This window comes from Bradyrhizobium sp. BR 1433, assembly GCF_051547665.1.
In the GTDB taxonomy this organism is placed as follows: Bacteria; Pseudomonadota; Alphaproteobacteria; order Rhizobiales; family Xanthobacteraceae; genus Bradyrhizobium; species Bradyrhizobium australafricanum.
The window spans coordinates 5,357,198-5,471,511 of the sequence record NZ_JBPUGG010000001.1 but is presented as its reverse complement, the minus strand read 5'-3'; the positions used below and the strand labels follow the sequence as shown (position 1 = coordinate 5,471,511).

The 114,314-nt window shown below is 65.3% G+C and carries 94 protein-coding genes and 12 pseudogenes (1 of these 106 cut by a window edge); 48 read left to right on the top strand and 58 right to left on the bottom strand.

Annotated elements, in window-relative coordinates; genetic code table 11:
* Both ACSKB9_RS26355 and cobS read right to left on the bottom strand, forming a co-directional pair.
* A protein-coding gene (locus tag ACSKB9_RS26355; protein ID WP_028343272.1) for a GNAT family N-acetyltransferase crosses the window boundary here: on the bottom strand, positions 1-186 show its 5' end (the start). 225 nt of this gene lie to the left of the window's left edge; only the first 186 of its 411 coding nucleotides appear in the window; it begins with the start codon at positions 184-186; its stop codon lies off the left edge, out of view.
* A 3-nt stretch (positions 187-189) separates the two neighbouring features.
* Positions 190-1,188 carry a cobaltochelatase subunit CobS gene (gene cobS / locus ACSKB9_RS26350; protein WP_057015539.1) on the bottom strand — a complete coding sequence of 333 codons (999 nt, stop codon included), beginning with the start codon at positions 1,186-1,188 and terminating at the stop codon, positions 190-192.
* 291 nt (positions 1,189-1,479) lie between these two features.
* Between cobS and ACSKB9_RS26345 the strand changes: the two genes are divergently transcribed.
* A complete protein-coding gene (locus ACSKB9_RS26345; protein WP_438076739.1) occupies positions 1,480-2,142 on the top strand; it encodes a DedA family protein in 663 nt (220 codons plus the stop codon).
* Between the two features lie 6 nt (positions 2,143-2,148).
* On the opposite strand, the gene ACSKB9_RS26340 is transcribed toward ACSKB9_RS26345, so the two are convergent.
* Entirely contained in the window at positions 2,149-3,372 is a 1,224-nt protein-coding gene (locus tag ACSKB9_RS26340; protein ID WP_438076738.1) for a citrate/2-methylcitrate synthase, read from the bottom strand.
* A gap of 76 nt (positions 3,373-3,448) precedes the next feature.
* Here ACSKB9_RS26340 and ACSKB9_RS26335 point away from each other — a divergent pair, with 76 nt between their 5' ends.
* Positions 3,449-4,543 carry a citrate synthase/methylcitrate synthase gene (locus ACSKB9_RS26335; protein ID WP_438076737.1) on the top strand — a complete coding sequence of 365 codons (1,095 nt, stop codon included), beginning with the start codon at positions 3,449-3,451 and terminating at the stop codon, positions 4,541-4,543.
* A 318-nt stretch (positions 4,544-4,861) separates the two neighbouring features.
* Positions 4,862-6,079, top strand: coding sequence for an IS4 family transposase (locus ACSKB9_RS26330; RefSeq protein ID WP_438071829.1), 1,218 nt, complete (start codon positions 4,862-4,864; stop codon positions 6,077-6,079).
* A 149-nt stretch (positions 6,080-6,228) separates the two neighbouring features.
* Here the strand turns inward: ACSKB9_RS26330 and ACSKB9_RS26325 are convergent, their stop codons facing one another.
* Positions 6,229-6,867 carry a J domain-containing protein gene (locus tag ACSKB9_RS26325; RefSeq protein ID WP_038387781.1) on the bottom strand — a complete coding sequence of 213 codons (639 nt, stop codon included), beginning with the start codon at positions 6,865-6,867 and terminating at the stop codon, positions 6,229-6,231.
* A 109-nt stretch (positions 6,868-6,976) separates the two neighbouring features.
* On the opposite strand from ACSKB9_RS26325, the pseudogene ACSKB9_RS26320 reads away from it, so the two are divergent.
* Positions 6,977-7,253 (top strand): annotated as a pseudogene (locus ACSKB9_RS26320) (BolA family protein).
* Positions 7,254-7,371: 118 nt separating this feature from the next.
* Positions 7,372-7,821, top strand: coding sequence for a hypothetical protein (locus ACSKB9_RS26315; RefSeq protein WP_057015542.1), 450 nt, complete (start codon positions 7,372-7,374; stop codon positions 7,819-7,821).
* Positions 7,822-7,977: 156 nt separating this feature from the next.
* Here ACSKB9_RS26315 and ACSKB9_RS26310 read toward each other — a convergent pair whose 3' ends face one another.
* The 3 genes from ACSKB9_RS26310 to ACSKB9_RS26300 all read right to left on the bottom strand — a co-directional run bounded on the left by ACSKB9_RS26310 (position 7,978) and on the right by ACSKB9_RS26300 (position 11,176).
* Positions 7,978-9,285: an HlyC/CorC family transporter gene (locus tag ACSKB9_RS26310; protein WP_438076736.1), complete on the bottom strand. Its 1,308-nt coding sequence runs from the start codon at positions 9,283-9,285 to the stop codon at positions 7,978-7,980.
* A 117-nt stretch (positions 9,286-9,402) separates the two neighbouring features.
* On the bottom strand, positions 9,403-10,545 hold the full coding sequence (gene aroB, locus ACSKB9_RS26305) for a 3-dehydroquinate synthase (protein ID WP_438076734.1): 1,143 nt from the start codon (positions 10,543-10,545) through the stop codon (positions 9,403-9,405).
* Between the two features lie 10 nt (positions 10,546-10,555).
* Positions 10,556-11,176: a shikimate kinase gene (locus tag ACSKB9_RS26300; RefSeq protein ID WP_076824827.1), complete on the bottom strand. Its 621-nt coding sequence runs from the start codon at positions 11,174-11,176 to the stop codon at positions 10,556-10,558.
* Between the two features lie 145 nt (positions 11,177-11,321).
* On the opposite strand from ACSKB9_RS26300, the gene ACSKB9_RS26295 reads away from it, so the two are divergent.
* From ACSKB9_RS26295 to ACSKB9_RS26275, 5 genes and pseudogenes are all read left to right on the top strand, one after another.
* A complete protein-coding gene (locus tag ACSKB9_RS26295) occupies positions 11,322-11,468 on the top strand; it encodes a hypothetical protein (protein ID WP_016843561.1) in 147 nt (48 codons plus the stop codon).
* 16 nt (positions 11,469-11,484) lie between these two features.
* Positions 11,485-12,468: a site-specific tyrosine recombinase XerD gene (gene xerD / locus ACSKB9_RS26290; protein ID WP_438076732.1), complete on the top strand. Its 984-nt coding sequence runs from the start codon at positions 11,485-11,487 to the stop codon at positions 12,466-12,468.
* Between the two features lie 161 nt (positions 12,469-12,629).
* The gene (locus ACSKB9_RS26285) at positions 12,630-13,643 is read left to right on the top strand and encodes an IS110 family transposase (protein ID WP_438076730.1); all 1,014 of its coding nucleotides are present in this window, start codon (positions 12,630-12,632) and stop codon (positions 13,641-13,643) included.
* A gap of 470 nt (positions 13,644-14,113) precedes the next feature.
* A pseudogene (locus tag ACSKB9_RS26280) lies at positions 14,114-15,075 on the top strand (acetyl-CoA carboxylase carboxyltransferase subunit alpha).
* Positions 15,076-15,305: 230 nt separating this feature from the next.
* The gene (locus ACSKB9_RS26275) at positions 15,306-16,799 is read left to right on the top strand and encodes a L,D-transpeptidase family protein (protein WP_438076728.1); all 1,494 of its coding nucleotides are present in this window, start codon (positions 15,306-15,308) and stop codon (positions 16,797-16,799) included.
* Between the two features lie 399 nt (positions 16,800-17,198).
* On the opposite strand, the gene ACSKB9_RS26270 is transcribed toward ACSKB9_RS26275, so the two are convergent.
* Both ACSKB9_RS26270 and ACSKB9_RS26265 read right to left on the bottom strand, forming a co-directional pair.
* Positions 17,199-17,429: a hypothetical protein gene (locus tag ACSKB9_RS26270; RefSeq protein WP_225162725.1), complete on the bottom strand. Its 231-nt coding sequence runs from the start codon at positions 17,427-17,429 to the stop codon at positions 17,199-17,201.
* Between the two features lie 68 nt (positions 17,430-17,497).
* The gene (locus tag ACSKB9_RS26265; protein WP_438076726.1) at positions 17,498-18,574 is read right to left on the bottom strand and encodes a flavodoxin family protein; all 1,077 of its coding nucleotides are present in this window, start codon (positions 18,572-18,574) and stop codon (positions 17,498-17,500) included.
* Between the two features lie 186 nt (positions 18,575-18,760).
* Between ACSKB9_RS26265 and ACSKB9_RS26260 the strand changes: the two genes are divergently transcribed.
* From ACSKB9_RS26260 to ACSKB9_RS26250, 3 genes are read left to right on the top strand one after another with little or no spacing between them, the layout of a single operon-like run.
* Positions 18,761-19,384: a phosphatase PAP2 family protein gene (locus tag ACSKB9_RS26260; RefSeq protein WP_438076724.1), complete on the top strand. Its 624-nt coding sequence runs from the start codon at positions 18,761-18,763 to the stop codon at positions 19,382-19,384.
* Positions 19,381-19,728: a DUF3147 family protein gene (locus tag ACSKB9_RS26255; protein WP_438076722.1), complete on the top strand. Its 348-nt coding sequence runs from the start codon at positions 19,381-19,383 to the stop codon at positions 19,726-19,728. The genes ACSKB9_RS26260 and ACSKB9_RS26255 overlap by 4 nt, the downstream gene beginning before the upstream one ends.
* Entirely contained in the window at positions 19,725-20,213 is a 489-nt protein-coding gene (locus ACSKB9_RS26250; protein WP_438076720.1) for a DUF3147 family protein, read from the top strand. Before ACSKB9_RS26255 ends, ACSKB9_RS26250 begins: the two co-directional genes overlap by 4 nt.
* Positions 20,214-20,219: 6 nt before the next feature.
* On the opposite strand, the gene ACSKB9_RS26245 is transcribed toward ACSKB9_RS26250, so the two are convergent.
* From ACSKB9_RS26245 to ACSKB9_RS26210, 8 genes and pseudogenes are all read right to left on the bottom strand, one after another.
* Entirely contained in the window at positions 20,220-20,921 is a 702-nt protein-coding gene (locus tag ACSKB9_RS26245; RefSeq protein ID WP_038387036.1) for a branched-chain amino acid ABC transporter ATP-binding protein, read from the bottom strand.
* Complete coding sequence (locus ACSKB9_RS26240; protein ID WP_092083122.1) at positions 20,914-21,648, bottom strand: ABC transporter ATP-binding protein; 735 nt, start codon at positions 21,646-21,648, stop codon at positions 20,914-20,916. The genes ACSKB9_RS26245 and ACSKB9_RS26240 overlap by 8 nt, the downstream gene beginning before the upstream one ends.
* Complete coding sequence (locus tag ACSKB9_RS26235; protein ID WP_246668343.1) at positions 21,635-22,729, bottom strand: branched-chain amino acid ABC transporter permease; 1,095 nt, start codon at positions 22,727-22,729, stop codon at positions 21,635-21,637. Before ACSKB9_RS26235 ends, ACSKB9_RS26240 begins: the two co-directional genes overlap by 14 nt.
* A 7-nt stretch (positions 22,730-22,736) precedes the next feature.
* Positions 22,737-23,954 carry a substrate-binding protein gene (locus tag ACSKB9_RS26230; RefSeq protein WP_028337305.1) on the bottom strand — a complete coding sequence of 406 codons (1,218 nt, stop codon included), beginning with the start codon at positions 23,952-23,954 and terminating at the stop codon, positions 22,737-22,739.
* 4 nt (positions 23,955-23,958) lie between these two features.
* Positions 23,959-24,816: a branched-chain amino acid ABC transporter permease gene (locus tag ACSKB9_RS26225; protein ID WP_028337306.1), complete on the bottom strand. Its 858-nt coding sequence runs from the start codon at positions 24,814-24,816 to the stop codon at positions 23,959-23,961.
* A gap of 42 nt (positions 24,817-24,858) precedes the next feature.
* Positions 24,859-26,373 (bottom strand): amidase, encoded by a 1,515-nt coding sequence (locus ACSKB9_RS26220; RefSeq protein ID WP_438076716.1) that lies wholly within the window; start codon positions 26,371-26,373, stop codon positions 24,859-24,861.
* A 164-nt stretch (positions 26,374-26,537) separates the two neighbouring features.
* Positions 26,538-27,721 (bottom strand): annotated as a pseudogene (locus ACSKB9_RS26215) (substrate-binding domain-containing protein).
* Between the two features lie 79 nt (positions 27,722-27,800).
* Positions 27,801-28,981: pseudogene (locus ACSKB9_RS26210) on the bottom strand (substrate-binding domain-containing protein).
* Positions 28,982-29,159: 178 nt separating this feature from the next.
* Between ACSKB9_RS26210 and ACSKB9_RS26205 the strand changes: the two are divergent.
* Positions 29,160-29,603 carry a MarR family winged helix-turn-helix transcriptional regulator gene (locus ACSKB9_RS26205; RefSeq protein WP_016847408.1) on the top strand — a complete coding sequence of 148 codons (444 nt, stop codon included), beginning with the start codon at positions 29,160-29,162 and terminating at the stop codon, positions 29,601-29,603.
* 165 nt (positions 29,604-29,768) lie between these two features.
* Positions 29,769-30,203, top strand: a complete 435-nt coding sequence (locus ACSKB9_RS26200; protein ID WP_438076714.1) for a VOC family protein — start codon at positions 29,769-29,771, stop codon at positions 30,201-30,203.
* 57 nt (positions 30,204-30,260) lie between these two features.
* Here ACSKB9_RS26200 and secA read toward each other — a convergent pair whose 3' ends face one another.
* Entirely contained in the window at positions 30,261-33,125 is a 2,865-nt protein-coding gene (gene secA / locus ACSKB9_RS26195) for a preprotein translocase subunit SecA (RefSeq protein ID WP_438076712.1), read from the bottom strand.
* A 393-nt stretch (positions 33,126-33,518) separates the two neighbouring features.
* Between secA and ACSKB9_RS26190 the strand changes: the two genes are divergently transcribed.
* Together ACSKB9_RS26190 and argJ are read left to right on the top strand one after the other, a co-directional pair.
* Entirely contained in the window at positions 33,519-34,445 is a 927-nt protein-coding gene (locus ACSKB9_RS26190) for a peptidylprolyl isomerase (RefSeq protein WP_028337312.1), read from the top strand.
* Positions 34,446-34,720: 275 nt separating this feature from the next.
* Positions 34,721-35,998 (top strand): bifunctional glutamate N-acetyltransferase/amino-acid acetyltransferase ArgJ, encoded by a 1,278-nt coding sequence (gene argJ, locus ACSKB9_RS26185; RefSeq protein ID WP_438076710.1) that lies wholly within the window; start codon positions 34,721-34,723, stop codon positions 35,996-35,998.
* Between the two features lie 159 nt (positions 35,999-36,157).
* Here argJ and ACSKB9_RS26180 read toward each other — a convergent pair.
* Positions 36,158-37,485: pseudogene (locus tag ACSKB9_RS26180) on the bottom strand (TadE/TadG family type IV pilus assembly protein).
* A 174-nt stretch (positions 37,486-37,659) separates the two neighbouring features.
* On the opposite strand from ACSKB9_RS26180, the gene ACSKB9_RS26175 reads away from it, so the two are divergent.
* A complete protein-coding gene (locus ACSKB9_RS26175; protein ID WP_028343243.1) occupies positions 37,660-38,070 on the top strand; it encodes a (deoxy)nucleoside triphosphate pyrophosphohydrolase in 411 nt (136 codons plus the stop codon).
* A 394-nt stretch (positions 38,071-38,464) separates the two neighbouring features.
* Here the strand turns inward: ACSKB9_RS26175 and ACSKB9_RS26170 are convergent, their stop codons facing one another.
* A complete protein-coding gene (locus ACSKB9_RS26170; protein ID WP_438080404.1) occupies positions 38,465-39,307 on the bottom strand; it encodes a methyltransferase domain-containing protein in 843 nt (280 codons plus the stop codon).
* 77 nt (positions 39,308-39,384) lie between these two features.
* On the opposite strand from ACSKB9_RS26170, the gene ACSKB9_RS26165 reads away from it, so the two are divergent.
* From ACSKB9_RS26165 to ACSKB9_RS26145, 5 genes are all read left to right on the top strand, one after another.
* Entirely contained in the window at positions 39,385-40,194 is an 810-nt protein-coding gene (locus tag ACSKB9_RS26165; RefSeq protein ID WP_438076708.1) for a ComF family protein, read from the top strand.
* 29 nt (positions 40,195-40,223) lie between these two features.
* Positions 40,224-40,496, top strand: coding sequence for a glutaredoxin 3 (gene grxC, locus ACSKB9_RS26160; protein WP_057015554.1), 273 nt, complete (start codon positions 40,224-40,226; stop codon positions 40,494-40,496).
* Positions 40,496-41,371 (top strand): carbon-nitrogen hydrolase family protein, encoded by an 876-nt coding sequence (locus tag ACSKB9_RS26155; RefSeq protein ID WP_438076706.1) that lies wholly within the window; start codon positions 40,496-40,498, stop codon positions 41,369-41,371. The genes grxC and ACSKB9_RS26155 overlap by 1 nt, the downstream gene beginning before the upstream one ends.
* Positions 41,368-41,838 carry a DUF1178 family protein gene (locus ACSKB9_RS26150; RefSeq protein WP_438076704.1) on the top strand — a complete coding sequence of 157 codons (471 nt, stop codon included), beginning with the start codon at positions 41,368-41,370 and terminating at the stop codon, positions 41,836-41,838. The genes ACSKB9_RS26155 and ACSKB9_RS26150 overlap by 4 nt, the downstream gene beginning before the upstream one ends.
* 113 nt (positions 41,839-41,951) lie before the next feature.
* On the top strand, positions 41,952-42,392 hold the full coding sequence (locus ACSKB9_RS26145; protein WP_438076702.1) for an EamA family transporter: 441 nt from the start codon (positions 41,952-41,954) through the stop codon (positions 42,390-42,392).
* On the opposite strand, the gene ACSKB9_RS26140 is transcribed toward ACSKB9_RS26145, so the two are convergent.
* The 3 genes from ACSKB9_RS26140 to ACSKB9_RS26130 form a co-directional block, all read right to left on the bottom strand.
* A complete protein-coding gene (locus ACSKB9_RS26140) occupies positions 42,393-43,292 on the bottom strand; it encodes an EamA family transporter (protein WP_438080403.1) in 900 nt (299 codons plus the stop codon).
* Between the two features lie 256 nt (positions 43,293-43,548).
* Positions 43,549-44,319 (bottom strand): bifunctional 2-polyprenyl-6-hydroxyphenol methylase/3-demethylubiquinol 3-O-methyltransferase UbiG, encoded by a 771-nt coding sequence (gene ubiG, locus ACSKB9_RS26135; protein ID WP_438076700.1) that lies wholly within the window; start codon positions 44,317-44,319, stop codon positions 43,549-43,551.
* Between the two features lie 14 nt (positions 44,320-44,333).
* Entirely contained in the window at positions 44,334-44,801 is a 468-nt protein-coding gene (locus ACSKB9_RS26130; RefSeq protein WP_057015559.1) for a PH domain-containing protein, read from the bottom strand.
* A 209-nt stretch (positions 44,802-45,010) separates the two neighbouring features.
* Here ACSKB9_RS26130 and ACSKB9_RS26125 point away from each other — a divergent pair, with 209 nt between their 5' ends.
* The 3 genes from ACSKB9_RS26125 (at position 45,011) to prfA (ending at position 50,163) form a co-directional block, all read left to right on the top strand.
* The gene (locus ACSKB9_RS26125; protein ID WP_057015560.1) at positions 45,011-46,267 is read left to right on the top strand and encodes an aspartate kinase; all 1,257 of its coding nucleotides are present in this window, start codon (positions 45,011-45,013) and stop codon (positions 46,265-46,267) included.
* Between the two features lie 492 nt (positions 46,268-46,759).
* Entirely contained in the window at positions 46,760-49,027 is a 2,268-nt protein-coding gene (gene ptsP / locus ACSKB9_RS26120) for a phosphoenolpyruvate--protein phosphotransferase (RefSeq protein WP_438076697.1), read from the top strand.
* A 56-nt stretch (positions 49,028-49,083) separates the two neighbouring features.
* Positions 49,084-50,163, top strand: a complete 1,080-nt coding sequence (gene prfA / locus ACSKB9_RS26115) for a peptide chain release factor 1 (RefSeq protein WP_438076695.1) — start codon at positions 49,084-49,086, stop codon at positions 50,161-50,163.
* 34 nt (positions 50,164-50,197) lie between these two features.
* On the opposite strand, the gene ACSKB9_RS26110 is transcribed toward prfA, so the two are convergent.
* Positions 50,198-50,665 (bottom strand): MarR family winged helix-turn-helix transcriptional regulator, encoded by a 468-nt coding sequence (locus ACSKB9_RS26110; protein WP_438076693.1) that lies wholly within the window; start codon positions 50,663-50,665, stop codon positions 50,198-50,200.
* A 143-nt stretch (positions 50,666-50,808) separates the two neighbouring features.
* Positions 50,809-51,249, bottom strand: a complete 441-nt coding sequence (locus tag ACSKB9_RS26105) for a hypothetical protein (protein ID WP_438076691.1) — start codon at positions 51,247-51,249, stop codon at positions 50,809-50,811.
* A gap of 292 nt (positions 51,250-51,541) precedes the next feature.
* On the opposite strand from ACSKB9_RS26105, the gene ACSKB9_RS26100 reads away from it, so the two are divergent.
* The 4 genes from ACSKB9_RS26100 to ACSKB9_RS26085 all read left to right on the top strand — a co-directional run bounded on the left by ACSKB9_RS26100 (position 51,542) and on the right by ACSKB9_RS26085 (position 56,453).
* Positions 51,542-52,897 (top strand): substrate-binding protein, encoded by a 1,356-nt coding sequence (locus ACSKB9_RS26100; RefSeq protein WP_438076689.1) that lies wholly within the window; start codon positions 51,542-51,544, stop codon positions 52,895-52,897.
* Positions 52,898-53,011: 114 nt separating this feature from the next.
* Complete coding sequence (locus tag ACSKB9_RS26095; RefSeq protein WP_092083102.1) at positions 53,012-53,887, top strand: branched-chain amino acid ABC transporter permease; 876 nt, start codon at positions 53,012-53,014, stop codon at positions 53,885-53,887.
* A gap of 14 nt (positions 53,888-53,901) precedes the next feature.
* Positions 53,902-55,758 carry a branched-chain amino acid ABC transporter ATP-binding protein/permease gene (locus tag ACSKB9_RS26090; RefSeq protein ID WP_438076687.1) on the top strand — a complete coding sequence of 619 codons (1,857 nt, stop codon included), beginning with the start codon at positions 53,902-53,904 and terminating at the stop codon, positions 55,756-55,758.
* Positions 55,755-56,453 carry an ABC transporter ATP-binding protein gene (locus ACSKB9_RS26085; RefSeq protein ID WP_057015566.1) on the top strand — a complete coding sequence of 233 codons (699 nt, stop codon included), beginning with the start codon at positions 55,755-55,757 and terminating at the stop codon, positions 56,451-56,453. The genes ACSKB9_RS26090 and ACSKB9_RS26085 overlap by 4 nt, the downstream gene beginning before the upstream one ends.
* Before the next feature lie 241 nt (positions 56,454-56,694).
* Here the strand turns inward: ACSKB9_RS26085 and ACSKB9_RS26080 are convergent, their stop codons facing one another.
* Positions 56,695-57,120 (bottom strand): HIT domain-containing protein, encoded by a 426-nt coding sequence (locus ACSKB9_RS26080; RefSeq protein ID WP_168859155.1) that lies wholly within the window; start codon positions 57,118-57,120, stop codon positions 56,695-56,697.
* Positions 57,121-57,225: 105 nt separating this feature from the next.
* Between ACSKB9_RS26080 and prmC the strand changes: the two genes are divergently transcribed.
* Both prmC and ACSKB9_RS26070 read left to right on the top strand, forming a co-directional pair.
* Positions 57,226-58,113, top strand: a complete 888-nt coding sequence (gene prmC / locus ACSKB9_RS26075) for a peptide chain release factor N(5)-glutamine methyltransferase (protein ID WP_438076684.1) — start codon at positions 57,226-57,228, stop codon at positions 58,111-58,113.
* A gap of 531 nt (positions 58,114-58,644) precedes the next feature.
* On the top strand, positions 58,645-59,430 hold the full coding sequence (locus ACSKB9_RS26070; RefSeq protein ID WP_438076682.1) for a DUF4167 domain-containing protein: 786 nt from the start codon (positions 58,645-58,647) through the stop codon (positions 59,428-59,430).
* A 66-nt stretch (positions 59,431-59,496) separates the two neighbouring features.
* Here the strand turns inward: ACSKB9_RS26070 and ACSKB9_RS26065 are convergent, their stop codons facing one another.
* Positions 59,497-60,249 (bottom strand): class I SAM-dependent methyltransferase, encoded by a 753-nt coding sequence (locus ACSKB9_RS26065; protein ID WP_028343579.1) that lies wholly within the window; start codon positions 60,247-60,249, stop codon positions 59,497-59,499.
* 183 nt (positions 60,250-60,432) lie between these two features.
* On the opposite strand from ACSKB9_RS26065, the gene gloB reads away from it, so the two are divergent.
* Positions 60,433-61,200: a hydroxyacylglutathione hydrolase gene (gene gloB, locus ACSKB9_RS26060; RefSeq protein WP_438076680.1), complete on the top strand. Its 768-nt coding sequence runs from the start codon at positions 60,433-60,435 to the stop codon at positions 61,198-61,200.
* Complete coding sequence (locus tag ACSKB9_RS26055; RefSeq protein WP_438076678.1) at positions 61,200-61,631, top strand: cupin domain-containing protein; 432 nt, start codon at positions 61,200-61,202, stop codon at positions 61,629-61,631. Before gloB ends, ACSKB9_RS26055 begins: the two co-directional genes overlap by 1 nt.
* 269 nt (positions 61,632-61,900) lie before the next feature.
* Here the strand turns inward: ACSKB9_RS26055 and yddG are convergent, their stop codons facing one another.
* From yddG to ACSKB9_RS26040, 3 genes are all read right to left on the bottom strand, one after another.
* Entirely contained in the window at positions 61,901-62,773 is an 873-nt protein-coding gene (yddG, locus tag ACSKB9_RS26050) for an aromatic amino acid exporter YddG (RefSeq protein ID WP_438076676.1), read from the bottom strand.
* A gap of 187 nt (positions 62,774-62,960) precedes the next feature.
* Positions 62,961-63,686: an acetoacetyl-CoA reductase gene (phbB, locus tag ACSKB9_RS26045; protein WP_016841131.1), complete on the bottom strand. Its 726-nt coding sequence runs from the start codon at positions 63,684-63,686 to the stop codon at positions 62,961-62,963.
* Between the two features lie 268 nt (positions 63,687-63,954).
* Entirely contained in the window at positions 63,955-65,133 is a 1,179-nt protein-coding gene (locus ACSKB9_RS26040; protein WP_438076674.1) for an acetyl-CoA C-acetyltransferase, read from the bottom strand.
* A gap of 313 nt (positions 65,134-65,446) precedes the next feature.
* Between ACSKB9_RS26040 and phaR the strand changes: the two genes are divergently transcribed.
* The gene (gene phaR, locus ACSKB9_RS26035) at positions 65,447-66,037 is read left to right on the top strand and encodes a polyhydroxyalkanoate synthesis repressor PhaR (protein ID WP_438076672.1); all 591 of its coding nucleotides are present in this window, start codon (positions 65,447-65,449) and stop codon (positions 66,035-66,037) included.
* A 125-nt stretch (positions 66,038-66,162) separates the two neighbouring features.
* Here the strand turns inward: phaR and ACSKB9_RS26030 are convergent, their stop codons facing one another.
* The 6 genes and pseudogenes from ACSKB9_RS26030 to ACSKB9_RS26005 all read right to left on the bottom strand — a co-directional run bounded on the left by ACSKB9_RS26030 (position 66,163) and on the right by ACSKB9_RS26005 (position 74,775).
* Complete coding sequence (locus tag ACSKB9_RS26030; RefSeq protein WP_225162692.1) at positions 66,163-66,549, bottom strand: RidA family protein; 387 nt, start codon at positions 66,547-66,549, stop codon at positions 66,163-66,165.
* 96 nt (positions 66,550-66,645) lie between these two features.
* Positions 66,646-68,979: an acetamidase/formamidase family protein gene (locus ACSKB9_RS26025; RefSeq protein WP_438076670.1), complete on the bottom strand. Its 2,334-nt coding sequence runs from the start codon at positions 68,977-68,979 to the stop codon at positions 66,646-66,648.
* Positions 68,980-69,061: 82 nt separating this feature from the next.
* Positions 69,062-70,302 (bottom strand): annotated as a pseudogene (locus ACSKB9_RS26020) (acetamidase/formamidase family protein).
* Between the two features lie 40 nt (positions 70,303-70,342).
* Positions 70,343-71,952, bottom strand: a pseudogene (locus ACSKB9_RS26015) (amino acid ABC transporter permease/ATP-binding protein).
* A 33-nt stretch (positions 71,953-71,985) separates the two neighbouring features.
* On the bottom strand, positions 71,986-72,879 hold the full coding sequence (locus ACSKB9_RS26010; protein WP_076824695.1) for an ABC transporter substrate-binding protein: 894 nt from the start codon (positions 72,877-72,879) through the stop codon (positions 71,986-71,988).
* 204 nt (positions 72,880-73,083) lie between these two features.
* Entirely contained in the window at positions 73,084-74,775 is a 1,692-nt protein-coding gene (locus tag ACSKB9_RS26005) for a bifunctional diguanylate cyclase/phosphodiesterase (RefSeq protein ID WP_253638099.1), read from the bottom strand.
* 219 nt (positions 74,776-74,994) lie between these two features.
* Here ACSKB9_RS26005 and ACSKB9_RS26000 point away from each other — a divergent pair, with 219 nt between their 5' ends.
* On the top strand, positions 74,995-75,279 hold the full coding sequence (locus ACSKB9_RS26000; RefSeq protein ID WP_438076668.1) for a hypothetical protein: 285 nt from the start codon (positions 74,995-74,997) through the stop codon (positions 75,277-75,279).
* Positions 75,280-75,286: 7 nt separating this feature from the next.
* Here ACSKB9_RS26000 and ACSKB9_RS25995 read toward each other — a convergent pair whose 3' ends face one another.
* From ACSKB9_RS25995 to mtgA, 3 genes are all read right to left on the bottom strand, one after another.
* The gene (locus ACSKB9_RS25995) at positions 75,287-75,925 is read right to left on the bottom strand and encodes a hypothetical protein (RefSeq protein WP_438076666.1); all 639 of its coding nucleotides are present in this window, start codon (positions 75,923-75,925) and stop codon (positions 75,287-75,289) included.
* Positions 75,926-76,068: 143 nt separating this feature from the next.
* Positions 76,069-76,254 carry a 50S ribosomal protein L32 gene (gene rpmF / locus ACSKB9_RS25990; protein ID WP_021077536.1) on the bottom strand — a complete coding sequence of 62 codons (186 nt, stop codon included), beginning with the start codon at positions 76,252-76,254 and terminating at the stop codon, positions 76,069-76,071.
* Between the two features lie 159 nt (positions 76,255-76,413).
* Complete coding sequence (gene mtgA / locus ACSKB9_RS25985) at positions 76,414-77,085, bottom strand: monofunctional biosynthetic peptidoglycan transglycosylase (RefSeq protein ID WP_438080401.1); 672 nt, start codon at positions 77,083-77,085, stop codon at positions 76,414-76,416.
* A 199-nt stretch (positions 77,086-77,284) separates the two neighbouring features.
* Here mtgA and ACSKB9_RS25980 point away from each other — a divergent pair, with 199 nt between their 5' ends.
* Together ACSKB9_RS25980 and ACSKB9_RS25975 are read left to right on the top strand one after the other, a co-directional pair.
* Positions 77,285-78,205, top strand: coding sequence for a polyprenyl synthetase family protein (locus ACSKB9_RS25980; protein WP_438076664.1), 921 nt, complete (start codon positions 77,285-77,287; stop codon positions 78,203-78,205).
* Between the two features lie 18 nt (positions 78,206-78,223).
* A complete protein-coding gene (locus tag ACSKB9_RS25975) occupies positions 78,224-78,904 on the top strand; it encodes a DUF1345 domain-containing protein (protein WP_438076662.1) in 681 nt (226 codons plus the stop codon).
* A 78-nt stretch (positions 78,905-78,982) separates the two neighbouring features.
* Here ACSKB9_RS25975 and ACSKB9_RS25970 read toward each other — a convergent pair whose 3' ends face one another.
* Entirely contained in the window at positions 78,983-79,417 is a 435-nt protein-coding gene (locus ACSKB9_RS25970) for a GFA family protein (protein ID WP_438076660.1), read from the bottom strand.
* A 200-nt stretch (positions 79,418-79,617) separates the two neighbouring features.
* Between ACSKB9_RS25970 and ACSKB9_RS25965 the strand changes: the two genes are divergently transcribed.
* Together ACSKB9_RS25965 and ACSKB9_RS25960 are read left to right on the top strand one after the other, a co-directional pair.
* Positions 79,618-79,992: a nuclear transport factor 2 family protein gene (locus ACSKB9_RS25965; RefSeq protein ID WP_438076658.1), complete on the top strand. Its 375-nt coding sequence runs from the start codon at positions 79,618-79,620 to the stop codon at positions 79,990-79,992.
* A 108-nt stretch (positions 79,993-80,100) separates the two neighbouring features.
* Positions 80,101-81,708, top strand: coding sequence for a Na+/H+ antiporter (locus ACSKB9_RS25960; protein WP_225162684.1), 1,608 nt, complete (start codon positions 80,101-80,103; stop codon positions 81,706-81,708).
* 157 nt (positions 81,709-81,865) lie between these two features.
* Here ACSKB9_RS25960 and ACSKB9_RS25955 read toward each other — a convergent pair whose 3' ends face one another.
* From ACSKB9_RS25955 to ispG, 3 genes and pseudogenes are all read right to left on the bottom strand, one after another.
* Positions 81,866-83,206: a Rieske 2Fe-2S domain-containing protein gene (locus tag ACSKB9_RS25955; RefSeq protein WP_438076656.1), complete on the bottom strand. Its 1,341-nt coding sequence runs from the start codon at positions 83,204-83,206 to the stop codon at positions 81,866-81,868.
* Between the two features lie 163 nt (positions 83,207-83,369).
* Positions 83,370-84,263, bottom strand: coding sequence for a TauD/TfdA dioxygenase family protein (locus tag ACSKB9_RS25950; RefSeq protein ID WP_229192010.1), 894 nt, complete (start codon positions 84,261-84,263; stop codon positions 83,370-83,372).
* Between the two features lie 250 nt (positions 84,264-84,513).
* Positions 84,514-85,804, bottom strand: a pseudogene (gene ispG / locus ACSKB9_RS25945) (flavodoxin-dependent (E)-4-hydroxy-3-methylbut-2-enyl-diphosphate synthase).
* Positions 85,805-86,063: 259 nt separating this feature from the next.
* On the opposite strand from ispG, the gene ACSKB9_RS25940 reads away from it, so the two are divergent.
* Complete coding sequence (locus tag ACSKB9_RS25940) at positions 86,064-86,939, top strand: sulfurtransferase (protein ID WP_438076654.1); 876 nt, start codon at positions 86,064-86,066, stop codon at positions 86,937-86,939.
* Between the two features lie 400 nt (positions 86,940-87,339).
* Positions 87,340-88,779: a DUF805 domain-containing protein gene (locus ACSKB9_RS25935; RefSeq protein WP_438076652.1), complete on the top strand. Its 1,440-nt coding sequence runs from the start codon at positions 87,340-87,342 to the stop codon at positions 88,777-88,779.
* A gap of 188 nt (positions 88,780-88,967) precedes the next feature.
* Here the strand turns inward: ACSKB9_RS25935 and ACSKB9_RS25930 are convergent.
* Both ACSKB9_RS25930 and ACSKB9_RS25925 read right to left on the bottom strand, forming a co-directional pair.
* Positions 88,968-89,923, bottom strand: a pseudogene (locus tag ACSKB9_RS25930) (DMT family transporter).
* A 230-nt stretch (positions 89,924-90,153) separates the two neighbouring features.
* Positions 90,154-90,641 (bottom strand): annotated as a pseudogene (locus tag ACSKB9_RS25925) (Fur family transcriptional regulator).
* 167 nt (positions 90,642-90,808) lie between these two features.
* Between ACSKB9_RS25925 and ACSKB9_RS25920 the strand changes: the two are divergent.
* The 4 genes from ACSKB9_RS25920 (at position 90,809) to ACSKB9_RS25905 (ending at position 95,794) form a co-directional block, all read left to right on the top strand.
* Positions 90,809-91,288: a MarR family winged helix-turn-helix transcriptional regulator gene (locus ACSKB9_RS25920; protein ID WP_438076650.1), complete on the top strand. Its 480-nt coding sequence runs from the start codon at positions 90,809-90,811 to the stop codon at positions 91,286-91,288.
* Entirely contained in the window at positions 91,281-92,492 is a 1,212-nt protein-coding gene (locus tag ACSKB9_RS25915) for an HlyD family secretion protein (RefSeq protein ID WP_438076648.1), read from the top strand. Before ACSKB9_RS25920 ends, ACSKB9_RS25915 begins: the two co-directional genes overlap by 8 nt.
* 149 nt (positions 92,493-92,641) lie before the next feature.
* Positions 92,642-94,198 (top strand): MDR family MFS transporter, encoded by a 1,557-nt coding sequence (locus tag ACSKB9_RS25910; protein WP_438076646.1) that lies wholly within the window; start codon positions 92,642-92,644, stop codon positions 94,196-94,198.
* A gap of 285 nt (positions 94,199-94,483) precedes the next feature.
* Positions 94,484-95,794 carry an ABC transporter substrate-binding protein gene (locus tag ACSKB9_RS25905; protein WP_438076644.1) on the top strand — a complete coding sequence of 437 codons (1,311 nt, stop codon included), beginning with the start codon at positions 94,484-94,486 and terminating at the stop codon, positions 95,792-95,794.
* Between the two features lie 188 nt (positions 95,795-95,982).
* On the opposite strand, the gene ACSKB9_RS25900 is transcribed toward ACSKB9_RS25905, so the two are convergent.
* From ACSKB9_RS25900 to pcaF, 7 genes are all read right to left on the bottom strand, one after another.
* On the bottom strand, positions 95,983-97,158 hold the full coding sequence (locus ACSKB9_RS25900) for a Gfo/Idh/MocA family protein (protein ID WP_438076642.1): 1,176 nt from the start codon (positions 97,156-97,158) through the stop codon (positions 95,983-95,985).
* Between the two features lie 16 nt (positions 97,159-97,174).
* Entirely contained in the window at positions 97,175-98,029 is an 855-nt protein-coding gene (locus ACSKB9_RS25895) for a shikimate dehydrogenase (RefSeq protein WP_438076640.1), read from the bottom strand.
* A 21-nt stretch (positions 98,030-98,050) separates the two neighbouring features.
* Positions 98,051-98,515: an SRPBCC domain-containing protein gene (locus ACSKB9_RS25890; RefSeq protein WP_438076638.1), complete on the bottom strand. Its 465-nt coding sequence runs from the start codon at positions 98,513-98,515 to the stop codon at positions 98,051-98,053.
* Between the two features lie 11 nt (positions 98,516-98,526).
* Complete coding sequence (locus ACSKB9_RS25885; protein WP_438076636.1) at positions 98,527-98,850, bottom strand: ArsR/SmtB family transcription factor; 324 nt, start codon at positions 98,848-98,850, stop codon at positions 98,527-98,529.
* Positions 98,851-98,993: 143 nt separating this feature from the next.
* The gene (gene pcaG / locus ACSKB9_RS25880) at positions 98,994-99,596 is read right to left on the bottom strand and encodes a protocatechuate 3,4-dioxygenase subunit alpha (RefSeq protein WP_438076634.1); all 603 of its coding nucleotides are present in this window, start codon (positions 99,594-99,596) and stop codon (positions 98,994-98,996) included.
* Positions 99,597-100,298 carry a protocatechuate 3,4-dioxygenase subunit beta gene (gene pcaH, locus ACSKB9_RS25875; RefSeq protein ID WP_057015420.1) on the bottom strand — a complete coding sequence of 234 codons (702 nt, stop codon included), beginning with the start codon at positions 100,296-100,298 and terminating at the stop codon, positions 99,597-99,599. It abuts the gene before it with no gap.
* A gap of 105 nt (positions 100,299-100,403) precedes the next feature.
* The gene (gene pcaF, locus ACSKB9_RS25870; RefSeq protein ID WP_438076632.1) at positions 100,404-101,612 is read right to left on the bottom strand and encodes a 3-oxoadipyl-CoA thiolase; all 1,209 of its coding nucleotides are present in this window, start codon (positions 101,610-101,612) and stop codon (positions 100,404-100,406) included.
* A gap of 212 nt (positions 101,613-101,824) precedes the next feature.
* Between pcaF and mutS the strand changes: the two genes are divergently transcribed.
* Positions 101,825-104,560, top strand: a complete 2,736-nt coding sequence (gene mutS / locus ACSKB9_RS25865) for a DNA mismatch repair protein MutS (RefSeq protein WP_438076630.1) — start codon at positions 101,825-101,827, stop codon at positions 104,558-104,560.
* A 148-nt stretch (positions 104,561-104,708) separates the two neighbouring features.
* On the opposite strand, the pseudogene ACSKB9_RS25860 reads toward mutS, so the two are convergent.
* The 5 genes and pseudogenes from ACSKB9_RS25860 to ACSKB9_RS25840 all read right to left on the bottom strand — a co-directional run bounded on the left by ACSKB9_RS25860 (position 104,709) and on the right by ACSKB9_RS25840 (position 109,036).
* Positions 104,709-105,544: pseudogene (locus ACSKB9_RS25860) on the bottom strand (hypothetical protein).
* Positions 105,545-105,641: 97 nt separating this feature from the next.
* Positions 105,642-106,151, bottom strand: a complete 510-nt coding sequence (locus ACSKB9_RS25855; protein ID WP_438076628.1) for an OsmC family protein — start codon at positions 106,149-106,151, stop codon at positions 105,642-105,644.
* 56 nt (positions 106,152-106,207) lie between these two features.
* Entirely contained in the window at positions 106,208-106,993 is a 786-nt protein-coding gene (locus ACSKB9_RS25850) for an ABC transporter ATP-binding protein (RefSeq protein ID WP_438076626.1), read from the bottom strand.
* Complete coding sequence (locus tag ACSKB9_RS25845; protein WP_438080400.1) at positions 106,993-107,826, bottom strand: ABC transporter permease; 834 nt, start codon at positions 107,824-107,826, stop codon at positions 106,993-106,995. The genes ACSKB9_RS25850 and ACSKB9_RS25845 overlap by 1 nt, the downstream gene beginning before the upstream one ends.
* Positions 107,827-108,061: 235 nt before the next feature.
* Positions 108,062-109,036, bottom strand: a complete 975-nt coding sequence (locus ACSKB9_RS25840; protein ID WP_438076624.1) for an aliphatic sulfonate ABC transporter substrate-binding protein — start codon at positions 109,034-109,036, stop codon at positions 108,062-108,064.
* A gap of 198 nt (positions 109,037-109,234) precedes the next feature.
* Between ACSKB9_RS25840 and ACSKB9_RS25835 the strand changes: the two genes are divergently transcribed.
* Positions 109,235-112,027, top strand: coding sequence for a [protein-PII] uridylyltransferase (locus ACSKB9_RS25835; RefSeq protein WP_225647051.1), 2,793 nt, complete (start codon positions 109,235-109,237; stop codon positions 112,025-112,027).
* A 245-nt stretch (positions 112,028-112,272) separates the two neighbouring features.
* Here ACSKB9_RS25835 and ACSKB9_RS25830 read toward each other — a convergent pair.
* Positions 112,273-114,218, bottom strand: a pseudogene (locus tag ACSKB9_RS25830) (glycosyltransferase).
* Positions 114,219-114,314 lie beyond the last annotated feature (96 nt).

Sequence of the window (114,314 nt, the reverse complement as noted above, 5' to 3'; positions counted from 1 at the left end):
GATGAACAACACCGCGGTCCAGACCTCGCCGACGATGCCGCCGACAATCTCGTCGCCTTGCCGCAGCGAGATGGCGAAGCGCTTGTACTTCTGCTTCCCCATCTTCTCGTTGTTGTAGTGGAGCAATCCGCCGAGCACCGCTTTCTTCGTCTGTGTGACTGTGCGCTCGACGGAGATTTTCGGCATGGACTAGCTAAGCGCCACGTTGACCGAGGATTCCGGCAGCTCGACGTTGAAGCAGCGCTGGTAGAACTCGGCGACCAGCGGCCGTTCCAGCTCGTCACACTTGTTGAGGAAGGTGACGCGGAACGCGAAGCCGATGTCGCTGAAGATGTCGGCGTTCTCGGCCCAGGTGATCACCGTGCGCGGGCTCATCACCGTCGACAGGTCGCCGTTGGCGAACGCGTTGCGCGTGAGATCCGCCAGCCGCACCATCTTGTTGACGATGTCGCGGCCTTCCTGGGTGCGATAGTGCTTCGCCTTCGCCAGCACGATCTCCACTTCCTCGTCATGGGCGAGGTAGTTCAGCGTGGTGACGATCGACCAGCGGTCCATCTGGCCCTGGTTGATCTGCTGGGTGCCGTGATAGAGGCCCGAGGTGTCGCCGAGGCCGACCGTGTTGGCGGTCGAGAACAGGCGGAACGCCGGATGCGGCTTGATCACCTTGTTCTGGTCGAGCAGCGTCAGGCGGCCGGAGACTTCCAGCACGCGCTGAATCACGAACATCACGTCCGGGCGGCCGGCGTCGTATTCGTCGAACACCAGCGCGATATTGTGCTGCAGGGCCCAGGGCAGGATGCCGTCGCGGAATTCGGTGACCTGCTTGCCTTCCTTGACCACGATCGCGTCCTTGCCGACGAGGTCGATACGGCTGATGTGGCTGTCGAGGTTGACGCGCACGCAGGGCCAGTTGAGGCGGGCCGCAACCTGCTCGATGTGGGTGGACTTGCCGGTGCCGTGATAGCCGGTGACCATCACGCGGCGGTTCTTGGCAAAGCCCGCGAGGATCGCGAGCGTGGTGGCGCGGTCGAAGCGGTAGTCGCTGTCGACTTCCGGCACATGCGGATCGACTTCGGAATAGGCGGGAACTTCCAGGTCGCTATCGATCCCGAAGACCTGCCGGACCGACACCTTCATGTCGGGCAAGCCGACGGGTTCCTGAGCTTTGGTCTGGACGGCGGTCGTCATTCATCCTCCGAGGTCCCGGGCGTTCCCGAAACCAGATTAATCGTTTGGCTGCGGATGGGTGCTTCGCATAAGCCTAGCAGAGAGCAACGGTTGGCAGAAGCCCGCGAGCAAATCAAAGTTCCGTTGTTCTATCATAAAGATAGGAGCGAAACTCGGTTTTTGGAAGGCTGCCCTGCAAATCCCGCCGTACTTTTGCCGCAGCACCACGACGGCCGGCCCGGGCCGGGCACTTTTCAGCCCGGCGGGGAGTTGTTAGCTCTCAAATCGATAACACCGCCACATGGGAATTTTGTGACTTCATTCCTTGACCCTTTGATCGCGTTCGTTTCGGCCCATGCCTGGCTTGCCTATCTGACGCTGTTTCTGGCCGCCCTGCTGGAGGCGGTGCCGGTGGTCGGCTCCCTGGTGCCGGGGTCGACCATCATCCTGGCGTTGAGCGCGCTGGTGCCGGGCGGCGAACTAAAGCTGTTGCCGGTGCTCGCCGCGGCGGCCGCCGGCGCGATGCTCGGCGACGGCACCGCCTACCTGATCGGCCACCGCAGCCAGCGCGAGATCCTGTCGGCCTGGCCGCTTTCCAACTACCCGCGCGTGGTCGCGCAGAGCGAGGCCTTCTTCAACCGCTGGGGCGTGCTCGCGGTGTTCTTCGCCCGCTTCGTGCCGCCGATCCGCGCCTTCGTGCCGATCACGGCCGGCGCGCTCGACATGCCGCCGGTGCGCTTCTACGCGGTCAACATCCCCGCGATCATGCTCTGGGCGCCGGCGCATGTGCTGCCCGGCGTGCTCGCCGTCACCGCGCTGCATGACTATGCCGGCCTGCCGCATCATGGCCATGTCGGCAAGCATCTGTGGATGTTTGCGGTCGCGGGCGGCGCCGTGATCCTGGCGCTGGCCGTCTGGACCATCCGCCGCCGGCACGGCGGCAGCCTGATCGAACCGGCCAAGCCGGCGAAATAGCTGAGTCTAGATGCTGTTGGTCGTTCCCGCCCGCCCAGGTGCCGGACCGACATAGCGCGCGCGAGGCCTGATCAACTTGCCGAGCTGAAGCTGCTCGCTGGCATGCGCGATCCAGCCGACGCTGCGCGCCATCGCAAACAGCGCAAGCTCGCTGCCCGCGGGCATCCGCAGCGCATGCACCAGCACCGCCAGCGCGTAATCGATGTTGACGAATTCGCCGGTCGCTTCCGCGATCCGCTCCGGCACTTCCCTGGTGAATTTGCGCGGCGCGCCGGCCCGCGTCAGCGCCTCGAGCAGCGAGATCGCACGCGGATCGCCCTTCTTGTAGACGCCGTGCCCGAAGCCGGCGAAACGTTCGCCAAGCGCGACGCGCTCGCGAACCACCGGCGCAACGTCGTTGTCGAGCATCGTCTTGACGAGGCGCGAGGCGAGCACGCCGGCACCGCCATGCATCGGTCCCTTCAACGCGACGAGACCCGCGATCACGGCGTCGTACAAATTAAGCCCGGTCGATGCCGCGCAGCGCGCGGTGAAGGTCGACGCATTCAGTTCGTGATCGGCGAGCAGCACCAGCGCGCGGCGGATCAGGTCGGGCGCGTGCTTGTTGTCAGGCGTCCAGACCCGCGCCACCTGCTCGTGCAGCGGCTCGTTCGATGGCGCAGCGTTCAGCATGGTCGCGACCAGCAGCCGCAGGATGCGGCCGCCGACCATGGCGCGGCCGTCCGGCGCGCGCGTGAAGGCGCCGGGATCGGCGCTTGCCGCCAGCGCCAGCACCGCGACCGTGCGGTCGATCGGCTGGGCGCGGCGCGCGGCCTCAGCGATCGTGCGCATTTCGTCCGAGAGGTGCGGGCAATTGTCCGGTGCGAACGGATCGACGCCGGTGACATCCCACAGCAGCGTCGCGGTGTGCTCCAGCGTGTCGCGCTCGGCGAGCTCGACGCAGTTGACGCCGCGATAGATCGGGCCTTGCTCGGTGATGGTTGCGATCGCCGAATCCATCACCGGCAGGTCGACGTCGAAATTACGGAAGCCCCGCGGCTCCGGCGACGGCACGCGGCGCTCCTTCAACCCCCTGATGTCCTCGGCGCGGTAGCGGTGGCTGCGCGAATCCGGAGATGGCTCTGAGCGGATTAGCCCGCGGCTGACATAAGCGTAGAGGGTCGCCGGCGAGATCGCGAGCTCGGCGGCGGCTTCGCGAGCGGAGAGGTAAAGCTCGGCGGATTTTTTCATATTGATTTATATAATCAAGATTGATCAACTCGTCGAGAGGCCTGACCTTGAAGGGGTGAAGCAAGGAGATCAGGCCATGAATATGCATCTCACCAAGAGCCAGATCGGTCTGGACGGCGTTCCTGCCGCCGAGACCGTGTTGAGCCACGTCGACGGCGAGCGCGGCGAATTGATCATCGCCGGCGAGCACGTCGCCGACCTCGCGTGCAAGTCGAGCTTCGAGGGCGTCACGGCGCGGCTGTGGAACGGCGCCACCGGCAAGGCACTGAGCGAAGCCAATGTCCGCGCCAGCCTCGGCGCCGCCCGCGAACGCGCCTTCGCCCGGCTGCCGGACCTGCTGCCGGCGACGCGCGGCATATCGATCGTCGACGGCTTCCGGGCCGCGATCGCAGGCCTGCGCGGCGAGAGCGGGCTGGAGCATGAGGCGACCATCGTCGGCGCCTTCCCGGTGATCGCGGGCGCCCTGGTCCGGCGAGCCAGGGGCAGCGATCCGATCGCGCCGGACCCGAATGCCGGCCACGCCGCCGACACGCTGCGGATGCTGCTGGGCCGCAAGGTCGAGCCGCGCGAGGTCGCAGCGCTCGACGCCTATCTCGTCACCGTTTGCGACCACGGGATGAATGCGTCGACCTTCACCACGCGGGTGATCGCCTCGACCCAGGCCGACCTGTTCGCGGCGATCACCGGCGGCTATTGCGCGCTGACCGGCCCGCTGCATGGCGGCGCACCTGAGCCGGTGCTCGAAATGCTGGACGCGATCGGCACACGCGAGCGCATCAAGCCCTGGGTTGACGGCGCACTGGCGCACGGCGAACGGCTGATGGGATTTGGTCACCGCGTCTATCGCGTGCGCGACCCGCGCGCCGACGTGCTGAAGGTCGCGATCGAGCGCCTCGAGGCCAGTGGTGCCGACCTGCCATTTGCCGGCGAGGTCGAGGCTTACATCCGCGAGGCGCTGCGGAAAAAGAATCCGGAGCGGCCGCTCGAGACCAATGTCGAGTTCTTCACCGCGATCCTGCTCGACGGGCTGGAAATCCCGCGGCAGGCGTTCACGCCGATCTTTGCCACCGCGCGCGCCGCCGGCTGGACCGCGCACGCCCTGGAGCAGCGGCGCACCGGGCGCCTGATCCGGCCGAGTTCGTCCTATGTCGGGGCAGTGCCGAACGGGTGAGAGCTAGACCGTTTCAACGCTTGCGACGGCGGAGCTACATATTCCGCCGTCGTCCCTGCGAAAGCACTAGCGTCTCTACACGGTTTTGGGGCGCGACAGATCGACTCGGTGCAGCAAGAAGTGGCGTCTCTGCAGCATGTTGTATGATTCTCTCACTGGCGCTTTGATTCGAAGGAGCGCCAGCGATGCAGCCGGATTTGTCTTTGGGTGAGTTCGGGGACGTTCGTCTCGACAAAGGGGGCGACGCTTCTCCGGGCTATGCTTTGCACGCGCAGCGTCTGCTTGCGCCAGATGGCCCGGGGCGATTGGGCTGCCAATATGGCGTTCTGGCGGTTTGTGAACAACCCCCAAGTCACGATCGATAAATTGATTGAGGGCTGGAGCGCGCAGACGCGGACTGCGGTCAGCGGGCGTCATGTGCTGGCGATCCAGGATACGAGCGAGGTCAAGTTCCAGACCCAGGCGGGACGGCGGCGCGGGCTGGGCAAAGTCGGCAAGGGCAATGCTCGCGGCGTGCTGTTGCATGCGATGATGGCGGTGGATGCCGACAGCGGGGTCTGTCTTGGCCTTACTGGCGGCAACGTTTGGACGCGCAAAGGCAAGGTAAAAATCCCGCATGAGCGGCGCGCCTTGGCCGACAAGGAGTCGGCGCGCTGGGTGACGGCCGCCGAGCAAGGCCGCGACGTCCTGGCAGATGCCCGCATGATCACCGTCGTCAACGACCGCGAGGGGGATTTCTTTGCTCACTGGGCGCTGACGCCAGCTGAGAATGTCCATCTTCTGTCGCGTGCCATGCACGACCATGCGCTGGTCGATGGCGACACACTTTATCAGGCGGTCGAGCGGAGCCGCTTCTGCGACAACGCGGTGATCGATCTGCCGCAGCGAATGGATCGGCGCGGCCGGCAGGCCCATCTCTCGATGCGCTTCGGAACCGTCGTGCTCAAGCGGCCGCAGAGGCCCGGCGTCACCGACTTGGCGGAGGGCATCAAACTCAGCTTCGTAGAAGTGGTCGAGTTGCATCCGCCGAGAGGTGCGGAGCCCATTCGCTGGCTGCTCCTGACCACTCATCCGGTCGCCACCGTTAAAGACGCCTGGCAGATCGTCTCCTGGTACCGCCAGCGCTGGATCATTGAGCAACTCTTTCGCTCGCTGAAGAGCCAGGGTTTGCGCATCGAGGATAGTCAGATCGAGAGCGCCGAAGGCCTGATCAAGCTCGTGGCGGTCGCCACCAGAGCGGCATGTATCGTCATTCAACTCGTTCAGGCCCGCAACAGTGGCGAAGAATTGCCAGCTGAATTTGTCTTCACCGCAGAAGAGATCGAGACGCTCAGGGCCATCAACAAAACCATGAAAGGTCGCACCGAGCTTCAGAAAAACCACCATCGCCCCAACACTCTTGCTTGGGCGGCATGGATCATCGCAAAACTCGGCGGATGGACCGGCTACGCCTCCCACCGTCCACCTGGACCAATCACCTTCCACACCGGAATGGCCCGCTTCCAAATCCTCGCAAATGGCCCGACAAACGTGTAGATGCACTAGTGCGAAAGCAGGGACCCATACGCCGCGGCCCATCGATGGGGCAATCGGGCAGACATCTTGTGCAAACGATAACGGCCGGTGGTTATGGGCCTGCTCCCGTGCGCAACTGCGCACTAGGCAGGGGCGACGGAGGCAAGACTTCAGGCCTCGCGCACCACGGTCTTCAGATAATTGTACGCCTTGATGATCTCGATCAGGCGATCCTCGGTGGAGCGGTCGCCGCCATTGGCGTCGGGATGGTGCTGCTTGACCAGCGCCTTGTACTTCGACTTGACGTCTTCGAGCGTCGCCTCGGCCCCGAGCCCCATCACCTGCAGCGCCTTGCGCTCGGCGTTCATGATTTTTCGGGTCTCGGGCTTGGGCTCCGCGCCGCCCGGTCCGGGGCGCCAGCGGCCGCGGCCGTTGAGCTCGGAGAACACGTGGAACGGATCGGCGGCGGCATCGAGACCGCTCTCGCCCTTCTTGCCGTTGTTGGCGCCCATCTTCCAGGTCGGACGGTGGCCGGTCAGCGCGTCCTTCTGGTAGCGCGCGACGTCGTCAGGATTCATGCCCTGGAAGAAATTGTAGGACTGGTTGTATTCGCGGACGTGGTCGAGACAGAAGTGCCAATACTCGCGCGAATTCTCGCGGCCTTTCGGGGCGCGGTGCGCGCCCTTGTTCTGGCAACCCGCCCACTCGCAGGTCACGGCCTGCTCGCCGGCCTGCGCCTGGCGCTTCGCACTGACCTTGGTCGGCTTGATGCGAATGGAGTCGAAGAATTTTGATGAATCGATCGGCATGTTCTCTTTGACTACGCAATGCACAAATCTTCAAGTCTTGACATTGCGCGGACCTCGTTTCCCGCTTGCACCATTGACGAAAAGCTGTCGCGAACCTAACTCCGCCGCCATGAGCACCAAAGACGCTATCATAAACAAGTTGCGTGAAGCTTTCTTGCCGGAAAGCCTCGACGTCGTCGACGAGTTCACATCTGCATGAGGGCCACGTCGGCCACAGACCAGGCGGGGAGACGCACTTCCGGGTATATATTGCGTCTCCGGCCTTCGAAGGGAAGAGCCGGATCGAACGCCATCGCATGATAAATGCGACGCTGGCGCAGGAACTCGCCGGCTCGGTGCATGCGCTGGCGATCCACGCCCACGGCCCCGGGGAAAAGCCGCGCTAGTTCGCGCTTGCCTCAAGACGAAGCAGTGGTTTTCCTCTATGAGAACAGGATGGACCTGCTCCCTGCGTGAGCAGGTGAAACTACGGATTGCACCGCCACGCATGATATGGGGCCATTGATGATCCCTTGCTGGCCACGTTTTCGGTCGATCGTCACCGCCGCCGGCCTGCTCCTGATCTGCGCGATGCGCCCGGCCTCGGCGCTGGACATGCCGAGCCCGTTCGTCCAGGAGGTGCTGATCAAGAGCATCCTGGTCTCGCTCAACGATGCGGTGGCCGCGAACAATTTCACCGTGTTCCACGCCAAGATCTCAAAGCCGTTCCGCGACCAGTTTCCGCCCGACAAGCTCAAGACCATCTTCAAGGACCTGGTCGACAAGCATGCGGTGTTCGACGCCGTGGTTGCCAAGCCGATCGTTCTCGACGAGGACGCCAAGATCGACGACAAGGGCGTGCTGCGGCTGAAGGGACATTTCGACACCACGCCCAAGCAGGTGAAGTATCAGCTCGGCTTCATCCCCTCCGACGGCGCCTGGAAGCTGTCGGGTATCTCGATTGATATCGAGTAGGCCAAATACTGCCGCCTGATCCGTCATCCTGAGGTGCGAGCGGAGCGAGCCTCGAAGGATGCACGGCCCGGCCGGTGGCCGTCGACCCTTCGAGGCTCGCTCCGCTCGCACCTCAGGGTGACGGTGGCGGATTTGCGCTTGCCGCAGAGCGCTAGACTAAAACGCCGTCCCCGCCCGCTTCGGCTTCTTCTCCTCCAGCTCGGCCTCGCGCGGGACGGCGACGATGCGCAGCGCGGTGATGCGGTTGCGCTCGCGGCGGAGCACGCGGAACCGGAAGCCGTGGAAGGTGAAGCTCTGGCCGCGCTCCGGGATCGAGCGCGCCTCGTGGATCACGAGGCCGGCGACCGTGGTCGCCTCCTCGTCCGGCAGGCGCCAGTCCATCGCACGGTTGAGATCGCGGATCGGCACCGAGCCGTCGACCACCACCGAGCCGTCGGGCTGCGCCCGCACGCCGGCGACGACGACGTCATGCTCGTCGGAGATGTCGCCGACGATCTCCTCCAGAATGTCCTCCAGCGTCACCATGCCTTCGACCTCGCCATACTCGTCGACCACGAGGGCGAAGTGGGTCTTGCGGCGGCGGAACGCCTTCAGCTGTTCGGAGACCGGGCGCATCTCCGGCACGAACCAGGGCGGCAGCGCGATCGCCGACGCGTCGATCGCGGACATGTCGCCCTCGTTGGCGCGCATCGCGCGCAGCAGATCCTTGGCGTGGAGCACGCCGACGATGTTCTCCGGCTTCTCCCGCCACAGCGGGATGCGGGTGTATTCGCTCGCCAGCACCTCGCGCACCAGCTCCTCGGGCGGCAGGTCGGCGTTGACCATGGTCATCTCGGTGCGATGGACCATGACGTCGGAGACCTGCAGCTCGCTGAGATCCAGCAACCCGCCGAGCATGTCGCGGTCCTGCTTCTCGACCTTGCCCTCGTGATGCAACAGATCGACCGCACCGCGCAGACGTTCGGTCGGCGACAGCACCGCCTGGTGAGCCCCGACCTTGATGCCGAGCAGCTTCATCAGCGCCAGCACGATGGTCTCGATGATGGTGAGCAGCGGCCCCAGCACGAAGATCGTCAGCCGCATCGGCCGCGCGACCAAAAGCGAGATGCGGTCTGGCGCGTTGATCGCGATGGTCTTGGGCAGCACCTCGGCGAACACCACCACCATCACGGTCATGACCGCGGTGGCATAGAGTACGCCGACGTCGCCGAACCAGGCGGTGAACACGCCGGTCGCCAGCGCCGAGGCGCCGATATTGGCGATGTTGTTGCCGAGCAGCAGCGCGCCGATCATGCGCTCGCGCATGTTGAACAGCTTCGACACCACACCGGCATCGGTGTTGCCCTGCTTCGACAGCCGCAGCATGCTGGCGCGCGAGGCGCCCGTCAGCGCCGTCTCACTCGCCGCGAAGAACGCCGAGATGAACAGGCAGAGCAGCACGATCGAGAAGGTGAACCATCCCACTGAAATGATCCGTGGCTAGAGCATGATCCGGAAGAGTGTGCAGCGGTTTTCCGAAAAGATCATGCTCAAATCAAAAAGATAGAGCGGGATGACGATCCGAAGGAGAGTCATCCCGGTCTAGGCCTTCAGCTTGGCTTGCAGGAAGTCGCGCACCAGCTGCGGCTCGACATTGTTGGCGATCACGGCGCGGCCGACGGCCTCCAGCAGGATGAAGGTGAGCTTGCCGCGCTTGACCTTCTTGTCCTGCGCCATCAGCGCCAGGAGCGCGTCGGCGTCGGCAAGGCCTTCCTGCGCGAAGCCTGCGATATCCTGCAGGCGCGTCGGCAATCCGACCGCGGACAGATGACGCGCGATGCGCCCCGCATCGTCGGACGAAATCATGCCGAGCTGCACCGAGAACTCCGCGGCGAGCACCATGCCGACCGAGACGCCCTCGCCGTGGAACAGCCGGTCGGAGAAGCCGGTCGCGGCTTCCAGCGCATGGCCGAAGGTATGGCCGAGATTGAGCAGCGCCCGCTCGCCGGTCTCGCGCTCGTCGCGCGAGACGACGCCTGCCTTGGCGCGGCAGGAGGTTGCGATCGCGTGCTCGCGCCCGGCGCCGCCGGCGAAGATGTCGGTGTGGTTCTTCTCGAGCCAGGCGAAGAAGGCCTCGTCGCCGAGGATGCCGTATTTCGCGACCTCGGCGTAGCCGGCGCGGAACTGGCGCGGCGACAGCGTGTCGAGCACCGAGGTGTCGGCGATGACCAGCACCGGCTGGTGGAATGCGCCGATCAGGTTCTTGCCCTGCGGCGAGTTGATGCCGGTCTTGCCGCCAACGGAGGAATTGACCTGCGCCAGCAGCGAGGTCGGCACCTGCACGAAATCGACGCCGCGGCGCAGGATCGCGGCCGCGAAGCCGGCGAGATCGCCGACCACGCCGCCGCCGAGCGCGATGACGAGGTCATTGCGCTCGATCTTCGCCGCGATCAGCGCCTCGCTGACCTCAGTCAGCGTGGCATAGCTCTTCGAGCCCTCGCCCTCCTCGACGACGATCCGCGACGTCGGCACGCCGGCGGCGGCAAGCGATGCCTCGGTCGGCTCCAGCCAGTGCTTGGCGACGGTGCGGTCGGTGACGATGGCGGTACGCACGCCGGGCCGCAGCGCCGCGACACGCTCGCCGAGCGACTGCAGCACGTCGCGGCCGATGACGATATCATAGGCGCGGTCGCCGAGCGCGACGTCGACGGTAACGGAGGCGGAATGTTTCAAGGGCGCAGTCATGAGGTCGCGTTCAATCCATCACAGGTGGTTGCTCGTCGGCCGGACGCGCACCACACAGATGCGCATGCAGGGCCTCGAGGCATTCGTCGACGATGCGGTCGTGCGGCACGTCGCGCGAGGCAATCGTCAAATCGGCGGTGCCGTAGACCGGCTCGCGCTCGCTGAGCAGGCGGTTGACGGTCGCCTCCGGGTCGGGGGTGTGCAACAGCGGACGATCGGCGCGGCGGCGCACCCGGCGCATGATGATATCACTGTCGGCCTTGAGCCAGATCGAGATCGCGCGGTCGCGGATCCGGTTGCGGGTCTCCTCGCGCATGAAGGCGCCGCCGCCGGTCGCCAGCACGACCGGGCCATTGCCGAGGATGCGGGCGATCACCCGCGCCTCACCGTCGCGGAAATACGGCTCGCCCTTGCTCTCGAAGATCTCCGGGATCGTCATGTCCGCCGCCGCCTCGATCTCGGTGTCGGCATCGGTGAACGGCAGCTTGAGTCGTGCCGCCACCCGCCGGCCGATGGTCGACTTGCCGGCCCCCATCATGCCGACCAGCACGATCGACCGCGTCCCCAGCGCGGCCGCGATGTCAGCCTCCAGGGTCGGGTGGGTGGGCGCCGGTACGGCTGCGTCGGACATCAAAAAGCTCGGATATTGGGACGAATTGTTCAGAATTCGAGCCACCTATACTACCCCCGGCGACACCCTTACCAGCGACTCTTGCAACCGCGCGGGGAACATGTTGGATGATTTCATTGGTTAATTCGCCGCCCGAGTCGCCTCCATGCCCAGCCTGTTCCGCTTCCTGACGGTCGTCGCCGTGATTTTCGGGATCGGCTACGGCATCGTCTTCGCGCTGGCGAATTTCGTGCACCCGAAACCGCGGGAAATGACGGTGACCATCCCACCGGATAAGTTCCTCAAGAAATAGACGCTATGATTTCGGCATGCCCGCTGCTGCCAAAAATCCCGCCAAGACCCTCGCCAAGTCCTCCGACGCCAGACTGACCGCGTTGTTCCTCGACATGCTCGCCGCGGAACAGGGCGCCGGCGCCAACACGCTCGACGCCTACCGGCGCGACCTCACCGATTTCTCCGACTACCTCGCCCATGCCGGCGCCGATTTCACCAGCGCCGACACCGAGACGCTGCGTGGCTACCTCGCCGACCTCGATGTCAGAGGCTTCAAGTCGACCAGCGTGGCGCGGCGGCTGTCGGCGATGCGGCATCTCTACCGTTTCCTGCTCAATGAGCGGGTCCGCACCGACGATCCGGCCGCGATCCTGTCCGGCCCGAAGCGCGGCCGTGGCCTGCCCAAGGTGCTGTCGATTGCGGACGTCGACCGCATGCTGACCCGGGCCAAGGAGCTGATCCAGACCGACGTCTCGCCGGCGCAGCGGCTGCGCGCGCTGCGGCTCTACTGCCTGCTCGAGGTGCTCTACGCCACCGGCCTGCGCGTCTCCGAGCTGGTGTCGCTGCCGGTCTCGGCGGCGCGGCGCGATGCGCGGATGATCGTGGTGCGCGGCAAGGGCAACAAGGAGCGGCTGGTGCCGCTGAACGACGCCTCGCGCCAGGCGATGGCAGACTATCTCGCAGCGCTGGAGGTGATGCAGCCGAAGGCGAAGAAGGCCGCGCCGGCGAAATGGCTGTTTCCGTCCTCCGGCGAGAGCGGCCATCTGACCCGGCAGCATTTCGCCCGCGATCTGAAGGAGCTCGCGAGCGCCTCCGGCCTTGCGCCGCGGTTGGTCTCCCCGCACGTGCTGCGTCATGCGTTTGCCAGCCATCTGCTGCACAATGGCGCGGACCTGCGCATCGTGCAGACCCTGCTCGGCCACACCGACATCTCGACCACCCAGATCTACACCCATGTGGTCGAGGAGCGGCTGAAGAGCCTGGTCCGCGACCTGCACCCGTTGGCGGAGAAGTCCTAGGGATCCGTAGATGGGGTAACGGGCCGGCCGCCCGCTCGCTACGGCGCAATTTGGAAGCGCGCTCGCGAGCGGCCTGTTGGTTGGAAGGCGGTCGTCCCTCAAGCTGATGGTGTCGAAACGGAGTCGGGCAAGCCCGCTCCAAGCATCATTAAGGGACGACCATGTACCACTATGCAGGAATTGATGTGTCTTTGGAATGCTCGAGCGTTTGCCTTGTCGATGGGACAGGCAAGATTTTGCGCGAGACGAAGGTTGCGAGCGAGCCGGAGGCGCTGATCGCCTGGTTCCGGTCGCTGGGTCTGGTACTGGAACGGATCGGGCTGGAGGCAGGCCCGCTGTCACAATGGCTTTACGCAGCGATCCGGGACGCAGGGCTTGCGGTTGAGCTGCTGGAAACGCGGCACGTTCGGGAAGCCTTCAAGTCGATGCCAGTGAAGACGGATCGCAACGATGCCCGCCGGATCGCGCAGTTGATGCGGCTCGGCTGGTTCCGACCGGTGCACTGCAAGTCGGTCGCGGCGCAGGAGACCCGCGCCATCCTGACGGCGCGCAAGCTGCTGCAATCCAAGCTCCGCGATGTCGAGAACAGCCTGCGCGGCGTGCTCCGCGGCTTTGGCCTGAAGGTCGGCACGACCACCGAGCGCAGCTTCGCCGAACGCATCCGGGAACTCGTGACCGGCCATCCCGGACTGGAGTTGGTCGCGGCGGCGCTGCTCCAGGCCCATGCGGTGCTGCTGCGGGAGTTCAAGAGCCTGGACAAGCACACCCAGAAGCTCGCCAGGACGCATCCATCCGCCAAGCTCCTGATGACAACGCCGTCCGTTGGTCCGATCGTGGCGCTCACCTATGCCGCGGCGATCGACGACCCGCAGCGCTTCCGCTCCTCGAAGGCCACGGGAGCCCACTTTGGGCTCACCCCGAAGAAGTACCAATCCGGCGAGACCGATTACACCGGCCGCATCAGCAAGATCGGCGATGCGTCCGTGCGCGAGGCACTCTACCAGGCGGCTCACGTCATGCTGACCAAGCCGGTCAGAAATTGCTCGGCGCTGAAGAGCTGGGCGATGCGGATCGCCAGGCGCGCAGGCATGCGCAAGGCCAAGGTAGCGCTCGCGCGCAAACTCGCCGTTCTGGGCGGGCCACGACACCAGGCTCTCCCCGAGCGAGGTCCCTAGCCGGGACGATGGATCCGGTCAGGCCGCCATCCGGGAAGTGGCTCACAACCACGCTTCCGTAGATTGGCCGGCCGGCTCCTCAAATGCACCCCATCAGGCGACGGCCACCGCGCCGATCCCGTACAGAAGCAAGTGCCCGGCGACTGGATCACGCAAAAAGGGATTGACTAACCAAGGCCCGTTACAGAAGCCCGGATGAAGCGCAGCGAAATCCGGGATCGGTCTCACCGCGGACGCAGTCTCCCCGGATTACGCTTCGCTTCATCCGGGCTACGCGCGTGGAGACCTCGATACCTTCATCTGATCCGCCTTGACTTCCGCTTCGTCTCCGCAGAAAGAGCGTCACCTGCTTGCGATCCCGAAGCGTGCATTCCACCCGAATGCGCGTTAACCGTTTGAAGTTACAAAGCTTCTCTTTCCGACGCCGAAACCGCTTCGCCCCTCGCACCGATCTTCCCTATATTGAGTTGATGCCCGACCCGATGCGCAGCTATCCCGACTTCGAAAAACCTGTCGCCGAGCTTGAATCCAGATCGACGAGTTGCGCACGCTTGCCGCGAGCGGCAGCGACATCGGCGACGAGGTCGCGCGGATCGAGGACAAGGCGGCGCAGGCGCTCACCGAGCTCTATTCCAATCTGACGCCGTGGCAGAAGACGCTGGTGGCGCGGCATCCGCAGCGACCGCACTTCACCGATTTCATCGGCGGCCTGATCACCGAATTCACGCCGATGGCCGGCGACCGCAAATTCGCCGACGACGAGGCCCTGGTCGGCGGCTTCGGCCGCTTCCGCGGCGAGAGCATCTGTGTGGTCGGCCAGGAGAAGGGCGCCACCACCGAGAGCCGCATCAAGCACAATTTCGGCATGGCGCGCCCCGAAGGCTACCGCAAGGCGGTGCGCCTGATGGAAATGGCCGACCGGTTCGGCATCCCGGTGCTGTCGATCGTCGATTCCGCCGGCGCCTATCCCGGCATCGGCGCCGAGGAACGCGGCCAGGCCGAGGCGATCGCGCGCTCGACCGACGCCTGCCTGTCGCTCGGTGTGCCCAATGTCGCGATCGTCACCGGCGAAGGCATGTCGGGCGGCGCCATCGCCATCACCACGGCGAACCGCGTCCTGATGATGGAGCACGCGATCTACAGCGTGATCTCGCCGGAGGCGGCATCCTCGATCCTGTGGCGCGACGGCACCAAGGCGCAGGAAGCCGCCAACAGCATGAAGATCACCGCCCAGGACATGCTGCGCTTCGGCGTGATCGACCAGATACTGAAGGAGCCCTCCGGCGGCGCTCATCGCGACCCGGGCGCGATGATCGCGACCACGGGCGATGCCATCGCCCAGGCGCTCAACGACCTACGAAATCTTGATCCGGACGCGATTCGCAAACAGCGGCGCCAGAAGTTTCTCGATATCGGCCGCAAGCTCGGCTGAGGCGCCCAAACCGCCCGATTTTTCGCCCGAAATCGACCAATTTTGCCGTAATCGGGCCCCGAGCCGGGTTTTTAACATTCCTTGAACCATGCCTGCTACCGTGAGGGCTGTCCGCCCCGGTTCAGGTTGCGAGCAGGGGTCGTCGAAGGCTAATATTTTACACAATGGCTTCAGGGCATATTCGCCGTGTTGGGGTCGCGAAAATCGCCCGGTGGGTGTGGAGCTCGGACTTGACTCATCGCACGCTCGTACGCGCGCTTCTGACCTCGGCGGTCCTCGCCGCAGGCGTCATGCTCGCCGGTTGTGACAGCGACCAGATCTCGCTCGCGCAGAACGCCAAGGCCAACCAGCCGGTCCCGCCAAAGCTCGTCGCTGCCATGACCGAAAAGGACATGGACATGCAGTCGCCGATCCTGGTGCGGCTGTTCAAGCAGGAGGCCGAGCTCGAGGTCTGGAAGCAAAACCGCTCCGGCCAGTTCGCGCTGCTCAAGACCTATCCGATCTGCCGCTGGTCGGGCGACCTCGGTCCGAAGGTCCGCGAAGGCGACCGCCAGGCGCCCGAAGGGTTCTATTCGATCAACCCGAGCCAGATGAACCCGCAATCGGCCTATTACCTGTCGTTCAACACCGGCTATCCCAACGCCTTCGACAAGGCGCTCGGCCGCACCGGCTCGCAGCTGATGGTGCACGGCGATTGCTCCTCGCGCGGCTGCTACGCGATGACGGACGAGCAGATCGCAGAGATCTACTCGCTCGGCCGCGAATCCTTCTTCGGCGGCCAGAAGGCGTTCCAGCTGCAGGCCTATCCGTTCCGGATGACGCCGGTGAACATGGCCAAGCACCGCAACAATCCGAACATGCCTTTCTGGAAGATGATCAAGGAAGGCTACGATCATTTCGAGGTGACGAAGCAGGAGCCGAAGGTCGACTTCTGCGAGAAGAAGTACGTGTTCGACGCGGTGAAGGCGCCGGGCGCGACACGCGATCCGGTGTTCGACGCCTCCGCGAAGTGCCCGGCCTATGTGATCCCCGAGGAGATCGCGAGCGCCGTGCACGAGAAGGAGCAGAAGGACGCCGCCGAGACCGCCAAGCTGGTATCCAAGGGCACGCCCGTTGCGCGCCTCAACACCGGCATCGACGGCGGCATGAACGCGATCTTCGCCTCGAAGATTCCGGAAGGAAACACCGGCCTCTCCGAAGGCGGCGACAGCCAGGCGCTGGCATCGATGTCGCTGGCACGCGCGCCCGGCACGATCCCCGGTACGGTCAATCCGCCGAAGCCCAATCTCGCGGTCCAGCAGGAAGAGCCGGTCGTGGCGACGACGTCGTCCACCGCATCGTCAGCCGGCACCCGCGTTGCCTCGGCGAACCCGTCCGACAAATCCGCCTCTGACAAATCCGCCTCTGACAAGTCCGAAGGCTTCTTCTCCAGCTTTGCCCGCAAGGTCGGGATCGGCGGCACCGCCGACGCCAGCAAGACGACCGCGCCGGCTCCGGCCGCTGCCGCACCAGCCAAGCCGAAGGTCGCCGAGGCCAAGCCGCAATCGGTGGTTCGCGTCGCCCCCAAGGCTGAGCCGAAGCAGGCCGCCAAGCCCGCGCCGAAGCCGGCAGTGACCACGGCCGCAGCCGCCGCACCGGCCCCGTCGTCGTCGACCCAACTCGCCGGCTCCGCGCCTGTCGTGCAGACCAACTCGTTCGACACCCGCTTCTCGGCGGTGAAGTAGGCGCAGCGCGTCTGCGCGAAGACAGCTCGCTGCCGCTCGTCGCAATGCCGCTGTAGCGCAAACTATTTCCAGCCGTCGTCCCTGCGAAAGCAGGGACCCATAACCACCGAACTTGATCGTGAATGGGATCGTGGCCGCAGCGTCGCGCAACAACTCTCATTTGGGGTAATGGGTCCCGGCCTTCGCCAGGACGACACTGAATGTGTGGCGCGGTCTGTGAGTTACACCACAATGTTCTCGCGACATGATTTGTCCGAGCTTTGCTCTTCGTTCCGCCCTCTCCGTTGGCAGAGCGCGCAGGGAGGCCGGGCGCCGATCGCACTCAAGGCGCCGCACCGCCAGCTCGCGGCTTCAAACGCCACGCTCCGTCACGTCGCATGCGCGTTGGCAGGCGACGGGTTACATTCCGTGGCTTTCGAAAACCTTCTTGCAGCTTCGGCTCAGGCTGGCCCGCTTCATCTGAAGACAGTTCTGCACGGCACCGTCATTGCCGAGGTCCTTCCGGCAGAAGCGTTGTGCATCGCGCGTGCACGCGCTCTGTTCCGATGGCGTACCGGAATGCTGCGCCAACGCGACACCGCTGCTCATCACGGCAGCAGCAACAAGAGCTGCAATCGAAATATAGCGCATTGTGACTTCCTCCCGCGGCCTAACGGGCAGCGGGGGCCCATCGTTCCTTTGGGAACCCGGATTCCATCCTACTTCGGCCGCGGGTCCTCAAGCCCCTTGCCGGGATCTTCCAGATGCCCGGTGCGCGCGAGGTCGACGGCGGCGCCGAGCGCCAGCGCGACATTGCGCACCTGTTCCTGGAAGGCCTTGTCTTCGTCGAGATCGCGATGCGACGTCGCATAGGGCTTCATGTAGCCGACATAGCCGTCGATCTCCGCCCTGCCGCCTGCCGCGATCAACTCCATGTCGGTGAGCCAGTCCGCAAGAAAGCGGCGGCATGTTTCCGCACCGACGCTGTCGCCGTGGACCACGATACCGAAATGCCGGCCGCGCAAATGCTTGGGGTATGGCCAGCCTTTGAGTTCGAGCGCCTTGGCTTCGCTTGCGGTCTTGCCATGGGTTGAGGTCGGATCGGGATTGCCGCCATCGGCGCAGACCAGGCGATCGATCATCGCCTTGAGTCCGGTCGGCGTCTGGTACCAGTTGACCGGCGAGATGATCATGATGCCGTGCGCGCGCACCCACATCGGATAGATCTCGTTCATCCAGTCGTCGGTTTGCCCGAGCGAGTAGTTCGGATAGCAGCTGCACGGCCAGTGGCAGAGCGCCATCGAGGTGGAGACGCAGGACTTGCAGGGGTGAATCTCCCTGCCGAACTCGGAGGTCAGCCGCGACAGATCGAGCACATCGACCGCGAGGCCCATCTCGCGAAAGGCGGCCTCGGCGATCTCGACCAAGCGCCAGCTTTTCGACATCTCGCCGGGACACGTATGTTCGCTGCGCGAGGAGCCGTTGATCAGCAGGATATGCGGCGCTTCGTTTGGATCGTCGTGCCGGCGCTGCGCTTCATCGATGGCATCGCGCGCGGACAGCCAATCGACCGCGAGATCATAGTCGGGATCGGCGAAACCGGGGCCGGCCTTGCGGGTAACCGGCGCCTTGCGCGAATGACGATAGGCATCCCAGGCGCCGGCGATGATCGTCGCGAGCTCCGTCTGCATGGATTGAAAGACCGGATCGGCAAATCGCTTCCGGTAGCGCCGCTCGAATTCATCGCGCGAAAGCTTGACCGGCGGCATCCCCTTGCGAACGTCCGGCTCCGTCATCGACACCTCTCCCTGACCACAATTCATCGCCCGCCCTGCATCCCCATTGGCGCGCGAAGCCTTCTGGATTGAGCCTTGGGATCGGGTCGAGACGGGCAAGAGTTCAAGAGCATCGATCTGCATTTGGTTCCTTGCACGCCGGTTAGGACCCATGCGGCGGCTGGCGCGTTGGATGGGAACCTGACCATGCATACGACAGCCAGAGTTCAAGCACGCCGCCAGCGAGGCGCCCCCTTCCCGATCACCATTCGCCCGACCGCGGCGGACGCCATGATCGCGCGTGCGATCGCCCGCAACACCGCACCTGCGCCGGAAGAGATCGCCCGCACACTGACCTGGGGCGCTGACGAAAAGGTCCTGCTTGTGCTCGCCGCCGCAGGCTGGCTCGCCTCACGCGGGCGCGGCGCCTCGCTCGAGCGCGCCGGCAATCACGCGCTGCTGGTGACGGTCGCAGCATCGCTGCTGCCGCATGGCCTGAAGTTGCTGTTCAACCAGACTCGCCCGGATCGCCTGACCGTGGCCGGCCATGCCAACGGCATCCCGATCTCTGGCAAGCGCGACGACGCCTTCCCATCCGGCCACGCGCTGCATATGGGCGCGCTGGCGTCGGCGGCCGCGACATTGCCCGCCGGCGCGCGCCGCCCAATCCAGGCACTCGCGGTCGGCCTCTCGCTGACGCGCATTGTAGTGCTCGCACACTGGACGAGCGACGTGATCGCGGGATTCGGGCTCGGAGCACTTCTCGAGCGGCTGCTGCGATTGTGGACCGGCTATCCCGGTGACGATCCACCGCGGGGCAAGGCGCGATGAGCGAATATGTCATCCGCTTTCTCGTGGGCGGGGCCGTGGTGTCGGCCTTCGCGATGCTGGGTGACGTGCTGCGTCCGAAGAGCTTCGCCGGGCTGTTCGGCGCGGCGCCGTCGGTTGCGCTCGCCACTCTCGGCATCGCCGTGTACCAGCACGGCGCCGACTATGCCGGTCTGCAGAGCCGCGCGATGATGGCCGGCGCCGTTGCGCTGGCCGTCTATAGCTTCGCGGTCTGCCAACTGCTGATTCGCGCGAGGCTCCGCGCCGCCCCCGCCACCTTGCTGGCGCTTGTCGTCTGGCTCGCGATCGTCTTCGGCTTGCTGGGCGTTGCCGGAGGACAGGCATGACACCGGTCCGCGTCTCACTGTCCTCGCTCAGGGAAAGCCGCTGGACCGAATATCTGATCCGCTTCGTGCTCGGTGGCGGCGCCACCGTCCTGACCGGCCTGATCAGCAGCACTTGCGGCGCCTATGTCGGCGGCGCCTTTCTTGCACTCCCCGCCATCTTCTGCGCCAGCGCCACCCTCATCGAGAAGCATGAAATCCGCCGCAAGCGGAACGCCGGCCTCGACGGCACGTGGCGCGGGCAGCAGGCCGCGGCGCTCGATGCGGCGGGCGCTGCGCTCGGCGCGGTCGGCATGCTGGCATTTGCCGTCGTCTTCCTGCTGACGGTCGATCGCAGCATCCCGGCCGCCTTCATCGCCGCATCGCTGGCCTGGCTGATCTGCTCGGTCGCGGCCTGGTATGTGCGTCGCGAGATGCGATCGGCACGGCGGACGCGGACGCCGCGAGACGGCGTGATCGGCCGCAAGGCCGACCGTCTGCCGCATTGAAGCCTGCTACGGCGCCAGATAGCGCAGCAGTTCCGGATCGCTCCGCACCTCGCTCGCGCCGCCCTGCAGCGCGACGCGGCCGCGGTCCAGCACATAGGCATAGTCGGCGACGCGCAGCGCGAGGTCGAGATGCTGCTCGACGATCACGACCGAGATGCTCTTCGCAAGCTCGATCAGCCGCTCGGTGATCTCCTCGATCACGCCGATCCAGACGCCTTCGGTTGGCTCGTCCAAGAGCAGCAGCTTTGGATTGCCGAGCATGGCGCGGCCGATCGCCAGCATCTTGCGCTCGCCGCCGGACAGCGTGCCGGCCGGCTGGTCGAGCCGCTGGCCGAGTTTCGGGAAGATGGCCAGCACGCGATCGACCGCGCTGGCATCCGGATTGAACAGCGACCCGACCGCGAGGTTGTCGCGCACCGACAGGCGGGCGAACACCGAATGCTCCTGCGGCACATAGCCGATGCCGGAGCGCACCCGCTCCTCGGTGCGGCGGCGGGTGATGTCGCGGCCGTCGAAGAACAACTCGCCCTGCGAGCTTGCGAGCTCGCCGACGATGGTCTTCATCAGCGTGGTCTTGCCGGCGCCGTTGCGGCCGAGCACGGCGACGCCGCCGCGCCAGGGGATGCCGATGTTGACATCGAACAGGACCTGGCTGCGGCCATAACCGGCATCGAGATGCCGGATATCGAGGAAGGTTTGCTCAGGCACGGCGAAGATAGATCTCCTGGACGCTTTTGTTGGCCTGGATTTCCGCGACCGTTCCCGAGGCCAGCACCTTGCCCTGGTCGAGCACGGTGAGGCGGTCGCAGATGTCGCGGATGAAATCGAGGTCGTGTTCGACGATGACGAGCGAGCAATGCTGCTTGATCGGCTGCAACAGCTCGCCGGTGACGCGGCGCTCCTCGAGGCTCATGCCGCCGGTCGGCTCGTCCAGCAGCAACAGCCGTGGCTTGCCGGCGAGCGCCATCGCGATCTCGAGCCATTGCTGCTGGCCGTGCGACAGCGCCGCGGCGGCATCATGCGCGCGATCGGCGAGCCGGAACTGGGTCAGCATCGTCATCACCTGGTCGTGCAGGCTCTTGCGGGTGCGCGACAGCACCAGGTCGAACAGCGAGCAGTGCGCCTGCAGCGCCAGCAGGATGTTGTCGTACAGCGTCAGCGTCGGCAGCACCGAGGTGATCTGGAACTTCAGGCTCATGCCGGCGCGAGCGCGCTCGGTCGGCGTGAACGCCGTGATGTCGGTGTTGACGAAGGAGACCTTGCCCGTGGTCGGCACCTCGGCGCCGGCGACGCATTTCATCAGCGTGCTCTTCCCCGAGCCGTTGGGGCCGATCAGGCCGTGAAACTCGTTCTCGCCGACGGTCAGCGCTGCACCGTCGAGCGCGGTCAGCTTGCCGAACACCTTGCTGATGCCTTGCGCCTCAAGGAGCGGCATTGCCGGTCTCCTTCGGGGCTTTGCCGAAACTGCCGACCCGTTCGCGCTCGCCGAGCACGAAGGAGATCAGCCCGAGCGGCCGGAACATGATGACGAGCAGCAGCAGCACGCCGAGGATGATCGGCCAGACGTCGCGGTAATTGTCCGACAGCCAGAAGCTGACGCCCTCGATGATCACGGTGCCGATCACGGCGCCGATCAACGTGCCGGAGCCGCCGAACAAGACGTAGAGCACGACCTGGGTCGAGAACACGACGCCCAGCATGTTGGGCCAGACGAAGCCCTCGTGGAAGGCATAGAGGCTGCCGGCGAGACCGGCGATGGTGCCGCCGACCGCGAAGATGATCGCCTTCAGATGCTGCGCCTTGTAGCCGAAGAAGGCGATGCGCTGCTCGTTCTCGCGCAGGCCGGCGAGCGCGAGACCAAATTGCGAGCGGACCAGGAAGCGGCAGAGCAGATAAACGACCACGAGGATGCCGAGCACCATGTAGTAGTAGATCGGCCCCTCCTCGAACTCGTAGCTGCCGAGGGTGAGCGGCGGGATCGACGGGATGCCGTTCTGGCCGCCGAGATAGTACCAGCCGCGCGCCAGCCGGTCCGCGGCATAGGAGCCGGTCAGGGTGCCTAGCGAGACGAAGATCACGCTCGAGGGATAACGCCCGAGCAGCAGGAAGCCGCCGAGCAGCAGCGACGCGGTGAGCCCGATCAGCGTGCCGGCGGGCAGGATCAGGAGGATCGAGGTGACGTTGAGATCGCGTGCCAAGAGCGCCACGCCGTAGCCGGCGGCGCCGAAGAACAGCGCCTGGCCGAAGCTCATGATGCCGGCATAGCCCCACACCAGGTCGAACGACAGCGCGAACAGCGCGAGGATCACCACGCGGGTGGCGAACACCGTGAGATAATCCTGCAGCACCCATGGCAGGACCAGTGCGATCAACAGCACCAGCCCCTCCACGATCGGCAGGACCTTCCATCCTGCCGATGCCCGTCCCGCCGGCGCGCTTGCGGCCGGTGCACCCTCGCCCGTCACGACATCTGGTTCCTCACCGACGCGTGCGACAGCCTCTCTTGCTCCAACCATTGATCGCTCAGCATTCCTTGGGATCAACGAGACCGTCGCTGCGCGCCACGATCTCATAGTTCCCGCCCTTGGCAACAGCGGTGTACATCTTCATCTTGCAGTGACGCTTGCCCGGCACCATCTCCGCGGGTCCGCCCGGCCCTTCGGCGATCTTGGCGTGGTCGAGCGCGGCCGCAACGGAGTCGCGGTCGACCTTGCCGGCCTCCTTGACCGCCGCCTCCCACAGCTTGAGGCCGCGATAGGTGCCGGTGGCGGCGCTGCCGGCCGCGAACAGGAAGTTGCCGGGGAAATCCTTCTCATAGGCCGCCTGCAGCTTGGCGTCGAACGGATCCTCCTTGGTCAGCACCTTGAAATAGTCGAGGCAGCTCGCAAGGCCTTCGATCTCGTTGGCCTGATTGATGTTGAGCGTGTTCTCGTCATAGTAGACGCAGGCGAGCCGCCCGCCGTTCTTGAGGAAGCCGGCTTCATAGAGCTGCTTGAAGAACGGGCCGACGCCGGGCGGGATCACGGTGTTGAAGACGACGTCGACCTTGTTGGAGATGACGCGGTTGACGGTGGCCGAGAAGTCGACCTGGTCGAGCGGGTAGTATTCCTCGAACACCACCTCGCCGCCGTTCGATTCGATCACCTTGCGGGCGTAGACGTTGAGCGTGTGCGGCCAGACATAGTTGGCGCTCGGCAGCGCGAACTTCTTGCCGCCGTTCTTGATCAGCCAGGGAATGAAGGTGTCGCACTGCTGCGCCGGGGTCGGGCCAGTGCAGAACAGGTAGGGCGTGCACTCCTTGCCTTCGTAGAGCTGCGGATAGATGTAGAGCGTCTTGCCGCGCGCCACGATCGGATCCTTGATCGCGTTGCGCATCGACGAGGTGATTCCGCCGAGCACCATGTCGACCTTGTCGCGCTGGATCAGCTTGCGGACATTGCCGACCGCGACCGATTCGTTCGAGGCGGTGTCCTCGATGTAGAGCTCGAGCGGCCGGCCGAGCAGGCCGCCGCCGGCGTTGATCTCCTTGATCACCATCTTGGCGACGTTGGCGTCGGCGTTGCCGGCATAGGCGATCGGGCCGGTCAGGTCGGTCGCGATGCCGACCTTGATCGGTCCCTCCGCGGCGTTGGCCCAGTCGGGCCTGACCACCCAGCTGCCGACCCCGGTCGCGAGCGCGCCGGTCGCGAAAGCGAAATTGCTCATGAAGCGGCGGCGCGTGAGATTGGTGCGATCGAACATCTGACTAAACCCCTTTTCCCGATATGAGGCCCTGCGGGCGGAATTTGATGAAGGCAATTGCGAGCACGAAGACGAGGACGTCGGCGACGACAGGAGACATCACCCATGGCAGCGCCGCGCTGAGCGTGCCGATCACACCGGCTCCGGCGACCGGACCGATGAAGGAGCCGACCCCGCCGACCATCACGGCAACGAAGCCCTGGATCAGGAAGCGGATGCCGAGATCGGCGAACAGGCTGAACACCGGCACGATCAGCGCGCCGGCAAGTCCGGCCAGCGCCGCGCCGAACGCGAAGGTCGCCCCGTAGATCAGGGGGGTCGAGATGCCCGACGCGCGGGCCAGCGCCGGATTCTCCAGCGTGGCGCGGACGCGAAGCCCGAACGAGGTGCGCGCCAGCAAGAGATAGCAGCCACCCATCACCAAGAGCGTGATCACGATGATGGTGAAGCGCCAGGCCGAGATGTGGACGGAGCCGAGGTCGATCGAACCGCCGATCGGCTCCGGCACCGTGAGATAGAAGCCGCCGATCAGGCCGCGCACGCTCTCGCGGATGATCAGGCCGAGCGCATAGGTGCCGAGCATCGCCACGATCGGCGCGGCGTAGAACCGCCTGATGATCAGCGCCTCCAGCACGAAGCCGATCGCGCCGACCACGAAGGGCGCCGCGACCATGCCGGCCCAGACCGGCGCGCCATGGGCGTAGGCCAGATAGGTGACATAGGCCCCGAGCAGGACGAACTCGCCCTGCGCGAAGTTGAAGATGCCCATCATGCTGGCGATGATGCCGAGCCCGAGCACCACCAGCACGATGATCGCGCCGAAGCTCACTATCTCGAACGCCGCGGCAAAAGTGCTAGCCATGACGTTCGATCCATCCAGCCTGCGTCTGCAACAAGCGGCGCCTCACATCTTCTTCCAGTCGCCGGCCTGCTCGAAGGCGTGCGCGGCGCGGTAGATGGTGGATTCCTCGAACATCCGGCCGACCAGCATCAACCCGACCGGCAGGCCGTTGACCATACCGCAGGGCAGCGACATCGCCGGGTGATGGGTGATGTCGAACGGCGCGGTGTTGGTGATCATCTCGAGCGCGCGGGCGACATAGTCCTCGCGGCTGGCATTGGCCGCCGGCAGCGCCGGCGCCTTCATCGGCGTGGTCGGCAGCAGCAGCAGGTCATAATCCTTGAACGCCTTGTCATAGGCCGCGGTGAGGCGGCGGGAGATATTGAGCGCCTTGCCGTAGAAGCGCGGACCGAAATTGTTGTTGATGTAGGTGCCGAGCATCATGAACAGCTTGGTGGTCTCCGACAGCGAGTCCGCCTGGCGGCGCCAGCCGCGATGGAAGTCCATCAGCGAGGTCGAATAGAGGTCGGGCCGGCTGAGGCCGTAGCCGTCGCCGAACATCATGGTCTGGGTCAGGCCTTCGGTGCCGATCGGGGTCCAGATCGCGGGGCCGACCATGTGCATCGGGATCGACACGGTGTCGACCGAGGCGCCGAGGTCCTTGAAGCGCTTGGCCGCCTCGCGCACGCTTTCATTGACCGCGGCCTCCGCGGTCGGCTGCTCGAAGCCTTCCTTGAGGATGCCGATCTTCATGCCCTTGACGCCTTTGCCCAGCGCCTTGGTGTAATCCTCGACCTTGGGCGCCTTGATGCGCGGATCGTAGCCGTCGTCGCCGGCGATCACTTCGAGCAGCAGCGCGTTGTCCTCCACCGTCGCGGTCATCGGTCCGGTGTGGTCGACGAAGATCTCGATCGGCATGATGCCGGTATAGGGCACGAGGCCCCAGGTCGGCTTCATGCCGTAGGTGCCGCAGAACGAGGACGGCATGCGGATCGAGCCGCCCTGGTCGCCGCCGATCGCCATGTCGACCTCGCCGAGCGCGACCACGACGCCGGAGCCCGACGACGAGCCCCCGGCCGAGTAGCCCATCTTGTGCGGATTGTGCACCGCTCCGTAAGAGTTGGTGTGGCTGCCGCCGGACAGGCAGAAGTGCTCGCAATGGGTCTTGCCGGCGATCTCGGCGCCGGCATCGAGCATGCGCGTGACGATGGTGGCGTCGAAATCGGGGATATAGCCTTCCAGCGTCGACGAGCCGTTCGTCATCGGCACGCCGGCCAGCATGATGTTGTCCTTCAGCGCCACCGTCTTGCCCTTGAGCTTGCCGGAGGCCGCGCCCTTCACGGTCGCCTTGTAGTACCAGGCGTTGCGCGGGTTCTCCTCTGGCGCCGGGCGATAGCCGGGCGTGCGCGGATATTTCACCGCGGGCAGTTCGTCCGGCATCGCGGCGATCACGTTGTAGGCGTCGATCGAGCCCTGCATCAGGCCGCGGAACGAGGCCACATCCTCATCGGTCAGTGACAGGCCGCACTGCTCGGCGACGGCACGAAGTTGCGTTGGCGTGGGAAGGACGACGGTCACGGCGCTCTCCTGAAGCTTTTGATCTTTGGATTTGATCCCTCGAGGCAGGGTGCGGCGGCGCGTTGCCCGCGCGAACCGCTCACCCCATTGTTGTATTGAAAACGGAAATATTTTCCTTTTCAAGGATTATTTCGCAAAACCTTCCGGCGACGCTGTCGCACTGCTCAGATCGGCTTGATCACCCTGAAGTCGAGACCGTCGGCTTCGGCAAGATACATCGGCATCCTGGCATGGCCGCTGCGCACCGTGACCGGACCGCGCGGGCCGCGATAGACGAGGTTGTCCGCCGCCGCGAGCAGCGGCCGCATGTCCAGCGTGCCGGCGCGCTTGGCGGCGGCCTCAAGCAGGCAGAATCCTTCATAGGCGGACTCGCTGCACGAGCCGACCGGCGGCGCGAAGGCACCGAACATCGCGCGATAGCGGTCCCTGAAATCGTCGCCTTCGCGTGAGCCGACGGAGGGAAAATAGCCGGAGGCGCAGTAAAGGTTCTCCGTCTTGTCGGCGCCGATGCCGAGCAGCGCCGTCTCGTCGAAACAGCCGGCAAAGCGCAGCGTGGTGGCGGCAAGGCCGGCATCGGCGAAGGCGCGGTTGAAGGTCACGCTGTCGGTGCCGATCAGCGAGATCAGCACGACATCGGGTTTCGCAGCACGAATCCGTTCCAGCTGCGCCTCGTGATTATCCTCGCCGACCGGCACGAACTCCTCGCCGACCACGAGACCGCCGGTCTCCTTGATGTAGCGCTTCACTGCGCGGTGCGACTGCCATGGCCAGACATAGTCGCTGCCGATCAGGTACCAGCGCGAAGCGCGCTTCGCCTCGGCCAGCCAGTGGATCGACGGCCGGTTCTGCCAGCGTGGCGTCTCACCGATCGCGATGACGCCCGGCGTCCGCTCGCCGCCTTCATAGACCGGCGTGTAGATGTAGGGGATCTTGCTGCGGGTGATGAGGCCACGCAGCGCGACGCGCACCGCGCTAGTGTGCATGCCCATGATGAGATCGACATCGTCGGATGCGATCGCCTGCTCGGCGCGATCGAGCACGTCCTCGATCGGTCCGCCGGCGTCATAGACCGAGAACTCGACCTCGCGGCCGAGGATGCCGCCGCGCCGGTTGATGTCGGCGACGGCGAGCTGTGCGCTCGAGGTCGCCGCCGGTCCCCACATCCCGGGCGAACCGGTGCAGCAGACGAAGCCGGCGATCCGCAGCCCGCTGCGCGCACCGCGCGGACCGAAACCGTCCCGATCCATCGGGAAAAGACCCGATCGGACCGCGCCGACGTCAGGTTCCGGAACAGCAGGGAAGGCGGGCATGGAAGGCCGCCATACCTGCTGCTCGAGGTTCGGGCCATGACGTAGGGCGTCGATTGCACACCTGCTCCTGTCTGGCACCGGCAAGCCGCGCGGCGAGCGCGGCATCGGCCGGTCCATCTAGATCGTCCTGATCACATTGAAGTCGAGACCGTCGGCCTCGGCAAGATAGATCGGCATCTCGGCGCGGCCGTCGCGAAGGGTGACGGTGCCGCGGGCGCCGCTGTAGACGAGGTTGTGCGCTGCGGCGGACAATGGTCCGATCGACAGCGAGCGCGCCTGGTTGGCCGCCGCTTCGAGAAAGCGCATCCCCTCATAGTTCGACTGCCCGACCGAGCCGATCGGCGGCGCATGCGCCCCGAACATCGCGCGGTAGCTGGTCCGGAAGTCGTCATTGGCGCGCGAATCGATGCAGCCGAAATAGCCGGAGGCGCAGAACAGGTTTTGGGTCGAGTCCGGCCGATGCCGAGCATCACGGTCTCGTCCATCGCGCCGGCGTAACGCAGCGTGGTCGCCGCAAGCCCGGCCTCGGCGAAGGCACGGTTGAAGGTGATGCTGTCGGTGCCGATCAGGGAGATCAGCACGACATCGGGCCGTGCTGCGCGAATCCGCGCCAGATGCGGCTCGTGATTGTCCTCGCCGAGCGGGACGAATTCCTCGCCGACGACATGGCCGCCGGCCTCCTTGATGTAGCGCTTCACCGCGCGATGCGATTGCCAGGGCCAGACATAGTCGCTGCCGATCAGATACCAGCGCTGCGCCTTCTTGACCTCGGTGAGCCAGTGGATCGCCGGCCGGCTTTCCGCGCGCGGCGTCTCGCCGATCGCCATCACCCCGGGCGTCCGCTCGCCGCCCTCATAGACCGGCGTGTAGACATAGGGGATGCGGCCGGCTGTGACCTTGCGCAGCGCGAGGCGCACTGCCGAAATATGCGAGCCCATGATCACGTCGATCTCGTCGAAAGCGATCGCCCGCTCGGCGCGGCGCACCACCTCCTCGATCGGGCCGCCGGCGTCGTACATCGACAATTCGACCTCGCGGCCGCGGATGCCGCCGCGCCGGTTGATCTCGGCGACCGCGAGCATGACGCTGTTGGCGGAGATCGGCCCCCAGATTCCGGGCGCGCCGGAGAAGGTGATGAAATTGCCGATTCGAAGCTTGCTGTCGGTGCCGCGACGGCGCGACGAGCCGGGCTTGAGGGTCAAAGCGAGATCGGCCGCGCAGGACGACGGATTTCGAAACAGCAGCGGCGGCGGGACGGGCATGCCGCCATACGCCTGGAAAGAGACCGTCGAGAGCACGCCAACTCCTGTCTGGGAAGCAGTACGCAACGCAGCCAGCGGGCGGTCGCGGCATCCGCCCCTTGGTTGGGGGAATATCCTAGGTGAAAATATTGAATATTCAACAATTGAAGTGCATATAGAAACGGCATGAGTTGCCGGACATTCATTCACCGGGTCAGGAACCAGGTCTTACGCCGTGGCTAAACCGCCGAAAGAAAATTCCCCGATCACCGAACATCTCGCCTACCTGCTGGCGCAAGCCAACCGGGAGATCAACCGGCAGTTGGAGACGCGGCTCGCCAAGGAAGGCGTGCCGGTCGAGCAGTGGCGCATCCTGAAGGTGCTGTCCGACGGCAACGGCCACTCGATGGGCGAGCTTGCGGATGCTGTGCTGCTCAACCATCCGACGCTGACCAAGATGATCGACCGCATGGTGTCGGACGCCCTGGTCTACCGCGTCCAGGATCCCAAGGATCGCCGCAAGGTGCTGATGTTCGTCTCCGACCGCGGCAAGGCGCTGTGCCGGCGGCTCAACTCGCTCGCGGTGAGCCAGGAGGAGCACATCGTCGAGAGCTATGGCGACAAGTCGACCACCGAGCTCAAGCGCCTGCTGGAAAGCCTGATCGGCAGCGCCAATTAAGGTCGCGCCGGCCCGGCGCGTTTCTACCGAAGCCATCGAAAAAAGACCGCCAGGAAATGTCGGGATGCAGCGGTTTGGTGCGTCCTTGGGGCGCGCCCTGCGGCGCAGCCTTCGCGCTTGGCCGCGCTGGTCCACCCGATTACTCGTTAGTGAGGATTTCCCGTCATGACTTCGATCACGCCGTTCCTCTGGCTCGACAACAACGTCCGCGATGCCGTCACCTTCTACCAATCGGTGTTTCCGAACGCCAAGATCGAGACCGTCAGCGATTTCATGGCGACCTTCGAGCTCGAGGGGCAGCGGTTCCACGCGCTCAATGGCGGGCCGCAGCACAAGTTCAACGAGGCGGTGTCGTTCTTCCTGAGCGTCGAGACCCAGGAGCAGGTGGACTACTTCTGGGAAAAGCTCACCGATGGCGGCCAGGAATCGCGCTGCGGCTGGCTCAAGGACCGCTTCGGCCTGTCCTGGCAGGTGATCCCGACCGCGCTCGGCCGCTATCTCAGCGCCCCCGATCGCAAGGCAGCCGATCGCGCGATGCAGGCGATGCTGAAGATGCAGAAGATCGTGATCGCCGATCTCGACAGGGCCTTCGCCGGCTGAAGGCGCTGCGGCTCGACGGGCGGGACAGTCGCCCGCGGCGTCGGCGCGCGTGGCGGCTTAAGCGTACCGGCCGTGGCAGTGCTTGTACTTCTTGCCTGACCCGCAGGGGCAGTCCTCGTTGCGGCCGACCTTGCCCCAGCTCGCCGGATCGTTCGGATCACGCTCGGTGGCAATCATCCCGGGCGCCAGCGAGGCCTGGGCGTAGGTGGCCTCGGTCAGGCGGGCCTGCGCGAACTCGTCCTCGCCGGTGTTGGGATCGAGCTTGTGCGCTTCCATCAGCGGCAGCGGCTGCGGCGGCTCCTCCGGCGGCACGATCTCGACCCGCATCAGCTGCGCGGTGACGGCCTCGCGCAGATGCGCGCTCATCTCCTGGAACAGGTTGAAGGCTTCGGTCTTGTACTCCTGCAACGGGTCACGCTGGCCATAGCCGCGCAGGCCGATCACCTGTCGCAGATGGTCGAGCATGATCAGGTGCTCGCGCCAGAGATGGTCCAGCGTCTGCAGCAGGATGGTCTTCTCGACGTAACGCATCACGTCGGGACCCCATTGCGCGACCTTGGCGGCCATGCGCTCGTCGACATGGGTCTCGATGCGGGTCAGCAGCTCCTCGTCGGCGATGCCCTCTTCCTTGGCCCATTCGTCGACCGGCAGATCGACATCGAGCACGCGCTTCAGCTCGTCCTTGAGGCCGGCGGTGTCCCACTGCTCGGCATAGGCGTGCTCAGGAATGTATTTGGCGACCACGTCCTCGACGAAGGCATGGCGCATGTCGGTCACGGTCTCGACGACGCTGTCGTCCTTCATCAGGTCGACGCGCTGGTCGAAGATCACCTTGCGCTGGTCGTTCTGGACGTTGTCGAACTTCAAGAGGTTCTTGCGGATGTCGAAGTTGCGCGCCTCGACCTTCTGCTGCGCCTTCTCGAGCGCCTTGTTGATCCAGGGATGGATGATCGCTTCGCCTTCCTGCAGGCCGAGCCGCTGCAGCATGCTGTCGAGCCGGTCGGAGCCGAAGATGCGCATCAGATCGTCTTCCAGCGACAGGAAGAACTTCGAGCGGCCGGGATCGCCCTGACGGCCGGAACGGCCGCGCAGCTGGTTGTCGATGCGGCGGGATTCGTGACGCTCGGAGCCGATGATGTAGAGGCCGCCCGGCTTCTTCACGGTCTTCGCGGGCTTGTTGCCCTTGGCGGGCTCGACCTCGAAATCCTCTTCCGCCTTCAGCACGATCTCGCGGAAGCGCTCGATGTCGGCCTTGATCTGCTCGATCTTCTTGGCCTTCTCGGCCTCATCGGTGATCCCGGCGGTCTCCTGCTGGATCCGCATCTCGAGCGAGCCGCCGAGCTTGATGTCGGTGCCGCGGCCGGCCATGTTGGTCGCGATCGTGATCGCGCCCGGCACGCCGGCTTCCGCGACGATATAGGCTTCCTGCTCGTGGAAGCGCGCGTTCAGCACCGCGAACAGCTTTGCCGGCTTGCCGGCGCGCGCGGCGGCATAGAGCTTCTCCATGCCGGATTCGGACGTGAAGTCGATCTGCTTGTAGCCGTGTTTCTTCAGGTACTCGGCCAGCACTTCCGACTTCTCGATCGACGCCGTGCCGACCAGCACCGGCTGCAGCCGCTTGTTGGCGCGCTCGATCTCGGCAAGGATCGCGGCGTATTTCTCGTTCTGGGTGCGGTAGACCTCGTCGTCCTCGTCAAGGCGCGCCACCGGCAGGTTGGTCGGGATCTCAACGACCTCGAGCTTGTAGATGTCGAACAGTTCGTCGGCTTCGGTCAGCGCCGTGCCGGTCATGCCGGACAGCTTCTGGTACATCCGGAAATAGTTCTGGAAGGTGATCGAGGCCAGCGTCTGGTTCTCGGGCTGGACCGTGACGTGCTCCTTGGCTTCCAGCGCCTGGTGCAGGCCTTCCGAATAGCGGCGGCCCTGCATCATGCGGCCGGTGAACTCGTCGATGATGACGACCTCGTCGTCGCGGACGATGTAGTCCTTGTCGCGCGTGAACAGCGTGTGCGCGCGCAGCGCCTGGTTGACGTGATGCACGACGGAGACGTTCTCGACGTCGTACAGCGAGTCGCCCTTGAGCTGGCCGGCGTCGCGCAGCAGGTTCTCCAGCTTCTCCATGCCGCCTTCGGTCAGCGTCACCGTGCGCTGCTTCTCGTCGACCTCGTAGTCGTCCTTCTTGGCGAGATTCGGCATGAAGGTGTCGATGGTGTTGTAGAAATCCGAGCGGTCGTCGAGCGGGCCGGAGATGATCAGCGGCGTGCGCGCCTCGTCGATCAGGATCGAGTCCACTTCGTCGACGATCGCGTAATAGTGCTCGCGCTGGACCATGTCCTCCAGGCGGTACTTCATGTTGTCGCGCAGATAGTCGAAGCCGTATTCGTTGTTGGTGCCGTAGGTGATGTCGCAGGCATAGGCGGCCTTGCGCTCGGCGTCGTCGAGGCCGTGCACGATCACGCCGGTGGTCAGCCCCAGGAAGGCGTAGATCTGGCCCATCCAGCCCGAGTCGCGGCGGGCGAGGTAGTCGTTGACGGTGACGACGTGGACGCCCTTGCCGGCGAGCGCGTTGAGGTAGACCGCAAGGGTCGCGACCAGCGTCTTGCCTTCGCCGGTCTTCATCTCGGCGATGTCGCCCTCGTGCAGCACCATGCCGCCGATCAGCTGAACGTCGAAATGGCGCTGGCCGAGCGTCCGCTTGGCGGCCTCGCGCACCGTGGCGAAGGCCGGAACCAGGATGTCGTCCAGCGTCTTGCCGCTGGCGAGCTGCTGCTTGAACTCGGCGGTGCGGGCCTTGAGCTGATCGTCCGTCAGGTTGACGAGCTCGGGCTCCAGCGCGTTGATGGCGTTGACGCGGGATTGATACCCCTTGACCCGACGGTCGTTGGCGGAGCCGAAAAACTTGCGGGCGAGCGCGCCGATCATGCGAAATTCCTGTTCTTCGGTCTCGAGTTCGGTCTTCGTTCAGTGTTGGAATTCAACTTGGAATTCAGTCTTGGATTGCAGCCTGAGATGGTCCGCCGGATCGCCTATCAACTCACCGTGACGCGCTACGGTTCGAGCCCCGGCCCGGGGGGCTCCTCCGCCAATTGAGTGGGAAACAGGCCATCCTGGGTTCAACGGCGAAAAACGCAGCAAAATAAGCGCTCTCGCCGCTGACGCGGTTGGCCAGAGATATGGCCCGGTCGGGGGGTTGTCAACGCTGGCAAGATGTCAAGGAATTCATCATTTTGACAAGACTTTCGCGTTGCCAATGTAACACGATTGGGCGAGTGTCCGCCCTGCTCGAGCTTCCCCCCTTTGAGACAAGGATTTTGCATGACCACCTCGCCCCCGGAAACCAAAACCGGCCTGCGCCTCGGCCTCGCCACCCTGGCCGCGACGGGCTGTCTTGTCGCAGTGCTGGCTGCCGGCCTCCCGGTCCGGGCCGCGGAATCCGACCCGGTGCTGGCGAAGGTCAACGGCTCGGAGATCCACGCCAGCGACGTGGCGCTCGCCGAGGAGGAACTCGGCCCGAGCCTGCAGCAGATGGACCCCTCGACCCGCAAGGACAACGTGCTGTCCTTCCTGATCGACATGAAGATCGTGTCCAAGGCCGCCGAGGACAAGAAGATCGAGAACAATGACGACTTCAAGAAGCGGCTCGCCTTCACCCGCAACCGCCTGTTGATGGACAGCCTGCTTGCCAGCGAGGGCAAGGCCGCGACCACCGACGACGCCATGAAGAAGGTCTATGAGGAGGCCGCCAAGCAGATCACCGGCGAGCAGGAGGTGCGCGCCCGCCACATCCTGGTCGAGACCGAGGACGAGGCCAAGGCGATCAAGGCCGAGCTCGACAAGGGCGCCGACTTCGGCGAACTCGCCAAGAAGAAATCCAAGGACCCCGGCGCCTCCGACGGCGGCGACCTCGGCTTCTTCACCAAGGAGCAGATGGTGCCGGAATTCTCCGCGGTCGCCTTCTCGCTCGAGCCGGGCAAGATCTCCGATCCAGTCAAGTCGCAGTTCGGTTGGCACATCATCAAGGTCGAGGAAAAGCGCAACCGCAAGGCGCCCGACTTCGAGCAGGTGAAGGCCCAGATCGAGACCTATGTGACCCGCAAGGCGCAGGCCGACTATGTCGCCAAGCTGCGCGAGGCCGCCAAGGTCGAGCGCATGGACAAGCCGGCCGACGCGGCCGCGCCGGCGGATGCCGCCAAGGACGCGCCGAAGCCGGCCGACAACAAGATGGCGCCGGCGAAGAAGTAAGCTTCGCGACGTCAATGGCTTCAATGCGCGATGGCCGGGCATGTCCCGGCCATTTGCTTTTGCGGTGCCTTCGATTGATCGCGTCGTCCCGGCCCGTTTCGCAATTGCGCACGGGGGCCGGGACCCATGATCCGCGGCGGAGCTTGTCTTGCTGTGGCAGCAGTTTCTTGAACAATTGATGACGGTGGTTATGGGTCCCGGCTTTCGCCGGGACGACGCCGTTATGCGTTCGCATCGCAGCCCTCTCCCGCTTCGCACGGCGAGATGTTGATGTTATGGAGCGCTTCCCTCCCCGTAGCCGGAAGCTTGCCGATGTCCACCGCCGTCTCCCCCTCGCCCCATCAGACGTTCCCGAGATGCCCGTGATCGCGGGTGCGCGGCTTGCGACCGCTGCCGCCGGCATCCGCTACAAGGGGCGCACCGACGTGCTGCTTGCGCTGCTCGACAAGGGCACCACGGTGGCCGGCGTCTTCACCAAGTCGAAGTGCCCGTCGGCGCCGGTCGAATGGTGCCGCGCCAAGCTGAAGGGCGGCGCTGCGCGCGCGCTTGTGGTCAATTCCGGCAACGCCAACGCCTTCACCGGCAAGACCGGCAAGGCGTCGACCGCGCTGACCGCGCAGATCGCGGCGAAGGCGGTCGGCTGCTCGACATCGGACGTGTTCCTCGCCTCCACCGGCGTGATCGGCGAGCCGCTCGACGCCACCAAGTTCGACGGCGTGCTGGCGCAGCTCGCGCAGACCGCGACCCCCGATCGCTGGATGGACGCAGCGAAGGCAATCATGACCACCGACACCTTTCCGAAGGTCGCCACCGCGACCGTCAAGCTCGGCAAGGCCAAGGTGACGATCAACGGCATGGCCAAGGGTGCCGGGATGATCATGCCCGACATGGCGACCATGCTGTCGTTCATCTTCACCGACGCGCCGCTGTCGGCCTCGGTGCTGCAATCCCTGCTCAAGGCCGGCGTCGAGGACACCTTCAATGCGCTGACCATCGACGGCGACACCTCGACCTCGGACACGCTGCTGGCATTCGCGACCGGCGCTGCCGCTGCCCATGGCGCGCCGAAGATCTCGCGCGCCGGCGACCCGCGGCTGAAGGCCTTCACCAAGGCGTTCCAGCAGATCCTCGCTGATCTGTCCGAGCAGGTGGCGCGGGACGGCGAAGGCGCCCGCAAGCTGGTCGAGGTCGTGGTCGAGGGCGCCACCACCAAACCGTCGGCGCGCAGAATCGCGATGTCGATCGCCAATTCGCCGCTGGTGAAGACCGCGATCGCCGGCGAGGACGCCAATTGGGGCCGCGTGGTGATGGCGGTCGGCAAGGCCGGCGAGCCCGCCAACCGCGACAAGCTCTCGATCTCCTTCAACGGCATCCGCGTCGCCAAGAGCGGCGCGCGCGATCCGTCCTACAACGAGAAAGAGGTGTCGGAGGCGATGAAGGCGCCGAAGATCCAGATCAAGGTCGCGCTTGGCCTCGGCAAGGCCAAAGACCGCGTGCTGACCTGCGACCTCACCAAGGAATACGTCGCGATCAACGGAGATTACCGGTCTTAATCGCACACCTTCCTACCCGTCATCCTGAGGAGCGCGTAGCGCGTCTCGAAGGATGCACGGCCCCGATAGCGCCGCATAGAGAAACCCTGGCCGTCGCCCCTTCGAGACGGCCGCTTTGCGGCCTCCTCAGGGTGACGGTGATAGAGCGTGTGCGCTTCGCTAGCTGCTGATCCGCGCGTCGGCGACGGCCTTCTTGAACAGCGCGTTCATCGCCTCCGCGATGCCCTGCGTCGGGCTGACCTCGAAATAGAAGCCCGGCGACGCGCAGGCCTGCATGTTCTGCGCGATCTGGCTGTTCGGCGACGGGCCGAACGGGCCCTGGTTGAACGGATCGATCCAGGTCATGTACCAGCTGTTGGTCGGCAGCTGCAGGTAAGTCGTGTAGAGCACCGCGATCTTGATGCCGCGGTTCCTGATCGCCGTGCACAGCGCCGGATTGATCGGCGACTGGCAGCGATTGCCGCCGCTGATCGGCTTCAGGCAGCTTGAATTCGGCTCGTCGGCCACGCCGTCGGACACGAAGAACAGGTATTTCATCGGCGCTGCCGCCGTGCCCGGGCCCGGCGCGCTGATCGCGTTGCTGATGGCCGGAAGCACCGTCGAGAACTGGCTGTCCTTGTCGGCGGTGTAGGAATCGTTGTTGCCGTAGACGCCCATCAGGTCGATGTTGCCGGCTGCGGTCTTGGCGCTCGACAGGCTGGTCGACAGCGAGAACAGCGCGCGCGGGCCGATCGTCTTCGACGAGGCGCCGAAATCGTAGATCGCCATCCGGTACTGGCTGGCATAGGTCGCGGTGTTCGCGGCCGTGTCCATCAACTGCTGGGTCGCGCTGCGCAGCACGTCGATCCGCGTCGTGACGCCGAGCGTCTTGGCGAGATTGTAATAGTTGTTGGCGTCGTTGTAGTCGTGACAGGCGAAGGCGCACTTGTCGGACGTGTTGTTGACCATCTTGGTCACGTCAGCGGGCGTCGCCGCAACCCCATCGACGGCGAGTTGTCGAGCAGGAGATAGAAATCGATATAGAGCGGCATGTTCGCGGTCGAGGTCGACGCGCCGGTCACCGTCATCTTGCTTTGTCCGATCACGCCGAGGAACATGGTCGGGACATCGGCGGTGAACTTGACCGTCGAGGTGATGACGCCGCCGGTCTTGGTCATGGTCGGCGTCACGCTGGTCAGCGTGAAGCCGTTCTGGTTGAAGATGTTGCCGTTGAAGATCTTGGTCGCATCGGCTTCGCCCGCCTGGATCTCGCCGTCCGAGGTCATGGCGCCGGCGGCGATGAAGCCGGGCGATGCCTTGGCGATCGATCCGACGCTCGCGGCGTCGGCGGCCGATATCAGCTTGCTGCGGATCTGGTTGGCGCGGGAATAGTCGACTGCGCATCCGACCGCGACGACGAGCGGCAGCACAGCGAGGCCAAAGGTCATTGCGATGTTGCCGGAGCGATCGCGACGGAAACGGCTGATGGTCCGGATCAAGGTGCTCATGGGTTATGTCGGCAAAGAATATGATGGGCAGATAAATGAGAACCTTCACCCTGCCGGATACGAATTAAGGCCGGCTTATCGCGATCGCGGAAAGCCGCGCGGGCATAAATCGTTTGGCTGACAGCGCGTTGCTGGTTAATGAAAGCTTGCAGACTGGAAGGGATCCCCCGCCGCATGGCTGACATCAAGCTGACCCTCGTCGTCGCCTGCGCGCTTGTCGATGCCGACAAGCGCGTGCTGCTGGCGCAGCGCCCCGAGGGCAAGGCGCTGGCCGGCCTGTGGGAATTCCCCGGCGGCAAGATCGAGCCCGGCGAGCGGCCGGAGCAGACCCTGATCCGCGAGTTGCATGAGGAGATCGGCATCACCGTGAGCGAGCCGTGCCTCGCGCCGCTGACCTTCGCCAGCCATGCCTACGAGACCTTCCACCTGCTGATGCCGCTCTACATTTGCCGGCGCTGGGAGGGCATCGCGGTGGCGCGCGAGGGCCAGAACCTCGCCTGGGTCCGCGCAAGCAAACTGCGCGACTACCCGATGCCGCCCGCGGACATCCCGCTGCTGCCGCATCTGATCGATCTGTTGCTGTGATCCTCTTCGCCTCTTCCGCTTGCGAGGGAGGCGCGCTGCCAAAATATCGAAAACAACCCCATGCAAAGCAGGTGGCGGTGGCCGGCGTCCGACCAGGCGGCTTGACACGTCGGGCAACTCACCGGCATTATTCCATTATTCCGAAATCGCGTAAGCTCCCCTCGCCTTTCCCCACAAGGGCAGGGCAATCGCATATGGCCGCTTGAGGTAATCGGAGTTCCCACAAACTCGTCATGCCCGGGCTTGTCCCGGGCATCCACGTCTTCGTTCCACTCGAGGAAAAGACGTGGATGGCCGGGACAAGCCCGGCCATGACGGCGCGGAAGAATCGGTTCATTCCATATGCGATTGCCCTGCCCGCAAGCGGGAGAGGGAGTCCTTGCATCGTGCGTCCCTAACGCTTCGTCCCCTTCACCGCCGCCTCCAAGCTCGCTTTCGCCGAGCCGGGCTTGAGCGGCTTCGGCTGGCCTTCATGCGGCGCCCAGCCGGACAGCCAGACGATGTCGAAGGTGGCGCGGATGCGGCCGTCGGGATCGGCGAAACGCTCGCCGTAGATCTGCGCCATGCGCAGCATGGTGGCGCGGCGGGTCAAGGTGTGCCGGCGCTCGCGCAGCACATTGGTGGCGCCCATGCGCCTGAGATCGGCCATCAGCGCGAAGGCGCTGGCATAGCGCACCACGACGCGGTCGACGTCGGTCACCGGCAGCGCGAATCCCGCCCGCTGCAGCAGCGCGCCGATATCGCGCAGATCGGCGAACGGCGCGACGCGCGGCGAGGCCCCGCCCTCGCACTCGGCCTCCGCCGCGGCAAAGCTCTGCCGCAACTCGGTCAGCGTATCGCCGCCGAGCATCGCCGCGAGCAATAGCCCGTCCGGCTTCAGCCCCCGGCGGATCTGCGCCAGCACGCCCGGCAGATCATTGACGAACTGGAAGGCGAGCGCGGAGACCACGAGATCGCGCGACTCCGGCGCCAGGCCGAGCGCTTCCGCCTCGCTGAAGCCGATCGCATCGACCGCGGCGACACGCCCGCGCAGGGCGTCCGCGAGCCCGTTGCCCGGCGTCCAGACATCGGCAGCCGCCGAAAAGCTGCGTGACACCGCCAGCAGCCGATCCGTCATGTCTTCGCTAGCGCGATCGAGCAGGAACGTCGCCGCCCCGTCGCGCCGCGCGCGCGCCAGCCGCGCGCCGAGCAAGGCGCGATCGAACAGGATGGGGGCTGAGGGCGGGGGCGTTGCCATGCCGCTGGTTACGCCGGACCGCCGCCGCAGGCAATGCGCCTTGAGCCAGCGCTGCTCAAACGCTAGCCTCATCAGCCATGGACGCCGAGGCATCACCGACACGCTCCATTACCGGTCACGTCCAGCGCGCGCTTGGCGCGGTCGGGGGTGCGTGGCTGCGCACGGCGCGGCTGGCGCTCGATATCGCGCTGCCGACGCTATGCGTTTCGTGCCGCGAGCCGGTCGATGGCGAGGGGGTGTGCGCGGCCTGCTGGGCCAGATTGTCGTTCATCGCGCCGCCGTTCTGCCCGCGGCTCGGAATTCCCTTCGTCTACGATCCGGGGCCCGAGTTGCTGTCGATGGAGGCGATCGCCAATCCGCCGGCCTACCAGCGCGCCCGCGCCGCAGTGCGCTATGACGATGTCGCGCGCACGCTGGTGCACGCATTGAAATACCAGGATCGCACCGATCTGGCGCCGACAATGGGTCGCTGGATGGCGCGGGCGGGGAAGGAATTGCTCGCCGAGGCCGATCTGCTGGTTCCGGTTCCTCTGCACTGGCGGCGCGGCTGGAGCCGGCGCTACAACCAGTCCGGGGCGCTCGCCAAGGTGATCGCGCGCCAGAGCGGCGTCAAAATGGCTGCCGAAGCGCTGCGGCGCATCCGCGCCACCGAGCAGCAGATCGGGCTGTCACGCAAGGATCGCGCCAGCAATGTGCAGGGCGCATTCGGGGTCGCCGATGAACGCAAGGCTGACGTCCAGGGCCGCCGTGTGATCCTGATCGACGACGTCCTGACCTCGGGCGCGACAGTCGATGCCTGCGCGCGGGCGCTGCTCCGCGCCAAAGCCGCGCAGGTCGACGTGCTGGTGTTTGCCCGGGTTGTCGATACCCACCGCGCTCCCATATAATCTGACATTCTGGTTCAACCGAGCGCACCATGACCGCTGCCATTGAAATCTACACCCGCCCGGGCTGCGGTTATTGCAGCGCGGCCAAATCGCTTTTGACGCGCAAGAACGCCGCGTTCACCGAATTGAGCGTCGCCAGCAACCCGGCCTATCGCGACGAGATGTATGGCCGCGCCGGTGCCGGCTCGACCTTCCCGCAGATCTTCATCGGCAAGACCCATGTCGGCGGCTGCGACGAGCTCTACGCGCTCGACCGCGAGGGCAAGCTCGACGGCCTGCTCAGCAACGGAGGCGGCGCCTGATGACGGAGAACATTTTCACCGCCGCCATGGTGCAGATGCGCACCGGATTGCTGCCGGAGCCGAGCCTCGAGCAGGGCACGCGGCTGATCCGCGAGGCGGCGGCGCAGGGTGCCAAGTACGTGCTGACCCCTGAGGTCAGCAACATGATGCAGCTCAACCGCAAGGCGCTGTTCGAGCATTTGGCGAGCGAAGAGGACGATACGTCGCTGAAGGCGTATCGCGCGCTGGCCGCCGAGCTGAAGATCCACCTGCATATCGGCTCGCTGGCGATGCGCTACTCGCCGGAGAAGGCGGTCAACCGCTCGTTCCTGATCGGGCCCGAGGGCAATCTGCTCGCGAGCTACGACAAGATCCATATGTTCGATATCGATTTGCCGGGCGGCGAGAGCTACCGCGAATCGGCCAATTATCAGCCCGGCGAAACTGCCGTGATCTCCGACCTGCCCTGGGGCCGGATCGGACTGACTATCTGCTACGACGTGCGCTTCCCGGCGCTGTACCGCGCGCTGGCCGAAGCCGGCGCATCGTTCCTCACCGTGCCGTCCGCCTTCACCCGCAAGACCGGCGAAGCGCATTGGCACACGCTGCTGCGCGCCCGCGCCATCGAGACCGGCTGCTTCGTGTTCGCGGCAGCGCAGGCCGGCCTGCATGAGAACAAGCGCGAGACCTTCGGCCATTCGCTGATCATCGACCCCTGGGGCGAGATCCTCGCCGAGGGCGGCGTCGAGCCGGGCGTGTTCCTGGCCGAGATCGACCCCGCCAAGGTCGAGACCGCGCGCAAGACCATTCCCTCGCTGCAGCATGGCAGGCGTTTCGGCATCGCCGACCCCAAGGCCGGCCCGGAACATCTGCACCTCGTCCGGGGTTCGGCATGATCCGCTACACGCTGCGCTGCGAGCGCGGCCACCAGTTCGAAAGCTGGTTCCAGAGCTCCTCGGCCTATGAATCGCAGGAGCGGCGTCACCTGATCGATTGCCCGTCCTGCGGCTCGAGCAAGATCGAGCGCGCGATCATGGCGCCGCAGGTCGTCAGCAAGAAGGGCCGCGAACCGGCCCAGCCGGCGCCGGCCGCGCCCGTCGAGGCGACCGGCAATGAACCGACGTCGCTGATGATGGCGCAGGAGCGCGAGCTGCGCAGCAAGCTGAAGGAGCTGCGCGACCACATCGTGAAGAACGCCGACAATGTCGGCGACCGCTTCCCCAACGAAGCACGCAAGATGCATTACGGCGATATCGAGCACCGGCCGATCTACGGCGAGGCCTCGCCCGAAGAGGCCCGCGCGCTGATCGACGAAGGCGTCGAGGTCTCGCCGCTGCCGACGCTGCCGGAAGACCGGAATTGACGCGCAGCGTCATTCCGGGGCACGCGAAGCGTGAACCCGGAATCTCGCGCCGCAACCTCGAGATTCCGGGTTCGGTGCTGCGCACCGCCCCGGAATGACAATCTGGGAAGAGCATGCCCCCCGACTCATTCTCCTCCTGGCAGGTCTGGGCGTTTCTTTCCGCCGTCTTCGCCGCGCTGACCGCGATCTTCGCCAAGGTGGGCGTCGAGGGCATCAACTCCGATCTCGCCACCCTGATCCGCACCGTGATCGTCTTGATCACGCTGTCGGCCATCCTGTTCGCGACCGGACAATTCACCCAGTCGGGGCCGATCTCGGCGAAGAGCTGGCTGTTCCTGCTGCTGTCCGGGCTCGGCACCGGCGCGTCATGGATCTGCTATTTCCGCGCGCTCAAGCTTGGACCAGCCACACTCGTCGCACCGATCGACAAGCTCAGCGTGGTGCTGGTGGCGCTGTTCGGCGCCACCTTCCTCGGCGAACGCCCCTCGGCCTATGGCTGGCTCGGGATCGCGCTGATCTCCGCGGGCGCGGTGCTGATCGCGGTGAAAGGGTAATTACGCGGCGATCAAGAGCGCGACGCCGATTACGATCAGGACGATGCCGAACACCTCGCGCAGCGAGAACGGCTGCTTGAGCGAGAAATACGCCACGCCCTGCGCAAACAGCACCTCGATCAGCGCCAGCGTGCGCACATTGGCGGCCGCGGTGAGCGCGAACGCCAGGAACCAGAATTGCGATGAGAACGCGCCCATGAAGCCCGCGAACATCGAGGGCCGCCACAGCTTGAGGATCGACCTCAGCACGTCGGGCGCGCGCAGCAACAGATAGACCGACAGGATCAGCGTCTGCACGAGAAGGCTCCACATCAGCGTGTAGGAGGCCGCCGTGACAAATGAGACTGAGGGCACCGCGATGATCGCGCCGCGAAAGCTCACCGCCGAGATCGCGAACACTGCGGCGGCGCCGAGGCCGAGCACGGTCGGGCGCAGGTCGGCAAAGCTCTTCTGCCCGCCGGGCCGCAGCGCGGTGATGACGACGCCGATGGTCGCGATCACGATCGCGATCACCTTGGCCGAGGTGAGATGGTCGCCGAGGAAGATGAAGCCGAAGATCGCGGTCTGGATCGCCTCGGTCTTCATGTAGGCCGTGGTCACCACGAAAGAGCGGTCGTTCATCGCCAGCAGCATGAAGCCGGTGCCGACGATCTGGCTGAGCGCGCCGGTCACCAGCCACGGCCAGAACGCGGCCGCCGGCCACGGCACGCGATCGCCGGTCAGCAGCACCGCCAGCGCGAAGAACACCACCGAGAACGGCAGGCCGAACAGGAAGCGGATATTGGTCGCGCCCCAGGTCCCGAGCGGCCCGGTCAGATGCCGCTGCATCGCATTGCGCGCCACCTGCCCGAACGCAGCGACGATGGTGAAGGGAATCCAGAGCGAGGCGATCGTGAACATGGGGGATAAGGAAAGCATGCCGGCGGGAGTACTCGCCCAGCGTGCCCGGCGTAACGCATGCGGTCAACCGAGTGGGCGCATGACAGGCCTGCGCGATGTCCACAAACTTCCGTAGCCCGGATGAAGCGAAGCGCAATCCGGGGCCAGCTCATCCGCGGACGAAGCAGCCCCGGATTACGCTACGCTCCATCCGGGCTACGCATTCTGTCTTCGCAGGGACGACACCTGTTGTGTGGCCAAGGCCGTGACACTCAACTCACACCTCTTCCGCCACCACCATGTAGTTCACGTCCATGTCGGTCGACACGGTCCATTTGTCGGCGAGCGGGTTGTAGACCACGCCGGCCTGCTCGGTGACGGTGAGGTTGACGTCGCCGAGATAGCGCTCGAGCTCAGCGGGGGTGACGAACTTGCTCCACTCATGGGTGCCGCGCGGCAGCCAGCGCAGCACGTATTCGGCGCCGACGATCGCCAGCGCAAAACTTTTCCAGTTGCGGTTCAGGGTCGAGACCACCATCAGCCCGCCGGGCTTGAGCATGACCGCGCAGCGCTTGATGAATGCGCCGACGTCGTTGACGTGCTCGACCACCTCCATCGCCAGCACGATGTCGAAGCGCTCGCGGGCGTCCATCTCCTCCACCGTGGTGCAGCGGTAGTTGATCGACAGATGGCCCTTGTCGGCGTGCAGCTTCGCCGCGGCGATGTTGGTGGCGGACGGATCGATCCCGATCACCTGGGCCCCTAACCGCGTGAACGGCTCGCACAACAGGCCGGCGCCGCAGCCGATGTCGAGCAGGCGCAGGCCGGACAGGCAGCTGAGGCTCTTGGCGTTGCGCTCGAACTTGCGGCAGGCGGCGTCGCGGATATAGGTCAGGCGCAGCGGGTTGATCTTGTGCAGCGGCGCCATCTTGCCGCGCGGATCCCACCATTCATCGGACAGTTTCGAGAATTTCGCGACCTCGGCCGGATCGACCGAGCTGGCGGAGGCATTGGCGGAGGAACTGGAAAGAGTTGATTGCGTGGCCATGATTGCGCGCGCCCCTATCGCGCGGTGATCGAATTGCGGAACGACAGCGGCGCGGCGATGGTCCTGATGGTCTCGATGCCCTCGCCGACGCCGCGGATGGTGACGTCGCCATAATTGAGCAGGCGCCCCATGATGCTCTGGTTGACGTCGACGCTCTCGACCTTGTCGAGGCTCATCTCAAATGTGCGCCGCTTGATGAAGCCGCTCTTGTGCACCACGCGGAAATTGGTGACGTCGGTTTCGGTGGTCCAGCGGTGGAACCAGGCCGCGGCGGTCCAGTACAGCGCCGCGACCGCGACCACGGCGGCGGCCGCAAAGCAGGCCATCACGAGGCCGTCGACCGTCGTCATCCGCGACAGGATCAAGAGCGCCAGCACCACGATCCAGGCCCCGATCGCCGGCAAATAGAACATCCAGTGCGCATTGGTCGAATACAGCACCTTCTCGCCAGGCTGCAGGATCTCGTCGATATAACGTCCCATCCAATCCGCCTTCGAGTTGCCCCGTGTTACCCGTGCGCCACAACCCGCCCGCAACCGGTCAAAACACCCCCAAAAGACACTCGAGGGCCCCCTACCTACCGGCTTGCCCCCGGGCGCGGCGCTATGTATACGCGCGTTTCGGTCCCCGCGCTTGCGGTTTTCGGCGTGGGTTAACCTACTTATCCTCTTAAAGGAATAGACGCGTCGTCATGGGCCGCCTCGTGATGAAATTCGGCGGTACGTCCGTCGCCAATATCGATCGTATCCGCAACGTCGCGCAGCATGTGAAACGCGAGGTCGACGCGGGCCACGAGGTCGCCGTCGTCGTCTCCGCGATGTCCGGCAAGACCAATGAGCTGGTGGCCTGGTGCACCGATGCCTCGCCGATGCACGACGCGCGCGAATATGACGCGGTGGTCGCCTCCGGCGAACAGGTCACCTCGGGCCTGCTCGCGATCGTGCTGCAGGGCATCGGCATCCAGGCGCGCTCCTGGCAGGGCTGGCAGATCCCGATCAAGACCTCGGAGGCGCATGCCTCGGCGCGCATCCTCGATATCGACGGCACCGAGATCATCACCCGCTTCAAGGAGCGCAAGGAAGTCGCCGTGATCGCCGGCTTCCAGGGCATCAATCCCGACACCGGCCGCATCACCACGCTCGGCCGCGGCGGCTCGGACACCTCGGCGGTGGCGATCGCCGCCGCGCTGCGCGCCGACCGCTGCGACATCTACACCGACGTCGACGGCGTCTACACCACCGATCCCCGCGTGGTGCCGAAGGCGCGCCGGCTCGACAAGATCGCCTTCGAGGACATGCTGGAACTGGCCTCGCAGGGCGCCAAGGTGCTGCAGGTTCGCTCGGTGGAACTCGGCATGGTGCACAACATGCCGATTTTCGTGCGCTCCAGCTTCGACAAGCCAGAGGATATCGACCCGCACGCCAACCAGCCGCCGGGCACGCTGATCTGCAGCGAGGAGGAAATCATGGAAATGCACGTCGTCACCGGCATCGCCTTCTCCAAGGACGAAGCCCAGATTTCCGTGCGCCAGATCGAGGACAAGCCTGGCGTCGCCGCCGCGATCTTCGGGCCGCTCGCGGATGCCAATATCAATGTCGACATGATCGTGCAGAACGTGTCCGAGGACGGCAAGACCACCGACCTCACCTTCACCGTTCCGGCCGGCGACTATAACCGCGCCAAGGACACGATTACCGCCGCCAAGGCCAAGATCGGCTACGCCCGCGTCGATACCGCGACCGACGTCGCCAAGGTCTCGGTGATCGGCAGCGGCATGCGCAGCCATGCCGGCGTCGCGGCCAAGGCGTTCAAGGCGCTGGCCGACCGCAACATCAACATCCGCGCCATCACCACCTCCGAGATCAAGTTCTCGGTCCTGATCGACGCCGCCTACACCGAGCTCGCGGTCCGCACGCTGCACACGCTGTACGGCCTCGATCAGGCGTAGGTCTTTGGGAGCCCTCTCCCTTGTGGGAGAGGGTGGGTTCGATGCGGGAGCATCGAAACCGGGTGGGGGGTTGTCTCCGCGGATAGAGACCTCTCATCCGTCGCGGACTGCGCATAGCCGATGCGCAGCATCGGCGTCTTTCAAGAACGGCGGCCCGTGGGCCGCCTATGGCCACCTTCTCCCACAAGGGGAGAAGGGAAGAGGGTCCCCCAGCCGCGCCCCGGAGTTAGAATTTCTCTTAGCGGGCGCAGCATTGGGCTGACGCAGACGTTATTTGCTACTGGCAGGCGTTTTGCTTGGCAAAGCAAGCCTCGATTGGCTATACGGCCAGTCAGGTAGGCTGTCGCAAACTGTGGCACAGTTTAGTGATCCCGAATCGGCGGGAACTGGCGAGCGGCGACGCCGAATGATTAAAATTGTTGTTTTTGACGAGTTTTGCGCCAGCGGCCGGCCGCACCGGTGCGCTGGCTTCGTGGGGAGGGACTGAAACACATGCGGAGCGCGTCGGGAGGCCCCCGCATCCTGTTGAGACGACTCCGCGAGACCATGGCGGAGCAAGTCTCCGCCCAGGAGCGGCTCGACAAGATCGTGGTGCTGATCGCGGCCAACATGGTGGCCGAGGTCTGCTCCTGCTACGTGCTGCGCATCGACAACACCCTCGAACTCTATGCCACCGAAGGTCTGAACCGCGACGCCGTCCACCGCACCGTGATGAGCGCGCATGAAGGCCTGGTCGGCCTCGTCGCCAGCGAGGCGACGCCGCTCAATCTGTCCGACGCGCAAAGCCATCCCGCCTTCGCCTACCGCCCGGAGACCGGCGAAGAGGCCTACCACTCGTTCCTCGGCGTGCCCATCTTGCGCGCCGGCAACACGCTCGGCGTGCTCGTGGTGCAGAACCGCGCCAAGCGCACCTATGTCGAGGAAGAGGTCGAGGCGCTGCAGACCACCGCCATGGTGCTGGCGGAGATGATCGCCTCCGGCGAGCTTGCCGCGCTGGCGCAGCCCGGCGCCGAGCCGGCCGCGCGGCACTCGCTGCACAAGACCGGCGCGGTGCTCTCCGACGGCATCGCGCTCGGCCATGTCGTGCTGCACGAGCCGCGCGTCGTCATCACCAATTACATCGCCGAGGACCTGCCGAAGGAGATCAAGCGGCTCGACACTGCGCTCGCCAATTTGCGCGCCGATCTCGACCGCATGCTGGAGCGCGGCGATGTCGCCGACGGCGGCGAGCACCGCGAGGTGCTGGAAGCCTACCGCATGTTCGCCAACGACCAGGGCTGGTCGCACAAGCTGCATGAGGCGGTCGCCACCGGCCTCACCGCGGAAGCCGCCGTCGAACGCGTGCAGTCCGACACCCGCGCGCGCATGCTGCGCTCGACCGATCCCTATCTGCGCGACCGCCTCCACGACCTCGAGGATCTCGGCCATCGCCTGATGCGGCAGCTGGTCGGCCAGGACCATGCGCCGTCGCGCGAGCAGCTGCCCGACAACGCCATCCTGATCGCCCGCGCGATGGGTCCCGCGGCCCTGCTCGACTATGACCGCAAGCGGCTGCGCGGCCTGGTGCTGGAGGAAGGCACCGCGAACTCCCACGTCTCGATCGTGGCGCGCGCGCTCGGCATTCCCGCGGTCGGCGAGGTGCCGAACGCGCCCGGCATCGCCGATCCGGGCGATGCCATCATCGTCGACGGCATTTCCGGCGAGATCTATGTCCGCCCCTCGACCGAGATCGAATCCGCCTATGCCGAGCGCGTCCGGTTCCGGGCGCGGCGGCAGGCGCATATTCCGGCGCTGCGCGACAAGGCCTGCGTGACCAAGGACGGCCAGCCGATCGAGCTTCTGATCAATGCCGGCCTGACCATCGACCTGCCGCATATCGACGACACCGGCAGCGCCGGCATCGGCCTGTTCCGCACCGAATTGCAGTTCATGGTGAGCCCGAACCTGCCGCGCTCCAGCGACCAGCTCGCGCTGTACCGCACCGTGCTCGACGCCGCGGGCTCCAAGCCCGTCACCTTCCGCACGCTCGACATCGGCGGCGACAAGGCGCTGCCCTATATGGAGACCGTGATCGAGGAAAATCCCGCGCTCGGCTGGCGCGCTATCCGGCTCGGCCTCGACCGTCCCGGCCTGCTGCGCGGCCAGATCCGCGCGCTGCTGCGCGCCGGCGGCGGCCGCGCGCTGAAGATCATGTTCCCGATGATCTCCGACATCGCCGAGTTCGACCAGGCCAAGGCGATCGTCGAGCGCGAATTGACCTATCTGCGCCAGCACGGCCATTCGTTGCCCGAGCGGATCGATATCGGCACCATGGTCGAGGTGCCGGCGCTGCTCTACCAGCTCGACGAACTCCTGAAGAAGGTCGACTTCGTCTCGGTCGGCTCCAACGACCTGTTCCAGTTCCTGTTTGCGGTCGACCGCGGCAATGCCAAGGTCTCCGAACGCTTCGACATTTTGTCGGCGCCGATCCTGCGCGCGCTGCGCGATATCGTGCGCAAGGCCAAGGCGGCGAAGAAGGCCGCCTCGCTGTGCGGCGAGATGGCGTCGAAACCGATCGGCGCGCTGGCGCTGATCGCCATCGGTTACCGTTCGCTTTCATTGTCGGCAACTGCGCACGGCCCGGTCAAGGCGTTGATCCTCGACCTCGATGCCAAGAAGGCCGAGGCGATGATCAATCCGCTGCTGGACGCGCCGGTCGGCAGCGTCTCGATCCGCGCGGCGCTGACGAAGTTTGCGGAAACCGAGGGGCTGGCCTTGTAGCGACGCTGCCGTCGCCGCTGCCGCCCTTCCGTACCTTCCGCAATCGAGATACCGCCATGCTACCCGAAGCCAAACTCGACGTCCTGCTCGCCCATCATGCCTCGCTCGAGGCCGAGCTGCTCGGCGAGGTCAAGTCCGAGCGCTATGTGCAGATCACGCGCGAGCTCGCCGAGCTCAATCCGCTGATCGACGCAGTGAAGCTCTATCGCTCCGCCCGATCGGAGCTCGCCGATACCGAGGCGATGCTGGCGGATGCAGGGACCGATCCCGAGATGCGCAGCATGGCGGAAGCCGAGCTGGAAACGCTGCAGGCGCGGCTCGGCGAGCTCGAGCAGCAGATCCGGATCGCGCTGTTGCCGAAGGACGCGATGGACGACCGCAACGTGATGCTGGAAATCCGCGCCGGCACCGGCGGCGACGAGGCCTCGCTGTTCGCCGGCGACCTGTTCCGGATGTATGAGCGCTTCGCGTCCTTGCAGGGCTGGAAGGTCGAAGTGATCTCGGCGAGCGAAGGCACCGTCGGCGGCTACAAGGAAATCATCGCCGAGGTGCAGGGCCGCGGCGCGTTCGCCAAGCTGAAATTCGAATCCGGCGTGCACCGCGTGCAGCGCGTGCCCGACACCGAGACGCAGGGCCGCATCCACACCTCGGCCGCCACGGTCGCCGTGCTGCCGGAGGTCGAGGACGTCGATGTCGATATCAAGGACACCGACTTGAGGATCGAGACCATGCGCGCGGGCGGCGCCGGCGGCCAGCACGTCAACAAGACCGAATCGGCGATCCGCATCACCCATCTGCCGACCGGCATCGTCGTGATGATGCAGGACAGCCGCTCGCAGCACAAGAACCGGGCGTCGGCGATGAACATCCTGCGCTCGCGCATCTACGATGCCGAGCGCCAGCGCGTCGATGCGGCGCGCTCCGCCGACCGCAAGGAGAAGGTCGGCTCCGGCGACCGCTCCGAGCGCATCCGCACCTATAATTTCCCGCAAGGGCGAGTCACCGACCACCGCATCAACCTGACGCTCTACAAGCTGCCGCAGGTGATCGCGGGCGAAGCGCTCGGCGAATTGATCGACGCGCTGACCACCGAGCACCAGGCGGCACAGCTCGCCGCGCAGGGCGCCGCGGCCTGACGCGCGCCGCCGCTTGCGCCGGCGGATGCATCACTCATTCGCCGGAAGAAGGCGAGGACTTCAGCAAGCGGCGCAACGCCGGGCTCGCGACGCGGCGCAGCTCCTCGATGTTCTTCTTCGAGACCGCCTGGAGCTTCTGCTCTCCCTTTGCCGTCAGCTTGAGCTGAACCCGCCTCGCGTCGTCGGGATCGGCAAGCCGGCTGACCAGCCCGAGCTTTGCCATGCGGTTCATCAGCTCGACGGCGGAGTGATGCCGTATCAGCAGGAACCGGGCGATGTCACCGACGGTCGGCGGACCGGGGTCGACGAAACCCTTGATGCCGAGCAGCGCCTGGTGCTGTCGCGGCGTCATTCCGGCCTTCCGGGCGCCCTCCTCGCTGAATGCAAGAAACCGGCGCAGCTCGTAGCGAAACTGCGCAAGCGCCCGGTAGTCCACCGTCGCGGCCGCCCCCTTGCGTTTGGTTGCTCCGGCTGGTGCTCGTCGTTGCTTTGGTTGCGGCATTCAGTCGTCCTGCTGCTGGCTCGTTCCGCCGGACGGCAGACGCCGTGCAACGCTATCAAGCCCGCGCCGAACGCACCATACTACCGGTCGCCCTTCCACTCATGTTTCAACGGTTTGACGATCGAGCGGCAGGGCCGGCAAGCTCAGGGCTGCGGCCAGTGATCGTAGGTCGAGCTCAATATTTTCAGCAGCACGATCTGGAAGGCGACCGGAATCCGCGGGCTCCTGCGGCGAATGGATTTCTCCAGCGCCTCGGTGATCTCGCTCTTGGTGAGATGCCCGGCCGAGGCACGCGCGACCAGATCGCCCCAGACCTCCGACAACGACTTGCCGGTGTGATGCGGAGACGGGATCGTTATTCCGCGCGTCTCGGCCCAAGCGATGATCTCGCGCATGGTTTGCCGTCCGCAATTTCGCGCCGTCGCGAGATGGCGCGCGGTGAGCAGCCGCAGCAGATCGTCCGGCGGCGTCCAGCCCAGCTTCGGCGGCACTTCGTCGAGCAGCTCGACCGCCAGCTCCTTCAGGACGTTGATCGCGCGGATGCTCAGGCTGCCCGATTGCCCGGCGCCACCGTGCTCGGTCACGGCGTGCTCTCCGGCATTTCCGGTGCGACTTGAAGGCTCCTGGATCATCGCCCCCTCACTTACAGGACCCGCACCCGGTCGGTAAACCCTCGATACATCGTAGAGCGATATTATTTCTATCGTAGGCCGATATGATTCGACGAAAGGTGACATTGACTAAATATGCCGGTGGGGAATTGTAGCCGTGACAGGCTGCTCCATCGCAGCCGGCGCATCGTGCCGCCGATCGATCCGATCCGGCGACGAGTGAGCATGCGCGCCAACAATCAATATAATTGGAGGATACTGAGCGATGAGCACCAAGGATTTTCGGCCGGGCAGAACCCCGAACGTTTCGCGCCGCACTTTGCTGCAAGCCGGCGCGGGCCTGATCGGCGGCAGCGTGCTGCCGGCCTCGATCGCATCGCGGGCCTTCGCCGAGGACCACCCGGCGATCGGAACCTATCCCGCGGGCACGTCGGGCTCTTCGGCGTTCATCGGCATCGCGGTCCCGCGCACCGGCACCTATGCGGTGCAGGGCGAGGATGAGCTCAAGGGCTATCAGCTCGCGATCGAGCACATCAACAGCGGCCACGAGCTGATCAAGAAGATCTCGCCGAAGACCAGCAAGGGCGTGCTCGGCAAGGAGCTGAAGTTCGGCGTCGCGGATTCCGCGGCGAAGCCGAACGAGGCCGTGCAGGCGCAGCAGCGCTTCATCTCCGAGAACAAGGCGGTGATGATCACCGGCGGCACGTCGAGCGCGGTCGCTGTGGCGCTGAACAAGCTGGCGCAGCGCGAGAAGGTGATCTTCGTCTGCGGCATTTCCGGCTCCAACGACACCACCGGCAAGGATTGCGTGCGCTACGGCTTCCGCCAGAACTTCTTCGGCCAGACCGCCGCGGCGGCGATCTCGCCGGTGCTGATCAAGCAGTTCGGCAAGAACAAGAAGGCCGCCTACCTCACGCCCGACTACACCTACGGCCACACCGTCACCAAGTCGATGCAGGACTACCTCGCCCAGGCGGGCTGGACCACCGTCACCAACCAGGTCTCGCCGCTCGGCGCGCCGGACTATTCGTCCTATCTGCTCAACGTCGCGAATTCCGGCGCCGACGTGCTGATCAACGTCAACTGGGGTCACGATGCCGTGCTGTCGACGCAGCAGGCCAAGCAGTTCGGCGTGCTCGACAAGATGAAGCTCGTGGTGCCCTACCAGGTGCCGTTCATCGCCCGCGAGACCGGCGGCCTGATGCAGGGTGTCTACGCAGCGACCGACTATTGGTGGACCATCGAGGACAAATATCCGCTGGCTAAGATGTTCAACGAGGCCTTCGAGAAGAAGTACGGATACAAGCCGGAATGGGGCGCAGAGAACGCCTATGTCAGCTTCGCGCACTGGGCCCGCATGGTCGAGGAAGCCGGCAGCTTCTATCCGCCCGACGTCATCAAGGCCTACGAGAAGGGCGAGACGCTGCCTTCGCTGGTCGGCGACGTCCACTATCGCCCCGAGGATCACCAGTGCGTCCGCCCCGTCGTCATCGTCCGCGGCAAGATGGAAAAGGAGATGAAGAACAAGGAGGACTATTACGAGGTGGTCGAGATCGTCCCCGGCGACGGCTTGATGCAGAAGCCGGATGCGTTCGGCTGCCATCTCGGCGACTACACCTGATTAACGTGGGAAGACTCGGCGCCGTGGGCGGGGCGACCCGGCCCGCGGCGCCGCTTTTCTCGGAACGCATCCTCCATCGACCGGGCCAGGTATACGGCTGAGTGAACGCGCACCATGATCAACTGGCCAAATTTCGTCTCGCAACTTTTCAACGGACTGGCGCTCGGCGCGCTGCTGGCGCTGATCAGCTCCGGATTGACGATCATCTACGGCACGCTCGGAGTGCTCAACCTCGCCCACGGCGCCATGTTCATGATCGGCGGCTACGCCGGATATGTGGCCTATTCCTACACCGGCTCGTTCATTCTCGCCGTGATCGCAGGCTCGCTGTTCGTGATGGTGCTCGGGATTGCGATGGAGCGGATCATTATCCGCCACTTCTACCATCGCCCGCATGAGGACCAGCTGCTGGTCACGTTCGGCCTCGGCATCTGCTTCGTCGAGATCGTGCGGCTGATCTTCACCAGCCAGTCGCAGGTGGTGCCGCCGCCGGCGCTGCTGCAGGGCATCACCTCGCTCGGCTTCCTGTTCTACCCGACCTACCGGCTCGCCGTGGTCGGCATCGTCGCGGTCGCGCTCGGCGCGCTGTTCCTGATCCTGTACCGCACCCGGCTCGGCATGATCGTGCGCGCCGGCATCGAGGATTCGGTGATGGTCGATTCGCTCGGCATCAACGTCTACCGCGTCTTCATGATCGTGTTCGGCATCGGCGCGATGGCCGCAGGCTTCGCCGGCATCATCAACGCGCCGGTGGTGTCGCTGACGCCGGGTGTCGGCGACGACATCCTGGTCGAGACCTTCGTGGTGGTGGTGATCGGCGGCGTCGGCTCGTTTCCCGGCGCCATCCTCGGCGGGCTGATCGCCGGCGAGATCATCAGCATCACCTCGATGTTCAACCCCGGTTACGCCTACGTCATGCTGTTCGCGGCGATGACGCTCGTGCTGGTGCTCAGACCGCATGGCCTGCTCGGCACGCAGGGCCGCGAATGACGACGGATATCTAGATGCTTAAACAGCGCCCATACCTGATCGAATTCCTGACGGCCGCCGGCCTGATCGTCGCGCCCTTCGTGCTGCCGTGGCTCGGCTTCGCGCCCAACACGGTGAACCGGATCCTTGTCTGGGGCCTGTTCGGCCTCGGCTTCGACATCCTGTTCGGTTTCACCGGCCTGCTGTCGTTCGGCCAGTCGGCCTTTTACGGAACCGGGGGCTTTGTCGCCGCCTATCTGCTGACGCGCGCCGGCTTTCCCTACGTCGTGCTCGCGCTCGTCATCGGCATGATCGCGGCCGCCGCCACCGGCTATCTGATCGGCCTGATCGCACTGCGCCGCACCGGCATCTATTTCGCGATGATCACGGTGGCGATCGCCGAGGTGTTCTTCTTCGTCGAGTTCAATCCGCTGTCGGACTTCACCGGCGGCGAGAACGGGCTGCCGGGCGTGCCTACCCCGAGCTTCAATCTCGGCTTCACCACGCTGCACTTCACCACCGGCTGGTCGCTCTACCAGTTCCTGGCGCTGTGCTACTTCATCGGCGTCGTGATCGCGCTGCGCATCGTGCGCTCGCCGGTCGGCGCCGTGTTCAGCGCGATCCGCGACAATCCGCTGCGCGCCACCGCAGTCGGCCACAACATCCACGGCTACAAGCTCACCGCCTTCGTGATCGCCGCCGCCTATGCCGGCTTTGCCGGCGGGCTGCTCGGCGTGCTGCAGGCCTTCATGCCACCCGACGCGTTCACCTTCGATACGTCGGGCCAGCTCGTGATGCAGACCGCGATCGGCGGCCGCGGCACGCTGTTCGGGCCGCTGGTCGGCGCCGCGGTGTGGCTGTCGCTGCAGGACTTCCTGCAGGCGGCGCTCGGGCTCGGCGCGGCCTGGAAGCTCGTGCTCGGCATCGTGTTCGTGCTGCTGGTGTGCTTCCTGCGCCGCGGCATCATCGGCGGCCTCGCCGACCTGTACCGCCTCCTGACCGGACAGCGCGGCGCCAAGGAGCCGGAGGAGAGTGCACCCGAGGTCGTCGTCGTGGCAAGCGAGCGGCACGCCGCAGCGCCCGTCGCGCCGAAGCCGGTGGCGGCTCGCGCCGGCGGCAATCCGTCCGGCCCGATCCTCCAGGCCCGCGGCCTGACCAAGCGCTATGGCGGCCTGCTCGCCAACAGCGACATCGACTTCACCGTCAATCACGGTGAGCTGCGCGGCATCATCGGCCCGAACGGCGCCGGCAAGTCGACCTTCTTCAAGATGCTGACCTGCGAGGTGCACCCGACCTCGGGCACCATCCTGTTCGAGGGTCGCGACATCACGGGCATGAACGTCACCGACGTCTGTCAGCTCGGCCTGACCAAGAGCTACCAGGTCAACCAGCTGTTCGCCGGGCTGACAGTGCGCGAGAATCTGGTGATCGCGGCGCTGTCGGCGCTGCGCGGCAAGTTCAAGCTCGACCTGTTCCGCAGCATCGACAGCATCCCCGGCCTGACCGAGCGCGTGCAGCAGACGCTCGAGCTGGTCAATCTGACATCGAGGCCCGATACGCCGGTGTCCGAGCTCGCCTATGGCGAGAAGCGGCGGCTGGAGATCGGGCTGGCGCTGGCGACGTCGCCGAGCCTGTTGCTGCTGGACGAGCCGCTCGCCGGCATGAGCCCGCGCGAACGCGTCGAGACCGTCAAGCTGCTGAAGTCGATCAGCCAGGGCCGCACCATGATCATCATCGATCACGACATGGATGCGCTGTTCGAGCTCGCCGAGCGCGTCACCGTGCTGCAGGAGGGCCGCGTGCTGGTCGAGGGAACGCCGGAAGAGATCAAGACCAATTCGACCGTCCAGGAGGCTTATCTTGGCGGCGTGCATGGAGTGCTCGCCGCATGAGCTTGCTCGAGGTCAACGGACTGAACAGCTACTACGGGGATTCTCACATCCTGTTCGACGTCTCGATGCGCGTCGAGCGCAACGAAGTGGTCGCGCTGCTCGGGCGCAACGGCGCCGGCAAGAGCACGACGCTGAAGAGCCTGATGGGCGTCGTGACCCCGCGCCGCGGCTCGGTGATGTTCGACGGCGTCGAGATCTCCGGCCGGAAGAGCCACAAGATCGCGCAGGCCGGCATGCAGCTGGTCCATGAGGAGCGCCGCATCTTCGGCAGCCTGAGCGTCGAGGAGAACCTCGTGATCGCCGGCCTGACCGCCTCGCAGCGCTGGCCGCTCGACCGCATCTACGAGATGTTCCCGCGGCTGCGCGAGCGGCGCGGCAATCGCGGCACCGACCTGTCGGGCGGCGAGCAGCAGATGCTGGCGATCGCGCGCGCTTTGGTGCGCGATCCCAAGATCATCCTGCTCGACGAGCCATTCGAGGGACTGGCGCCGGTGATCGTGCGCGACCTGATGAAGGCGTGCCGCGATCTGGCCGAGGCCGGACAGACCATCGTGCTGGTGGAGCAGAACCTCGCCGCGACGCTCGCGCTGGCGCAGCGCATCTACATCATCAACAACGGACACATCGTCCATGAAGGGCCGGCGCAGGAGATCAAGGCGCAGCCCGATGTCCTGCAGCGCTATCTCGGGGTTTAGGGCGCGTCACTTTCTCCGCCGTCATTGCGAGCCAACGGGTCGCGCGAACGCGCGCCCGATGACAGGCTCCGCGAAGCAATCCATCGGTCCGCATGCGCGGATGGATGGATTGCTTCGTCGCTACAGCGCAAAATTGCTTTGCAAATTTTGTCGCGAGCTCCTCGCAATGACGAACTCGATATTGCGCATGGCCTCTCGGGATAGGGATTACGGCATTCCCGCGTCGGACCGGGCCACCCGCTCACCCACCCAGCGCCGCGATCATCCGCCTGGCGTGATCGGCGAGCACATCCATCTCCGCCTTGACGGTCTGCGCCGGCAGCAGCGCGACGCCGGCCTTCACCGGCATCACATGCATGTGCAGGTGAAACACCACCTGGCCGCTGGCGGGCTCGCTGAACTGCTGGATGATGATGCCGTCGGCCGCAAACGCCTTCATCGCGGCGACGGCGATGCGCTTGGCCGACCGCGCCACCGCGGCGAGGTCGTCTTCGGCGATGTCGAGGATGCCGCGCGCGGGTGCCTTCGGAATCACCAGGGTATGTCCCGGCGATCGCGGCATGATGTCGAGAAAGGCAAAGGTCCGATCGGTCTCGTAGACCTTGAAGCTCGGGACCTCGCCGCGCAGGATCCTGGCGAAGATGTTCTGGTCGTCATAGCCCGTCATGGTCGCGCGTTCCGGATCGCTAGGTTCAGATTCTGACCGTGCGCGCCGGCCGCACGGGGCGCAAGTGATATCGACGCCGCATCGACCATCGGCTAACAACGCGCCATGAGCGAACCCGCAGGACATGGCCAGACTGTCGAGAGCATCAGGCGCAGCCTCGCCGCGCGCCTCAAGGCGGCCGGCAGCGACGCCGCCGAGCTCGATGCGCGACTGCTGGTCGGCGCCGCGCTGGGGCTCGATCTGACCGGCATGGTCACCGGCGCGAAGCGCGCGCTGACGAAGGACGAGGCGGATCACCTCGAGCGCCTGACACAGCGCCGCCTCGCCGGCGAACCGGTGGCGCGCATCCTCGGCGTCAAGGAGTTCTGGGGACTGCCGCTGCACCTGTCCGCCGCGACGCTGGTGCCGCGCCCGGACACCGAGACGGTGGTCGAGCGCGCACTCGAACTGCTGCGCGCCGACGGGGTGGCCGAGCGCGCCTTGCGGATCGCCGATCTCGGCACCGGTTCTGGCGCGATCCTGCTGGCGCTGCTCTCGGAACTGCCGAACGCGCATGGCTTCGCCACCGACATCTCGACGGAGGCGCTGCAGACCGCGAGCCGCAACGCCACCGCGCTCGGATTCGCCGATCGCACGACATGGATCGAGTGCGACTACGGCCGCGGGCTCGTCGGCGCGTTCGAGCTGATCGTGTCCAACCCGCCGTATATCCCCTCGGCCGACGTCGCCGGACTCGACATCGAGGTGCGCGCGCATGATCCGCGCGCGGCGCTCGACGGCGGTGCCGACGGGCTCGACGCCTACCGCGCGCTGATTTCGCAATCTGCGGGTCTTTTGACCTCAGGAGGATTTCTGGTTGTGGAAGTCGGGCAGGGTCAGAGCGGCGACGTTGAAGCGCTGATGACGGCATCCGCCTTATCCCCAACGGGGCCGCCAAAGGCCGATCTGGGGGGCATCCCGAGGGCCGTTTCCGCCCGCCGGCTGCCCCGATAAAGTCCTATTGGAACGAAAAAAAACCTCTTGGATTATCCCCCGGGAACGACTACGTTCCGGGCACAACATCGGTGCTGGCCCCGTAATCCGTTACGGGTGATGACCAGGGTTCAGCAGAGCCCGCCGATCGAAAGGTTCCAGGAACGCAGGTCATATAGAGCGCAATAGCCGAAGCTGTGCTGCTCTCGACCGCCAAGCGAACGAAAGCCTGTTATTGCGCTTGAAGACTTACGCACGAGAACTGAGCCTGTCTCAACGGGCGGAATGATTTGGTCGCTGGCGCGATTGCCGGCGGTTGGGGAACGCGTCTTTGCTGCACGCGACTTTGCTGAACGAGATGGTCGGCGACATCGAAACCACTTCGAACGGTATTGCGATTCCGTGTGCCTAGGCGCGCGCCGAATCGGACTTCTGAGAAATCGGACTGCTGAGAAATCGGACTGCTGAGAAATCGGACTGCTGAGAAATCGGACTGCTGAGAAATCGGACTGTGGACTGCAATAACTTCAGGGCTGGAATAAAAGGCGACAGATGAGAAACGGTCAGAACAACAAGCGGATGCGCAACCGGAATAACAACAACAATAACAACAACAATAACCGGCGCGGCCAGAATCCCCTGACACGGGTGTACGAATCGAACGGACCTGACATCAAGATCCGCGGCACGGCCTCCCACGTGGCCGAGAAATACGTTCAGCTTGCGCGCGATGCGCGCTCCTCCGGCGATCCGGTGGCAGCTGAGAACTACTACCAGCACGCTGAGCACTACTACCGGATCATCGCGGCCGCACAGGAGCAGTTCCGGCAGAATCAGCAGCCGCCGCGCCCCGACGCCGAGGTCACCCCGACCGAAGACGGCGACGACGACAGCGACGGCTATTCGAGCTTCGGCCAGGAGCCGGGCTTCGTGCCGCAGCAGCAGCAACCTTTCATGCGCGACAACGGCCAGCAGCCGTACCAGCGCGAGCAGCAGCAGCCGCGCGAGCATCGCGAGCGCGACCAGCAGCCGCGTGAGCATCAACCGCGTGAACATCGTGAGCGCGAGCATCGTCCGCAGCCGCAATACCAGCCTCAACCGCAGAACCAGCCGCAGCCCGCGATGGCCGATGCCGGCGGCGTCGATCGCCTGCCCTCGTTCATCACCGGCGGCGCGCAGCCGCAGGTCAACGGCGCCTATGAAGGCAATAATGGCGGCGCAGAACGCGGCGAACGGAGCGAGCGCTTTCCGCGCCGCCGCCGCCGTCCGCATGGCCCGCGCCCCGACATGGCGGCGCAGCCCGCGCCGAGCGACGACTTCAATCCGGGCAACGAGTAATCCTGAAAATCTGTCACCCTCCCTTCACGGGGAGGGTGAATTGTCCGCGTCACGCCTCGGGTCGTGTTACGACTCTGCGTGAGTCGATTTGCGCGTCGCCGTCGAGGACGGCACCAGCACCGGACGCAATGACGGGATCAGCTGCGTGCGCTCGCGACGCGCGGGAATCGCCCGATAGACCTGCTTGGTCGCCTCCACGATGTGCACGCCGGCGAACGGCATCGACAGCGCCGCGCCGACCCGCTCCCACGCCATCGCCGAGCGCAGGAACCAGCTGCCCTGCACCGGCGGCATGAACAACGCCTCGCCCCACGACGACGGCGTGAACCAGGTCTGCCGCAACAGCTGCGTGATCTGCGCCCGCGAATAGGGCCGGCCATGGCCGAACGGCGTGGCGTCGGTGCGCGTCCAGACGCCGCGGCGATTCGGGATGATCGCGATCAGCCGCCCCGAGGGCGAGAGCACCCGCCACACCTCGCGCAGCAGCCGCTCCGGGTCATCGGACATCTCCAGCGCGTGCACCAGCAGCACGCGGTCGACCGCGGCATCCGGCAGCGGCATCGAGAATTCGTCGATCAGGGTGGCCAGCGCCGGCCGGCCGGTCGGCCATTTCAGCACGCCCTGGGCCGCCGGCATGAAGGCAATGCAGCGTTCGCAGGACTCACGGAACAGACCGAGATAGGGGGTCGGATAGCCGAGGCCGAGCACGCGCTGGCCTTCCGCATTCGGCCACCGCGCGCGGATACCCCGGTTGATCAGCTGCCGCGCCACGATGCCGAGGCGCTGCGAATAGAAGTCGCGCAGGTCGATGACGTCCATGGTTTAGCCTAACACGCCCCCTGCTGCCCAGGTGCGCCGAAAATTGCATTGCCGCCGGAGCGTTAACGCCATATTTCACCCCTATATTGGGCGCGTTAAAAGCATGACCCGGGAAAGTCGATACCGGTCTTTCGAATACATCATGCTTTGAAAATGTCCGTCCCGTTTGTTCGTGGAGATATCATGACCGCCGAAATTCGCACCTTCAGCTGCCTCACCGACAATTTCGGGTATTTGATCCACGATCCCGCGACCAAGGCGACCGCGTCGATCGACGCGCCGGAAGCCGGCCCGATCATCAAGGCGCTGGAGCGCGAAGGCTGGACGCTGACGGATATCCTGATCACCCATCACCACGGCGACCATGTCGGCGGCGTCGCCGAGCTGAAGCAGAAATACGGCTGCCGCGTCGTCGCCCCGCACGACCAGTCGGCCAAGATCGCCAATGTCGATCTGCGCGCCGCCAATGCCGATGTCATCAAGGTCGGCAGCCTGCTCGCACGCGTGGTCGAGACGCCCGGCCATACGCTCGATCACATCTCCTATGTGTTCGACGGCGAGAAGGCGGTGTTTGCCGCCGATACGCTGTTCTCGATCGGCTGCGGCCGGGTGTTCGAGGGCACCTACCCCATGATGTGGGATTCGCTGCTGAAGCTGCGCTCGCTGCCGGACGATTTCCGTCTCTATTGCGGCCATGAATATACCGCTGCGAATGTGAAATTCGCGCTCACCATCGAGCCCGACAATCCGGCCCTGCAGGCGCGCGCAGCAGAGGTCACAAAACTGCGCGCCGAGAACAAGCCGACGATTCCGGTGCTGCTCGGCGACGAGAAGAAGGCCAACGTGTTCCTGCGCGCCGACGAGCCCGCGGTGGCGGCGAAGCTGCACATGAAGGGCGCCGACCCGGCGCTGGTGTTCGGCGAGCTCCGCGAGCGCAAGAACAAGTCGTGATGGCCGACCTCTCGGCTGCCGACATCATCGCGCAGCTCGCGCTGCAGCCGCATCCCGAAGGCGGACATTATCGCGAGACGTTTCGCGACGCGCGCTGCGACGCCAATGGCCGCGCGCACTCGACCGCGATCTATTTCCTGCTGGCGCGCGGCGAGCGCTCGCATTGGCATCGCATCGATGCGGTCGAGATGTGGCACTATTACGCCGGCGCGCCGCTGACGCTGCGGATTGCGGAGGACGGCGGCCCACATTCGATCACGCTCGGGCCGGATGTGGCGCGCGGCGAGCAGCCGCAGGCGATCGTGCCGGCAGACGCATGGCAGGCCGCCGAAAGCAACGGCGACTGGACGCTGGTCGGCTGCACCGTCGCGCCGGGATTCGAGTTCACGAGATTCGAGCTCGCGCCAAAGGACTGGGAGCCCGCTTCGTAAGAGCTTCTTCCCGTCATCCCCGCGCAAAGGCTTTGCCTTTGTCGCTGGAGGTGCGAGCCTTGCGGCGCAATTGCGCCGCTGGGCGAGCCTCGAAGGATGAATCGGCCACAGGCGGGCCGTCGACCCTTCGAGACGGCCGCGTTGCGGCCTCCTCAGGGTGACGGTGAAGCAGTAGCAACAACCTTCTTCGTAGGTGGGTGGAGCGCAGCGAAACCTATCATCTTGCCGCGTGGATAGGAGTTGATGGATTTCGCTTCGCTTTACCCATGCTACGTTCTTTTTCTTAGCACCATGTCCTTGGCCGCGATCAACCCGCCGCCGGCGATCAGGATTGCGGCGATCGCGATGTTGGCGCTGGGTTTGGCAAACCCCGCTGCTATCAAGAACGCGGTCGAGAGCAGCGGCGTGGCGTAGGAGGCGGCACCGAGCACGCGGATGTCGCCGCGCTTCATGCCGATATCCCAGGCGAAGAACGCGGCCCCCACCGGGCCGATGCCGAGCGCGACGACGGCGAGCCATTGCAGCGGCGTCGCGGGCCACACCGTCGTCTCCACCATCATGTGCACCAGCGCCGCAAGCACGGCGGTTGCGAGGCAGAAGCCGGCCACCGCATCGGTCGGCACCGCCTTGAGCCGGCGCGACATCACCGAATAGGACGCCCAGACGAACGCCGCGACGAAGGCGGCCGCGAAGCCTGGAATCTGCTCTTTTGTGAAGGCGCCGGTGTTGCCGGCGAACAGCAGCACGGTGCCGGCAAGGCCCAGCAGCGCGCCGACGATGTGATGGATCGCCAACCGCTCGCCGGGCAGCAGCGACGAGAACAGCACGATCAACAGCGGCCAGAGATAATTGAGCAGGCCGGCCTCGGCCGGCGGGGCGAAGCGCAGCGCCAGGAAATACAGCGCGTGATAGCCGAACAGCCCGCCGACGCCGACGACCCAGGCGACCAGCGGTTGCTTCAACGCGCCGAAGGCCGATGGACGCAACAGGAAGCTCGCGAACGCGACCGCGGCGCCGATCGCAAAGGTCATGGCCGCGAGCTGGAACGCCGGGATAGCCCCGGTCGCAACCGTCATGACCGACAGCAGCGACCACATCAGGATGGCGGTCAGTCCGACAAGGGTCGCAGTTCGGGTCGTCATCTCAATTCAATCCGTCGTGGCCGGGCATGACTGTCCAAAGGATGGCGGTCTGCAGCCGCTCGCCGATGTCCCGGCCAGCCACGTCTTCCTTCGCGTGTGGTGCGTTGTAAAGACGAAAATGCCCGGCACAAGGCCGGGCATTCGCTAGTCGATTGTGCGCGCCTGCGACGCGACGACGCTGCTCGCGTCAGGCGTGATACTGGCCGCCGTTCACGGTCAGCGTCGAGCCGGTGATGAAGCCGGCATCGTCGGCGGCGAGGAACACCACCGCCCGCGCGATCTCTTCGGGTTCGCCGAGCCGGGCGACCGGAATCTGCGGGATCACGTTCTTCTCGAGCACGTCCTTCGGCACCGCCTGCACCATCTCGGTGTTGATATAGCCGGGGCAGATCACGTTCACGGTGATGCCGCCCTTGGCGTTCTCCAGCGCCAGCGCCTTGGTGAAGCCGATGTCGCCGGCCTTGGCCGCCGAGTAGTTGACCTGGCCGAACTGGCCCTTCTGGCCGTTGATGGAGGAGATCGAGATGACGCGGCCGAACTTGCGGGCGCGCATGCCCTCGATCACCTGGCGCGTCATGTTGAACAGCGAGCCGAGGTTGGTGTTGATCACGGCATTCCACTGCTCGACCGTCATCTTGTGGAACGCGGTATCCTTGGTGATGCCGGCATTGTTGACGAGCACGTCGACCGGGCCGAGATCGGCCTCGACCTGCTTGACGCCGGCCGCGCAGGCGTCGAACGACGCGACGTCCCACTTGTAGACCGGAATCCCGCTCTCCGCCTTGAACTTCTCCGCCGCGGCGTCATTGCCGGCGTAGCTCGCCGCCACCTTGTAGCCCGCCGCTTTCAGCGCCTTGCTGATCGCAGCTCCAATACCGCGCGTTCCGCCCGTCACCAATGCAACACGTGCCATGTCCGTTTCCTCCTTGGCCGTCTTTTATAACCGGATAACTCCGGCCTACGCACTCACTCAACAAAGCGCGATGAGATTAGGCTGAATCGTCATCGCGCCTTAGCTCCCCTTTTTTGAGCATAATCTTTCGGAAAACCGCTTCACACTTTTCCGGATCATGCTCTCGAAACAAAAATGCCCGGCGCAAAGCCGGGCATCTTATTTATCAGCTCGCTTCGCGGTTGACAGATGATCTTTTCATCACCTAACCGGCCTCGCTGCCTTTTGTTCAGTCGCGTGCAACGCACATAGCGATGCCCATGCCGCCGCCGATGCACAGCGTCGCGAGGCCCTTCTTGGCATCGCGCTTCTGCATCTCGTGCAGCAGCGTCACCAGCACGCGCGCACCCGACGCGCCGACCGGATGGCCGATCGCGATCGCGCCGCCATTGACGTTGACCTTGGCCGGATCCCAGCCGAGGTCCTTGTTCACCGCGCAGGCCTGCGCGGCGAACGCCTCGTTGGCCTCGATCAGATCGAGGTCGGCGATGTTCCAGCCGGCCTTCTTCAGCGCTGCGCGCGAGGCGGGGATCGGGCCGGTGCCCATGATCTTGGGGTCGACGCCGGCCTGGCCCCACGACACGATGCGGGCCAGCACCTTCTTGCCCTGCTTGGCGGCTTCCTTGGCGGTCATCAGCACGACGGCGGCGGCGCCGTCATTGATGCCCGAGGCGTTGCCGGCGGTCACGGTACCGTCCTTTTCGAACGCCGCGCGGAGCTTGGCCATCGCGTCGAGCGTGGCGCCGTGGCGCGGATACTCGTCGGTGTCGACCACGATATCGCCCTTGCGGGACTTGATGGTGACCGGGACGATCTCGTCCTTGAACTTGCCGGCCTTCTGCGCCGCCTCGGCCTTGTTCTGCGAAGCGACCGCAAATTCGTCCTGCTGCGACCGGGTGATCTGGTACTGCTTGGCGACGTTCTCGGCGGTGTTGCCCATGTGGTAGCCGTTGAAGGCATCCCACAGCCCGTCCTTGATCATGGTGTCGATCAGCTCGAGGCCGCCCATCTTGACGCCGCCGCGCAGATATTGGGCGTGCGGGGCCATGCTCATGGATTCCTGGCCGCCGGCGACGACGATCGAGGAATCGCCGTTGAGCAGCGCCTGGTAGCCGAGCGCCACCGTGCGCAGGCCCGAGCCGCAGAGCTGGTTGACGCCCCAGGCCGGGCTTTCCACCGGGATGCCGGCCGCGATCGAGGCCTGGCGTGCCGGGTTCTGGCCCTGCGCGGCGGTCAGGATCTGGCCCATGATGACTTCGGAGACCTGACCACCCTCGACGCCGGCACGCTCCAGCGCCGCCTTGATGGCGATCGCGCCGAGGTCATGGGCCGGCGTGGTGGCGAAAGCGCCGTTGAAGCTACCGACGGGGGTGCGGGCGGCGCTGACGATGACGACATCGTCTGACATGGACATCTCCTATGGGTTGTAGCTGGGTTTCTCGACGGCGGGCGGCCGATTTGGCGGGCCTGTCTCTTGACGGCTATCCTGTAAACCTCGTTGAGACATGTCAATCGCACTGTCGGGCAAATCGCGCCGCGACGCACTCAAAATGACGCCCTTGGCACTTTCCTGAGCAAATCCTATGCTTTGGAATTAACCGCACAGCACAAAACTGTAGCCGAACCGCTTTGAAAATGCTTACCTTTGCTGCGATGCGTTGCATTTTGCCCTGCGGCGATGCCGTGGGGTTCCAGGTTCTTCGGTGTTGAAGTGAGAGCCCATGGCAAAATCTGAACAACCGACCACGATCAAGAAATACGCGAACCGGCGGCTCTATAATACCGGGACGAGCACCTACGTGACGCTCGAGGATCTCGCGGCGATGGTGAAGGAAGGCGAGGATTTCCTCGTCTATGACGCCAAGACCGGCGACGACATTACCCGCTCCGTGCTCGCGCAAATCATCTTCGAACAGGAAAACAAGGCCGGGCAGAACCTGCTGCCGACCACTTTCCTGCGCCAGCTGATCCGCTTCTACGGCGACAGCATGCAGATGGTGGTGCCGAAATATCTCGAACAGTCGATCGAGACGCTGACCAAGGAACAGGAAAAATTCCGCAAGCAGATCGCGGGCGCGCTGAGCGGCACACCGTTTGCGCCGCTGGAAGAACAGGTCCGTCGCAACATGGAGCTGTTCCAGCAAACCTTCTCGATGTTCAAGCCGTTCGTGCCGCAACGCGGTGGCGGCGAGGCCGAGAAGGTGCCGGAGCCCACGCCCGATGATGGCAACATCGACGATCTTCGGCGCCAGATGAAGGACATGCAGGAACGCCTCGAGCGCATGTCGCAGCCGACGAAGAAGGACGAGTAGGTCTCGTTCAGGTCCGCTGCCAGCCCGGCCGGACCTCCGGCCGCCATCGCTTCTGAAGTCCTGACGGCGGCTCTCGCCGACGTCGGGCGGTCGCCGTCTGGTCGAGCATACCCTCGCGGGCGCGTCTATGCAGGCCGGCGGCAGACGAGATCGATTTCGATCAACGCATCATAGGCGAGACCGGTGACGCCGACGCAGGTGCGGGCCGGCAGGCGGTCGGACGGGAAATAGCTGCGATAGGTCTCGTTCATCGCCGCATAATCTTCCTTGAAGCGCGTCAGATAGATGCGCGACATCACGATATGCTCGAGGCCGAGATCGAGGCCCGCAAGCACCACGCGCAGATTCTCCATCACCGCGCGGGTCTGCGCCACGATGCCCTCGGGCAATAGGCCGGGTGCGGCCGGCGTATCCGGCATCTGGCCGGTGACGAAAACGAAACCATCCGTCTCGACCGCGTGGCTGAACGGCGCGACCGGCTTCGGGCCGCCGGATATCATGTGAAACTGCAACGACGTCTCCTCGCCTGCTCTCTGATGGATCATGATGCGTTTCTACGGAATCGCATCATGATCTCATGTCTTTGTTCGAGCACGATCTTTCATGCTCTAGTTTTGCGGCGCGTGATCGAAGACGCGCTTGCTGAGAATGGCATGGACGCCCCAATTGCCGTCCACCACCTGCGTCACGCCGAAATCCACCGCCACCGACATCAGCGCGATCGCCTCGTCCTCGGTAAGGCCTTTGATGTTCATCAGGAAGCGGCGCATCTTGCGGAACGCATCCTTCATCGCGAGATCGAGCGACGAGGTCGCGTAGACCTCGCTCTGCCCCTTGGCGCCGAATTCGGCGAGATAGTTGGGATGACTGAAGCCCATCAGCACCCAGTCGGCTTCAGTCTCGATCAGCGGATAGGTAAGATCGGCGAAGGGCTGATTGGTAAGCTCGTTCTTCTTGTGCAGGATGACCTGGAACGTGCCGGTCATCGAACATTCGATGGCGGTGCCGCCGAGTTCGCCGTCGCCCTGCGCAGCATGGGGATCGCCGACCGACAATAGCGCGCCCGGCACCGACACCGGCAGATAGACCGCCGAGCCCTTGCCGAGCCGCCAATTGTCGAGATTGCCGCCGAAATATGCGGGCGGGACGGAATCGACAAGCTCGGCCTCGCGCGGCGCAAGCGCGATGACTCCGAAATGCGGGCGCAGCGGAATGCGGATGCCTTCGAGCACGTCGTGGCGGCGCCGCACCGATGACGGCGGGATCGGAATGCCCGGATAGTCGTAAGTCTTGTGCAGCGTCCCGAACGGATCGGTCTGCGGCTCCCAGCGATAGGAATACAGCGCACGGGCATGCGGCGCGTCATCGTCGTCGACGATCTCGTAGATCGTCACCGCCTCATGGGCGTTCTGCTCGGCGAGGAACTCCTTGTAGTGATAGCCCCACCAGGCCGCGACGCTGCTGCCGAACACGCGGCCCTCGAAGTCCGGATTGCGGCTCGCGCGCGGCACGATGTCGAGGATGCGGATTTCCAGTACGTCCCCTGGCTCCGCATCCTTTACGGCCACCGGGCCGGTGCAAATGTGAACGCCGAATCCCTCGCCGGCGCCGCGGCCGTAGATCGAGGCATCGAGCGGGCCGGCGCCGCGGCGATCGACGTTCTTCCGATCGCGCGTCCAGTGGAACACGCTCTCGGCGCCTGGATCACCCTTGATCATGCGCTCGGGATCGTCGGAGGCGTGCTGGGTCAGCGTCTCAATGGTGATGGTGTCGCCGGAGCCGATCTCGACCTGCGGCGGCAACGAATGGCTGAAATAGCCCCAATGCACGCGCGAGGCATCCGCGGCGAGATGGTGATGGCGCGGCGCGTCCGCGATCTCCACGTCGTGCGCGTTGAACGGCGCAGCCGTCCTGCGCGCCAGCGCTGCGCGCCGGCTGCACAGCTGCGCCAGCGCCTGCTGAGGCCAGCCGCGTTGCACCGTGGCCGCGGATGCGGTCTGCCGCTCGGCTTCATGCTGGCGGAATTCGCGCGGCGACAGACCGAAGCGCTGGCGAAACGCGCGGCTGAAATGGGCAGAGTCGTTGAAGCCGACGCGGAACGCGATCTCGGAAATCGAACGATGCGCCTCGGCGGGATTCGACAGATCGGCCCAGGTGCGCTGCAGCCGACGTTCGCGCAGGTAATGCGTGAAACTGGTGCCGGCCCCCTCGAACAGCTTTTGCAGATAGCGTTCAGAAATGCCCTCGGCACTGGCGATTTTGACCGGCGTCAGATCGGGTTCCTCGAGGCTGCGTTCGACGGTCTGGCACAGGCGATGCAGCGTCGCTGCCTTGGAAGCGCCGCCGCCGCGATCGCCCGCCGTCTCGCCGTGCTGACGCATGAAGGTCGGCAGCAGATCGGCGAGACTTCGCGCCAGCGCCGTCCATTCGACATCGGACAGCGCGTCGAGATCGCGCGCGGCGAGCTCCATCATCTGCGCGAATACGCTGCCAAAGCCGCCGGGCTGGAGCACCCGCACCTCGCCGCCTTGCAACGTGGCGCGATGGCGATGTGCCGGTTCGGACGTCACCGACAGCACTACCGCGCGCATCTCGCGCTGGAACGACACGCTCCAGTCCCCTGCGCGTGGCAGCAAGAGAAGATGCCGCGCAGCAACGATCTGATAACCGGTGGTCGTCTTCAGCGCCACCCCGTCTTCGAGCGGCAGCAGCACCAGCGGATGATCGGCCACAGCATCCGTGCGCGGCGACACCGATTGTTGCCCTGCCGAAAGCCTGGCCAGCGTCACGCCCTGAAAGCTGCGCCGCACCGCGATGGCATGGCCGGCATGGGTGCTCGTGGCGACCGTGGGCTGCAAGCCGACCGACGCCAGGACGTCCCGCCACGCCTCGGGGCGGTCGCCTTCGGAGTAGGATTCACTCGTGAACGGACGCAACCTCATGCATCGACCTTTATGGCCGAAGCGAAGCAATCTCCGTGCCATCCCCAAGGATGACACGCCCTGCTCGGTGGCCGGCGCGTGATCAGTCACACCGGAACACGTTCTTGCGGATGGTCCCGTGCACGCCCCAATTGGCGTCAACCACCTGCGTCACGCCAAAATCTGCCCCACCGACATCAGCGAGATCGCCTCGTCCTCGCTGAGCTTGTGCACCGTCATCAGGAAGCGCCGCATCTTGCGAAAGGCGTCGCGCATGGCGCGGTCGAGGCTGGAGTGATTGGCGATTTCGAGCTGCGCATTGGCGCCGAGCTCGGCGAGATAGTTCGGGTAGGTGAAGCCGTAGACCGACCAGGCGTCAGGGGTTTCCAGCATCGGATGCGTCAGTCCTTCGAGCTGTGTGCCGCCGAGATCGCGATGCTTGTGCAGGATGAATTCGAAATCGCCGGTGAGCGAGGTCTCGATCGCCGTGCCGCCGAGCTCGCTGTCGCCCTGTGCGGCATGCGGATCACCGACCGAAAAGAACGCACCGGGCACCGCAACCGGATAGAACATCTTGGCACCCTTGCCGACGCGCCAGTCGTCGATGTTGCCGCCGGTATAGTTCGGCGGGATCGAGGAGACGAAATCCTGCTCCGACGGCGCGAGGCCCATGGTGCCAAAATGCAGCCGCGCGGGCACCCGGACATTGCTCAGAACATTCTCGCGCTTGACGACGGTGGCGTGATCGACGCGGACGCCGGGATAATCGATGGTCGGGTGCACGATGCCATCAGGATCGGTCTGCGGCGTCCAGACATAATTGTAGACCGCTTTGGCGAAGGGCTCACCCGACGCGTCGAGCTCGAAGATCGTCACCACCTCGCGCGGCTTCGGCTCTTCGATCAGGTCGTGATAGTGAAAGCCCCAATTGGCCGCGACGTTGGAGCCGAAGCATTTGCCGGCATGGCAAGCGTTGCAGGCCGGCCTCGGTCGCACGTCGAGAATGCGAACCTCCAGCACGTCGCCCGGCTCGGCGCCTTCGATCGCCACCGGACCGGTGAGCAGGTGCACGCCGACGCCTTCGCCGGAGCCGCGGATGAACGGCCCTTCGATGGGCCCCGAACCGCGCCGCACCACCGCCTTGTGCTCGCGCGTCCATTTGAACACGCTCTCGGCACCCGGATCGCCCTCGATCATGCGCTCGTAATCGTCATTGGCGTGATGCGTCAGCGTCTCGATGGTCGCGCGGTCGCCGGACTTCAGCGTCAATGCCGGCGCCACGACCTTGCTGAAATAGCCCCAATGCACAGTCTTCGCAGATACCGGCAGCAGATGATGTTTCACGCAGGGGTCCTCACGCGGATGGAAACGGAACGGGTTCTATTCATGCGACCTCGGCCTCCATGGCATTGAGGAAACGCTGCGCGACCGGATTGCGCGGATTGCTCAGCACCTCGTCGGCCGGGCCCTCCTCGACGATCGCGCCATCCGCCAGCAGCACCACGCGATCAGCGACTTCACTGGCGAAGCGCAGTTGATGGGTTGAGATGATCATGGTGAGGCCGTCTTCCACCGCGAGGCGACGGATCACTTCAAGGACCTCATTGACGAGTTCGGGATCGAGCGCGGAGGTCGGCTCATCCAGCAACAGCACGCTGGGATTCGGCGCGATCGCACGGGCGATGGCAACGCGCTGCTGCTGGCCACCGGAGAGATGCCGCGGCAGCGCATCGGCGCGGTGGCTGAGGCCGACGCGCCCGAGCAGTTCGGTCGCCCGGCGATCCGCATCGATGCGCGACACGCCATGCACCCAGCGCAGCGGCCCGGCGATGTTCTCCTTCGCGGTGAGGTGACCGAACAGGTTGAACTGCTGGAACACCATACCGACACCGACCTCGGCGCGCGCCTGCGCCAACAGTCGCGGCGACAGCGCCTTGCCGCTATCGCTGAAGCCGAGCCGGCGACCGCCGACCTTGATGCTACCGTCGTTCCAGAGTTCGAGATTGTTGATGCAGCGGAGCAGCGTGCTCTTGCCGGAGCCGGACGGCCCGAGCAGCGCGACCACCTCGCCGATCCGCACCGTGAGATCGACGCCGGCGAGCACCATTTGCTTGTCATAGCTTTTGCGCAATGCGGCAACATCGACCGCCACATTGTTCCGCTTCAGGATCTCGTTGCGTTTGGCGCGATCGACACGCTCGGTCTGCGCCCGCGGCGGCGGCAATTCGGCGACACCGGCATCGGGCAAGATCTCGGGCGGCGCGTCCTCGGCCGCAATCAGCGGATCATCGAGTCCCTGCGCGCGATACCACGGCATCATCCGCATCAGTTTGATCTGCTTCGATGCGCGGTCGAGATCGAACAGCCATTCGAGGAACAGCTGGATGCCGGCGATCGCCGCGGTAAGGAACAGATAGATCAGGCCCGAGGCGAAGAAGATCGAGAAGAAATCGAAAGTTGCCGACGCCATCTGGGTCGAACGCAACGTCAGCTCCTGCACGGCGATCACCGACGCCAGCGAGGAATTCTTCAGCGCGCTGACGGTCTCGTTGCCGAAAGCGGGGATCATCGAGCGGATCGCCTGCGGGGCGATGATCCGGCGCATCAGGACGCCGGGCGTCATGCCGAGCGCCTGCCCGGCCAGCACCTGGCCGCGATCGACGCCGAGCACGCCGGAGCGCAGCATCTCGGCGATGAACGGAGCTTCGTTGCAGGCCAGCGCGAGGCCGGCGGCGAGAATGGCCGGTAGCTTGATGCCGATCTGCGGCAGGGCATTATAGGCGAACACCATCTGCAGGATCAGCGGCGTGCCGCGAAAGATCACGGTGTAGACCCGGGCGAAGGACGCCAGCGCCCTGAAGCGGCTGAGTTGCATCCACGCCAGGATCACACCGAGGATCAGGCCGCCGAGCAGACCGAGGGCGGTGACCTGCAAGGTCGCCTGAATGCCCTCGATCATATACGGCATGGTCAATCGTGGAGGAACAGCTCCATGGAGCATGTCGTCCTTTTTGCCGGTGCTGGGGCCTACTTGACCGTCAGCAGACCGGGCTCGATCAGGTTCTCCGGATCGAGATTCCACTTCTTCAGCAACGCGAGCTGATCGCCCGATTTGTAGATCTCGGTCAGCGCCGCCTTCACGGCATCGCGGAAGGCCGGTTTGTCCTTGGGCACGCCGATGCCGACCTTGTACGGGATCGTCACCGCGATAGCTTTTTCGAGTTTGTCCGGATAGGCCTTCACCGCATTGTCGACGGTGTTGACGTCGTTGACATAGGTGTCGGCGCGTCCGGCCAGAATCGCCTGGATGCAGTTGGCGTTGTTGTCGTAGAGCTGAATGGTCGGCTCAGGCTTGCCCTCCTTCTTGCACTCCGGCACGAGCGCCTGGATCAGCGGAACTTCAACGTAGCCTGTGTTCTCGGCCGCTGCCGCACCGCACATCGAGGTGTTGATGCCGGAGATCTTCTTCGGATTGCCTTTGGCGACCAATACGCCGTCGAACACCTTCGAATAGGTGATGAAGTCGGCCGCCTTGGCACGCTCTTCCGTGGCGTAGATGTCGGAGATCACAATGTCGGCCTGACCACTGGACAGCGTGGTCAGGAGTGCGGCGAAGGTCACCGCCTTGTAGGTCAGCTTGAAGCCGAGGCATTCGCCGATCTGCTCGCCGAGATCGATATCGAAGCCGACATATTTGCTCGGATCTTTCGGATCGATCGACTCGTAGCCCGGCGTATGCGGATTGATTGCGTTGACGAGGGTCTTGCCCTTCCAGTCCGGATACTTTGCCTGCAACTCCGCACAGGCGGCCGGCGCAGCTGCCCTGGCGTCGGTTGGAGCACCGACGCCCACAACGAGCAATGCCCCTAACGCTGCGATGTGCATGAGTTTGTACGCGCGCGGAAAAGATAACGTGACCATTCGATCCTCTTTCGACGTTGTCATGGCGCAAGCCACGGTCCAAACCTCGAAGAAGTAAACGGCGGTCTCCGGCGGAAAACTTGTCTGGGGACGCACAATTAATTGGATGAACTCCCGCCAAACCTTGGGCAGGACGCGCTCATATTTTGAGCAATCCCTTTCGCGGGTATCACGACCGATATTGTGAAACGGCCTATGGCCGCTTCAGCCCGTGGCGGGCACGGGCTTCTCCGCCGACGCGTTCCACGGGCGGTCCGGGGAGGCGAGGCCGATCAGGCGGCCCTGGATGAAGTCGCAGCCCCATTCGCGCAGCATCACGGCGGCTTCCTCGTCCTGCACCCATTCGGCGACCGTCCTGATCTCGAGGCGGCGCGCGAGATCGATCAGCGTCTGCACGAAAGCGCGGTCGTCGGCCGAACGCACGATGTTCTGCACGAAGGCGCCGTCGATCTTCACGATGTCGACCCCGAGCTTGCGCAAATTGCGGAACGAGGTGTAGCCGGCGCCGAAATCATCGATCGCGATCCGGCTGCCGAAGTTCTTCAGGCGCGTGACAAAGCCACGGACGTCGTCGATATCCTGGATCGCGACCGTCTCGGTGATCTCGACGATCAGCCGCTCGCCGACGCCGGGATGCGCACGCATCAGGGATTCGATGGTGGCCCACCAGTCCGGATCCATCGTGGTGTCGGGCGAGATGTTGAGGCTGAGCTGTACGCCAGGGGCCGCCGCGAGCTCGGCGATGGCGAGCTCCAGCACGCGGTGATCGACCAGCCGGATCAGGCCGAGCCGCTCGGCGACCGGCACGATATCGGGCGCGAGCAGCGCGCGGCCGTCGTCCTGCTCCATCCGGACCAGGCACTCGTAGAACGCGGGCTGCCGCAGGCGCGCATCGACCACGGGCTCGAAGCCGATCACGATGCGGCGCTCGTTCAGCGCGGTGACGATCTCGTCGGTGACGCGGATGTTGACGCGGCGCTGGGCGTCGCGCTCGACATTCGGCTTCCACAGCGCGAACGATCCGGCGCGGCGGCTCTTGGCCGCGTCCAGCGTCTCCTGGGCGCGATTGACCGCCTCCTCCGCCGACCGCGCATGGCGGGGAATGGTGACGGCGCCGATCGAGACCGTCACCGATACCGGGCCGGACTTGGTCGGCACCACCTCGTCGCGCACCGCGGCCAGGAAGCGCTCGGCCGCGACATTGGTGTCGTCGACGGTGCAGTTGCGCAGGATCAGGCCGAACTTGTTGCCGGAGAAGCGGCCGAGCATGTCGCCGCTGCGCAGCCGCGCACGAATCCGCTTCGCGACCTCGGCGATGACGGCGTCGGCGACATCGAAGCCGAAGGCATCGTTGACGCGCGCGAGGTGATCGATGCCGATCAGCATGAAGGCGCAGGAGGAGCGGAAGCGCGCGCACTCCTCCATCGTCTCGGCGAGCGAGGCGATCAGATGGGTGCGGTTGAGCTCATTGGTCAGCGGGTCGTGCCGCGACAGCTTCAGCAGCTGCTCGTCGCGGGCATGCCGCTCATTGTTGATGCGGACGACGCCCTGCACGCGCGCCGGCCTGCCGTCGGCGCCGGCAAACCAGCAGCCGGTCTCCTCGATCCAGATCACCGGCGCCGAGGTGACGGCCCGCACGCCATATTCGATCCGGTAGGGAACGCCCTCCCCGCCGCGTACCGGCGCCGGCGCGCCGAGCGCATCGGATCGCACCGAGCGCGATGGCTCGATCAGCTTTGCAAGCTCGGCGCCGCTCGCCAGCGCCGCGACCGGGATATCCGGGAAGACTGCCGCCACATTGTCGCTCCAGGCGATCGCATCGCTCGCGAGGTCCCAGGCGAATGTCGCTTGGCCGAGCGAGGCGAGGATGCTGGCAGCTGGCGGGACAGGGGGCATCGAACATGTCTCGATTTGGGACGGCGCCCGGTGATTCTACACGCTCTCAAGATAGTGGTTCCGGCGAATCCAACGCTAGGTGAAGTTGATAAATAATCTGGAAACCACGTTTTCGACTGTCCGGGAACGAACTGGGGACGGCGGGCATGACCCTTGCCACAGGGGTGTTGCGGAGGGCCGCAACGTCCCAAACTATGACGCTCCAACGGGTCGCAGACGATGCCGGATATCGATCAATTGGAAATCCTCGACGGCGAGTGCACCGGCGATGCTGCGGCGGCCAGCACGGCGCTGGTGCCGCTGGCCGCGACCACCCATTGGGCGCCCAAGATCCCGCTGCCGCATGCCGATCCGTCGTTTGTGGCTCATCTGATCGCGACCGCCGCACACGAACCGCAGACGCGCGGGCAGCGGCGTGGGTCATTGGCCGACGCGCAGAGCGCTTACGGCCCGCATGTCGACGAACGCCGCAGCGTGGCGCGGCGGACCCGGCAGATCATCTAGGAAAATATCAGCGCTGCGGCGCGTCCGACGGCGGATGGCCGCCCGGCTGCAAATCCGGCGAGGTCACCGTCGGCTTTGGCGCGGACTGATCGAGTAGCACGGATTCCGCAACCGACGTCGCCGAGGGGACCGGTGCGGCCGGTGGCGGCGCGGCAGGCGCCGGCGCGGCGACAGGCGCGGGCTCAGGCCGGGGTGCCGGCTCCGCTACGGGTGCAGGTTGCGGTGCCTCAGCTGCCGCAGGGTGCGCCCTGCCGGCGCTGGGCGCCGGTGCGACCACCGCACGGAGGCGGGTGCGCAGCGCAATTCCGGAAATGAAATCGACCAGCGCCAGCAGCGTGAGCAGGCCATAGGTCGAGTTGCCGAATTTCGGCCAGAGCACGAATTCGGCAGCGGCGGCGCCGAACACGATCAGCGACAGCAGATGGTCGGTGAGATATTTCGCGCCGGGGCGCGCGCCCTTGATGACCTCGAGCAGCAACAGCAGTACGGCGGCGGCGAGCAGCATGTCGCTGAGCGTGATCTGCCACTGCTCGCCCGACAGCAATGTCAGCCTGATCAGCGGGTCGGTGAACGACACGCCGGGCATCAGGAAAGCGATGATGTTGTAGACCGCGAGCGGAACGAGCAGCAGCGGAAAACCGACCATCGGGGCTTGCGCCTTATTCAGGGAGAACCAGCAATGCGGCGACGCTCATTGGCCTCGCCGCGGACGCGCCCGTCTTGGCCGCACTCGTTGACCGAATTCAGGCGCCGCGCCGCATGGCTGCGGCGCGTAGACCGAATGTCCGATCAGGACTCTTTCTTGGCCTTCAGGACCTGGCGGCCCTTGTACATGCCGGTCTTCAGGTCGAGATGGTGCGGACGGCGCAGTTCGCCGGAGTCCTTGTCCTCGACATAGGTCGGGGTCTTGATCGCATCGGCCGAACGGCGCATGCCACGGCGCGACGGCGAGGTTTTTCTTCTGGGAACGGCCATGACGGTGTCCTCTAGGGGTGTTGCGGAGGCATCGTCCGAAATGCGGACGGCTCAGCGCTTCGAAAGCGCAAGCTGCGATGCCGGTAAGGCCGCGCTTATAGAGGAAGGCATCGCGTAAAGCTGAGGGTCCGAGCCAGCAAAAAGCGCCCGAAATCGGCCTCAAGAGCCGCGATTTTCGCGCCAGCAGCGGTCCACCGCGTTGGCCCGGGCCATATAGGTGGCGGACAGCCTGCGGACCCCCGACCCCGGGTTCCGGGCGCTTCTTTTGACCGGATTCGGCAGGATCGCCGCCAAAAGCGCGGCCTCGCGGGCTGACAGCCCCGCCGCCGACCGGCCGAAAGCATACTGGGCGCCGGCCTCGGCGCCGAACTGGCCGGACGGGCCCATTTCCGCGATATTGAGGTAGATTTCCAGGATTCGCTGCTTGGGCAGCACGAGATCGATCCAGAGCGCCAGCGGCAGTTCCAGCCCCTTGCGGATCACGCTGCGGCCGGACCACAGAAACAGGTTCTTGGCGACCTGCTGGGTGATGGTCGAGCCGCCGCGGGCCACCTCGCCATCCTCGGCGTCGTCGAGCACCTCGCGCAGCGCGCCCCAATCGATGCCCCGATGCTTGCAGAAATGGGCATCCTCCGAGCCGACCACGGACCGCACCAGATAGGGCGACATCGCGCCGAAATCGATCCAATGCCGCGTCACCGGGGCCCCGCGCAGCATCCGCCAGGCCATCAGGGCCGAAACCGGATGGCCGGTGCGGTAGAACGGAGCCACCAGATACGGCAGCAACAGCAGGGCCAGCAAAAGCAGCAATAAAATTCGGACGATGCGCAAAGCAGGGGTTTCCGGGGAGGACCATTCCAGGAAGGATTTGGGACCCGCCCGCCAGAACACGGCCGGCGCCGTCGACGTCTGCGGGATAATTCACGGTTTTTCCAGCACTTTTAAGGCGCATTCCGTCGCAGGGCGGGAATTGACGAAGCCGATGCCATCAACGATTGTCCGGCCGAAAATCGATCTGGAGCAATTCTTAATGACGACCGGTACTGCAGAGTTTTCCAAGCGGCTGGACCAGACCGCGGAGGATACCGAAGCCCTGCTCGCCAAACTGCTGTCCGACACGACCGAAAGCGACGAGATCGTGCGCCCGAAGCGGCTGATCGAGGCCATGCGCTATTCGAGCCTCGGCGGCGGCAAGCGGCTGCGGCCGTTCCTCGCGGTCGAGAGCGCCGCGGTGTTCGGCATCCCGCGCGAAGCCGCCCTGCTGGTCGGCGCCGCGCTCGAATGCATCCACTGCTACTCGCTGATCCACGACGACCTGCCGGCGATGGACAATTCCGATCTGCGCCGCGGCCGCCCGACCCTGCACAAGGCCTATGACGACGCCACCGCGATCCTCGCCGGCGACGCGCTGCTCACCATCGCATTCGACATCATCACCCGCGATGCGATCCACAAGGACGCCCAGGTCCGCCTGCTCCTGACCCGCGCGCTGGCGCGCGCCTCCGGCGTCGGCGGCATGGCCGGCGGCCAGATCCTCGACCTCGCCGGCGAAGGCCGCTTCGGCGACCGCGAGCCAGTCGACGTCGCCCGCCTGCAGCAGATGAAGACCGGCGCGCTGCTCCGCTTCGGCTGCATCGCCGGAGCGATCCTCGGCCAGTCCTCGCAGAAGGAATACCAGGCGCTCGACGATTACGGCAAAGCGCTCGGCGAAGCCTTCCAGATCGCCGACGATTTGCTCGACGTCGAGGGCGACGCCGCCGCGCTCGGCAAGCCGGCCGGCGCTGACGCCGCGCTCGGCAAGACCACCTTCGTCACCCAGCTCGGCATCGATGGCGCCAAGCAGCGCGTCCGCGACCTCCTCGCGCGTGCCGACGCCGCGCTGTCGGTGTTCGGCGACCGAGGCGACGTGCTGCGCGCGGCCGCCCGCTTCGTCGCCGAGCGCAAGAACTAGCCGAGAGCACAGCGCGAAATGAACAAGGAGATCGACGACCGCCTTGTTCGCTTCCGCAAGCTGCCGCTGCCGGTCCGCGTCGTCGTGGGCCGGCCGCGCACCTTCGGCTCGATCGCTTTCGGTATCCTGGCTGCGCTGCTGGTGCCGGGAGCACCGCGCATCGTCACGCGCCTGCTCGCGGGCTGGGATGCCTTCGCCGCGCTGTATCTCGTGCTTGCCTATGTGATGATGCTGCGCTGTGGCGTCGCCCATATCAAGCGAAGCGCCATCCTGCAGGACGACGGACGTTTCCTGATCCTGCTGCTGACCGCGTTCGGCGCGCTGGCGAGCCTCGCCGCCATCGTGTTCGAGCTCGGCGCATCAAAGGGCAGCCCGGCCGGACTGGCGCTGGCAATCGTCACCATCACGCTGTCATGGGCCATGGTGCACACCGCGTTCGCGCTGCACTACGCCCACGAGTATTACCGCGGCAAGACGCCCGGCGGCCTGCAGTTTCCGAACGGCGAGGAACATGCCGACGCCGATTACTGGGACTTCGTCTATTTCTCGTTCGTGATCGGCATGACGGCGCAGGTCTCCGACGTCGGCATCACCGACAAGATCATCCGCCGCACCGCGACCGTGCACGGCATCATCTCGTTCGTGTTCAACACCGCGCTGCTCGCCCTGATGGTAAACATCGCCGCGAGCGCGATCTAGTCGCGCCGCCTGATGAGATGCCGTCCGCAAGGGGGTCGGCAAGGACGACAAGCAGCACGCCGATGACGTCGCGCGGATTTATTCCCCGCCTTGCGTCACGTGCTCCTGATATTGCGGCAGATCGTCCGTTATCGCGTACCACGGCGCCTTGGAGCCGACGAAGATGTGGGCGGTCGGCCGGATCGCCGGCGCATCGCGCAGCGTGCCCATCGCGACATGGACATAGGCGCCGTCGCGGACCAGCGAATAGAGCAGCGAGCCGCAGCGGCCGCAATGCGCGTCGTGGGTGAGTTCATCGCCATAGATCAGGAGCTCGTTAGCACCGCTGACCACGGTGAATTTGTCGCGCGCGATTCCCGCGAATGGCTTGAACGCCGATCCCGTGGTGCGCCGGCAGTTCGAGCAGTGACAATTGAGCGCATAGGCAAACGCGTCGGCCACCTCGTAGCGCACGTCGCGGCAGAAGCATTCGCCGGTCAGGATATGTTCGTTCGAATTTGCAGATGCGGTCACAACTCGTCCCTCACGCAGAATTTTGTCGCCGGCCATGGCGCAATCTAGCGGTTCATGGCTAAATCCTGGAGCCCTTTCCGTTCCGATTGAATCGGAACGGGGCTCTAGATTCGAGCCTGACGCGTTTTCTCCACGCGAACCGGCACCCGCTTCGCTTGAAAACGCTCCAGCCGATCCAATCCTGCCGGGAGGACCAACCAATGAGCCAAGATCGATCCAGCGTCGAAAGCGTCGTGCAAACCTATTTCGACGGTCTCTACGAGAGCAATGCCGACAAGCTCGCCAAGGCTTTTCATCCGAGCGCCGATTTGCGCTGGGTGGAGAAGGGCGAGCTGAAGGTCCTGACCGTGCCGGACTGGCTTGCCTTGGTGCGCAAGCGCACCTCGGCGAAGGCCGAAGGCAAGCCGCGCGAGGATTTTATCGTCACCATCGACCGCTCCGACGACAACACCGCCTTCATCAAGGTGCGCTGCCAGCTGCCGCCGCGCTATTTCACCGACTATCTGGTGGCGATGAAGCTCGCCGACGGCTGGCAGATCGTCTCGAAGTCCTACCGCTACGACCTCAGGGATTGATCGATCGGGCGCGGCGCGCCCGCGACGGCTTTGTGACACGCCCTCCGCGGTCCGGCTCCGGCCGGACCGCATTGACTGGCACCGGTTTCCGGGCGAATTGAGCCCGTTATGGAAGCCAAATTTCAGATTTTTCTCACTTTGCTCGGCGTGCTGGCGGGAACCGCCCTGGTGGCGCGGCGGACCGATATCGCGCCCGCGATCCTGCTGCTGCTGGTCGGCATCGTGCTCGCCTTCGTGCCGGGCATGCCGTCGCTGGAACTGCCGCCTGAGCTGGTGCTGCTGGTGGTGCTGCCGCCGCTGATCTATTCGGCGAGCGTCGCGATGAGCTGGCGCGAGTTCAAGGCCAACCTGCGGCCGATCATCCTGCTGTCGGTCGGCTGCGTGATCTTCACCGCCTTCATGGTCGCAACCGCGACCCATTATCTGATCGGCCTGCCCTGGAGCATCGGCTTTCTGCTCGGCGCTATCGTCGCGCCGCCGGACGTGGTCGCCCCGCTGGCGATCGCCCGCAAGCTCGGCATGCCCCGCCGCATCCTGGTGGTGCTCGAGGGCGAAGGGCTCGCCAATGACGCGACCGCGCTGATCCTCTACCGCTTCGCGCTCGCCGCGATCACCACCGGGCTGTTCTCGCTGCCGAAGGCGACCGGCACATTCCTCGTCATCGTCGCCGGCGAGATCGCGTTCGGCACCGCGGTCGGCTGGCTCAGCCTGCGCGCCCGCCGCCGCGCCAGGGATCCGCAGGTCGAGATCACGCTGTCGCTGATCACGCCCTATCTCGCCTACTGGATCCCGGAGCATTTCGGCGGCAGCGGCGTGATCGCGACCGTCGCCTGCGGCCTCTACATGAGCTGGAACGGACCGCTGCTGATCTCGGCCGCGACGCGCCTGCAGGGCATCTTCTTCTGGGACCTGATCATCTATCTGATCGAGGGCCTGCTGTTCCTCTTGACCGGCTTCCAGATGCGCTCGCTGTACGAGAAGTCGAAGTCGTTCCCGCTGCACGACATCCTCACCGCCACCGTGCTGGTCGCCGTCATCGTGATCGTGGCGCGCTTCGTCTGGGTGTTTCCCGGCACCTATCTGCCGCGCTGGATCAGCGCCCGCGTGAGCGAGCGCGATCCGCTGCCGTCGTGGCGGGCGGTGTTCGTGGTGGCCTTCACCGGCGTGCGCGGCGCGGTCTCGCTCGCCGCGGCGCTGGCGCTGCCCCTGACTTTGCCGAGTGGCGATGCCTTCCCGTATCGCGACCTGATCCTGTTCGTCGCCTTCGGTGTGATCTTCGTGACGCTGGTCGGGCTCGGCCTCACTCTGCCGCCGGTGGTGCGCTGGCTCGGCCTCGCCAGGGACGGACGCAGCGAGCACATCGCCGAGCACGAGCAGGAGATCGCGGCGCGGCGCGAGGCGCTGAACGCCGCGCTGAAGTCGCTCGATGCCATCACGGACGACCGCGAGCTTTCCGACGAGGTCATCAAGCTTTTGCGCTCGCGGCACGAGATCCGGATCAACCAGCTGCCCGACTCGCTCAATCCCGACACGCACGACGTCTCCGCCACCGGCACCGAGCTGACGCGGGAGCTGATCGCCTCCGAGCGCAAGTTCATCCATATGCTGCTGCGCGACGGCAAGATCACCGACGAGACCAGGCGGCGGATCGAGCGCGACCTCGACCTCGAGGAAGCCAGCCTCGCCAACCGCGAGTATCGCAGGATGCCGCTGTAGCGCGTGAAGCGCGCGGTATCCCTCCTCACGTCGTCCCGGCGAAGGCCGGGACCCATAACCACCGTCGCTGGCTTGGCGAAGGTTGGGGCCACAGCGCATCTCAACAATATCCAACGGTGGTTATGGGTCCCTGCTTTCGCAGGGACGACAGCAGAGATTACTCCGCCGCGGCGTTCTGGCCGGGACCGCCGACGAAGCCGGCGGGGTCGCCGAACCGCTCGATCATGACGGCGGTGAGGTCCTTGGTCTTGCTGGTGACGCAGGCGCCGGAGCGCACGGTGTAGCGGTCCTGATGCTGAGCATGCGGCGGCGCCTCGCCCTTTTGCAGCGCGCGGGCCGCCTCCATGACCAGCTTGCGGAAATGCATGATGCCGAGATCGGTCGGGCCGAGATGCTCGCGGGTACGATCGGCGATCGGGCCCTGGCTGTCCTGCACCGCGGCGTCCTGCTCAGAGACGCCCTTGATGCCGGTGTAGCTTTTGGTCCGCTGCAGCTTGCGGTCGATCAGATAGTCGTTGGCCTTGTTGCGCAGCGGCACGTAGTTCTCGTCGACGACAGCCATCACGCCGTTGCCGTTGGCGTAGCCTTCGCGCTCGGCATCGGTCAGCGGCCGGTGGGGATTCCACGCATAGGTGTAGATCCAGCAATTGGTGTCGGTGACCGGCACGAAGGTCTGGCCGAACATGTTCTCGCCCGGCATCGAGCTCGGCGCGTAGCTGTGGAACGGCATCAGGAACTGGGCGATGCGCCAGTAGATGTTGTCGCTACCGGTGAGCCGTCCGCCCGCCACCGTGAGGCCGGCCTCATGCGGATTGATCTTGATCACCGGGCGCGGGTCCTCGGCGATCCAGCGCATGTGATCGGTCGCGACCCGGGTCAGCGGGTTCACGAAATGCTTCTTGATGTCGAGGATCTCGTTCTCCTCCTTCTCGAAGGAGAGATGCGCGAAGGTGAAATGCGCGGTGTCGATCGAGCCTTCCACCGCCTGCACCCAGTTGCAGTCCTGCCACTTCTTGGTGACGAAGCGGTGCGAGGCCGGCAGCAGCGCCATCTCCAGCGCCGGCAGTTCTGGCGTCTGATCGGCCGGGCCCATATAGGCCCAGATCATGTCACCCCATTCGCGCACCGGATAGGACTTGATCCGGATCAGGTCCTTTGCGTTGAGGTCGGGATACGAGGTCGGCATGTCGACGCAGCGGCCGTCGGTATCGAACTTCCAGCCGTGATAGACGCAGCGGATGCCGCATTCCTCGTTGCGGCCGAGCCAAAGATTGGCGCCGCGATGCGGGCAGTACTGGTCGATGACGCCGACCACGCCTCTCGTGTCGCGGAAGGCGAGCAGCTCCTCGCCCATCACCAGGATCTTCTTCGGGTCGCTGTCCGGCTCCGGGAGTTCTTCGGACAGCAGCACCGGAATCCAGAACCGCCGCAGCAATTCGCCCATGCCGGTCCCCTCACCGGATTCGGTGAGGAATTTGTTGTCCTCGGCGCGAAGCATGGGCGGTCTCCCGAATTTATTTTCGTTGTAGTTCGTAGGATGGGTGGAGCGCAGCGATACCCATCAACTTTTTGAGCCACACGATGAGACGATGGGTTTCGCTGAGTTTATCATCGGGCCGCGCGTTGCGCGGACCCGTTGGCTCTACCCATCCTACGAAATCTCACACCGGCCGCTCTCCCTTCACGGTGACGCGGGTGCCGGAGCGGGTGTGCGGCCAGTAATCCCACATCGCGCGATGCTGGGCGCAACGGTTGTCCCAGAACGCGATCGCGTTCTCGGTCCAGCGGAAGCGGCACTGGAACAGCGGATTCTCGGCGTGCTGGTAGAGATAGGCCAGCATGGCGTCGCTCTCGTCGCGCGGGATGCCGACGATGAAGCGGGTGAAGCCGCGATTGACGTAGAGCGATTTCTTGCCGGTCACCGGATGGGTGCGAACCATCGGATGCTCGGCGCGGGGATATTCCCGTTTGTCGGCGACGCCGTAGTTCGCATACAGGCCACGATAGGTCTGTTCGCCATCATGCAGCGCGGTCAGCCCGTCGAGATAGGCCTTCATGCGGTCCGACAGCGCCTCATAGGCGGCGTACATGTTGGCGAACAGCGTGTCGCCGCCGCGCGGCGGGCACTGCTTGATGTAGAGGATCGAGCCCATCGGCGGCTCGAGGTCGCAGGACACGTCGGTGTGCCAGCCTTCGCCATTGGCGCGCGGGGAATCCTTGTCGGCGTAGATCTTCATCAGCGCCGGATCGCCCTCATTGGGCGCGGCGGGATGCACATGCAGCTCGCCGAACTTGCGGCCGAAGGCGAGATGCTGGTCGGGGCTGATGTGCTGGTCGCGGAAGAAGATGACGAGGTTTTCGGCGAGCGCGCGATGGATCTCGTCCATCTGGCGGTTGGAGCGCGCATCGTCGCCGACCAGCTTGCCGATATCGACGCCGGAGATTTCCGCGCCGATGATCGGCGTCAGCTTCTCGACGCCGATGGTCTCATAGGGCTCGGATTGGTCGGCGAGGTGGCGATAGCGCGGACCCTGCTTGCCGGACAGCGAGCTCATGGGCGTTCTCCCAATCATTCTTGATTGGGAGCATGGTAACGCGCATCGACGGAAGCGCAATCTGCGCCGCAAGCATATCCGTCGTCCCGGACAAGCGTAGCGAAGCGGAGCGCAGATCCGGGACCCATAACCACAGGATCGGGTTTTGCGGAGGCTGGTAACCCGCATCTCGCGCCACAACCACGTCCTGTGGTTGGGTCCCGGCCTTCGCCGGGACGACGGTTGAGTGTGGGTCACGCGCGGAGTGAAACTACTCCGCGGCGCCGGCCTGCTCCGGCAGCTTGGCGCCGTTGCCGTAGCGCTGGTCGATATAGTCGATCACCAGAGCCTTGAAGTCGGCGGCGATGCCCGGACCGCGCAGGGTGCGGAACTTCTTGCCGTCGACGAAGACAGGCGCGGCCGGCGCTTCGCCGGTACCGGGCAGCGAGATGCCGATATTGGCATGCTTGGATTCGCCCGGGCCGTCGACGATGCAGCCCATCACCGCGACGTTGAGCTGCTCGACGCCCGGATACTCGGTCTTCCAGGCCGGCATCTCGTCGCGGATGAAATCCTGGATCGAGCGCGCCAGCTCCTGGAACGTGGTCGAGGTCGTGCGGCCGCAGCCCGGGCATGCCGCAACCAGCGGCACGAAGGTACGGAAACCCATGGTCTGCAGCAATTCCTGCGCGACCTGCACTTCCAGCGTGCGATCGCCGCCGGGCTCCGGCGTCAGCGAGATGCGGATGGTGTCGCCGATGCCCTGTTGCAGCAGGATGCCCAGCGCGGCCGAGGAGGCCACGATGCCCTTCGAGCCCATGCCGGCCTCGGTGAGGCCGAGATGGATCGCATAATCCGAGCGGCGCACGACTTCCTGATAGACCGCGATCAGGTCCTGCACGGCCGACACTTTGGCCGACAGGATGATCTTGTTCTTCGGCATGCCGAGCTCTTGCGCACGCGCGGCCGACAGCAGCGCCGACTGCACCATCGCCTCGCGGGTCACCGCGCGGGCATCGCGCGGATTGGCCGAGGCCGTATTCTCGTCCATCAGCTTGGTGAGCAGCTCGCTGGTCGAGCGAACCCCAATTGGCGCCGATGCGCACCGGCTTGTTGTTCTTGTTGGCGATCTCGATGATGTCGGCGAACTGCGTATCGCGCTTGTTCTTGAAGCCGACATTGCCGGGATTGATGCGGTACTTGTCGAGCGCCTCGGCGCAAGCCGGATATTCGGCGAGCAGCTTGTGGCCGATATAGTGGAAGTCGCCGATCAGGGGCGTGGTGATGCCGCGCTTGCGCAGGCCGTCACGGATGTGCGGCACGGCGGCAGCGGCTTCCTCGCGGTCGACGGTGATGCGGACCATCTCGGAGCCGGCGCGAGACAGCGCGGCAACCTGGGCGATGGTGCCGTCCACATCGGCGGTGTCGGTGTTGGTCATCGACTGCACGACGATCGGCGCACCGCCGCCGACGGCGACGTTGCCGACCATGACCTGCGTGGTTTGGTGCCGCGGCGCGGGGCCGGCGACGTCGTCTTGCGGCAAAATCTCGGGCTTGTTCATGGCGTCTCGAATATCAGGTTTTGGTGACATTCACCAAGGGGGCGATGGGCCTCGCGCGCGGCGGGCCTAACGGTCATGTTTCGGAGTGAATTCAATAGCTTATGGCGCCGATTGAGGCCAAATGCAAGCCATGCAGCGGCGTCCTGCATGCCCAGCTATATTGGACCGGATTGGGGTGAATCAAAGGGCAAAGTGACAGCTTTTCATGTGATCCGGCGCATCTTAGCATCCCGTTAAACACACACCGGGAGGACGCAAAATGGCCGGCCATAGCGAGCTGATCACCACGGCGGAACTTGCCGAGATCCTGACCCGGCCGGACCTTCGCCTGTTCGACTGCACGACCTATCTGGAGCCGGCCCCCGCCGGCAGCAACGCTCCCTATATTGTCGTCTCGGGCCGCCAGACGTTCGAGGCCGGCCACATCCCGGGCGCGAATTTCCTGGATTTGCAGGCCGAGTTCTCGGATGCCCATACCCATCTGCGCTTCATGATGCCGCCGACAGCGCAGCTCGAGGCGGCATTCGGCCGCCACGGCATCTCGGCGGGCAGCCGCGTCGTGCTCTATTCGATCGGCACCGCGATGTGGGCGACGCGGTTCTGGTGGATGCTGCGCTCGCTCGGCTTCGAGGGTGCCGCGGTGCTCGACGGCGGCATCGACAAGTGGACCGCCGAAGGACGCGACATCGAGACCGGGCTTGCCGGCGGCTATCCGCCGGCGACGTTTCCGGCACGGCCGAAGGACGGCATGTTCGTCGACAAGCATGACGTGCTCGCCGCGACCGCGGAAGGCGACACCGTCATCATCAACGCGCTCGGCCCGCAGTTCTACAAGGGACTGGAGCCGAGCCGTTACGGCCGGCCCGGCCGCATCCCCGGCAGCGTCAGCGTGCCGGCGGCGACCCTGATCGATCCCAAGGCCAAGACGTTCGTGCCGCTTGAGGAGGCCGAAGCAACCTTCGCGGCGCAAGGCATCACCAGGGACAAGCGCGTCGTCGCCTATTGCGGCGGCGGCATCTCCGCGACCATCGACCTGTTCCAGTTGCATCGGCTCGGCTACGACAATCTCACGCTCTATGACGGCTCGATGGGCGAATGGGCGAAGGATGAGTCCCTGCCAATCGAGAGGGGTTAGTGGGGAAGCGCGATGTCTCCTCCGTCGTCCTGGCGAAGGCCAGGACCCATAACCACCGAATTTGCTTGTGAACGGGAAAGCGGCCCCCAGCGTCGCGCGACAACCGACAATTGGGGTAATGGGTCCTGGCCTTCGCCAGGACGACGCTGAATGTTTGGGGCGCCGATGAGGCATACATCCGCATTCTCGCGACATGAATCGTCGGAGTCTTGAGGCGATCAAGCCGGCTTCTTGACGATCTCAAGGCCTCGGGCCGCCAATTCCTTCAGGATGCTCCGTGCGAGGTGGGAGCACTCATCCGGCTTGATCCAGCACGCGCTCCGCCAGTCCGGATCATCCTCCTTGGAGTATGCGGTGAACGCGGACCGGATTCCGGCTTCAATTGCATCGGTGGCATCGGTTGGCATCGGCGCGCCTCCAACGGCATCCCTCGCATGGGAGCCTTCGTGGAGGCGATGTTGACGTAAATCGATACCGTCCGCAATTGCGCCTGAAGGCCACAATTGTCCGCTCAGCAATAGGGAAACGTAAATCTTCGCCGCTAGAGTGCTGCCGTCTGCCGGAGATGGTCGTGCATCCCACCGCGTCGATCGCCACCTGTTTCAGGAAGTATGCTGATTTCACCGGACGGGCTTCGCGCGCCGAGTTCTGGTGGTTCTTCGGCTTTTGTCTGCTGCTCCTGCTCGCAGCCCATCAACTCGACAAGACGGTCTACGCCGCCGTCGCAATAGCGCTGCCGCTGTTTGCCGTGACGGCCCGGCGCTTCCACGACAGTGGCCTGACCACCGGCCTTGCGGTGTTCTTCGCCGTTGCGCCGTTTGTCATCTTCTACTTCTTTTCCGCTGTCCAGGATCGCATCGAGGCATGGTTTGGCGTGCACGTGCCGTATGGATTGATCGCCGCGATCCCGGCGACCTGCGCCTTTGCTTTCTCTGCCTTCTGCTTCCTCGCCGCACTCGGCCGCCGAAGCCTGCAGACCGCTTCGACGGCACGGGCGAGGTCCGGCGTCGATTCATCAGAAGCACCTCCGCCTGATCCGGCCGTGCTCGCCAGGCAAGAGGCGGAACGCAAGGTCTCCGGTTTTTCCAAAGCCGTCATGGCCGTATTCGCGATCCCGGCGGATGGCGGGGCGTCGGCCGTCGCCGACAAAACCGACCCCGGCGTCACCGCCGCGTGCGGGATCGTCGTCGATCTCTGCGCGCGTTACGGACACGGCATCACCTCACCGCCATTCAACGCGCTGTTTTCCGGATCAGGGGCGCGACTTGAGGCCGCCGGCTGGCACGCCCTACCGGACGGCGGCGCGGAGATCGACCTGAACCATCGCGCAAGCACCAGCATCGTCTGCAATTGCGCAGTTGAACTGCGCAAGGACGCGAGACAGACCGACATTGCCGGCCTGCTGCGCAAGGAGAAAGAGCAGTTGCAGGCGGCCGAGACGGCGACGCCGGAACAGGATCGGACGACGGCCTATTACGCGCTCGACGGAGCGGGCGCAGCCGGATTCATTGCGATCGAGAAGCTGCATCAAAGCTACAACACCTATTTCCGAATCCGCATCTGCCTTGCCGAAGGGCATGGGCGCGCCGCGATGGAGACCCTGCGATCGTCGACGCTCTACCAGGCATTCCGCCACGCGTTCTCCGATGGCGCGCCGCCCTATCCCGCGTTCGGCCAGAGAATCATCAAGGGCTATCAGCCGATCCTCTACCGGGACGGGCTCGGCATCTCACTCGAGGTCACCGATCTCGGAGCCGGGAGCGCAAAAATGCTTGCCGGCCGCGGGCTGCATCTTCCGCCGGTCTACGTCGATTTCGAGATGCATGAGCGGATGATGTAACGGGATTGCGCTCCGGTTGTCTGCGGCATTCCGCTCCTCGTTGCTCGTCATCCTGAGGCGCGAGCTCTTGCGAGCCTCGAAGGATGAACGGCCCGGCTGCCGGCTGGGCCGTCGTGCTTCGAGACGCGCGTTCCGCGCTCCTCAGCATGACGGGGAGAGAGTTCGAGCGCACGGCACCCAGGATAGCCTCACGCCGGCACGTTGGGATCCGGCGTCACCTTCGGGTCGGGCTTGTTGACGAGATAGAGCCCGGCGATCACCAGCAGCGCGGCGACGCCGAACACCGCCGTCAGCGTGTCGTGCATGATGAAATAGGCCGCGACGACGCCGAACAGTGGCGTGACGAAGGTGAAGGCCGACAGCTTGCTCGCGGAGTAGGTTTTCACCATCGCGAACCAGATGACAAACGTGCAGCCCACCACCCAGACCGCCTGATAGGCGAGCAGCGAGATCGACAGCGCGCTCGGCACATGCTCGATGCGCTCGCCCGCGATCCAGGCGGCGAGGCCGAGGATCGGAATCGAGATCGCGACCTGGTAGCCGAGCGCCTTTTCCGGCGCGGCCTTGCGCAAGCCCGTGCCCTTGGCGACCAGCGTAGTTGCCGCCCACAGCGCGCCGCCGCCGACCACCATGAGGTCGCCGAGCAGCACCTTGGCATCGACGTTCGGCTGCGGCACGCCGATCGCGAGCGCGACGCCGGCAAAGCTCAGCGCAAGCCCGCTCCACTGCACGGTCAGAGACGCTCGCCGAGGAACTGGTGCGAGCCGAGCGCAACGAAGAACGGCGCGGTGTAGAGGAACACCGAGGCGCGCGAGGCCGAGGTGAAGACCAGTCCGGTGAAGATCAGCACGAACTCGCAGCCGAACATCAGCCCGGCGATGATGCCGGGGACGAGGGTGCCGTCGCGCTCGAAGAATTTGACGCCGCGCAGGTGGCCGACGATCAGCATCACCGGCAGCGCGCCGGCGGAGCGGATCATCGCCTGCAGCATCGGCGGCACGTCGGGCAGCGCAAGCTCGACCGCGAGCTGGTCGAAGCCCCAGCTCACGCACAGCATCAGCATCACGGCGATGGCGCCGGGCGGCAGCCCGTGTCCGACGCTGACGGGCCTTGTGACGCTGGCGGAGATCGCTTGGGTCGACATGTTTCCTCGCGGGCCGGCTTGGTGCCGTGTTGTTAATTGCCGGTTGGGCTCCCTCGCCCCGCTCTTGCGGGGAGAGGGTTGGGGTGAGGGGCCGTCGCCGCAAATTCGATAGAGACGAGCAGGCGGAGAATCCCCCTCACCCGAAATTCGCTACCGCGAATTTCGACCTCTCCCGCAAGCGGGGCGAGGTAGCTCGAAAGCAGTGCGAGTTAGCTGAAACCATCGCGCCATCACGTCTTCTGGCAATGCGCGCAGGTGCCGGCGATCTCGACGACGGAGAGTTTCGGGATGAACCCCGAGGCCCGCGCCGCCGCGGTCAGGCTTTGCGCGACGGGGGCGGCCGGGATCTCGCCGACCGAGCCGCAATGGTCGCAGATCAAAAACGCCACCATCGAGGTCTCGTCATGGTCATGCGCGCAGGCGAGGAAGGCGTTGCGGCTCTCGATGCGGTGGACGAGGCCGTTCTCCATCAGGAAGTCGAGCGCGCGGTAGACGGTAATCGGTGCCGGCCGCGGCATCGTCTTGGCCAGCTCGTCGATCACCTCATAGGCGCCGAGCGGGCGATGGCTCGACAGCAGCGCCTGCAGCACCTGACGGCGGATCGGGGTGAATTTCTGGCCGCGGCGCGCACACACCTGCTCGGCATGCGCCATCGCGTCCGCGGCGCAGCGGCCGTGATCGTGGTCGGGGCAGGAAATGTCGGCTTGGCCAGGCTCATTGCCTCGATATGTAGCATTTGCGCGCCCGTTCCCAAAGCCCGGCTCTCAACCCCGGTTCGCCGCCGCGTTGCAGCCATGCCCGCAATGCGGGGCAGCCTCGCGTTAACCCGGCATGCAGAAATCATAAGCAAGCTTATTATATCCCAAGCTTATGGAGGCAGGATCGATGCGCGGTTCGGTGGACACCGATTTCTTGTTTACGCTGGGCGAAGTGTTCCGGCTGATCCGCGTCTATGCCGACAAGGAGGCCGCACGCTACGGCATCACCCGCGCGCAATGGGCCGTGCTGTCCAAGGTAGAACGCCAGGAAGGGTTGAAACAGACCGAGCTCGCCGAGCTGCTCGAGGTGCAGCCGATCACGCTGACGCGGCTGATCGACAAGCTCTGCGACAATGGCTGGATCGAGCGCCGCAGCGACGAGAACGACCGCCGCGTCAACCGCCTCTATCTGAAGAAGGCCGCGCGCCCGCTGCTCGGCAAGCTCGCCGGCCTCCGCTCCGAACTCACCGCGACCGCGCTCGAAGGCATCAGCCCCGCTGACGCGTATCGCCTGCTCACCCAATTGGAATTGATCAAGGAAAACGTCCGCAATGCCGTCCAGACCCCAGCCAGCGAGCCCTCCCGAAAGGAACAGCGCTATGGCTGAACCCGTCCTCAAACTGGCCCCCGAGCAGAAGAGCAATCCGGGCGAGCCTGCGCCGTCGGGCAAGGCCAGCCGCGCGCCGCGCCGTCGCCTGATGGCGGGCCTGCGGCGCTATCGCCGGGTGCTGCTGCTGGTCGTGCTGCCGACGCTCGCTGCGATCGGCGGCATCGTGTTCTATCTCAATGGCGGCCGCTATGTCGGCACCGACGACGCCTATGTCGGTGCGCAGAAGGTGCTGATCACGCCGGAAATCTCCGGCAAGATCGACAAGATCGTCGTGAAGGAAGGCCAGCACGTCAAGAAGGGCGACGAACTGTTCGAGATCGATCCGGTGCCGTTCCGCCTCGCGGTGGCGCAGGCCAAGGCCGCGCTCGACCAGACCAGGACCACCTATGACAACCTGGTCGACAACATCAAGATCAACGGCAGGATGCTGGAATTCGCCCAGCAGAGCATCGAATTGAAGAAGCGCGACGTCGAACGCAAGTCGACGCTGGCCAAGCAGAATTTCGGCTCGCAGCTCGACCTCGACAACGCGGCGAATGCGCAAGTGACGGCCGAGAGCCTGGCGCAATACATCAGGCAGCAGATCTCCAAGGACAAGACGCAGCTGCTCGGCGACGTCGACCTGCCGATCGAGCAGTTCCCGCCCTACGCCCAGGCCAAGGCCAAGCTCGACGACGCCCAGCGCAATCTCCACCACACCGTGCTGCGCGCGCCGATGGACGGCGTCGCGACCCAGGTCGACCAGATCCAGCTCGGCCGCTTCGTCGCCGCCGGCTCGCCGGTGTTCTCGATCATCGATGTCGACCATCCCTGGGTCGACGCCAATCCGAAGGAAAGCGACTTCACCTATGTCGCGGTCGGCCAGCCGGTTGAGCTCGACGTCGACGCGTTCCCGAACCATCGGTTCAAGGGCAAGGTCGGCTCGCTGTCGCCCGGCACCGGCGCGCAGTTCGCGATCCTGCCGCCGCAGAACGCGACCGGCAACTTCGTCAAGGTGGTGCAGCGCGTGCCGGTGCGGATCTATTTCGACGAGAACGATCCGTTCGTGAAGAAGCTGAAAGCCGGCATGAGCGTCTACGCGACGATCGACACCAATCACCGCCGCACGCTGGCCGGCCTGCTCGGGCTGGCGCCGGCCTCGGCGCACCCGGACCACGAGTCAGGAATAAATGAGATGAGGCCGAACTGGCGGCCGCGATAACAGTGCGCCCCCTCTCCCGCTTGCGGGGAGGGTCGGGGTGGGGGCTCTCTCCACGAGTCATGTTGTCGGGAGAGCCCCACCCGGCGCTACGCGCCGACCTCCCCACGAGCGGGAGAGGTGACTTCAACGCTCGAACAGGACCGACCTGAATGAATGCACCGTCACCATCAGCCGTGCCCGGCATGCGCCGGAACATGGTGACGATCTGCGCGATGACCGCGACGATCATGCAGGCGCTCGACACCACGATCGCCAACGTCGCGCTGCCCTATATGCAGGGCTCGCTGTCGGCCTCGCAGGACCAGATCAACTGGGTGCTGACCTCCTACATCGTCGCGGCCGCGATCATGACCGCGCCGGTGGGCTGGATCGCCAACCGCTATGGCCGCAAGCGCATCTTCATCATCTGCTCGGCCGGCTTCACCGTCGCCTCGGTGTTCTGCGGCCTGGCGCAGGACATCGACCAGATGGTGCTGTTCCGCCTGCTGCAGGGCGTGTTCGGCGCAGCGCTGGTGCCGCTGTCGCAGGCCGTGATGCTCGACTCCTACGCGCTGCATGAGCGCGCGAAAGCGATGTCGATCTGGGGCATGGGCGTGATGATGGGCCCGATCATGGGCCCCTCGCTCGGCGCCTGGCTGACCGAGACTTATTCCTGGCACTGGGTGTTCTTCGTCAACCTGCCGTTCGGCGCCATCACCGTGCTCGGCCTTGCCGTCTTCATGGACGAGACCAAGCAGGACCTCAATCTGCGCTTTGACTGGTTCGGGTTCGGCGCGCTCGCGGTTGCGATCGGTTCGCTGCAGCTCGCGCTCGACCGCGGCGAGCAGCTTGGCTGGCTGGAATCCAACGAGATCATGATCGAATTCATCGTCGCCGGGATCGGCTTCTACTATTTCTTCGCCCATTCGCTGATGACCAGCCGGCCGTTCATCCAGTTCGCGCTGTTCAAGGACAAAAACTTCCTCGGCGGCTGCGTGTTTATGACTGTGATGGGCCTCGTGCTGTATTCGACCATGGCGCTGTCCTCGCCCTATCTGCAGAACGTGGTCGGCTACCCGATCATCACCGCGGGCCTGTTGTTGGCGACCCGCGGCGCCGGCACCTTCGTCGCGATGATGCTGGTCGGCCGCATGATGCGCTACATCGAGGCGCGCACGCTGATCATCTCCGGCCTGGCGCTGACCGCGGCCTCGCTGTTCCAGATGACCGGCTGGACCGACATGACCCAGGCCAACGAGATCATCGTCGTCAGCGTGGTCCAGGGCTTCGGCTTCGGCCTCGTGTTCGTGCCGCTGTCGACGGTGGCGTTCATGTCGCTGCCCAACCATCTGCGCACCGACGGCACCTCGATGCTGACGCTGCTGCGCAACGTCGCAAGCTCGGTCGGCATCTCGATCGTGATCGCGCAGCTGACGGAAGGCGGGCGGCGGATCTACGCAAAGCTGTCGGAGCAGATCAATCCGTTCAACCACGCGCTGCAGATGCCCGACGTGTCAGGCATGATCAACCTCAACACCGACGCCGGCCGCGCGATGGCCGACAAGATGGTGGCAGCGCAGTCGCAGATCATCGCGTTCTCGCACGACTATCAGCTGGTGATGCTGTTCATCCTGGTCTCGATCCCGCTCGCGCTGATGATCGGCTCGACCAAGGCCACGCTGCGCTCGCAGTCGGCGCCGTCGGACCAGGCCGCGGTGATGGAGTAGGTTTACGCCCTACGTTCTCCGAGCGTCGGGGCGATCGGTCACACCGTCATCCTGAGGCGCGAGCACTTGCGAGCCTCGAAGGATGCACGGCCCCGTTGATGGCCGTCGACCCTTCGAGACGCGCTACGCGCTCCTCAGGGTGACGGTGAAAGAGTGAGGCCGCCCCCTCCGAAAGCGCAAGACGCCGCAGCCGCAAGCCGCGTTGACTTTCCGACCTCGCCTCCCAATACTCCGCGAAAACAAGCAAGAGCCGTCACACAACTGACGGTTTCAGGGGAGGACGCGATGCCGACTTCACGCAGGACGCTGCTGAAGACTTCAGCGGCTGCCGCCGCTGCTTTCAGCTTCGATTGGACACGGGCGCAGGCGCAGGCCGAAACGGTCCGGATCGGTGTGATCTACGACCTGACCGGCCCGTTCGCCGCCGGCGGCTCGGTCGCCTCCTCGATCGGCACCCAGATCGCGATCGACCTCGTCAACGAGAAGGGCGGCATCGGCAGCAAGTACAAGATCGCGCCGGTCAACGTCGATTCCCAGAGCAAGCCTGATGTCGCGATCAACGAGGCCAATCGCCTGATCGACCAGGAGAAGGTCGACATCCTCAACGGCGTGTTCGCGAGCTCGCACGCGGTGCCGCTCGCCGCCAAGGTCGAGCAGCAGAAGCGGATCCTGTGGATCACGACCGCGGTCTCGACCGCCGTGTTCAAGGACAAGAACCTGCAATACGTGTTCCGCGCGCAGATCCATTCCGACCAGTACGGCCAGGCCTTCGCGAGCTTCATCAACGAGCACGCCAAGGCCAAGCTCGGCATGGAGCCGAAGGACGTCAAGGTGGCGCTGATCCATGAAGACGGGCCCTATGGCGTCGGCGTCGCCGCCGCCGACGAGGCCTTCGCCAAGGAGGTCGGGCTGCAGGTCGCGCTCAAGGAGGGCTATTCCGCCTCCGCGCCCGATCTCTCGGTGCTGGTCACCAAGCTGAAGCGCGCCAAGGCCGACGTGATCTCGCATGCCGGCTACAATCCCGACATCACGCTGTTCCTGCGCCAGGCACGCGAGAGCGGGCTGAAGTTCAAGATGCTGTTCGGCGCCGGCGCCGGCTACAGCCAGCTCGACAAGCTGCGCGCGACCTTCGGCGCCGACATCGACAATTTCTGCAACATCGATCCGGTGCCGGCACAGCTGCTCGATCCCGCCAAGCTCGCGCCGGGAATCGGCGACCTCACCAAGACCATGGTCGCGCGCTACCGCGAGAAGACCAATGCGACCGAAGTGCCGCCGCACTGCTCGATGGGCTTCAACCAGACCTGGATCCTGCTCAACAATGTGCTGCCGGTCGCCAAGGAGAAGTATGGCGGCTTCGATCCCGAGGCGATCCGCAAGGCGGCGCTCGACGTCGACATCCCTGCAGGCGGCACCATCCAGGGCTATGGCGTGAAGTTCTATCCGCCGGGCACGCCGCTGTCCGGCCAGAACGAGCGCTCGACGCCGGTCGTGATGCAGAATGCCGGCGAGCGCATCACCGTGGTGTGGCCGACCAATATCCGCACGCAGGATCCGGTGTTCCCGCTGCCGAAGGGCTCGGTGTACGCGGCGTAGGGACGATCGTTTGCTGTGCGGCTCGCCGGAGAATTATCCCCATCATCCTGAGGAGCCCGCACTTGCGGGCGTCTCGAAGGATCGACGGCCACCGGCCGGGCCGTGCATCCTTCGAGACGCGCTACGCGCTCCTCAGGATGACGGGTCTGGCGTGAGTATACGCGCGTAATCTCGTCGTTCCCGCCACCCTACAGCACCACCCGCCTGCCCTCATCCGCCGCCCAGTAGCCGGCGTAGTTTACCCTGGTCGTCTCATACGCCAGCGCGAGGTCCGCGAGCGGCTGCCGCCCGGTCGCCACACACTCCATGAAATCCTGGATCTCCTGCAGGTAGCCGCGGGTCCATTCCTCCTCGAGGCAGACATATTGCCAGCCGGTTTTGCGATCGACCTTTTCGGTGATGTAGACCGACGCGAGCTTCTCCTCGCTAGTCTGGTAGCTGGTCAGATGCGTGTTCGGGGTGATGTTGGCAAACAGTGAGCCGCCGCTCGTATAGGTCTCGATCAGGTTGCGTACGCCGCCCATGATCATGTCGCCCGAAAACACCGTCGCCTTGGTGCCGTCGGAGAAGGTTGCGGTCAGCGTGCCCCAATCCTCGACATCGACCGGATTGGCCTTGATGTAGGCGCGCTCCTCGGATTTAAGGCCGGCGGTGACATTGCCGACGTCGCAGGTGACGCTGGCGACCGTGATGGTCTCGCCGCGCGCGCGGGCTTCGACCTGCTTGAGATAGAGCACCGCCGACAGGGGATGACAGCCCATCCGGATCAGCGAGCCGCCGCCGGTCATCGCCCACTCGGCGGCATGCGCCGCATGCGAGCCGGAATGGCTCTCCTCGCCCTTCATGAACAGGATCTTGTCGCCTGTCGCGCGGATGATCTCCGCGGTCTTGGTCACCGCCGGCGCGTAGATCCAGTCCTCGGCATACATGAAGAGTTTTCCGCTTCGCTCGATCGCGGCGCGGGTCACCTCCATCTCCTCCATCACCCGCTGGTACATCAGCGCTTTCGGCACATGCCGGCCGATCGGCGCCTTGTCGCCGTCGCGGCCGAAATAACCGCTGAACGGCTTCTCGCAGATCACGTGCTTGCCGGCCTGCATCGCCTCGACGATCATCGCGGCGTGAAGGTTCGGCGGGGTGCAGATGTCGATGACGTCAAGCTCGCGGTCGGCGATCAGCTCGGCGAAGCTGCGATAGGCATTCGGGATTGCGTGCTTGCGTGCGAACGCATTGACATGATCGCCGCGCGCCGCGACCGCCCGCACCTCGACGTCGACGTCGACGCCATAGACGCGCCGGTAGGCAACCATATGCAGCTCCGACACGAAGCCGCAGCCAGCCAGCCCGATCCTGATTTTTGTCATTTCGTGTCTCCGCCCTTCAGGCGGGCGGAGAGTAGCGTGCGGCCATCACTGCGTCGAACGCATTTGCCATGACATCCGTCGAAGGCATCATTGTCGTGAACAACTCGAACGCGTCCGCTGCTGCGTAGATCGCGAGATCGCGCCCGGTCAGGACTTTGGCGCCCTTGGCCTTGGCCGCCAACAGCAACGGCGTCCATAGCGGCGTGTAGACCGCATCGGCGACCCACATCGACGGACGCAACAAGCTGTCCGGCACGGGACTGTCGCGGCTCGGCAGCATGCCGACCGGCGTTGCGTTGACGACGCCGGTCGCGCCATCGACCGCGCCCTCGACGCTGGCGACACCACGAACCGCATGACGGCTGGCCAACTGACCGGCCAGCCGCGCGACCTTCGCGGCATCGGCATCGAAGATGCGGAGCTCACCAACGCCGAGGATGGCGAGCGCGAAGGCGATCGCCTTGCCGACGCCGCCGGCACCGATCAGCGCGATCGGGCCGCGCGGCGCTGACGCAAGCAGCGGCGCGATTGCGCGCGCAAAGCCGGTCGCGTCGGTGTTGTGTCCGACCAGCCGCGTGCGATCGACGACGATGGTGTTGACCGCGCCGATCGCGCGCGCATCGGGTGCGAGGTCGTCGAGCAGCTCGACCACCGCCTCCTTGTAGGGAAAGGTGACGTTGACGCCGGCAAAGCCGAGCCGCCGGATGCCGTCGAGCATCGCGCGCAGCTCGTCGCGGCCGGCGCCGTTGACCTCGATGAGCTGGTAGTGACAGCGAACGCCGAGCGCAGCTGCGGCCGCTTCGTGCATCGCAGGCGCCGCCGAATGCGCGATCGGATAGCCAATCAGCCCCGTCAGGAAACGGTCGCGCATTGTCCCTCACGTCAGTCACGTTCAGCTCATGCGGTCGAGCCGAGCATAGCTGTCTTCCATGCCGTGCTCCATGCCGGTCGCGAGCATCGCCGCGCGCGTCTCCGCGTCCGGCAGCGTCATCCGCATCGTCATCAAGGTGCCGTCGCCGTCGGGCGTAAAGCGCGTCTCGACATGATTGTCCGGCGTCGGATCCGGCAGATGCATGCGCTCGACATGCACAATGCGGCTGAACGGTTCGAGCGCGACATATTCGCCGGTCAAATGGAAGCCGCCGCCCTTGCCGTCGGTCCATTCGTAGCGGATCCTGCCGCCGGGCTTCGCCTCGCTGATGCAGACCGGCATGGTCCAGCCGTCCGGGCCGAGCAGCCATTTTTGCAGCAGCTCCGGCTCGGTATGCGCGCGATACACCGCCTTGGGCGGCGCGACGAAGCGCCTGGTGACAACGACGTGGCGGTCGCCTTCGGTCTTCAGCGTCAACTTGCTCATGGGGATACCCTTCACTGCTCAGGCTTCATTGCGGCCAGCACGCCGTCCAGCCGGTCGTAATTGGTTTCCAGCGCACGGCGCAGCATGCCGAGCCATTGATCGATCTCGGCCACCGCCGTCGGCGCCAGCCGGCACGGCCGCTTGGTGCGCTCGATCCGCCGCACGATCAGGCCGGCGCCCTCGAGCACCTTGAGATGGCGGGAGATCGCGGGCTGGGTCATGTCGAACGGCTCGACCAGCTCCATGACCGTCGCCTCGCCCAGCGCGAGGCGCGCCAGGATCGCCCGGCGGGTTGGGTCGGCGAGCGCGGAAAAGGCGGCATCGAGGTTGGCCATGCTTGATCTCAAATCAGTTATATAACTTATTCGTTATATAACTTATTCGTTCGCATGATCAAGCAAAATCCGCTGCGGCGAACGCGCGCAGCGGATTTCGGTCCCCTTCAATGCTGGAATTGCGCGCCGCTGGCGGCACGCAGCTAGACGTCGAAGAACACGGTCTCGTTGTCGCCCTGCAGATGGATGTCGAAGGTGTAGGCGTTGCCCGCGCCGGCCTTGCGCCTGGCGATCAAGGTCGCGCGGCGCTCGGCCGGCACCAGCGCCAGCGTGGAATCAGCGGCGTTGCCGGCCTCGTCGTCGAAATAGATCCGGGTGTAGAGGTGCAGCAGCATGCCGCGCGCGAACACCGCGAGCCCGATGTGCGGCGCCTGCGGCTTGCCGTCGGCATCCGGCACCAAGCCCGGCTTGATGGTGTCAAACGAGTAGCCACCACTCTTGTCGGTGCCGCAGCGGCCAAAGCCCTTGAAGCTCGAATTGGGCAGCGCGCGCGCATCCTGCGGATCGGAGAAGCGCCCTTGTGCATCGGCCTGCCAGATCTCCAGCATGCAGTCCGGGATCACGGCGCCGTCGCCGTCATAGACCTTGCCCTCGACGCGGATGCGCTCACCCGAGACGTCAGGCGTCAGCAGGTTGCTGGTGAAGGCGTCGTTCCATTCGTATTCGCCGTTCGGCGTCAGGCCGTACTTGAAATAGGGGCCGACGGTCTGCGAAGGCGTGATTCCATCAGGACGCGGGTTCGACACTTACCTGGTCTCCATCGGCGTGGCACTCTGCCCGCGCAGCACGATATCGAAGCGGTAGCACAGCGCCCATTCCGGCTTGGTGTTCTCGAGATCGAAGGACGAGATCATCCGCGCCCGCGCCTTCTCGTCCGTCACCGAGTTGAAGATCGGATCGAACGGGAACAGCGGATCGCCCGGGAAGTACATCTGGGTCACGAGCCGCGAGACGAAGGAATGGCCGAACACCGAAAAGTGGATGTGCGCGGGCCGCCACGCGTTGTGGTGATTGCCCCAGGGATAGGCGCCGGGCTTGATGGTGATGAACTTGTAATAGCCCTTGGCATCGGATTGCGTGCGGCCTGCGCCGGTGAAGTTGGGATCGAGCGGCGCCGGATGCTGGTCGACGACATGGATGTAGCGGCCGCAGGCATTGGCTTGCCACAGCTCGACCAGCGTGTTGGGCACGCCGCGGCCGTCCTCGTCGAGCACATAGCCATGCACGATGATGCGCTCGCCGAGCGGCTCGCCCTTGGCCTGGATGGTGAGGTCGTTGTCGTGCGCGCGCACGGTCTCATGACCATAGACCGGCCCGGTCAGCTCCGAGAGCGTGTGCCGCATCGGGATCAGCGGCTTCTGCGGCGAACGCTTCACGGTGGAGCGATAGTCCGGCGACAGCCGCGCCGGATGGGCCGCAAGCGATTGCAGCGGGTACAACAAGGTCATGGCGAATTCCTCCGCGGCCCACGCGCCCGGTGAGCTCACGTCAGATCATTATAATGCATAACCAAATTGGGGAAGGGCTGTTTTCAGCCCTTCCAAGACCTTGGTTTAATTCAGCTTTTCAATCGCGACCGCGACGCCTTGGCCGACCCCGACGCACATAGTTGCCAAGGCAAGCTTCCCGCCCCGCTTCTCCATGCCGTGCACGGCGGTCAAGACCAGCCGCGCGCCGCTCATGCCGAGCGGGTGGCCGAGCGCGATCGCGCCGCCATGCGGATTGACGAAATCGGCGTCTTCCTTGACGCCGAGCTGGCGCAGGCAGGCGATGCCCTGCGAGGCGAAGGCCTCGTTGAGCTCGATCAGGTCGAAGTCCGACACCTTGATGCCGAGACGCTCGACCAGCTTCCTGGTAGCCGGCACCGGGCCGATGCCCATGATGCGCGGCGGCACCGCGGCCGATGCAAGGCCGAGGATTTTTGCGCGCGGCGTTAGGCCGTGCTTCTTCACCGCGGCTTCGGAAGCGAGGATCATCGCGGCGGCGCCGTCATTGACGCCGGATGCGTTGCCCGCGGTCACCGTGCCCGGATTGCGCACGATCGGCTTCAGCTTGGCGAGACCTTCGAGCGTGGTCTCCGGACGCGGATGCTCATCCTTGTCGACGGTGATCGGGCCGGCCTTGCCGCCGGGCACCTGGATCGGAACGATCTCCTCGGCGAAATAGCCCGACGCAATCGCCGCGCCCGCACGCTGCTGCGAGCGGATCGCCATCGCATCCTGATCGGCGCGCGACACCTGGAATTCCTCAGCGACGTTCTCGCCGGTCTCCGGCATCGCATCGACGCCGTATTGCGCCTTCATCAGCGGATTGATGAAGCGCCAGCCGATCGTGGTGTCGTAGATCTCGGACGAACGCGAGAAGGCTTCCGCGGCCTTGCCCATCACGAACGGCGCGCGCGTCATCGATTCGACGCCGCCCGCGATCGCGAAATCGATCTCTCCGGCGCGGATGGCGCGGCCCGCGGCGCCGACCGCGTCGAGGCCGGAAGCGCAGAGCCGGTTCAGGGTCTGGCCGGGAACCGACTCCGGCATGCCGGCGAGCAACAGCGCCATGCGCGCGACGTTGCGGTTGTCTTCGCCGGCCTGGTTGGCGCAGCCGAAATAGACCTCGTCGACCTCGTTCCAATTGAGCGTCGGGTGCTTGGCCATCAGCGCCTTGATTGGGGCGGCGGCGAGATCGTCGGCGCGCACCTTGGCGAGCGAGCCGCCGAAACGGCCGATCGGGGTCCGGACGGCATCGCAAATGAACACATCACGCATTGAATCTCTCCCTGAATGCCGCGACTTAGCGCTGGATCGGCTGGAACTTGAGATCGGTTTTAGGAGCGTGCCCGCGGCAGGTCAATTGATGCGGCTGCGCGCCTCGCACGCATTGCCGTGAGGGCTGACATAATTGGCACCGTGGACAGGGTGGAAAACCCCGACCTCGCGGATAGGACCGCGCGACGAAATTTTGTAGTTTCCGCCCCCTCATGACAGTCCAGCAGCCCATCCCCGTTCCGCCCGAGCCCGCTCCTGCCGCCGAGGCGCCGTCGCGCGTCACGCCGATGATGGAACAGTATCTGGAAATCAAGGCCGCCCATCCCGGCCTGCTGCTGTTCTACCGGATGGGCGACTTCTACGAGCTGTTCTTCGAGGATGCGGAGATCGCCTCCCGGACGCTCGGCATCGTGCTGACCAAGCGCGGCAAGCATCAGGGCATGGACATCCCGATGTGCGGCGTTCCGGTCGAACGCTCCGAGGATTACCTGCATCGCCTGATCGGCGCCGGCCATCGTGTCGCGGTGTGCGAGCAGACGGAAAATCCCGCGGAGGCCAAAGCCCGAGGCAACAAAAGCGTGGTCCGCCGCGGCGTGGTGCGGCTGGTGACGCCGGGCACGCTGACCGAAGACACCCTGCTCGACGCCCGCACCAACAATTACTTGATCGCGATCGCGATCGCGCGCGCCCGCGGCTCGGCCGGTGCGGATCGTCTTGGCCTTGCCTGGATCGACATTTCGACCTCCGAATTCATGGTGACGGAGTGTGCGACCGCGGAGCTCGCGGCGACGCTGGCGCGCATCAATCCGAACGAGGCCATCGTCACCGATGCGCTCTACAGCGACAGCGAGCTGGCGCCGACCTTGCGCGAACTGCCATCGGTGACGCCGCTGACCCGCGACGTGTTCGACAGCGCCACCGCCGAGCGGCGACTGTGCGACTATTTCGCGGTCGCGACCATGGACGGCCTGTCGGCGATGTCGCGGCTGGAGGCGACCGCCGCGGCCGCGGCCGTCACCTATATCGACCGCACCCAGGTCGGCAAGCGTCCGCCGCTGTCGCCGCCGGCGCGCGAGGCCGCCGGCACCACGATGGCGATCGATCCGGCGACCCGCGCCAATCTCGAACTGACGCGCACGCTCGCCGGCGAGCGCCGCGGCTCGCTGCTCGATGCGATCGACTGCACCGTCACCGCGGCGGGCTCGCGCCTCCTGGCGCAGCGCCTTGCCGCGCCGCTCACCGACGTCGCCGTGATCGCGCGGCGGCTCGATGCCGTCTCGGCCTTCGTCGCGGATTCCGCGGCGCGCGAGGACATCAGGACCGTGCTGCGCGCGGCGCCCGACATGTCGCGCGCATTGGCGCGGCTCTCGGTCGGCCGCGGCGGCCCGCGCGACCTCGCCAGCCTGCGCGACGGCATCCTCGCCGCCGACCAGGCGCTGGAGCTGCTGGCGCAGCTTTCCGATCCGCCGGCCGAGGTTTCGACCGTGATGGCGGCGCTACAGCGCCCCTCGCGCGATCTGGCGCAGGAATTCTCCCGCGCACTCTCCGAGCAGCTTCCGCTGATCAAGCGCGACGGCGGTTTCGTCCGCGAGGGTTATGAGGCCGCGCTCGACGAAAGCCGCAATTTGCGCGACGCCTCGCGCCTCGTCGTCGCCGCGATGCAGGCGCGTTATGCCGAGGATACCGGCATCAAGACGCTGAAGATCCGGCACAACAACGTGCTCGGCTATTTCGTCGAGGTCACCGCGCAGCACGGCGACAAGCTGTTCGCGCCGCCGCTGAATGCAACCTTCATCCATCGCCAGACGCTGGCCGGGCAGGTCCGCTTCACCACCGCAGAGCTCGGCGAGACCGAAGCCAAGATCGCCAATGCCGGCGAGCGCGCGCTCAATCTCGAGCTCGAGATCTTTGAACGCCTGAGCGCGATGGCGCTCGCGGCGAGCGATGATCTGCGCAATGCCGCGCATGCCTTTGCGATGCTCGACGTCGCGACGTCATTGGCCAAGCTTGCGATCGACGACAATTACGTGCGGCCTGATGTCGACGGCTCGCTCGGTTTTGCGATCGAGGGCGGCCGGCATCCGGTGGTCGAGCAGGCGCTGAAACGCGATGGCCAGCCGTTCATCGCCAATGCCTGCGACCTGTCGCCGGCGCCGGGCCAGAAATCCGGCCAGCTCTGGCTGATCACCGGTCCGAACATGGCCGGTAAGTCGACCTTCCTGCGCCAGAACGCGCTGATCGCGCTCTTGGCACAGATCGGCTCTTACGTGCCGGCGTCGCGGGCGCGGCTCGGCATCGTCGACCGGCTGTTCTCGCGCGTCGGCGCCGCCGACGATCTGGCGCGGGGACGCTCGACCTTCATGGTCGAGATGGTCGAGACCGCGGTGATCCTGAACCAGGCGAGCGAGCGGTCGCTGGTGATCCTCGACGAGATCGGCCGCGGCACGGCAACGTTCGACGGGTTGTCGATCGCCTGGGCCGCGATCGAGCATCTGCATGAGAGCAATCGCTGCCGCACGCTCTTTGCCACCCACTATCATGAACTGACCGCGCTCTCGGCGAAACTGCCGCGGATGTTCAACGCCACGGTGCGGGTCAAGGAGTGGCAGGGCGACGTCGTGTTCCTGCACGAGGTGCTGCCGGGCTCGGCCGACCGCTCCTACGGCATCCAGGTCGCAAAACTCGCCGGCCTGCCGCCGGCCGTGATCACGCGCGCCAAATCGGTGCTCGCAAAACTCGAAGCCCAGGACCGCGGCCAGACCGCGCGCGCCTTGGTCGACGATCTGCCGCTGTTCGCCGTCCCCTCCCGCGCCGCCAGCGAGGACAAGCCGCCGAGCGAGGCGGATCTGCTGGTCGAGGCGGTGAAGGCGCTGCATCCCGACGAAATGTCGCCGCGCGAGGCGCTGGATGCACTGTATGCGTTGAGGGCAAAGCTGCCGAAGGGGTAGCTGCGTAGCCCGGATCATCCTTCTCCTTCCCCCTGAAAGGGGGAAGGTCGGGATGGGGGCAGCCGCAGGCAACGCTGTTTGCGGAGAGAGCAGATCCCCACCCGCTTTGCTCTGCCGAGCAAAGCGACCTCCCCTTTTCAAGGAGAGGTCAAGACGCCTTCCCACTCTTCCGCCGTCCGATCTGCCACAGCGCCAGATTCCAGACGATGCAGGTGGCGAGCGCGCAGCAGAGGCCGATTGGCGAGCCGAATTGCAGCACCGCGACGTGCAGCACCGCAACCCCGAGGCCAAAGCCCATCAGGCCCAGGCGCTGTTGGCGAGCACGGCGGCGGTGGCGGGGCCGCCGATGCGCGGATGCAGGATCAGCATCATCGAGGAGAACACGATCGGAAACAGCGCCATCACGCCGGTCACGCGCGGGCCGACCCAGCCGGACGCCGTGACCACGGTGCCGACCAGGCTTGCGACCAGCGCGGCGCGCAGCGGAATGTCGTACCAGCGCCGCGCGATCAGCGGCATTTTCGCGACGTGCCGATAGGGCCGGAGAAGCGGGATGCAGATCGCAAAGGTGATGGCGTTGACGATCAGCCCGGCGGCGAGCGACCACTCGAACTGGCGGATGATGGTGGCGAGCACCAGCCACACCGCGATCGCGCTGCCCGCGCTGATCCACATGCTGAAGCGCTGCGCCAGCACGGCGTAGGTCAGGCCCATATAGATCGTGGCGGCGTTGACCGGCAGGCTCGCCAGCGCGCCCTCGGCGATGAAGGCGGCGTCATGGTCGAGCGCGAGGAAGGTGTAAGACAGCCCGGCCGAGATCGGCAGGGTTGCGATCAGCGCGCCGATCACCGGTCCCGACCGCTCCGTGATGATGGACGCGCTGACCACGAATGCGGCCGCAACCGCCATGCGCAGCACAAGGATCAGGACGAAGTGGAGTTCGGGGACATTCGTTCCGTCGCCCCGGCGAAGGCCGGGATCCATAACCACGACTGTTCGTGTGGAACGAAAGCCGTCGGACAGCGCGGCTTGAACCGATGGGACACGGCGTATGGGCCCCGGCTTTCGCCGGGGCGACGCGCTAGACCCGCTGCATCGTCACCGAAACCTTCGGGCCGTTCTTGATGGTCTGATAGACCACGCAATAGCGCTCGGTGAGTTTCAGCAAGAGATCGAGCTTGTCCTGCGGCGCATCGGTGCCGATCTCGAAGCGGAGGCGGATCTCGCGGAAGCCGACCGGGGTCTCCTTGTCGACGCCGAGCGTGCCGCGGAAATCGAGATCGCCCTCGGCGAAGACATTGCCGGGCTTCATCGGCACGTCAATCGCGGTGGCGACCGATTTCAGCGTGACGCCGGCGCAGGCGACCAGCGCTTCCAGCAGCATGTCGCCGGAGCAAAGCTCGAGCCCGGAGCCGCCGGTAGCGGGGTGAAGGCCGGCGATCGCGAGCGCACGGCCGGTCTCGACCTTGCAGGCGATGCTCTCATTGTCGATCGAGCCCTTGGCCTTCAGCGTGATCACGGCGGCCTGGGGGTCGGTCTTGTAGCGCTCCTTGATCGGAGCCTGCATTGCGCGGAGTTCGGCGGAGTCCATGGGTCTGCTCCCGGCTATTCTTCTTTATGCCGATGTAAGGCCTTAAGGAGCGGATGTCACCACCACATCGCCTCGCCGGCGCTGGATTTGTCGGTGACGTCCCGCACCGAACGGTCGAGCGAGCGGTCGAGCGCGGTCAGCACGCGGCGCTTGAAAGTGTCGAACAGCTCCGATTTGCGGTCGCGCGGCCGCGCCAAGTTGATGGTGATCTCCTCGAACAGCCGGCCCGGCCGCGGCCGCATCACCAGCACGCGGTCGGCGAGCACCACGGCCTCGTCCACGTCGTGGGTGACCAGGATCAGGGTCGGCCGCGTGTCGGCCCACAGATCGAGCAGATGATCCTGCAGATCGCGCCGCGTGAAGGCATCGAGTGCCGAGAACGGCTCGTCGAGCAGCAGCACTTCGGGCTGCGGCACCAAGGCGCGGGCGATCGCAACCCGCTGCGCCTGGCCGCCGGACAGTTCGCGCGGCCAGGCCGCGGCCTTGTCGGCAAGGCCGACGCGGGCGAGCGCCGATGCGACGCGCGCGCGCCTCGCTTCGGCCGGAAGGTCGGCGAGGCCGAAGCCGATATTGTCGGCGACGCTGAGCCAGGGCAGCAGCCTCGGCTCCTGGAAGATGATCCCGATCTTGGCGTGCGGCGATGATATCACCGCATTGTCGAGCGTCACGCTGCCCGTGCTGGCGCGGTCGAGGCCGGCGATGGCACGCAGCAGCGTCGACTTGCCGCAACCGGAGCCGCCGATGATCGCGATGATCTCGCCGGGCGCAATCTCGGCCGAGAAGCGCTCCAGCGCGTGGACGCCGTTCGGATAGGTCTTGCCGACTGCTTTGAGCGCGAGCATCACTGCCCTCCCCGCGCGCCGAACGCGTCCTGCCAGCGCAGCAGCGGCGCGGCGGCGACCTCGATCAGCCAGTCGGTGAGCTTGCCGAGGATCGCGAAGATCGCGATCGCGGCGAGGATCTGCGCCGGCTTGCCGAGCTGCTGGCCGTCGAGCAGAAGGTAGCCGAGGCCTTCGGAGGCGCCGATCAGTTCGGCCGCGACCACGAACATCCACCCCAAACCAAGACCGACCCGCAGCGCCACCACATAGGCCGGCAGCACGGCCGGCAACAGGATACGGCGGATCATGGCGGGTCCAGACAGGCGGAACACGCGCCCGACCTCGACGATCTTGCGATCGACCGACAGGATCGCACCCATCACGCCGAGATAGATCGGAAAGAACACGCCGACCGCGATCAGCGCGACCTTCGAGGTCTCGAAAATGCCGAGCCAGAGCACGAACAACGGGACCCAGGCGAGCGAGGGGATCGCGCGCAACGCCTGCACCGTCGGATCGAGCAGCCGCTTGGCGAAATCCCAGTAGCCGGAGATCGCACCCATGATGGTGCCGGCGACGACGCCGAGCGCAAAGCCCGCGCCGACCCGCCACAGCGTCGCGAGGATATGGCGCGACAGTTCGCCGCTCTTGGCGAGCTCAATGATGGTCTCGAACACCTTCGACGGCGGCGGCACCAGGCGGCCGTTGGAGTAGCCGAGAGAAACAACGAGTTCCCAGCCCAGCGCCAGCGCGACCGGCAGCACAAGCCCGAGCACCGGCCGCGCATAGCGCGACCACCGCGCAGGTGCACCGGGCGGGGCCGTCTGTTCCAGCGCGGGCAGGTCAACGGTCATGGCCATAGCAAGAACTATTCTTCCGGCGGGATTGCAAGGCGGAGCCAGTCCAACTCCATCCACGTCGTCCCTGCGAAGGCCGGGACCCATAACCACAGGGCATGGTAATCAAGCGAGCTGGGGCCACAGCCTTGTTCAACAATAAAGCCCTGTGGTTACGGGTCCCGGGTCGCGCTTCGCTTGCCCGGGACGACGGAGGTTGGCTTGACGACGGCGGTTAGTTTAACGACAGCGGTTAGTTGGTGGGCAGCGGGACCTGATCGTCGACCAAGGAATCCAGCGCGGCCTTCACGTCGGTCTTGGCGTCGATCACGCCGGCCTGCTGCAGCGCGAGGCCAGCCGCGAGGATCGATTCGCGCTGCGGGGCGCCGATCCGGCTGTGGGTCAGCTCGGTGCGCTCCTTGAGCTGCTTGTCGACCACGGCATCCGGCAGCTTGGTGACGGCGATGAAGGTCTTCTTCAACTCGTCATAGTTGGCCAGCGAATATCTCCGCGCTTCCTCGTACGTCGCGAGCACGCGGCGGACGATATCCGGATGCGCCTTCAGAAACTCCTCGCGCACATTGAGGATGCCCCAGGTGTTGGCTTCCGCCTTGCGGTAGAACAGCTTTGCGCCGTCCTCGACCTCCGCCTGCGCCATCATCGGATCGAGACCGGCCCAGGCGTCGACATCGCCGCGGATCAACGCGGTCTTGCCGTCGGCGTGCTGCAACAGCACCGGCGTGATGTCCTTTTCGGTGAGGCCGGCGCCGAGCAGCGCGCGAACCAGAAAGATGTGCGGGTCGGTGCCACGCGTCACCGCGACGCGCTTGCCCTTGAGGTCGGCGACGGACGCGATCCTGGAGTCCTTGGTTGTGACCAGGGCGGTCCATTCGGGGCGCGAATAGACATAGATCGACTTGATCGGGTTGCCGTTGATCTTCGCGACCAGCGCGGCCGAGCCCGCGGTCGAGCCGAGATCGATCGAACCGGCGTTGAGGAATTCGAGCGCCTTGTTGGAGCCGGCCGACTGCACCCAGACAATACTGATGCCGTCCTTGGCGAACTCCTTCTCCAGCAGGCCCTTCTGCTTCAGAACCATCGACACCGGATTGTAGGTCGCCCAGTCGATCCGGATCTCCTTCAGCGCGTCGGCGGCGCGCGCCGCGCCGGGCAGCAAGGTCGAGACCGCGAGCAGCGCAGCGAACGTGCGCCGGGAAAATTTTTGCATTCGTCGACCCCCTCGATCAGAATAAGAAACAATCTTTTATTTCAATGAGTTAACCTTGCGGTCAACGAGAAAATCTCTACCCTTTACGAGATGGCGCGAGAACGATCTTGCTCGAAGCGCCGCCATGAGAGCATGGAGCTGCTGTCGTTATACTTTGGTCAGTGACAGCAACGGCTCCGTCCGATATCGGATGAACCTATGGACAGCGTCGTAGCCGAGGCCCGCCCTGAAGCGGATGATCGTTTCGAGACCGAGCGGATCACCGCGGCGGTGAATGCGCTTGCCGAACGGCATGCCGGCCGCGAGGACCAGTTCCGCGCCGCGATGGCGCAGCTGCTCAAGGCCGAGCTGATCGCGGCGCGCGCTACGGCGCAGGCGCTGCTGCTTAAGGACCGTCACGGCCGGCGCTGCGCCGAACGGCTCTGCTTCGTGCAGGACGAGATCATCCGCATCCTCTATGCGGCGGCGACCCGCCACCTCTATCACTCGCCGATCCCCTCGGGCGCCGAACGCATGGCCGTGGTCGCGACCGGCGGCTATGGCCGCGGGCTGATGGCGCCGGAGTCCGACATCGATCTGTTGTTCATCCTGCCCTACAAGCAGACCGCCTGGGGCGAACAGGTCGCCGAAGCCATTCTCTATTGCCTCTGGGACATGGGGCTGAAGGTCGGCCACGCCACGCGCTCGGTCGATGAATCGATCCGTCAGGCGCGCGGCGACATGACGATCCGCACCGCGATCCTGGAGACGCGCTTCCTGACCGGCGACCAGCCGCTTTATGACGAGTTGGTCGAGCGCTTCGACAAGGAGGTGGTGCAGGGCACCGCGTCGGAATTCGTCACCGCAAAGCTCGCCGAGCGCGAGGAGCGGCATCGCCGCGCCGGCCAGTCGCGCTATCTGGTCGAGCCCAACGTCAAGGACGGCAAGGGCGGCCTGCGCGACCTGCACACGCTGTTCTGGATCGCCAAATACGTCTACCGCGTGCGCGAGACCGACGAGCTGCTTGAACGCGGCGTGTTCGACGCGCAGGAATACCGCACCTTCCGCCGCTGCGCCGACTTCCTGTGGTCGGTGCGCTGCAATCTGCACTTCTTCGCCGGACGCGCCGAGGAGCGGCTGTCGTTCGACATGCAGCGCGAAATCGCGGTCCGCCTCGGCTACACCTCGCATCCCGGCATGCAGGACGTCGAGCGCTTCATGAAGCACTACTTCCTGATCGCGAAAGACGTCGGCGACCTCACGGCGATCCTGTGCGCCAAGCTCGAGGAAGAGCACAACAAGCCGGCGCCGGTGCTGAGCCGGATGGTGGCGCGGCTGCGGCCCGGCACCAAGCGGCGGCGGGTTAACGGCAGCGACGACTTCATCGTGGACAACAACCGCATCAACCTCGCCGCACCCGACGTGTTCAAGCACGATCCGGTCAATCTGATCCGGATCTTCCGCCTCGCGCAGCAGAACAACCTCGCCTTCCACCCCGATGCGATGCGCACGGTGACGCGCTCGCTGAAGCTGATCAACACCCAGCTGCGCGAGAACGACGAAGCCAACCGCCTGTTCATGGAGATCCTGACCTCCGACAATGCGGAGATCGTGCTGCGGCGGATGAACGAGACCGGCGTGCTCGGCCACTTCATCCGCGCCTTCGGCAAGATCGTGTCGATGATGCAGTTCAACATGTACCACCACTACACGGTGGACGAGCATCTGCTTCGCTGCATCGGCTTCCTGCAGGACATCGAGCGCGGCGGCAACGAGGAGTTCACGGTCGCCAGCGACCTGTTCCGCAAGATCCGCCCCGAGCACCGCCCGGTGATCTATATCGCGACGCTGCTGCACGACATCGCCAAGGGCCGGCCGGAAGACCATTCGATCGCCGGCGCCAAGGTGGCGCGGCGGCTGTGCCCGCGGCTCGGCTTCTCGGCGGCCGACACCGAGCTGGTGGCGTGGCTGATCGAGGAGCATTTGACGATGTCGACGGTGGCGCAATCGCGCGACCTGTCGGACCGCAAGACCATCGAGAATTTCGCCGCCGTGGTGCAGTCGGTCGAGCAGATGAAGCTGCTCACGATCCTGACCACCGCCGACATCCGCGGCGTCGGACCGGGCGTGTGGAACGGCTGGAAGGCGCAGCTGCTGCGTACGCTGTATTACGAGACCGAACCGGTGCTGACCGGCGGCTTCTCCGAGGTCAACCGCGCCCAGCGCATCGCGGTGGCGCAAGCCGAATTCCGCCGCGCCTTCACCGAATGGCCGGAGGCGGAGCTCAACGCCTATATCGGCCGGCACTACCCCGCCTACTGGCTCAAGGTCGAGCTGGCGCGCAAGATCCGCCAGGCCCGCTTCATCCGCGCCAGCGAGCAGGCCGGCCACAAGCTCGCGATCAATGTCGGCTTCGACGAGGTCCGCGCCGTCACCGAGCTGACGATCCTGGCGACCGACCATCCCTGGCTGCTGTCGATCATCGCGGGTGCCTGCGCGTCGGCCGGCGCCAACATCGTCGACGCCCAGATCTACACCACGACCGACGGCCGCGCGCTCGACACCATCTCGATCTCACGCGAATACGACCGCGACGAGGACGAGGGCCGCCGCGCCACCAGAATCGGCGAGATGATCGAGCACGTGCTGGAAGGCAAGCTGCGGCTGCCCGAGGCGGTCGCCAAGCGCACCGTCCGCAGCAAGGCGCGGCCGTTCATCGTCGAGCCCGAGGTGACCATCAACAACCAGTGGTCCGACCGCTACACCGTGATCGAGGTCTCCGGCCTCGACCGGCCCGGCCTGCTCTACCAACTCACCACCGCGATCTCGAAGCTCAACCTCAACATCGCCTCGGCGCATGTCGCGACCTTCGGCGAGCGCGCCCGCGACGTGTTCTATGTCACCGACCTGCTCGGCGCCCAGATCACGGCGCCGACCCGGCAGGCCGCGATCAAGAGCGCGTTGCTGCATCTGCTGGCGAGCGAGGACCAGGCGGCGAAGCCGGCGGCGTAGATCGAAAGCGTAGGCGGAGCATGCAAGATCCGTCATCCTGAGGAGGCCGCGCAGCGGCCGTCTCGAAGGATCGACGGCCACGTTCTTTCCGCAAGAGAGTGGGAGTACGCCGAAGCGACCGGGCCGTCGATCCTTCGAGACGCGCGTTCCGCGCTGCTCCAGCGACAAAGGCGAAGCCTTTAGCGGGGATGACGGGATCGAAAGCCGTTTCCACCGAAGGAGCGAAGCCCCAATCCCGTGGCGAATCAGCCGAACAGCCGCATCAGCAACGCCTTGCCGACCGGCGCCGCGCGCACGCCTTGGAAAGCGCGGACATATTCGCCGGCATAGAATGCGCGCACGACATTGACCCGCGTCGCCACCGCGTCCTCGAAGCGGACGCCGAAGCCGTCGCGGGTGCGGCGGACCACGGTCGCGGCGACGTTCTGTCCGTAGACATTGCATTTGATCAAGGAACCGATGGCAGGCGGGACGGGATCGATGAAGCGCGCGCCCGAGATCGAGATGTCGGCCATCCGGATCAAGCGCATCTCGCTGTCCTGATGGATCAGGATCGGCTCGTCGCGTTCGAACCGCTCGGCCTTGCGGCGCCGCGGCTGCTCGATGCAGATGAAGCACACGATCGCGAGCACGACGCAATTGTACAGGCTCCAGGCCAGCGCCAGCCCGCCATAGGCGATGTTTTCGCCGCGCAGATGCAGGATGAAGGCGTAGGCGATCGCAAACAGCGTGATCAGCAGGGCGGCACCGTAGAGCCGCAGCAGCGGCCATTCGATGAAGCGGCGGTTGCGGTCGCCGCCCTTGGCCGTCACCTTGAATTTGTGGCCCTGCGGCCTGGCGAGGCCGGTCACGACCGCCTTCAGCACCGCGGGCGCCGCGATGTATTGCGACACGTCGGTCATGATCGCGAGCGAGCGGCCGCGCGAAATCCACGCCATCGTGAAGGCGTGCCAGACATAGAACGGCAGGAAATATTTTAGCAGCTCGAACAGGTCGGCATGGACCGCCTTGATCCCGAACAGCAGATAAAGCCACGGCACGACCAGGCCGAACACCTTGGTGCCGTAGACCGCCGCCCAGCTCATGAAGGCGTCGACCAGCGACAGCCGGTCCATGAAGGCGAGCTTCGATTGCCGCGAGAACGGCCCGCTGCGGCCGCGGAAGATCTGCATGAAGCCGAGACACCAGCGTCCGCGCTGCGTGATGTATTCCTTCAGTCCCTCCGGCGCGAGTCCGATGGTCAGGCGCTCGTTCAGATAGACCGTGCGCAGTCCCTTCTCCTTCAGCCGCAGTGTGACGAGGTAATCCTCCGTCACCGAATCGGTCGGGAAGCCGCCGATCTGCATCAGGCCGGAGAAGCGGATCAGCGATGAGGTGCCGCAGCAGAACGCCGTGTCCAGGCATCCTTGGCCGGCATCAAAATATCGAAGAAGAAGCGCTGCTCGTCGGGCCACACATCGGTCGCCGCAAGATTGGTCTGGATCGGATCCGGGTTGATGAAGTGCTGCGGCGTCTGCACGACGCCGACGCTGCCGTCCTGCATCAGGCTCATCGCCCGGGTCAGGAAGTCCGGCATCGGGACGAAATCCGCGTCGAGGATCGAGATGAACTCCGGCCGCTCGGCCAGCCCGGAAACGTGCTGGAGCGCATGATTGATGTTGCCGGCCTTGGCGTGGCGGTTGTCCGGACGGGCCAGATAGTTGCAGCCGAGCTCCTGGGCGAGCCGGCGCAGCCAGAGCCGCCGCCCATCGTCGAGCACCCAGACGCGGTAATTGGGATAGTTGAGCCCGGTCGCGCCGATGATGGTGCGCTCCAGGATCGCCTTCTCCTCGTTGTAGGTGCAGATGAAGACGTCGACGAGCGGCGCGTTTGCGGGCAGCTTCGATCGGCGCAGGATCGAATTGACCTCGGGTGAGCGGTCGATCGTGCGGCTGAGGAACAGCAGCGACAGGCACACCGCGATCATCGAGGCCGCCTCGGCCAGCATGAAGGGATAGCCGACCAGCGCGTCGGCGGTGAGGCCCGGAGGCGGCAAGGTGTGGGTCACCCGCCACGCGAAATAGTGGACCAGCAGAACGAACGACATGCCGGTCATCATGACGCGGGCCAGGGTCTGCTCGCGGCGGAGCAGGGGCAGGATGGCAAGGCAGGCGCCGAAGGCGACCAGCCCGGGCGCAAATGCCGCCATCATGACTTTGCCACGTCCGCGTTGAACACCACGCGCCCGGTGCGGCCGACCGCGCAATCCTTGCCCGTGGTATCGAGCGCCGGCATCGAGACCGTGACC

Excerpts from the sequence above, each read along its gene's own strand:
- ACSKB9_RS25960 (WP_225162684.1), top strand. The coding sequence starts at position 80,101 with ATGGAAGCCAAATTTCAGATTTTTCTCACTTTGCTCGGCGTGCTGGCG.
- ACSKB9_RS26000 (WP_438076668.1), top strand. The coding sequence starts at position 74,995 with ATGCCGGATATCGATCAATTGGAAATCCTCGACGGCGAGTGCACCGGC.
- ACSKB9_RS25955 (WP_438076656.1), bottom strand. The coding sequence starts at position 83,206 with ATGCTTCGCGCCGAGGACAACAAATTCCTCACCGAATCCGGTGAGGGG.
- ACSKB9_RS26150 (WP_438076704.1), top strand. The coding sequence starts at position 41,368 with ATGATCCGCTACACGCTGCGCTGCGAGCGCGGCCACCAGTTCGAAAGC.
- phaR (WP_438076672.1), top strand. The coding sequence starts at position 65,447 with ATGGCAAAATCTGAACAACCGACCACGATCAAGAAATACGCGAACCGG.
- ACSKB9_RS26230 (WP_028337305.1), bottom strand. The coding sequence starts at position 23,954 with ATGTTCGATCGCACCAATCTCACGCGCCGCCGCTTCATGAGCAATTTC.
- ACSKB9_RS25995 (WP_438076666.1), bottom strand. The coding sequence starts at position 75,925 with ATGGTCGGTTTTCCGCTGCTGCTCGTTCCGCTCGCGGTCTACAACATC.
- pcaH (WP_057015420.1), bottom strand. The coding sequence starts at position 100,298 with ATGACCTTGTTGTACCCGCTGCAATCGCTTGCGGCCCATCCGGCGCGG.
- aroB (WP_438076734.1), bottom strand. The coding sequence starts at position 10,545 with ATGACTGCGCCCTTGAAACATTCCGCCTCCGTTACCGTCGACGTCGCG.
- ACSKB9_RS26315 (WP_057015542.1), top strand. The coding sequence starts at position 7,372 with ATGATCCCTTGCTGGCCACGTTTTCGGTCGATCGTCACCGCCGCCGGC.
- xerD (WP_438076732.1), top strand. The coding sequence starts at position 11,485 with ATGCCCGCTGCTGCCAAAAATCCCGCCAAGACCCTCGCCAAGTCCTCC.
- ACSKB9_RS26240 (WP_092083122.1), bottom strand. The coding sequence starts at position 21,648 with ATGCCGCTCCTTGAGGCGCAAGGCATCAGCAAGGTGTTCGGCAAGCTG.
- ACSKB9_RS26010 (WP_076824695.1), bottom strand. The coding sequence starts at position 72,879 with ATGGTCACGTTATCTTTTCCGCGCGCGTACAAACTCATGCACATCGCA.
- ACSKB9_RS26235 (WP_246668343.1), bottom strand. The coding sequence starts at position 22,729 with ATGGTTGGAGCAAGAGAGGCTGTCGCACGCGTCGGTGAGGAACCAGAT.
- prmC (WP_438076684.1), top strand. The coding sequence starts at position 57,226 with ATGAGCGAACCCGCAGGACATGGCCAGACTGTCGAGAGCATCAGGCGC.
- ACSKB9_RS26270 (WP_225162725.1), bottom strand. The coding sequence starts at position 17,429 with ATGCGCTATATTTCGATTGCAGCTCTTGTTGCTGCTGCCGTGATGAGC.
- ACSKB9_RS25980 (WP_438076664.1), top strand. The coding sequence starts at position 77,285 with ATGACGACCGGTACTGCAGAGTTTTCCAAGCGGCTGGACCAGACCGCG.
- ptsP (WP_438076697.1), top strand. The coding sequence starts at position 46,760 with ATGCGGAGCGCGTCGGGAGGCCCCCGCATCCTGTTGAGACGACTCCGC.
- phbB (WP_016841131.1), bottom strand. The coding sequence starts at position 63,686 with ATGGCACGTGTTGCATTGGTGACGGGCGGAACGCGCGGTATTGGAGCT.
- ACSKB9_RS26155 (WP_438076706.1), top strand. The coding sequence starts at position 40,496 with ATGACGGAGAACATTTTCACCGCCGCCATGGTGCAGATGCGCACCGGA.
- ACSKB9_RS26005 (WP_253638099.1), bottom strand. The coding sequence starts at position 74,775 with ATGCCCCCTGTCCCGCCAGCTGCCAGCATCCTCGCCTCGCTCGGCCAA.
- ACSKB9_RS26165 (WP_438076708.1), top strand. The coding sequence starts at position 39,385 with ATGGACGCCGAGGCATCACCGACACGCTCCATTACCGGTCACGTCCAG.
- ACSKB9_RS26095 (WP_092083102.1), top strand. The coding sequence starts at position 53,012 with ATGATCAACTGGCCAAATTTCGTCTCGCAACTTTTCAACGGACTGGCG.
- ACSKB9_RS25840 (WP_438076624.1), bottom strand. The coding sequence starts at position 109,036 with ATGCAAAAATTTTCCCGGCGCACGTTCGCTGCGCTGCTCGCGGTCTCG.
- pcaF (WP_438076632.1), bottom strand. The coding sequence starts at position 101,612 with ATGCGTGATGTGTTCATTTGCGATGCCGTCCGGACCCCGATCGGCCGT.
- ACSKB9_RS25900 (WP_438076642.1), bottom strand. The coding sequence starts at position 97,158 with ATGACAAAAATCAGGATCGGGCTGGCTGGCTGCGGCTTCGTGTCGGAG.
- ACSKB9_RS26170 (WP_438080404.1), bottom strand. The coding sequence starts at position 39,307 with ATGGCAACGCCCCCGCCCTCAGCCCCCATCCTGTTCGATCGCGCCTTG.
- ACSKB9_RS26260 (WP_438076724.1), top strand. The coding sequence starts at position 18,761 with ATGCATACGACAGCCAGAGTTCAAGCACGCCGCCAGCGAGGCGCCCCC.
- ACSKB9_RS26025 (WP_438076670.1), bottom strand. The coding sequence starts at position 68,979 with ATGAGGTTGCGTCCGTTCACGAGTGAATCCTACTCCGAAGGCGACCGC.
- ACSKB9_RS26200 (WP_438076714.1), top strand. The coding sequence starts at position 29,769 with ATGACTTCGATCACGCCGTTCCTCTGGCTCGACAACAACGTCCGCGAT.
- ACSKB9_RS25845 (WP_438080400.1), bottom strand. The coding sequence starts at position 107,826 with ATGACCGTTGACCTGCCCGCGCTGGAACAGACGGCCCCGCCCGGTGCA.
- ACSKB9_RS26080 (WP_168859155.1), bottom strand. The coding sequence starts at position 57,120 with ATGACGGGCTATGACGACCAGAACATCTTCGCCAGGATCCTGCGCGGC.
- ACSKB9_RS26330 (WP_438071829.1), top strand. The coding sequence starts at position 4,862 with ATGGCGTTCTGGCGGTTTGTGAACAACCCCCAAGTCACGATCGATAAA.
- ACSKB9_RS25855 (WP_438076628.1), bottom strand. The coding sequence starts at position 106,151 with ATGGACTCCGCCGAACTCCGCGCAATGCAGGCTCCGATCAAGGAGCGC.
- ACSKB9_RS26065 (WP_028343579.1), bottom strand. The coding sequence starts at position 60,249 with ATGGACGTCATCGACCTGCGCGACTTCTATTCGCAGCGCCTCGGCATC.
- ACSKB9_RS26325 (WP_038387781.1), bottom strand. The coding sequence starts at position 6,867 with ATGCCGATCGATTCATCAAAATTCTTCGACTCCATTCGCATCAAGCCG.
- prfA (WP_438076695.1), top strand. The coding sequence starts at position 49,084 with ATGCTACCCGAAGCCAAACTCGACGTCCTGCTCGCCCATCATGCCTCG.
- ACSKB9_RS25965 (WP_438076658.1), top strand. The coding sequence starts at position 79,618 with ATGAGCCAAGATCGATCCAGCGTCGAAAGCGTCGTGCAAACCTATTTC.
- ACSKB9_RS26285 (WP_438076730.1), top strand. The coding sequence starts at position 12,630 with ATGTACCACTATGCAGGAATTGATGTGTCTTTGGAATGCTCGAGCGTT.
- ACSKB9_RS25940 (WP_438076654.1), top strand. The coding sequence starts at position 86,064 with ATGGCCGGCCATAGCGAGCTGATCACCACGGCGGAACTTGCCGAGATC.
- ACSKB9_RS26175 (WP_028343243.1), top strand. The coding sequence starts at position 37,660 with ATGGCTGACATCAAGCTGACCCTCGTCGTCGCCTGCGCGCTTGTCGAT.
- ACSKB9_RS25905 (WP_438076644.1), top strand. The coding sequence starts at position 94,484 with ATGCCGACTTCACGCAGGACGCTGCTGAAGACTTCAGCGGCTGCCGCC.
- yddG (WP_438076676.1), bottom strand. The coding sequence starts at position 62,773 with ATGACGACCCGAACTGCGACCCTTGTCGGACTGACCGCCATCCTGATG.
- ACSKB9_RS26125 (WP_057015560.1), top strand. The coding sequence starts at position 45,011 with ATGGGCCGCCTCGTGATGAAATTCGGCGGTACGTCCGTCGCCAATATC.
- ACSKB9_RS26335 (WP_438076737.1), top strand. The coding sequence starts at position 3,449 with ATGAATATGCATCTCACCAAGAGCCAGATCGGTCTGGACGGCGTTCCT.
- ACSKB9_RS26070 (WP_438076682.1), top strand. The coding sequence starts at position 58,645 with ATGAGAAACGGTCAGAACAACAAGCGGATGCGCAACCGGAATAACAAC.
- ACSKB9_RS26340 (WP_438076738.1), bottom strand. The coding sequence starts at position 3,372 with ATGAAAAAATCCGCCGAGCTTTACCTCTCCGCTCGCGAAGCCGCCGCC.
- ACSKB9_RS25850 (WP_438076626.1), bottom strand. The coding sequence starts at position 106,993 with ATGCTCGCGCTCAAAGCAGTCGGCAAGACCTATCCGAACGGCGTCCAC.
- ACSKB9_RS25950 (WP_229192010.1), bottom strand. The coding sequence starts at position 84,263 with ATGAGCTCGCTGTCCGGCAAGCAGGGTCCGCGCTATCGCCACCTCGCC.
- ACSKB9_RS26250 (WP_438076720.1), top strand. The coding sequence starts at position 19,725 with ATGACACCGGTCCGCGTCTCACTGTCCTCGCTCAGGGAAAGCCGCTGG.
- ACSKB9_RS26085 (WP_057015566.1), top strand. The coding sequence starts at position 55,755 with ATGAGCTTGCTCGAGGTCAACGGACTGAACAGCTACTACGGGGATTCT.
- mutS (WP_438076630.1), top strand. The coding sequence starts at position 101,825 with ATGACAGTCCAGCAGCCCATCCCCGTTCCGCCCGAGCCCGCTCCTGCC.
- ACSKB9_RS25920 (WP_438076650.1), top strand. The coding sequence starts at position 90,809 with ATGCGCGGTTCGGTGGACACCGATTTCTTGTTTACGCTGGGCGAAGTG.
- ACSKB9_RS26055 (WP_438076678.1), top strand. The coding sequence starts at position 61,200 with ATGGCCGACCTCTCGGCTGCCGACATCATCGCGCAGCTCGCGCTGCAG.
- ACSKB9_RS26145 (WP_438076702.1), top strand. The coding sequence starts at position 41,952 with ATGCCCCCCGACTCATTCTCCTCCTGGCAGGTCTGGGCGTTTCTTTCC.
- ACSKB9_RS26110 (WP_438076693.1), bottom strand. The coding sequence starts at position 50,665 with ATGCCGCAACCAAAGCAACGACGAGCACCAGCCGGAGCAACCAAACGC.
- secA (WP_438076712.1), bottom strand. The coding sequence starts at position 33,125 with ATGATCGGCGCGCTCGCCCGCAAGTTTTTCGGCTCCGCCAACGACCGT.
- ACSKB9_RS25895 (WP_438076640.1), bottom strand. The coding sequence starts at position 98,029 with ATGCGCGACCGTTTCCTGACGGGGCTGATTGGCTATCCGATCGCGCAT.
- ACSKB9_RS25885 (WP_438076636.1), bottom strand. The coding sequence starts at position 98,850 with ATGGCCAACCTCGATGCCGCCTTTTCCGCGCTCGCCGACCCAACCCGC.
- ACSKB9_RS25835 (WP_225647051.1), top strand. The coding sequence starts at position 109,235 with ATGGACAGCGTCGTAGCCGAGGCCCGCCCTGAAGCGGATGATCGTTTC.
- ACSKB9_RS26090 (WP_438076687.1), top strand. The coding sequence starts at position 53,902 with ATGCTTAAACAGCGCCCATACCTGATCGAATTCCTGACGGCCGCCGGC.
- ACSKB9_RS26265 (WP_438076726.1), bottom strand. The coding sequence starts at position 18,574 with ATGACGGAGCCGGACGTTCGCAAGGGGATGCCGCCGGTCAAGCTTTCG.
- grxC (WP_057015554.1), top strand. The coding sequence starts at position 40,224 with ATGACCGCTGCCATTGAAATCTACACCCGCCCGGGCTGCGGTTATTGC.
- ACSKB9_RS26300 (WP_076824827.1), bottom strand. The coding sequence starts at position 11,176 with ATGTCCGACGCAGCCGTACCGGCGCCCACCCACCCGACCCTGGAGGCT.
- ACSKB9_RS26100 (WP_438076689.1), top strand. The coding sequence starts at position 51,542 with ATGAGCACCAAGGATTTTCGGCCGGGCAGAACCCCGAACGTTTCGCGC.
- cobS (WP_057015539.1), bottom strand. The coding sequence starts at position 1,188 with ATGACGACCGCCGTCCAGACCAAAGCTCAGGAACCCGTCGGCTTGCCC.
- argJ (WP_438076710.1), top strand. The coding sequence starts at position 34,721 with ATGGAGCGCTTCCCTCCCCGTAGCCGGAAGCTTGCCGATGTCCACCGC.
- ubiG (WP_438076700.1), bottom strand. The coding sequence starts at position 44,319 with ATGGCCACGCAATCAACTCTTTCCAGTTCCTCCGCCAATGCCTCCGCC.
- ACSKB9_RS26140 (WP_438080403.1), bottom strand. The coding sequence starts at position 43,292 with ATGTTCACGATCGCCTCGCTCTGGATTCCCTTCACCATCGTCGCTGCG.
- ACSKB9_RS26190 (WP_028337312.1), top strand. The coding sequence starts at position 33,519 with ATGACCACCTCGCCCCCGGAAACCAAAACCGGCCTGCGCCTCGGCCTC.
- ACSKB9_RS25975 (WP_438076662.1), top strand. The coding sequence starts at position 78,224 with ATGAACAAGGAGATCGACGACCGCCTTGTTCGCTTCCGCAAGCTGCCG.
- ACSKB9_RS25910 (WP_438076646.1), top strand. The coding sequence starts at position 92,642 with ATGAATGCACCGTCACCATCAGCCGTGCCCGGCATGCGCCGGAACATG.
- ACSKB9_RS25890 (WP_438076638.1), bottom strand. The coding sequence starts at position 98,515 with ATGAGCAAGTTGACGCTGAAGACCGAAGGCGACCGCCACGTCGTTGTC.
- ACSKB9_RS26255 (WP_438076722.1), top strand. The coding sequence starts at position 19,381 with ATGAGCGAATATGTCATCCGCTTTCTCGTGGGCGGGGCCGTGGTGTCG.
- rpmF (WP_021077536.1), bottom strand. The coding sequence starts at position 76,254 with ATGGCCGTTCCCAGAAGAAAAACCTCGCCGTCGCGCCGTGGCATGCGC.
- ACSKB9_RS26130 (WP_057015559.1), bottom strand. The coding sequence starts at position 44,801 with ATGGGACGTTATATCGACGAGATCCTGCAGCCTGGCGAGAAGGTGCTG.
- ACSKB9_RS26225 (WP_028337306.1), bottom strand. The coding sequence starts at position 24,816 with ATGGCTAGCACTTTTGCCGCGGCGTTCGAGATAGTGAGCTTCGGCGCG.
- gloB (WP_438076680.1), top strand. The coding sequence starts at position 60,433 with ATGACCGCCGAAATTCGCACCTTCAGCTGCCTCACCGACAATTTCGGG.
- ACSKB9_RS25915 (WP_438076648.1), top strand. The coding sequence starts at position 91,281 with ATGGCTGAACCCGTCCTCAAACTGGCCCCCGAGCAGAAGAGCAATCCG.
- ACSKB9_RS26040 (WP_438076674.1), bottom strand. The coding sequence starts at position 65,133 with ATGTCAGACGATGTCGTCATCGTCAGCGCCGCCCGCACCCCCGTCGGT.
- ACSKB9_RS26295 (WP_016843561.1), top strand. The coding sequence starts at position 11,322 with ATGCCCAGCCTGTTCCGCTTCCTGACGGTCGTCGCCGTGATTTTCGGG.